Genomic DNA, 112,630 nt, shown 5'->3' on the forward strand with positions numbered 1-112,630 from the left:
GTTCGACCGCGATCCCGGCTACGGTGCGCAGATGCTGGCCGCTGTCTGGGAAGCCGGCGAAGCCGCGCCATTCGTCGAAGTGACCAGTCGCTTCGCGACCCGCGACCGTGCCATAGATCTCGCGCAAACCGGCAAGGTGGCGCCGCTCGACAAGACGGCGATGCGGCTGTATACCCGAGCGACCGAACTGCTGCCGACAGACGGCATCGTCCGGAAAACCTCGGCAGAGATCACCCGTGGCGCCAATACCGACTTGGACAAGGCCAGGGCGATCTACGAATGGATCGTCGAGAATACCGCGCGCAACCCGAAAACGCGCGGCTGCGGCGTCGGCGACATTCGCGTGATGCTCGAGACCGGCAACCTCTCGGGCAAGTGTGCCGACCTCAACGCCTTGTATGTCGGCCTCGCCCGCGCCGCCGGGCTGCCGGCGCGCGACGTCTATGGCATCCGCGTTGCCGATTCGCGCTTTGGCTACAAGAGCCTCGGCAAGAGCAAGGACATCACCAGGGCGCAACACTGCCGCGCCGAAGTCTGGCTGACCGGTTTCGGCTGGTTGCCGGTCGATCCCGCCGACGTGCGCAAGGTCGTTCTCGAAGAAAGACCCGGCCTGACCCTCAAGGATGAGATCGTCGTCGCCACTCGCGAAAAACTGTTCGGCTCCTGGGAGATGAACTGGCTGGCCTACAATTTTGCCCACGACCTTGCGCTGCCGGGGTCAAGCGGCCCGAAAATCCCCTTCCTGATGTATCCGCAGGGAGAAAATGCCGCCGGCCGCTTCGACAGCCTGGACCCGGACACTTTCCGCTACAAGATCAGCTCGCGCGAGATCGTCGCCTGAGAAATGGGCCTCCCGAGGCTTCCCACTTAAGCCGGGACGATCTCCAACTTCAATGGGTTATGAAAGGCTCAGAGAATTGCGTTGGCCGAAGTCGGGCCCATGTAGCTGTCCGCATTGCACATCCGAGATGTCCTCAATACGCAACATGAGCCACTTCAGTTAGTCGATTGCGAGTTCTATACTCTTCTCTTCGAGGCAGGCACCGCCGTGGCCGCCAAAGCGGCGAGTAAACACGAGGGGTGACCATGAGCAAGGGCGAGGGATGGAGAGTGGCGAGTGATTTGGCCGGGGCGGGCGGCAAGATTCTTGCCGGCGGGTTTTCGCAGCGGCTGTGCCGGCGGCTGACGGAGTGTGTCGCTGCCCTGGCGACCCTGGAGAAGATTTCCTCGCCGATCGTCCCCTATATCTCCGCCTGGCACGAGCACGAGAAGATCCTCTGGTATGAATATGTCGGAGCAGGCTTTCTCGCGCTTCTCGGCTGCGAGCGGAGAGAAGTCGACGAGGTTTTTCGGCAGAGTATCGTCGATCGGCGGCTGTACCGGTACGCAGAGCGGGAAAGCAGAGTGGAAGAGGAGATCGTTACCCGGGCCGAGTTACAGGGCGATCAGGCCGGCTTGCGCGAGGAGGTGAAAAAGGCGGGGGTGGTGGAGTTCGTCTATCAACTCGCCTTGCCGGTGGGGAAGAGGATCTGGCTGAAGGATCAGGCCAACATCGAGATCTTTGTCGAGGACCAGATCTGCCTCTCCATTGGCTGTCTGACCGAGGTCACCAAGGAGATGGAGCAGAAGGATCTGCTGGAAAAAATCGGCTATTTCGACGAACTCACCAAGTTGCCGAAACGGACCATCCTGCAACGGATTATCGAGATGAATATCGGTAATCTCCGGCGCGGCCACATCAACGATTTTGTTTTTCTGTTGTTGGACCTGGATCATTTCAAGGGAGTGAACGACACTTACGGCCATCAGGCCGGAGACCAGGTTTTGCTCGGCTTCGCGGAGGTGATGCGCGCCACCAAGCGGCATGAGGATGAAATCGGACGCTATGGCGGCGAGGAGTTTTACGGATTCTCCATCGGCGACTTGAAGAACGGCCTCCAATTTGCCGAGCGATTGCGGCTGGCGGTGGCCAATACCGACTTTATCTTCAATCGGGAGCGGATCCCGGTCACCGTCTCCGTTGGCCTGGTAGCGGCGAGCCAACTGGCGGGGAAGGGGGAAATCAGTGTCGAGGAGTTGGTGCGAGTAGCGGATAGGCGGTTGTATGTGGCCAAGGAAGAGGGACGGAATCGGGTGGTTTATCAAGGCTGACAGACAAGGGCCGTCCGGCAGTTCGGATCTGCAACCGTATACTATGAAAGTCGCGAGCGACTCTCGAATCTCCCCTCCCCACTCGCGGGGGAGGGGTTGGGGGAGAGGGGAAACGGTCATGACTTTCATCATCGGGGGTGTCTTGCAAAGTCATGACCGTTTGGTAGGAGGCGAAGATCTGGTACACGGCTTATCGCGAACAGCATCGAGGCCGTCATCCCCCGAAGAGCCATCGCGTCGTTCCGTGCGCATTTGACCTGCATCTGTACAAGAATCGTCACGATTCGACTCGCCCGGTCACAGCAGCATCGCCACCACGCTGCCGCACGAAAGGGTCGCCAGGGTGCCCGAGAGCAGCGTCAGCGGGCCGAGTTGTACGAGTTCGGCGCGACGTTGCGGCGCGATCGCGCACATACCGCCGAGGAGAATGCCGAGACTGCCGAGATTGGCGAAACCACACAGCGCATAGGTCATGATCACCTTGCTGCGGGGCGCGAGCGTGTCCGGCGAGAGCTGGGCCAGGTCGATGTAGGCCAGCAGTTCGTTGAGCACCGTTTTGGTTCCCAGCAGCGAGCCGGCAACGGCGCACTCGCTCCAGGGGATGCCGGCCATCCAGGCCACCGGAGCCATCAGCCAACCCAGTAGACGCTGCAGCGAAAGCGGGCTGCCATCGACGCTGGGCAACAGGCCAAGCGCCTGATTGGCCAGGCTCACCAGGGCCACCAGCACGATCAGCATCGCGACGATGTTGATCAACAGGCTCACGCCCTCGCCGGTCCCGCGGGTCACCGCTTCCATGCTGCTGGTGTCGGTCTGCGGCAGGTCGAGATGCCGCCCGGTGGGCGGCCCCTCGGGCGGCTCCATGATCACCGCAAAAACGATTGCCGCGGGGGCGCTGATGAAGGAGGCGGCCAGGATATGGCCCAGCGCATCCGGGACGACCGGACCGAGAATGCTGGCGTACAAGGCCATGACTGTCCCCGCGACACCCGCCATGCCCCCGGTGAGAATGATGAACATCTCGCCGCGACTGACGCTGGCCAGGTAGGGGCGGATCAACAGCGGCGCTTCGATCATGCCGACAAAGACATTGGCGGCAGTGGACATGCCGATCGCCCCGCCAACCCCAAGGGTTTTTTCGAGTACCAGCGAGAAGCCCTGCACCAGCAGCGGCAGCACCCGCCAGTGATAGAGCAGCGCCGACAGCGCACTCATCACCAGCACCACCGGCAAGGCCTGAAAGGCAAGAACAAAGCTGGCTCCGGGAGTGGTTTCCGCATAGGGCAGCGACGCCCCGCCCAGGAAACCGAATACCAGCTGGGTTCCTGCGCGGGTCGCCGCAGCAATGGCCAGCAAGGCGTCGTTGCCGGCAGCGAAGATCTCGCGCACGCCGGGCAGACGAAAGATCAGCAGCGCCAGCGCCAATTGCAGGCCGATGCCGCCGATGACCGTCCGCCACGGGATGGCGCCGCGCCGGGAGGAGAGAGTCCAGGCCAGGCCGAGCAGCAGGAGATAGCCGGCGACTGCCTGCAGCAGCGGGTTCAAGGCCCCGGGCCTGCGGCCAGGTGGATCACTGGTGGTAGACCGGCTTCCCGGCCTGCTCGAACTCCGGCCGAATCTGGCTTGCACCCCGGTAGCGCGGCTGGATGTGGGCTTCCGGGGTTGGCGGTACGTCGCGCGGCTGCACCGGCACGAGCAAGGCCGGGGGATTCGGCGCAAAGCGATGGCCGTAGTTGCGTTCGTAACGATCCAGGAAGCGCCGTAGCTGTTCGTAGTTCGGACAGCCCGCGGCGGAAAGACAATGACCGTACGAATCGTAAACGATCGACGGCGGTGGCACCGTCCATCCGAACGGCGCTCCGATCAGCAACTCGCCGCGCAGTACCACGCCGGTAGCGGCGGCATCGAGCGCGAGCGAGGCGCAGAGGGCAGCAAACAGGATACGCATGGCACGCGAGTGTAGCACTTGCCCTAACGGTCATGACTGCTCCCGGCTCCCCCGATCAGGAAAGCACGGCAGACAGCGTAAGCAATGCCGGAAAACTGGGTTCCACTATACTGTGGGCTGAGAGGATGACCTTGCCGGCGCCAACTGGAATCGATACGCGGCGAAAGCGCTGGCCAACGCCCAAGTGATGAAAGGCTTGCATTGTCCCACTATATGCTCAAGCGAACCGCCATACCTTACCCGCGACTGCTCGCCGTTGCGCTGTTTCTCGGCGTGCTGTTTGCGATCTTTGAATTGGCCGGCTGGCGCGATCACTTCAGTCGCCAGTTTCTGCACGATCAATTTCTGGAGAACCGGGTGAGCGGGGTACTGATCTTCGTCCTGCTGTTCTCTCTGGGCAACCTGATCCAGATCCCGGGGTGGATTTTTCTTGCTGCCGCCGTATTGGCCCTCGGACGAGTCTGGGGCGGCGTCGTCACTTACATCGCTGCGAGCACCTCGTGCGCGCTGACCTTCCTGAGCATACGCCTGGTCGGTGGCGATGCCCTGCGGCAGTTGAAGAGCCGGCTCGCACTCCGCCTGTTCGAGCAGCTCGATACCCATCCGATCCGCAGCGTCGTTTTCCTGCGCATCCTGTTTCAGACGGTGCCGGCACTCAATTACGCTCTCGCCATGTCCGGGATCGGGTTCCGCGAGTACATGATCGGCACACTGCTCGGCATGCCTCTGCCGATCGCCCTGTACTGTCTGTTCTTCGACTTTCTGGCCAGCCTGCTCGAACGATGAAACAAGCCGGGCACTTGCGCGTTCACTGCCGTCCGGTGGCTGACTCGCGGGCCGTGCTGGCCTCGCAGCGGGCTCGCTTCACGGTGTTGACGTCCCGACTGTTGCGCCTCGAGTTCGCGGCCGACGGGCACTTCGAAGATCGGCCCAGCCGCACCTTCTGGCATCGCCGCCAACCCGTGCCCGCTTTCGAAGTTCTGCGCAACGACGAGATCGTCGAGATCGCGACCGCGCACCTGCGTCTGCGTTACGATTCCCGGCTGGGCTTCAGCGGTGACGGACTGCAGGTGACGCTCATCGAGTCAGGCCTGGTCTGGCACTACGGCGACCGCGATGTCGGCAACCTTGGCGGGACGGCGCGCACCCTGGACAAGACTGACGGCCCGATCCCGCTCGATCCGGGTCTGCTGTCGACCAGCGGCTGGGCAGTCGTGGACGACTCGGACGCCCCACTCCTCGACGAGGGCTGGATTGCCCGGCGCGAGCCAGGGGCAGACGCGGTCGATCTGTATTTCTTTGGCTATGGCCGGGATTTCACGGCCTGCCTGAGCGATTACCGGCGCCTGAGCGGCGCCGTTCCCCTGATTCCGCGCTGGGCGCTGGGCAATTGGTGGAGCCGCTACTGGCCCTATCGCCAGGACGAACTGCTTGAGCTGATGCGCGATTTCCTGGCGCATGCGCTGCCCTTGTCGGTATGCGTTATCGACATGGACTGGCATCGCACGCGTACCGGCAATGCGTCGCGTGGCTGGACCGGTTACACCTGGAACCGGGATCTCTTCCCCGACCCCCGCGCGCTGCTCGCCGATCTGCACTCACTGGGTTTGAAGACCGCCCTCAACCTGCACCCCGCCGATGGCGTCTGGCCGCACGAAGAGGCGTATCCGGCCATGCTCCGGAGGCTCGGCGGCGATCCGGCGACCGGCGAAGCAGTTGCTTTCAACATCACCGATCCCGCTTTCACGCAAGCCTACTTCGAAATCCTGCATCACCCCCTGGAAGCCGAAGGCGTCGATTTCTGGTGGATGGATTGGCAGCAGGGCAAGCGAACAGCCTTTTCCGACCTCGATCCGCTGTGGTGGCTCAATCACCTGCACTTCCTGGACCTGGGCCGCGATCCGGCGCGGCGCGGGTTCGCGTTCTCGCGCTGGGGCGGGCTCGGCAGTCATCGCTATCCGGTCGGTTTTTCCGGAGACACTGTCGTTTCCTGGCGCTCGCTGGCCTTCCAGGTTCCTTTCACGGCGACGGCGGCCAATGTCGCTTTCGGCTGGTGGAGCCACGACATCGGCGGTCACATGGAGGGCACCGAGGACGCCGAACTCTATGTGCGCTGGCTGCAGTTTGGCGTATTCAGCCCGATCCTGCGCCTGCACAGCACACAGAATCCCTTCCACGAGCGGCGACCCTGGGGCTGGGACGCGCAAACCTTCGCGCTTGCCCGATCGGCCATGCAGTTGCGCCATGCCTTGATTCCCTATCTGTACAGCATGGCCTGGCAGGAACACCAGGGCGGCGGTGCGCTGCTGCGGCCGATGTATCACCTGCACCCGGACGCACCCGAAGCGTACGCGTGTCCCGGCCAGTATGCCTTCGGCAGCGAGCTGATCGCCGCGCCATTCACGTCCCCGCGCGATCCGGAAACGCGCCTGGGCCGGCAGGTCGTCTGGCTGCCCGCGGGGGACTGGTACGACTTCTTCAGCGGGCAGCACTACGCCGGAGCGGCGTGGCACAGCCGGTACGGCGAACTCGATGACATCCCCGTCTTTGCGCGCGCCGGCGCCATCGTCGTGCTGGCCGACCCAGGCCACGAGGGAGCGGCGGCAAGCCCTGTGGACAACCCGCGTGCCCTCACCGTGCATGTCTTCCCCGGCGCCGACAACCATTTCGATCTCTATGAAGACGACGGGGAGAGCGAGCACTACCGGCACGGAGCGCGGGTGCTCACCCCGCTGCGGCAGCAGTGGTCGGACAGCGCGCTGCAACTGGGCATCGGCCCGGCCCAGGGGGACCTCGGCGTCGTCCCCGCCGCGCGCGGCTACACCCTGGTCTTCCATGCCATCGACGCGCCGGGGCAAACGCTTGTCACCTGCGACGGCAGGCGCGTGCCGATCGATGCTCGCCACGATCCGGAGAGCGGCAGCTTGACCATCCACCTGCCGCCGGCCGCGCCGAGCAGCAATTACCAGGTATTGCTGCAAGCCCGTCAGGGAAAGCTGCAGCGGCACGACGACACCAGGCCCCGAATCCTGATGAAACTGCTCAAGGCCTTCCGCTGCGGCAGCGAGGCGAAGCGCGGGCTGTGCGTGCGGCTGCACGAGATCCTCGCTGACTACGAAGTGCTGGGTGCCTACCGTACGGCGCTCTCCGACAGCCAACTGCGCGCACTCCTGGAAGTGCTTTTCGGTGCCGGCGTGCACGTCTGCGAGGACACCGGCGAGGCATTCGCCGTGCTCTGGAACAACCACGAAGATCAGCGAACCCTCGTCCGCTGGTCGCAGGAAAACCGCAGCACCTGGGACCCGCAGTGTCGTTTCCGACAGGAGCATGGCCCTGCCCCGCGCTTTGCCCGCTTCGCGCTTGCACAGGCGGCAAGCCATGGCCCGTTCAGCCTGACGCTGAGCTATGCCTCCCTGCTCGCGGTCAACACGCTCGTACCATAGCCCGCTGCCCGCGCCGGCCTGTTCCCGCCAGCGGTCGCGCACCTGCGGCCGATGGCGGTCGAAGTGGGATTCGTCGCGATCGCCGTGAGTTCAAGACCGGGAAGCACGCCAATCAGCGGTGCGTGAATAGTTGACTGGAATCATGGCTACCCACTTAAGCCGGGACACTGATGTTGCCATAAGGTGATTTCCGCAAAACGCCATACCAAGAGTCATCGCGTTAGGCCGGGCTCAGGGGCTAGCAACACAAGCCGCTGTGGTAGTTGTTCGGGATCTTGATTCCCGGAAATCGCCTAACCGAAACATCACGCCACGCCTGGCTCTCCAGCCAGCCGCTCAGCCAAGACAATGTCCATGAGCGCTGCAACCTCGGAGCCCGCCATCGTTGGGGCATCGAAGCGGGCTTTCTCGTCGAGAAGCACCAGGGCTACCACTACGAGCATGCCTTTGCTCTGGACTGGAATGCCATGCAGGGCGATCACCTCCTCATGCGCCTGGCGTATGGGTTCAATACCCTGGCACGTTTCACCCGGCAGTTACGCAGCCTCTATCAAGAACTCGGTGTGCGCGGCGCTATTCGCTTCATCCGAAGCTCCTGCGCCGGCTCCAGGCTCGATCCGATGCGTATGCGTGTGCTCCTCGCCGAACCGTTCCTGCTGCAACTCAAATAACCTTGCCATGGCCTGCCCAACACATCCTCTCAAGCGCGGCGCATACCGCGCCGAGAAAGGCTCGCCTAGCGATCGTACCGGAGCTCCCACACCCTCTTGCATCCCACTGACTGACCCCACACCCCCCGCGCCGCAAGCGCTCCTTGATCGCTAGCCAACCGCTATCCGACCGCCTCGGCGGCGAAAGCGAGCGTTACCGGTAAACGGGCCCGAGTCGGATGGGTCATGCGTCAGGGCTGGAAAAATTACCCCTCTATTGATCTTCTTCGAGTTTGTGCACAATGTGAGGCGTCGCGGACGTGCCCTATTGGGATCTCTCGTCAGTCTCCTACTGCAACCTGAAACATGTCCTCAAAACGCAACATGAGCCAACGAGTTTATGACATCCTGGAAATTTTACGGCCGTCGCGACGAGCTGGAGGCGATCAAGCTGCTCCTGACCCGGGGCCGCTGGTTCTTCTGTGACGAACTGCGCTACATCCTCGACCCCGCCGACGTCATGGGCGCCGATTACCCATCCGAAACCTACCGCGTCCTCAAGAACAACGAAACCCGCCAGTTCGGCGAATACCGCACCCGCCGCCTGGTGCTCGAGGCGTAGGACGCTCTGGCCGGACGGACCGCATCCGTGGACGCAGGGTTTCAATCCAAACAGCAAGATCGACTAGAAAGCCATCAAGCCATGAACGATATCAAAAAGAATATAGCCCTGTTCGGCCTGCCAGATGACGTTCTGCAGCCGGACGGCAAGAGTATTGTGCTGATCAAGCTGTTGCAGGCCAAGGGTCTGAACCGGGACGTCAAGCGCCGGCTGAGCGAGCATTCAAAGGGCGACAGCGGTTTCGATGCAATGATTTCTGAGTTTCTCGGCGAACGGGTCGCTCACCTTCCAGAAGCGGACAAGCAACTCGTCCGCCGCTGGTCAAATCCTATACAGCGGATGGGTTCTTTCTGGGGAGTGCGCCGAGCCGGGCCCGCAGGGCGCGACCGGTTCACAGCGACGGACTATGCGCGCTCGGTGGACCTGGTCTTCCTCGAGGAATTCGACAGCGGCTGGACCAGCCTCGCGTTCGACGAGGAGACCCTGCTCGCCAACTGCACGGCATGGCCGGATATCCGGGTCGCTATTGAAGAACGCCTGCCCGTGTCAGGTATGAAGCTTTCGTTCAACGTTTTCATGCTCTGGCCGCAGATCGTCGACGAACTGGCCCGCTGGCCGGAACTTGACGACACCCGACGCCGCGCGGTGAGCCACGCGGTCTTCGCGCTCTGCTCAGCATCGGCGAACGAATGGTTCGCACGACGGGCTATCGAACTGTGCCCGGATTTGAGCAGTGACTTCCAGTTGGTCTATCAGGCCGTTGAACCGGAGGAATCCGAGCAGGCCCCTGTCGCCGAGGAATTGAGCCCGGCTGGGTTTCAGTCGAACTGGGACGCACTGCTGGAAAGGCTCGATCATCTCCGCGACGAATTGCGTCGTCGCCCATCACGGCAGTCCGTCGCCCACTTGATGAGCATTGGCGAAGAGTTCGAGGTGTTGGCAGCGCACTTGCCTGCAGCGGAGGACACGCTACGGGAGGAGATCAAGGCGAAAGTGGACGCGTTGATCGATCTTTGCCACGAGTGGAGTGGCAAGCCAGAGTTTGCCTGGCTCGACGAAGCAGTATTGCAGGCGCTAGACAAACGCTGGGAGGATGCGCTCGGCGAGCCGGAGGCAAGCCTCGAAGCACTGTCAGCCGATGTCGACGCCGCTCGTGAGCGGGCTGCGCACGCCGGCGCGACCTTCGAGTCCGAGGCAGGCGGTCGCCACGCCTTGCAGGATGAGCACGATACTCTGGATCGGCAGGTACGCGCGGCGAAATCGTCGCTCGAGCGCAAGCCGATCGAAAGGAAACGGCGCGAGCGGGAGAGAGCACTGCTGGACCTGGACGAGAAGCTCGAGTCACTGCAGGACGTCTTCCTGTCGGCCGCCAGCCCCTATCGCCGACCGTTTGAGACGCAGGGGAATGATTCTCCGGAGATCGAACCAGAAGAGGGCACTGGTGGGATCGATGCCTCGCCAGTTGAGCCGACGCTTGTGGTGGCCACAGCGCAACCTGGCGAAGTGCTCCCGTCGTTGGTATCAGAGCCGGTGCACGCGCCAGAAGCAGAACCTCTGATCCTGCCACCACCGGCTCCCGGGCCTGAAGCGGTATCTGAGCCTGTGCCTGACCCAGTGCCTAAACCGAGCCCCAAGCCCTTGGCTGATCCCACCATGCCAACCCGGGCTGAGATCAGCCATGGCATCGTGGTTGCGGGTGGCGGCGCGGCGGAAAGCACTCGCGAGGATCCATATTCCCCAGACGCCGGCGAGGCATGCCGCCCGATCTGGAACCTGCTGGAGCGAGGGAACCTGTCGATGGCTTACCAGTTCGCCAGGGCCTTGAGGAGAACGGACGATCGCCTCCGAACACCGCCGCTCGAACTGCTGGAATCGGTCGCGCTGGCACATTCTTTGGTCTTTCCTGACGGTGGCTTGCGTGAGTCGGTGGCGGCCAGGCTTCAGAACCTTTCCGAGGCGTGGTTTCATGAGGACGGTCCGCATTCGTGGCACACAGCGCTGAACCTGCTACTCGTGGCGGCGACGTTGCGGCCGATGGTGCTCTGTCCGGAGAGCGGCGCCTCGGCGATTGCCGGCTATCTGCATCTCGACAGTCAGGGACGGTACAAGTCGCTCTATGCGCTTGTCCAGGCGCTGCGGGAATCCAGTGACCTCCTGCAGGGCTTCCGTATCGAACTGGCGTCGATACGCTTGGCGCGCTCCCAAGCGGCTATTCGCATTGATTTTTCCGCCCTGCAGCGCGAGGCAAGAGACTGGCTGAAGACACAAGCGCCGGCAATGACGATCAAGTATGCTCCCGCGACCAAGGTTTGGCACGCGTGGTTGAAGCCGGATGGCTTGATCGCGAGGTTGGTGGCTCCGGTGGCGTACAACAGGCCAGCCGAACTGGCGGATGTCAAGGAACTGATCCGTTCGCTGTCGGATTACTCGGAGTTCCGCAAGCTGATCCGGAAGACCGATCGAACCGAGAACGGTCGGGTCAAGGGTGAGGATATCCATTCGGGTGCATTCGATCACCTCGGGAGATGCACGCTAGAAGCCATCGGGCTTGCCAGGCGCTGGGTGGCGCTGCTCCAAAGCCAGAGCCCATCCAGCGATCAGATGCGCAAGCTGCTCATGAATGTTCGTGAGAAACTGGAGCAGTTGCGCGCACCCATACTCGCCGAACTTACGGCGACCGATAGCGACCCTTGGGGGCTTGTGGCGAGTTCGCAGAAAGCGGCCTTGAGAGAGCTTCAGGCGCTTCACGGCCTTTTCGATCCGGAATCTCCGTTGCCGGCAAAGGAACCGCCAGCCATTGAAGTGATGGGAAGGGACCTCTTGCTGGTGCCGTCGATCCGGATCAGGACTGATTGGTCAGTCGAGACGCAGGAGGCGGAAATCGTCTCGTCGCTGAGGCAGTGGGTTGCTGAACCTGTTTCCCTTCTGGACGCTTTCGATGCGCGCCTTCATATCGGTGACGTGTTCGGTGCGGAGTTGCTGCTGCAGTGTGCCGGCGAGGATGTTTCGGTATCCGACCTTGAGGATAGTCTGCGCCGCGAACGCGAGAGTTGGCGCGCAAAGCTGAAGGGTGCGCTGCTGGAGGTGCGCCGTGATATCGAGGTTGGTTCGGCTTACGGCTACGTGTCGGATCCGGAACGTAGCGCCTGGGAGAGCGACCTGGTGGTTCTCGAGGCACAGACCACCGAACAGGGGCGTTTTGATTCTGCGTTGTGCGCTATCTCCGGAATTTCAGAAAGCATCCAAAGGAACCACGACAACAAGGCCGCGGATGTTCGTGGGGCGATTTCAGATCTGGCGCGATCCGGCAAGAATCCGGCAGCCCTGGCTGAAGTGGAGAAGGTGCTTAGCGAGGGAGATATCGCAACAGCAAATGAGTTGCTACAGCGGGTTCGCCGCGGCCTGTCGCCATGGCCCGAGGATTCGGTCGTGGCTGACCCCTTCCGCTCTTTCGTGCAGTGTATTTCCGAGCTTGAAAACTGGCTGAGCAGTCGGAAAGCCAAGGAACCCGTGGACGCCATCATCAGAAAAGGAGAGCAGATACCGGGCCTGGAACTGGGCAAAGTGGATGGCGCGCAACGGGATCAGGCTGCGAAGATGTTTACGGATTGGTCAGTGCTGAAGTCGCGCCGTGAAGCCGATGCGGCGAGACTTCAGTCCTTCTTCAGCGGCGTGGGCTTCGTCCTGTCCAACCTGCCCTCACGGGAACAAAGAACTCCGGGGCTGGAAGTCTGGAAGATGACCACTGCGACGGTTGAGGATCGGGCCGTTTGTCCGATCCCGCATTTTGGGTCGGGCTCGAAGGGAAACTACCGTGTAATCTGCTTGTGGGAGCGGCCGACGGAGGACGACATCGTCCAGATGATCGGGGATTCCAGTCTGTATCGAGCGACGATCGTGCTCTACTTTGGCCGCATGTCGGAGCGAAAGTGGCGCGATATCAGTCGAAAGGCAAAGCTGGCGCACAAGAGCTTCGTCCTCATTGACGAGGTGCTGCTCCTGTTCCTGGCGGCGCAAAGCGGGTCCCGCCTGGCGGCGTTCTTCTCGACCAGCCTGCCTTTCGGGTATTGCGATCCATACGACGCAACAGCCGGCCTAGTACCTCCGGAAATGTTCTTCGGCCGCACGGCAGAGCTCAACGCCATCCTCGGTGTGAATGGTCGCTGTTTCATCTACGGCGGACGCCAGTTGGGGAAGACTGCCTTGATGCGTCGTGCGGAGCAGGCTTTCCACGCACCCGGAAAGGGGCGGTATTCGACATGGATCGATCTCCGCGCCGAAGGTATCGGGGTCAATCGTGCGGCATCCGAGATCTGGTTGCCGCTGGCCGCCAGTCTGAAGGACGCGGGGGTGCTTGATGCAGCGGTTGGCTCTGTCTCCCTGGCAAAGAAGGGTGGCGTGGATGCCTTGGTAAAGACGCTGCGCACCTTCCTCGATGTAGGCGTCGAACGGCGCATCCTTCTGCTCCTTGACGAAACGGACCGCTTCTTCGAGCAGGACGGCCGGCACGACTTTGCCGAAACCCGGCGCCTCAAGCAGTTGATGGACGTGACGGAAAGGCGTTTCAAGGTGGTCTTTGCCGGGTTGCACAATGTTTTGCGGATGACCGAGCGTGCGAATCATCCGCTGGCGCATTTCGGCGAGCCGATCAAGATCGGTCCCTTCATCGATGAGCATGAGATCCGCGAGGCACAGGATCTTGTGCAGAAGCCGCTTCTGGCTGCGGGATTCGAATTCGATACACCAAGCCTCATGATTCGCATTCTGGCGCAAACCAACTACTACCCGAGCCTGATTCAGCTTTACTGCCACCACCTCTTGCGCCACATGCTGGCGAAGGTGGGCAGCCAACAACGCTCACCCGGGCCACGCTACCGAATCACCAACCAAGATATCGAGGCGGTCTACTCGAGCGGGGATCTTCGCGACGAAATACGCAACAAGTTCCGGTTGACCCTGCAATTGGATTTGCGCTACGAGGTGGTTGCCTATGCCATGGCACATGAGACTGTTTCCGGTCGATACCCCCACAACGAAGGGATGGATTGGCGGAGTATTTGGCAAACCGGCGCGATGCAGTGGTGGCCCGAAGGATTTCACGATACCAGCGAGCTGGATTTCCGCGTTCTGCTGGATGAAATGGTGGAACTGGGGGTCCTTTCCAGAAATCCGGAAGGGCGTTACAGCTTGCGAAACCCGAATATCTTCCTGCTGCTAGGCAATCAAGAGGAGATCGAGACCGTGCTTGTCAAATCGCGGGAGCCTACTGGCGAATTCGACTCGGCCGCGTTCCGAGCTCATCTCAGGGATCAGCCGGAGAGCCCGTACAGAAATCCGTTGACCTACCAGCAACTGAGCGAACTCCTCCGCCACGAGAATTCGGTTCTGGCACTTGCGGGATCAGTTGCAGCCGGATCGGCTGGCCTCGTCCCCGCCCTCAAGGACTATCTTGAGCTCACCGGTAGCGGAACGCTCGTCGAACTCGATGGGTGCGGTGACCATGTCTCGTTCACCAAAGCTCTCGAAAATGTCGCCAAGAAGAAACACGAGGGACTGACGCTCGTTGTTGTCCCCAATACGCTCCCTTGGGGCGGGGTCTGTGTCAGAGACGCAAAGCATTTCCTGGAACGTTCGCGTTCGCCAAGCCGGTTTGTCTCTCTCGTTTTTGTTGCCGACCCCGAGATGATGTGGGGAGCCTTGGCCGATGAGGCGTTGCGCGAACTCGATATTCCCTGGATGTCGATGCTTCCCTGGCGGGAGAGTTTCGTCCGCCAATGGCTTGAAGACTTGAAGTTGCCTAATGTGACCGGGTCGCTTGGATCGGCAACGGGGTTCTGGCCATCGCTGCTCTATTCGCTGGTCGAGAAGGGCATCACCGGCAACGAACTCGAACGCCGGATCGATTCGGCAGGGCACATCTGGACCGATCCTCAGGAGGTAAAACAACGTCTTGCCGAGTTCGGACTCAATATTCCTTTGCCGCAACAGATACTGAGCACGCTGGCGGATTGGGGTCAGCCCGCCGAACCCAGCGAGCTCGCCGAGTTTTCAGAATGCGCACTGGATCTAGCCGATCGGGCTTTGCGATGGGCTGAGTTGATAGGTCTTGCGAGGCGTGAGGGCAGTGACTTCTGGACTCTCGACCCCATCGTCAAACGGGTTTTGCAGGCAGCGAGGAATTGATGAACTGGTGGGCCTTGCCGGGTCCGGCGAATTTTGTTGCCAAGGCCATAGAGAACCTTCGGGACGGGCACAACCTCGTCCTGCCGACACCTGTGCGCGGTGTCCCGGAGTTGGCTGAGACGTTACGGCGGAACTTGCTGGATGAGGGATGGTGGGTTGTGGGCCCATTTGATGACGAGGAGTAACTACTCAGGAGTCCTCCGCCAAGCGGACAGGCTGAAGCGTGGCGACGCTCAGGTACTGGAATTTTTGCTCAGAGCGAACGTCCAAGCTTTCAAGAGAACCCAGCATTGACCTCGCAATGGATAGGCTTCGTACAGGTGAGTGGGCATGGACGAGATTCCCGACCTTGAACGACTGAGTGTTGCCGAGAAGGATGATCTGATCCGCGAGCTTTGGCCCTTACGTGCGCTGGTGCGGCAGTTGAGGGGAGAAGTGGAGAAGCTGCAGGCGAAGGTGCAGGAACTGGAAGGTCGAGGGGCCAAGAATAGCCACAATTCGAGCAAACCACCGTCCTCGGATGGGCTGGCCAAGCTGCCGGCCAAGCCCCGTTCGCTGCGCAAACCGGGGCAGCACCCGAATGGCGGACAGCCGGGGCATACTGGACACACGCTCCAGAAGGTAGAAAAGCCGGATCGAGTCGTCGTGCATTTGCCCGCGGCCCACTGCCACGCGTGCCAAGGCCCCCTGGGGGAAGCGACGATGGCCGAGAGCCGGCAGGTGTTCGATCTGCCGCCGTTGCGCTTTGAGGTCACCGAGCATCAAGTTTGGGCGGCGACCTGCGCCTGCGGCGAGGTGTGCCGTGGCGAGTTCCCGGAAGGCGTTTCTTCGCCGGTCCAGTACGGGCCGGCGGCGTTGGCGGCAGCGGTGCATCTGACGCAACACCACATGATGCCGGTGCAACGCACGTCGGAGCTGATGGACGATTTCTTCGGACTGCCGATGGCCGAAGCCACGGTACTCGCCGCCTCACAGGAGGCCGGGGTCCGGCTGACGCCGACGGTGAGCACCATCGGCCAGGCCCTTCAAGTCGCCGATGTCGCGCACGCCGATGAGACCGGGCTGCGTGTCGCCGGCTCGCTGCACTGGATGCACGTCCTGGCGACCACGCTGCTGACCTGGGTCGCCTGCCATGCGAAACGCGGCAAGCAGGCGTTCGATGCCCTGGGAATTCTGCCCGGCTTCCTGGGCACCCTCATTCACGATGGCTGGAAGCCTTATCGTGACCTCCTCTGCAAGCACGGTCTGTGCAATGCCCATCACTTGCGCGAGCTGACCTACCTCTTTGAGGATCTCGGGCAAGCCTGGGCCGGCCGCATGATCGATCTCCTGCGGACGGCCTGTCATGAGGTCGGTCAGACCGGCGCGCCGCTGCCGGAATCCCGCCGGGCGTTCTTCCTGTCCCGCTACGCCGACATTCTCAGTGAAGGGGAAGCCCTCAATCCCCGGGCTCCACCCTCGGGCAAACGCGGGCGTCCCCGGCAAAGCAAGGCGACGAACCTCCTCCTGCGCTTGCGCACCTACACCGACGATGTCTGGCGCTTTGCCACGGATCCCGGCGTTCCGTTCACCAACAACCTGGCCGAGCAAGCCGTGCGCATGTCCAAGGTCAAACAGAAAGTCTCCGGCGGCTTCCGGACCAAGAAGGGGGCCGATGCCTACTGCATCATTCACTCGTATCTCGCAACCATGCACAAGCAGGGCGCCAATCTCTTCCACGCCCTGATCCTCACTTTCCAGGGCCAGCCCCCTCAGCCTCGCCTCGCTTGAGCTTCGGCGTGGTCGCCCTGAGTAGTTACGACGAGGAGAAGAATCCGATTGATCAGATCTATGGCTGGCTCGAAATCGAGGATTCGGAGGCCACGCGGCGATCGGTTGGAAACTTGAGACGCAGGCTTGAGCCTGGACAGGTCGTCATCGTACAAGGTATTGATGCCGGTCATTGGGGAGCTTGGCAGCACTTCATGACAGAATACGAGGTCGCAAGTCGAGTAGTCGCAAAATTCGACAGGCCGTTGATCGTTACTGTCGTGGCGGGAGTTCCGCTCTCCAGGCTTCCTGAACGTTCTGCAGCTTTGCTCACAGCCCCATGGCAAGACGTAGTGGGCGAACTCGATGTCTTACTGTATGTGAGAGAGGCGATGAGAAACAAGCGCTACGACGGCGGAAAAGGGAAACTGCTGTCGCGCATCATCGCTAAGCTGGCGCTTTGGGACTTTGAATTGGCGGATTACCTTGCCGGTATCGATGAGCGACAGCTTTTCGATCCGGTTTCGGCACTGAGTGGGGCGACCGGTGCTCTGGCACAGACCGAGGATCTGGCGGCAACTTGGGAAGCGGGGGGCAAGATCAAGTTCGACGGGATGGAACTCGAGCATTCAATGTTGCTGCTGCGTCATCCAGCAGAGCACGGCAAATTGATGGAACGGTTGTGGCAGGCTCAGGCCGGCGAACTCCTGCCACTTCTTGAACTGAGTCGTCGTTATTGGGTGCAACGAATGCGGCCGGTGGTCAGATGGCCAATTCGCTTGAATGACGCGAATATCACCGATCTCAACGAACTGGAAATCGGCCAACTGGCATACGTTGCGCGATCTCAAAGGCTGAACCCGGCGATTCAGCAGGCGACCGAAAAGCTTCGACGCTATCGGAACAAGCTGGCACACATCGAGATGCTCGAGTATTCGGAGGCGTTCGATCCGGATTTGCGTGGCCGTTAATTGTCGATAGGGCTTTATGAAAGCCGAAAAGAACGCGGCGCAGGGGACCGGCATCAACCGTGCAGAAGAGGTGCTCATGAGCAGCGAATATGAATCTATTTTGCGGGAAGCTCTTTCCGGCCTCGGCAGCTACTCGAAACTGGCCAACGGCAATTTTCGGTTGCAGGCGCCGAGCGGCCAGACCTGCGCCGTCTATTTTTCCGGAAACGCCCCTGGCAATGCGGTCGAAATAGGCTTGTCGGCAAAGGCGCTCGCGCCCATCTTCGGTCGCACTGAAGCGGAGATCGCCGAGGGGGTGGCTGCGCAGGCAGCGCAGACCGGGCGGGAACGTATCGTCTCCGGACTGCGTGGAAAATACCCAGGCCTTGCCGTGGGGTCAAGGCGAGAACTGCAGGAGTTTCTGTTGGCATGGGCGGAATTCGCTCGCCGACCTGCTCGGGGCGAGGTTCTCGAGACCACCCGTGTCGAGAAGGCCGCACATGACGCCGGCTTCGACCTGACACCGGTGCACGAGGGAAACGGGATGACCTTCCGGTCGTCGGCGTTCCCGCAGGCGCTGGCTGTCGTCGCACAGGCGGGCGGGACGTACGGCGTCGGCTTTTCCGTTGCCGCCTGGGACCGCAAGGTGGCGTACGATTGCACCAGCGACGCGCAGTTCGACACCGGGCCGTGGCCGAGCGGGTCGCTGGCTACGAGGCCCTGCATGCCATCATCCAGCGCGCCGGGCGGGTCGCCCGTCTGCTTTCGAGCGAGGGCGCGAGGCAGTTTGCGGGCGAGGCACAACGCCTGCCGGCGACGAGAGAGAATGAAAGCCGCGTGGTGGGCGAATGCCGTACCCGTCGCCCAGTGCTTGCGGTGTGGGATGCTCTGCATAATGCGCGCTGACCGAAAGGAGCCGTCATGCTGACCCGGATGCAGATTCAGAACTTCAAGGCGTGGAGGGACACCAAGATGGTGCCGCTCGCGCCCTTGACCGTGATCTTCGGCACCAACAGTTCCGGCAAATCGAGCCTCGGCCATCTGCTGCTGGCCCTGAAGCAGACGGTACAACTGGCGGATCGCAAGCGCGCCTTACACCTGGGGGACGAGAATTCCCTGATCGACCTGGGCACTTTCGCCGATTGCGTCCATGGGCACGATCTGGGCCAGAAGATCATGTTTTCCCTCCGCTGGCGGCTGCCGCAGGCATTGACCGTCCGGAACCCGCTGAATTCGTCGGAAGTGTTCAAGGGCAGCGAACTGGAGTTGTCGTCCACGCTACGTGCGGACAAGAACGGTCAGCCGGAAACCGAGTCGTTGACCTATCGACTGTTGCAGGTCGAGGCCATGTCACTGAAGGTGACGCACCGGCGCGGCGACAGGACGTCGCTCGATTGCGAACCGTTGAAGCTGCTGATGGCAAAGGGTCGAAAGTGGCCGCTGGAGCCACCGGAGAAGTTTTACCGCTTCGCCGACCGCACGCTCCTTCGCTATCAGAACGCCGACTTCCTGGCTGACTTTGCGCTGCGGGTCGAAGAAATGCTGGACCGGATGGATTACCTCGGTCCGCTGCGCCAGTCGGCCCGGCGTGTCTATCAGTGGTCCGGAGAAACACCGCCGCATGTCGGAGCGCTGGGCGAACATACCATCGCCGCACTGCTGGCGGCGACCAAGCAGGGGCGAAAACTGAACCGCGGCCCAAAGCAAAAGCTGCAGCCGTTTGACGTGTTCATTGCCAGCTGGTTACGCGACCTGGGGGTGATCGACAGTTTCGAGGTTCACCCGGTGGCCGAGGGGCGCAAGGAATACGAGGTTTTGGTGCGCACTCATGCCGAGTCGCCAGTGGTCAAGCTGACGGACGTCGGGGTGGGCGTCTCGCAGGTCTTGCCGGCACTGGTGCAGGCTTTCTATTCACCGCCCAATTCGGTGGTCTGGATGGAGCAACCGGAAATCCACCTGCATCCTTCGGCTCAGGCCAACCTTGCCGATGCTTTCATCAGTGCGGTCCAATCCAATGAAAACAGCACGGCGCGCGGCACCCAGTTGATCATCGAGACGCACTCCGAGCATTTCCTCTCGCGTCTGCAGCGCCGGGTCGCCGAGCACAGGATCGAGGCGACTGACGTCGCGGTGTATTTCGTCAAGCGCGAGGGTGCGAGCGCGGAACTAGAGGCCTTGCATCTCAACAGCTTCGGCGAGATCGAAAACTGGCCGGAAAATTTCTTCGGCGACGAGATGGGCGACATTGCGGCGCGCACGCTTGAGGCGATCAAGCGTCAGACCGCCGGGGAGACGGCATGACGCCGGTGGTGATCGATACCAACGTATTGCTGGTGGCCAACGGCAGCCATCAGGACGTTTCCGACACATGCCGCGAAGCTTGCGTCAGTGCGCTGCTGGCCAGGCAGCGGTCGGGCATGGTGGCCATCGACGTGGAAAACCTGATTCTCGGCGAGTATCTGAACAAGACACATCCGAACCGGCCGAAAGGCACCGGTGACGCATTTCTCAAGTGGCTGCTGCAGAACCAGTTCAATGCAAGCCGCGTGTGCCGAGTGCCGCTCACGAAAACCGGGCCGGACCGTTTCGTCGAGTTTCCCGATCCGCTGCTCGAAGAGCAATTCGACCCTCCGGACCGCAAGTTTGCCGCCGTGGCGAACGCGCATCCGGCCAAGCCGCCGATCTGGCAGGCGGCCGACAGCAAATGGCTGGACTGGTGGCCGCAACTGGCGGCCAAGGGTATCTCGGTCGATTTTCTCTGTCCGGCGGATACCGCGAAGTTTTACGCGAAGAAGTTTTCGAAACGCAAAGTGCCGGCCTTCCCTCCCAGGCCATGAGCGCTTTTTTCCGTTTCCCGCACACGCCGCATCTGGCATGGATCGGCAGCGGCATGCCGCGTGACGACAAGGTGCTGTCGGCCACAGAGGCTGACACACTGCTCGCCAAGCCGGTGGTGGTGGAAGAAAAGCTCGACGGCGCCAATCTCGGATTTTCGGTTTCTCCGGATGGCGTCCTGCGTGCTCAGAACCGTGGGCATTTTCTCGATGCACCGCATGCTGGTCAGTTCGCGCGTCTGGGTCAGTGGCTTGCGCCGCGCGAGGAGGCCTTGTTCGATGCGCTTGGCGAACATCTTGTTGCCTTCGGTGAGTGGTGTGCAGCACGCCACTCACTGGCTTACACGGCTTTGCCCGATTGGTGGTTGTTATTCGATGTGTATGACCGGCGAGCGGGTCGCTTCTGGAGTACCGAGCGACGTGACCAATGGGCCTGGCGATTGGGCCTGATCACTGTTCCCGGACTGATGGGTGGCCTGAGTAGCTTGCAGGAGTTGCGGCAACTGTTGATCAATCGCCGGAGCGCCTTTCGCGATGGACCGCTTGAGGGAGTGATCATCCGGCGAGAGGACGATGCCTGGCTTCAGTCGCGGGCCAAGCTGGTGCGGGCGGATTTCACGCAGCAGATTGCCGGGCACTGGCGGCACCGGTCACTGGAATGGAACCGCTTGGACGATGTTGCGACGCATGGCTGATCCGGGCGATCCATGTCCACTGACCGGTGGTTCGCCCACGGATCCGGCTGGCGGGAGAAGCCTTCTGGCAGCCACACGCGTCAAGAAGGCCGCACAGACGTCGGCTTCGACCTGACACCCGCGCACGATCGAAACGGGATGATCTTCCGGTCGTCGGCATTCCCGCAGGCGCTGGCTGTCGTTGCACAGGCGGACGGGACGTACCGCGTCACGTTTTCCGATGCCGCCTGGGGCCACAAGGTGGCGCACGATGGCGCTGTGGGGAGCAGAAAGGGCAGGGTCGATGCAAGTGCTCAACATTTCATTCAACCCGGACTGGAGCGATAAGGCCGCGCCAGCCGGTTCATTCCGACGTTGCGCGGAACTTATCAGCATGCCTTGCGCCTGCGGCCTTTGCCGCCACTCCAGAGTTTATGCTGGCAATCAAGTTGCCGGGAATTCTGTCGAAGGGCAGGCGACATGCTGTATCAATATATCCCATACCCCATCTTCCGCATCGTCAATTTCGGTTTAGAGCAATTCTTCACATCCATCAATTACTTCTACTTTGCCACATTTCTAAAATGGTTGAAATACAGGCTATTGAGCTACATATCTAATGCTCTACCACATAAGGAGTATGACGATGAAATCGCCAAATTTATTTATTTGGGATCGGGCGTGCGGTGGCCAGCTGCTGCGAGAATCTGACCAGCCATTTTCAGTCGTTCCGGGAGTGTTTCCGCAGTAAAACGCGAAGCACGGCCGAGCAAGCTGAACAGTACTTGCGGGGCCTTTTTCAAAGCCCTCGTGCGAACCTGGAACAGATGAGCGAGACGGTGGCGGAGACCGAGTATTACAGCCTCCACCACCTGTTGAGCGATGCTGCATGGGACTTTGAGAATGTGCGTCGGGAGACGGCGCGACAAGCGGACGAGTGGATCGGTGGGCCAGAGACGGGACTGTTGCTCGATGAGTCTGGGGTCCAAAAGAAGGGCGACCATTCAGCGGGCGTCGCCAGGCAGTACAACGGTCGCCTGGGTAAGGTCGAGAACTCGCAGGTTGGAGTGTATGCCGCCTTGGCACGAGGGTCGCAGGCGGCGATCATCGACTTCGAATTGTTCCTTCCAGAGCGTTGGGTTGAAGACGCCAAGCGTTGCCAGGAAGCGGGGATTCCGGAATCGGCACGGGTCTTTCGGACTAAGCCGCAGATGGCTGCCGAGATGGTCAAGCGGGCACGAGCCGCCGGGGTGCGCTTTGGCTTCATCGGTGCCGACGGCCTCTATGGCCACGCGACTTGGCTGCTGTTTGATTGGGACGATGCAGGTGAGGTATTCGCCACCGAGGTGCACAGCGACCAGCAGTTTTACTTTACCGATCCGGGAAAGGCGTGGGTACCGGCCTGGGAAGCCCGCGAATGGGCCGCGCGCCTGAAACGAAAGGAGTGGCACCCGGTGATCCTGCGCGACGGGGAGAAGGGTGAAGTGCGCGCGATGTTTGCCCATACCCGCGTGTGGATCAGTCATCCGAACAGCGCACAGGCCCGCCAATGGCATCTCCTGGCACGCCGCGATGGCAAGGAGGTGAAGTTCATGCTCTCCAACGCGGCGCCCGACACGCCACTTCGCGAGCTGGCACGCATGCAGGCACAGCGCCACTTCATCGAGCGCGCCTTCGAGAATGCGAAAGGTTGCTGTGGGATGGCCGACTACCAGGTACGCAAGTGGCGGGCTTGGTACAACCACATGGCGCTCGTCTGCGTTGCACTACTCTTTCTCGTCAAGGAGCGGCGGCAACACTCACCCTACGCCGAGTTACTGTCCTGTGCCGATGTCGTCGACATGCTCGTGGCGCAGCTCCCGGTGAAGATTCACGGTCGCGAAGACCTCGTGCGAATCATCGCCGAGCGTCATGCACGGCGACAAAGCGCCCGCGACAGCGCCTACCGAAGGCAGCCGCCAGCACCCAAAAATGCCATTAGAATCTGTTAATGTAGAATTACGCACCCTTCCGCCCTTCCGCGTCAACCTTGTGCAGGTGCTATGCCAACCGGGCAAGGGTTCCCGGTTTTCGCCCGCAGGGATCAGCCGGGAGCCAAGCGCAGCAAAAACGCAGGTTCTTTCAATTGCCCTCTGGCAGAAAGTCATCCGCCATCGTCTGTTCGATTGAGTACGGCGATTGCTTGGGGAAGGTCGATTCATCCATGCCTGTTTCGTTTGCCGCCAGCAGCAACGCCTTTGGGTATGCCTTCTCGAACGCATGGGGAATCTCTGGCACCAGGCCCGGCTCGTCGGCAATCAAATCGGCAATGTCCATGCGTTGCACGCGGATCGTGCGCGCCCAACTTGCGCCCCGCCGCTCTGGTTGAAACTGCCACTTCAGCAGGTGCGTCAACAGAATTTTCAACCTGTTCGCCAGTTCGCGCCGCTCGCGTGACCCCATCGCATCAAGTTCCTCAATCAAATGTTCGGCATCGATGGTGTCGAAGCGTCCTGCGCGCAGCATGTCGGCTTGTTGGCGTGCCCAAGTGTAGAAATCAGTCTGGTATAGCGTTGTTTCCATCATTCGTTCTCCTCATCTCAGGTCATTTTTTTCTTGCTCTGAACCGCATCAGCACCGGTCTTCATGACGCCCGCTTCGAGCCGGGCATTGGTAGCAGTATTCACCGCGGCCCACACTGGGTCAAGGTCGAGTCGCGCATGGATCGCCGTCGCCTGCTGGCTCTTGTGTTTCAGGCTCTCGATGATCGCCAGGGCTAACGGCCATGACTTTTCCAGGCACCCCCGATCATGAAAGTCATGACCGTTTCCCTTGTATGCTCTCCCCCGACCCCTCCCACGGCCCACGCTGCATCGCGGGCCGGCTGCGGCGGCGCGGAGCAGTGCTCCGCGAAACCCCGCCTTCGCCCCCGCGCGGGGGGAGGGGAGATTCGTGAGTCGCATACGCGACTTTCACATTAAAAGGGTGGAGTAGAGGACAGGTTCACGCCTGCCCTCCATCATCAAACCTTTTCCTGCACAGTGCCTTTCCGATGGTCTTCACGCCAAGGTATGCTCCGGGTGCCTTGAGCAAGCATTTCCAGACAGCAGCGACATGTTGCGGAATCGATGCATGGGGGCCTCTCTTCGTCAATCGGTCACGATCTGCTTGTTTCGAATTTGACTCGTGTCAAGACGCCAAGCGCCCACCAGAAATATAATCAAGCACTAATGATCATGACCGGCACCGGCCCAGGAACCCCAGCGACGTGAGTCTCCACGCAGCATTGCGCAATGGCACGAAAAGCGTCTTCCTGCGCTTCGAGGAAGCTCTCGACGCGCCTTTCGGCGGCGAGGACAATCCGCTGCGCCATCTCGGCGCGCTGGGTCTGTATCTGCTGTGGATCACCGTCGGCAGCGGGCTCTATCTGTACGCGGTGCTCGACACCGGCATCGACGCCGTCTACCGCTCGATCGGCTACCTCAGCAGCGAACAATGGTATCTCGGCGGCATTCTGCGCAGTCTGCACCGTTATGCCTCTGATGGCTTCATGCTGCTGATGCTGCTGCACCTCGTTCGCGAATGGAGCTACGGGCGTTACCACGGCTTCCGCCTCTATTCCTGGATGACCGGCGTACCGTTGATCTGGCTCGCCTACATCGCAGGAATCGGTGGCTACTGGATCGTCTGGGATCAGCTTGCGCAGTTGTCGGCCACCGCCACCACCGAACTGCTCGACTGGCTGCCGATCTTCAGCGAACCGTCGGCGCGCAACTTCATGGCGCCGGACTCGATCAACGACCGCTTCTTCACCATGCTGGTGTTCCTCCATCTCGGCGTGCCGCTGCTGCTGATCCTCGGCCTGTGGGCACATGTCCATCGCATCAGCCATGTCGATTACCTGCCGTCCCGGCGCTCCATGCTGGGCACCTTGGCTGCGCTGCTCGTTCTTTCGCTGCTCAAGCCGGCGCTCAGCAATCCGCCGGCCAATCTGGCGACGGTCCCCGGCGATCTCGGCTTCGACTGGTTCATTCTGTTCATTCATCCACTGACCGACCTCAGCTCGCCAGCGCTCATCTGGACGCTGCTGTTCGGCCTGACGGCACTGCTCTTCATCCTGCCCGTTCTGCCTCACCCACAGCCACAGCCGGTCGCCACCGTCGATGCAGCCAACTGTACCGGCTGCGATCGCTGCCTCGCCGATTGCCCTTATGCCGCGATCAGCATGCAGCCGCACCCTCGGCGGCCAGGTTGGCAACTGGCTGTCGTCGATGCCGACCTCTGCGCGGCTTGCGGAATCTGCGCCGGCGCTTGCCCTTCCTCGACGCCCTTCCGCAGACAGGAGACGCTGCTCACCGGCATCGACATGCCGCAGCAGCCGGTCAATGCGCTACGCGAGCAGCTCGAGCAGGCACTGGCACGGCTCACTGGCCGCAGCAGGATCGTCGTGTTCAGTTGTGCGCGCGGCGCCGATGCCAGCACCCTGGCAGCCGCCGACACGGCAGTGATTCCCCTGCTGTGCACCGGCATGTTGCCGCCGGCCTTCGTTGAATATGCGCTGCGCGGCGGCGCCGACGGGGTGTTCGTGAGCACCTGCCGTAGCGGCGGCTGCGATTTCCGCCTCGGCGAACGGTGGACCAGCGAACGCCTGCTGGGCCAGCGGAACCGCATTTGCGCAAGACCGTTCCGGCTGCACGACTGCAACTCTATCCTGCCGCAGCCCACGACAGCAGAAATCTGGCCAATGCGCTGGCCGAGTTCAGAACCCGGCTCGAATCGGTTTCGAGCGAAAGACTTCCCCCCTATCAGCGGAAAGCCTCCTATCATGCTTAAACCCGCCGCCATCGTCGGCCAGTTGATCCTCTACGGCGCTTTCGCTGCTTTCATCGGCTATTTTGCGACCTCGCCCAAATACCGGCAGATTCCCGACGACGTCGCGTTGATCAAGCTGTCGATCAGCCACCTGGGCGACCGCGAGTGTCGCAAACGCACCCCCGAAGAACTCGCCAAACTGCCGCCCAACATGCGCGCGCCGATGGACTGCCCGCGCGAACGATCCGACATCAGACTGGAAGTCGATTTCGACGGTCAACCCGCTTTCCGCACCGTGATGCACCCCACCGGCCTCTACAAGGACGGGGTCTCGACGGTGTACAAACGCTTCGAGCTGAAAGCCGGCAAGCACCAGGTGGCCGTCAGGATGAACGACAACCTCATCAAACCCGGCTTCAATTTCAGCAAGGAAGCGGAGGTCACCCTCGTCCCTGGGCAGGTGATGGTGATCGACTTCAACCCGGACCACGGCGGACTGTTCTTCAAATGATCACTACCGCTGTCGACGTACCTGGATGCGGGCGCCGCTTCCGGCCGACCACCTATCCCGCCGCACTAGGCACTAATTTCCTGAGCTGAATTCGATCATGGTCAAGGTCCTGCAACAACTCCTGCGCTGGCTGTTCATGCGCATCGAGAACGTGTTCAATGTCGCTTTCGGCGACAAGATGAACCCTTTCTACCATCTGGGAACGATCAGCTTCTGGCAGTTCTGGTTGCTGGTGGGCTCCGGCCTGTACCTCTACATCTTCGCCGATACCGGCGTCCATGACGCTTTCGAGTCGGTCGAGCGGATCACCCACGACCAGTGGTGGGCCGGCGGCATCCTGCGCAGCATCCACCGCTACGCGACCGACGGCATGATCCTGACGATGCTGCTGCACATGCTGCGGCACTTTGCCTACGACCGCTATCGCGGCTTTCGTTCGTTCTCCTGGCTGACCGGCGTGGCCCTGTTGTGGCTGGTTTACATTGCCGGCGTCAACGGCTTCATGCTGGTCTGGGACAAGCTCGCACAGTTCGTGGTCATCGCCACCGCCGAGTGGTTCGATGTCCTGCCGATGTTCAATGGCACGCTGATCCGCAACTTCCTCTACCTCGAAAGCGTCAACAGCCGCCTGTTCACGCTGCTGGCCTTCATCCACATCGGCGCCCCCTGATCGTCGCTTTCATCATGTGGGTGCATGTTCAGCGCGTCCCGCGCGCACACATCAACCCGCCGCGCCCGATCGCCATCGCCGTCACGCTGATGTTTCTGGCACTCGCGCTGGTCAAGCCGATCCTCAGCCAGGGTGGGCGAAGCCGACATGTCGGTGGTGCCGACCAACATCGACTTCGACTGGTTCGAGCTGCCGGTGCTGGCGCTGGTCTATGTGATCAATCCGCTGCATCTCTGGTACTGGGTGCTCGGTCTCACCGCCCTGCTTTTTCCTCTGCCCTGGCTACCACCGAAGCGGCTGGGTTCGGCGAGGGCACAGAATTCGATCACCTTCCACCCCGACCACAAGGCCATCAGCGCACGCTTTGGCGAAACACTGCTCGACGCCGGCCTGCGCCAGGACATCGATCTGCCCTACGAATGCCGCAACGGCGGCTGTGGCGTATGCAAGTGCACGGTGCTGCAGGGCAAGGTCGACCCCGGCCTCTACCAGCCGAGCGCACTGTCCGCCGCCGAACTGGCGCAGGGCAAGGTGCTGCTGTGCTGCGCCAGCGCGCTCGAAGACGTCGAGATCGAGTACCAGGCGAGCACGCGCCAAAAGGCTTCCAGGAGTACAGCGCCCGCGTCGTCGGCATGGAGAAGCTCACCGACGACGTCATGCGCGTCCTGCTCAAGCTGCCAGAGGGCCAGCAGATCGCCTTCAAGGCCGGCCAGTACATCAACATCATTCTCGAAGACGGTCAGCGGCGCGCCTTCTCGTTTGCCAATCCGCCGCACGAAGCCGAGTTTGTCGAACTGCAGATCCGGCTGATGCCCGGCGGCCGTTTCACGACGCACGTCTTCGACGCGATGAAGGAAGGCGACGAAGTCCGCTTCGAGGGCCCGATCGGCGACTTCACGCTGCGCGAATCGGCGCGGCCGATCGTCTTCGTCGCCGGCGCCACCGGCTTCGCACCGGTCAAGAGCATGGTCGAGGACGCCTTCAAGCGCGGGCTGCAGCGCCAGATCCATCTCTACTGGGGGGTGCGGAGCCGCAAGGATCTGTACCTGCCCGAACTGCCGGAACGCTGGGCGCGTGAGCACGACAACTTCCACTTCATTCCGGTCCTCTCCGGATCCGGCGCCCGAGGACCTGGAGCGGACGCACCGGCCTGGTCCATGAAGCGATTCTCGAAGACTTCCCGGAACTCAAGGAGCACGAAATCTACGCCTGCGGCTCGGTGCGCATGGTCGAGGCGATCTTCCCCTTCCTCAAGCAGCACGGCGCCGAAGACGGCGCCTGCTTCTCGGATGCCTTCAGCGTCTCGGCGCGGTCAATGGCCTTTCAGCCCCGTCCTCTCCTCCGCACGGATATCCATTCCCTGGCCTCTGGGAACGACCACGATTCCCGAGTCGGTGACGGTAAATCGGCGACGGTCGGCGTCTGCGTCGTAGCCGAGACGATCACCGGCTTCGATCGTGTTGTAACGGTCGACGATGGTGCGCCGGAGCCTCGCCCCCTTGCGCAGCACTGCGTAGTCCATGATGATGCACTCATCGAGTTCCACATCCTCCTCCATGAATACTTCGCGGCGAACGATCGAATTGCGGATGCGAGCCCCCTTGATCAGCCCACCGGCGCTGATGATGCTGTTGTCCAGTTCGGCGTGGAAGAATTTCGGCGACGGCCCCTGATAGTTACTGGAACCGATCCGCCATTTGGGATTGAACAGATCTAACTTCGGCTCGGCACCCAGGAGATCCTGGTGGGCGGCAAAATAGGCATCGATGGTTCCCACGTCGCGCCAGTAGGCCGGCTCCTCGGAGGCGCGTATGCCGGGGATGCGATTCCCGCAGAAATCGTAGGCAAACACCCTTTGCGTCTGAATCAGGCGTGGCAGGAGATCCTTGCCAAAATCTCTTTCTCCCAGCCGGTGCCCCTCCCGCAACGCCTTGATCAGCACATCGGTCGTGAAAATGTAGTTTCCCATTGAGGCGAAGGCGCGCGTCGGATCACCGGCCATCGGCGACGGGTCGGTCGGCTTCTCTCGGAAACTGCGCACGCTCCCGTCTTCGTCGGCGTCAATGATGCCGAATGCCGAGGCTTCTCCGATGGGAACCGGCAAGGCGGCGATACTGACGTCGGCATGGCTGTGCAAGTGAAAATTGACCATCTGACGCACGTCCATGCGATAGATGTGGTCGGCACCAAATATCACGACGAGGTCCGGAGAACGCTTTTCGATCAGCCCCAGGTTCTGATAGACGGCATCGGCAGTGCCCTGGAACCATTCCGGTCCCTCGCGCATCTGCGGTGGAACCACCGCGATGAACTGCTCGGGAAAGATCGGCGCCAGCAACCAGGAACGACGGATGTGCTCGATCAACGACTGCGACTTGTATTGGACCAGCAGGTAGATGGAGAAGATCTTCGAGTTGACCAGGTTGGAGAGAACAAAGTCGACGATGCGAAAACGGCCGCCGAAAGGTACGGATGGCTTGGAACGATGCTGGGTCAGTGGGTGCAGACGGGTGCCTTCACCGCCTGCCAGAACAAGAGCAAGAATATTGGGCGTAATCATCATCTCCTCGTTTCTCTCGGAAGGTCCGTAGGTCTTTCATCATACTGCGATGAGGCGGCCAGTGTAGCGCTGCTGTGCAGTTCCAAGGATTTGGTAGAATCGCGGGTTTCCTTCAAACCTCATTTTCTGGGAGCTTGCCGTGCAAATCGTCTGCCTCGACCTTGAAGGCGTCCTCGTCCCCGAAATCTGGATCGAATTCGCCACACGCACCGGCATTCCGGAGCTTCGCCGTACTACCCGCGACGAGCCGGACTACGACAAGCTGATGCAGTCCCGCCTCGCCATCCTGGGCGAACACAAGCTCGGTCTGACAGATATCCAGCAGGTCATCGCCGAAATGGGACCGCTCGAAGGCGCCCGGGCCTTCGTCGATGGACTGCGTGAGGCCTATCAGTTGATCATTCTGTCCGACACCTTCTACGAGTTCGCGCACCCGCTGATGCGGCAACTCGGCTGGCCGACACTGTTCTGCCACAGCCTCGAAGCCGACGCCGACGGAATGCTGGTGCGCTACCGTCTGCGCATGCCCGATCAGAAGCGTGAGGCAGTGCGCCGCCTCAGGGAACTCCGGTTCACAGTGGTAGCCGCTGGCGATTCGTACAATGACACGGCGATGCTCGGCGAAGCGCACGCCGGCATCCTTTTTCACCCGCCCGAGCAGGTCATTCGCGAATTCCCGCAGTTCCCGGTCACGCAGTCCTACGCCGAGCTGCGCGCGGAGATCGACAAGGCCTTCGTCGCGGTCACACCCACCTAGAAAGGTTACGCAGCATGCATTCGCAGCGTTTCTATACCCTGTCCGGATCCTGCCCGGATCAGATCGGCATCATCGCGCGCGTTTCCGGCTTCATTGCCCAGCACCGCGGCTGGATTCTCGAATCGAGCTATCACGCCGACGACGGCAGCGGTGAACAGGACGGGCGTTATTTCATGCGCATGGAGGTGAAAGCAGAGTCGCTGCCTTTTCATCTGGCCGAGTTTCGCGAGCGCTTCCGCCCGCTTGCCGAAGAGTTGTCGATGGCCTGGAAAATCAGTGATTCGGCAGTGAAACGGCGCGTCGTGATCATGGTCAGCAAGCAGGAACACTGCCTCTACGATCTGCTGTCACGCTGGCAGGCGAAGGAACTCGACATCGAGATTCCCTGCGTCATCTCGAATCACGACACTTTCAAGGCGCTGGTCGAGTGGCATGGCATCCCCTTCCACCATGTACCCGTAGACCCCGACAACAAGGCAGCAGCGCACGCCGAGATCAGACGTATCTACGAGGAAGTGAAGGGGGACACGATGGTGCTCGCGCGCTACATGCAGATTCTGCCCGCCGATCTGTGCGACAGCTACCCCGGACAGATGATCAATATTCACCATTCCTTTCTGCCCAGCTTCGTCGGTGCCCGGCCCTACCACCAGGCCTTTCGGCGCGGCGTCAAGCTGATCGGTGCCACCTGCCACTACGTCACCAGGGAACTCGACCAGGGGCCGATCATCGAGCAGGACGTGATCCGTATCGACCATTCGGATTCGATCGAAGATATGGTGCGCTATGGCAAGGACATCGAAAAGGCGGTCCTCGCGCGCGGGCTGCGCTATCACCTCGAGGACCGGGTGCTGGTACATGCCAACAAGACCGTGATCTTCCGGTGAGCCTGGCTGTTGCTGACCAGGCGCCCGGCTGCACGCCCATTACCGGAGCATCGACGGGAGTTTCGACGGCGTGATCACGCTCAAGAGCGTCAGCCTGCGTCGCGGCGCCAAGGCCTTGCTTGACCAGACGACGGTGACCTTGAACCCCGGCGAACGGGTCGGCCTCGTCGGTCGCAACGGCGCTGGCAAAACCACCCTCTTCGCGCTGCTCGATGGCAGCCTGCACGAAGACGCCGGCGAATTCTCGCGGCCCGCTGCCTGGCGCCTGGCGCAGGTCGTGCAGGAGATGCCGTCAAGCAGCCTGAGCGCCACCGACTTCGTGATCGAAGGTGACCAGGCGCTGCTGGCCGCCCAGCGGGAAGTACAACTGGCCGAAAGCGAGAATGGCGATGGCGAACGCCTGGCGGACGCCTACCTGGCCCTGCACGACGCCGGCGCACACGATGCACAGGCGCGTGCCCAGGCGTTGATCCTCGGCCTGGGTTTCAAGACCACCGAACTGAACAATCCGGTCGACAGCTTCTCGGGAGGATGGCGAATGCGCCTGCAACTGGCGCGGGCGCTGATGTGTCCGTCGGATCTCTTGCTGCTCGACGAACCGACCAATCACCTCGATCTGGATGCGCTGGTCTGGCTGGAAACCTGGCTCAAGCGCTACGCTGGAACCATGGTGGTGATCAGCCACGACCGGGAGTTTCTCGATGCGGTGACCACCGTGACCCTGCACCTCGAGAACGGCAAGCTGATGCGCTACGGCGGCAACTACAGCACCTTCGAAGAAACCCGCGCGCAGCAGATCGATCTGCAGCAAAACGCCTACCTCAAGCAGCAGGACAAAATCGCCCATCTGCAGAGTTTCATCACCCGCTTCAAGGCCAAGGCGACGAAAGCCAAGCAGGCGCAGAGCCGGGTCAAGGCGCTGGAAAGAATGGAGCGTCTGGCGCCGGTGCTGACCAGCGCCGACTTCACCTTCGAGTTCAAGGCCCCCGCCAGCCTGCCCAACCCGATGCTGGTCATGAGCAATGCCTGCTTCGGCTACCCGCCACCGGCCGATGCACCTGCCGGCACGCCACCGACGGTGATTGTTCGCCGGGTCAACCGATCGGTCATGGCCGGGCAGCGCATCGGCATCCTCGGCGCCAACGGTCAGGGAAAGTCGACGCTGGTCAAGACCATTGCCCGCGTCCTGCCCTGCTGCAGCGGTATCGTCAGTGAAGGCAAGGGCCTCAACATCGGCTACTTCGCGCAGCAGGAACTCGACGTCCTGCGCCCGCACGAAACTCCCCTGCAACACCTGCTGCGCCTGGCCAAGGAAGGCTCGCCCACCGGACAAAGCGACCGCGAACAGGATCTGCGCAGCTTCCTCGGCACCTTCAATTTCAGTGGCGAGATGGTCAAGCAGACGGTCGGCACGATGAGCGGCGGGGAGAAGGCACGCCTGGTCCTGTGCATGATCGTCTGGCAACGCCCCAACCTGTTGTTGCTCGACGAACCCACCAACCACCTCGACCTCGCTACCCGCGAAGCCCTGGCGATGGCACTCAACGAATTCGAGGGAACCGTCATGCTGGTCAGCCACGACCGTTCTCTGCTCCGATCGGTGTGCGACGAATTCTGGCTCGTCACCCGCGGTGGCATGGAGGACTTTACCGGCGACCTCGACGACTATCAACGCTATCTGCTCGACGAGGCGAAACGCAGCCGGGAAAACCTCCGGGAATCCCTGAAAATCGCGAAAGAGCCGCTCAAGCGTGTGTCGCTTGCGGGTGACATCGTTGCTCCCGGCAAGCTGAAAGCACTGCAGCGTGAGCAGGGACATATTGAAAAGCTCCTGCTCGACCTACAGAAGGAACAGCACGCTCTCGAAGCGCAATTGTCGACACCGCTGTCGGCACAGGAACTGGCCGACAGCGGCCGCCGACTGAACCAGATCGCAGTGGAGTTGTCTGCCTTGGAAGAGCAATGGCTGACCCTTTCCGAACAGATCGATATGGCAACACGCCCGATACCCTCGTGAGACGGTCGAGTCACCCCTTCACAACAGTTGGAGCAAAGCATGAAATTTGAGTTGGCAGAGTGGTCATCGAAGATCGAGGTGGGTGTACCGGCAATCGATGCGCAGCACCGACAACTGTTCGATCTTGCCGCAACCTTCAGAGGCGATGGTGACCAGATCAGGGTGCTGAAAACACTGGCGATCCTGACTGAATACGTCAAGGTGCATCTGCACGAAGAAGAGCAGTTGATGATTGCCTGCCACTACCCCGGCCTTGAGGCGCATCAGAAGTTGCACCGGAAGTTTCGCCGGATGCTCTTTGATCTGCTGGAGAACGCCAAGCAGATGACTCTCGACGAGATCGCCGAGGAAGTGAAGTTCCTGATCAACGGCTGGTTCTACAACCATATCCTGGTTGCCGACTTCGATTACATGCCCAGCGTGCAAGCGGCTTCTAGCGCGGTATCGACGTCCGAGAACGCGCCCGCGGACCTTGACGACTGCTCCGGGCTGGCTACTGTTGCCAGGGGGGCATGAACCAGCGTTGTCCATGCTCACCCACTTCGCGCAGCGGATAGCCGTAGAGCCTGCTCAGCGAGTCGCTCAGGACGGCTGGCGATCGCCGAGGGTGCTGCCTCGCCCGCCCGTAGCGCGAAGCGTGCTCGGCGTGCCGCCTTCATGGCGTTGCCAGACCCGCCGGAAATCGCGAGCCGAGGCAAAGCCGGCCAGCTCGGCGACTCGCTCGACCGAGAGTTGCCGCTCGGCGAGCAGTTCGCGCGCCCGCGCGACGCGCAGCCGCTGCTGATACCCGACGACACTGATGCCCGCGTGCTCGGCAAACAGGCGTGTCAGATGGCGGGCGCTGACATGCGCCTGCGCGGCAAGCTCGTCGACCGACCACGAACGCGCGGGATCCTGCGCGATCGCGTCCTGCGCGCGATGGACGGCGGGGTGCAGGTGGTTGCGGTGGGCGAGCCACGGCGAGAGCTGCGGATCGTTGCCGCCGCGGCGCTGGTAGACGACCAGCCGGCGTGAGGACGAACCAGACCGACAGCGTCATGGCCGCGCCCTCGCCCAGCCAAGCAGGCGGGTGGTGAACAGATTGACCGCCAGGCCGAGCATCAGCAGCGCGCCGCCGGCGAGATGCACCGGCCGCAGCACTTCGTCGAACACCAGCCAGCCGGTCGTCAGCCCGACCACCGGCACCAGCAGGCTGAACGGCGCCACCTGGTTGGCCGGGTAGCGTGACAGCAGGCGCGTCCACAAGCCGTAGCCGAGCAGCGTCGCCGCCCAGGCGAGGTAGGCGACGGCGGCGAAGGAACGCAGGCTGAAGTCGCTCAACGCGGCAGCCATCGCCGGCTGGCCCTCGATCAGCAGCGACAGCGCGAGAAAGGGTAGCGGCGGCACGAGACTCGCCCAGACGACGAAGGCGAGCTGGTTGATCGGCCCGCAAGCGGCGACCGCACGCGTGACGATGTTGCCGGCCGCCCACAGCGACGCCGCGGCGACGGTCAGCAGAAAGCCGAGCAGCGGCATCGACACGCCGTGCGCCGAGCCGATCAGCGCCAGACCGCAGGCCGCCAGCAGCAGCCCGACGAGCTGGCTGCTGCGCCAGCCCTCCTTGAGCCACAGGGCGGCGAAGAGCATCGTGAAAAACGCCTGCGACTGGAGCACCAGCGAAGCGAGCCCGGAAGGCATGCCGACGTGGATGGCCGAGAACAGGAACGCGAACTGCCCGACCGAAATGGTCATTCCGTAAGCGAGGTAGAGCTGCCAGGGCACTTTCGGCGCGCGCAGGAAAAACACCGCCGGGCAGGCGGCGAGCAGGAAGCGCAGGGCGCCGAGCAACAGCGGCGGCACTTCGGCGACGCCGGTCTTGATGACCGCGAAGTTGACACCCCAGACGACGACCACCAACAGGGCGAGAGCGAGATCGCGCGGACGCATGCGCTCAGGCCTGTGCCGCGGTCGTTGCAGTGGCAGGCAGGTCGCTGCCGGCGCAGGGCTTGCGGACCCGTTGCGCCGACGCCGGGTAGCGTGCCAGCTTGTCCGCCGGGCGAATCGGCCGGCGCAGCAACTCGCCGCCGCAGTTGGGACAACGCCCGGCAAGCCGGGTGTCGGCACAATCGGCACAGAAGGTGCATTCGAAGGAACAGATCATCGCCGCCGGCGAGTCGGGCGGCAGATCGCGATCGCAACACTCGCAGTTCGGGCGCAGTTCAAGCATGTCCTTCTCCCAGCGCGGCGAGGCAATCGTCGACGCTGACGATGCGCGCAAAGCGCCCGGCCAGCACGAGTTCGGCATGTTCCTTGATCTCCGCCGGCGAGTAGCTGCGGCCGCTGACCGGATGCGTCATCGGAAAGGTCAGCGTCGCTTCGCTGACGAAATCGACCTCGTAGCCGATGTCGGAGCCGACCCGCGTCGTCGTCTCGCAGCATTGTTCGGTGCGGATGCCGGCGATGATCAGGCGCTCGATGCCGCGGCGGCGCAGCCACAGGTCGAGGCCGGTGTCCGAGAAGGCATTGTGCGTGTGCTTGAAGAAGCACACGTCGGGCGAACCGGGCAGCCAGTCGAGCGCGCGCACATATCCCGAGGCCTCGGTGAACGGCCCGGCCTGACCGACGTGAAAAATATGTACCACCGGCACCCCGCGTTTCCGGCAACCGGCGTCGAGGCGCAGCAAGGCCTCCCTGAACGCCGGCAGATCGGCTTCGGACCAGAAGGGCATGTGCCGGAACGACTCCTGCACATCGATCACCACCAGCGCTGCACGACGACCCCTGACGACATCATTTTCGGACATTTCCAGACCTCCTTCGTTTGACGTGCCGCCATCGTAAGGCCAGGCGAGCAAATGAACGATGCCGCACCGGGACAATCGCGGGACAAAAACGGCCATCATTGGCCGAGGCGGGAAGGCGCCCGTCGCGCAACGTCCTGCGCGCGCGCTATCGCGGGGGCTGTTGGGCTTCGCAAGCTCAGCCCAACCTACGGCTGATTTCCTGGGGAAATTGTGTTACGAAGCAGACCTCTAGCGCTGCGAAGAGTGCAGAACCAGGCGGAAGTCGGTGGCGAACAGTGATGGCGGGCTGACGTTGATGATCTGCCTTTGGCTTCCGTAGACAATCATCGGTTTCCACGGCTCGTCATCCCATACCGTGAAACCGTTCTTGTCCAGCCACTTGAATCGGTAATAGACCTGCTGGTTATACGGGGAGAAATTGGTGAGCTCGGCTTGAACACGGAGCAGGCGGTCAGATTGTACGGCACGCAAATCGGTGACCTGTACATTGTCATTGCTCGTGGTCAGTTCGACCTTGCTTGAGATCAGTCCGCTTGCGGGCGCAGCAACGGACAGCGTTGACAGCACGATCAGGGATAGTGCCGCTACCGTGATACGACGTTTCGAGTACATGGATAACCTTTCTGTTGGGCCACACGGAATTGAATAACGCTCGACGTTCGATTCGGTTACAGAATCCATCCCGATTTCATCGATCTTGCTGGCCGCCCGGCCTTGTGCTTCACGCTTGGCTGTTCCATGCCGAAACTGCTGTCGTCAGTACAGAGCGGCCACCACCACTTTGCCCAGATTCTCGATCTGGTTGGTGACCGTGACGGCGAACCGGGAAAACTCGCGCACCTTCATTGGCGTCGACTGGCTGAGGTGCTTGATGTCCGCACCAGCAGAGAAGGCCTGGCCTACGTCCGCGAGGGGCTGGGTTGCCTGCGGGAGGGGCTGGCCAAAAGATGGCACCCTCGTCCAGCCCGCGCCGCAAAGCGTCGTCTCGGATCGCTCGTACTACATCGTCACGCTGAACGGCGCCCCCCGCAGCGAGCCGCTCCAGCCCTTCATCGACTGCCTCCTCACCCTGAATCCTGAGGGCCATCAAAGCGCGCAACCGCTGAACGGTGCCTGTATGATACCCATCACCGTTATTCCTGGAGACACTCGCCATGTTCGTACTCGACCACGTCGGACTCACCCACGGAGGCCCGGACAAGGGCGCCCCGGCCTCCGACCGCAGTATCGCGCCAACCACTTCGGCGCCTTTCTCTACGACCCTTCGGCAACCGCGTCGAAGCGGTCTGCATTGGTGCGGAATCATTGATCACTTGAAACAAGGAAAGGGTAGCTACATGCGTCAACATCTTTTTGCCGTCTGTTCCGTCGCGCTCCTGTCGACGGGGCAGGCTGCGGAACCGTTCTCCCTGAAAAGCGCAGACTTCGTCCATCAAGGAACACTGGCCGAGAAGCATGTCCTCAATGGATTCGGTTGTTCTGGCGGGAATCTCTCGCCAGCACTCGAATGGTCGAATCCGCCGGCAGGAACGAAGAGTTTTGCGCTGCTGGTGCACGATCCCGATGCCCCGACAGGCGGTAGCGGATGGTGGCACTGGGTTGTCATCGACATCCCCGCAACCAGTCGACTATTGCCATTCGGAGCGGGAAAACCGGATGGCGTTGGCCTGCCGGAGGGAGCGACCCAATGGAAAACCGATTTCGGCGGCCCCGGATGGGGAGGCCCGTGTCCACCGATCGGGGACCGCCCGCACAACTACCACTTCACGCTCCATGCCCTCAAGGTTGAGAAGCTTGAGCTGCCAGCCAACGGCAGCACGGCACTCGTCGGCTACATGGTTCATGCCAACAGCCTCGGCAAGGCTATCTTGACCGGCACCTACGGCCGTTAGCCAGCGGGCCGGGCATCGATCCCCGACGTTAAGGGTGCCCGGCCATCCAATCCTCGGCCCACCGGATTCGCCAAGCCATCAGGCGGGGCGCCGCATCGCCGCTGCGATCATTACCGGCGCCGAAGGCCAGTCGTTCTCCAGCGAGAGCGGACATCAAGTACCTCAACGGCGCATCGCCGTCGGACATCCACCGCTTGTCGCCATCACGGAGAACACCATGCCCCACATAACCCTGCTGCAGGACGCCCCCCTGAGCGACTTCGCCCTCCGCGAACCGAGCTTCGACGACCAGGCCAAGCGCCTCTTCGTCAGCGACAGCGGGCCGGCCGTCATCGTCCTGGCCGAAATGCCCGGCATCAGCCCGCACATCACCCGATTTGCCCGCTGGGTGCGCGATGCCGGCTTCACCGTCTACATGCCCTCGCTGTTCGGCAAGGACGGCGCCGTGGTATCCGCCGACGAAGGCGCCGCCGTGCTCCGCAAGGCCTGCGTCAGCGCCGAGTTCCGCGCCCTGGCGGCCGGCCAGAGTAGCTATTGGGCCTTTCGCTCGCCGCTGACGAAACCGGAGGCGCCATCGAGGCGCTCGAGGCGGATGACAATCGTTCCCTGGGACTGGCTGCGGGCAAGCACGTAGCGATCATCGACTGCCACCACCACGGCGGGGATGGTCTGTCCGTTAACGTAGAGGTTCACGCCTTTGCCGCTGGCTTTCGAATCCTCCAGCAGGGTGCGCAGGGCGTCATTGGCAAAGGTGCCGGCGGCGAAAGGGGCAAGCAGGGCGATGGCAACCAGATGGCGTGCTTTCAAGGGAGTCTCCGTAAAGGGGTGGTTCAAGGTTGAGTCTGCCAGACGATGGTGCCGCGCCGGTCGATCCACAGGCTGCGGCCGCCGTCGGTGACGGCGGCGAGGCCGTTCCAGAACGGCCTCGCATAGGAATAGCGGGGGGCGATGAGCCACTTGCCGCTCTTGTCCACATAACCCCAGAGCTTGCCGTCCTTGGCCGCCGCCAATCCGTCGCCGAATGCGGAAACCCGCTCCCAGCTCGCCTCCAGGACGGTCTTTCCGGTCTTGTCGATGAATTTGCGCTTCTCCCCCTCCCGAACGAGGGCGAGGCCGTCGGAAAAATCCTCGGCGCTGTCGAAGCGGGCAGTGATCACCTGCCGGCCACTGCGGTCGATGAACCCGAACTTGCCGTCACTCCACACGCGGGCCATGCCTTCGCGAAAAAAAGACATCCGCGGCCTGAAAGCGCTGCGGAATGACCACCGTACCGCGAGCATCCACATAGCCCCAGAGCCGCTTGCTGCCCTCGTCCTTGAGGAGCGCCGGAGTGAGCCCTTCGGCGTAGGGTTCGGTCAGTTCCTCCTGGGGCGGAATGGCGAGGGTTCCGTCGTGGGCATAGTACGCGGTGCGCGTCCCCTTGCGGACGCGGATCAGGGGGTTGCCGATGGTGGGTGCCTCCCGGAACTCCGGCGGGACGATTACCTTGCCGCCGCGGTCAATGAGGCCGATCTGGTCGCCCTCGCGAATCTGAAAGAGGGTCGGCTCGTTCCCGCCGGCCAGGGCCACCAGGGGAAGCATCGTCAGCACGCTGCCCAACCAGAGATGCACTCGATCCATGTTCACTCCTCCCGGCTTTCCGTCATGATACCGACGTTCCGCTTTCCTGTCGCCCCGCCTGCTCCTTGCCGGTCCCACCCTGACCGGCTCATGAAAGGATAGGAAATTCAACGATCCCTCGCGAAGTATCGCCGCGCTTTTCTCCCCATGTCAATCTGGCCAGTTCCTTTGTACCGCTGACGCACGACCTGGCGTGAAAGCTGGGAATCGTCGGTTGGCATGATCAAACCACAGCTGTGATCCATGATCCCATCGGGTTTGGTATCGTTGCTTGCTTGCAGTTTTCTGATGCGTTAGCATCAATGCATCACTCGTAAGGAGAATGCTCATGCGTACCACACTCGATATCGAAGACGATGTTCTGCTGGCTGCCAAGGAGCTTGCCCGGCGTGGCGGGACGACGGCCGGCCGGGTGATCTCGCATCTCTTGCGACAAGCCCTGACCCAATCGCCGCCATCGACGACCAGCAGCACCAGCGAGCCGGCGGCCGTCCACGGTTTCCGCCCGTTCCCGTCACGGGGGAAAGTGGTCACCAACGAGCAGGTAGACCAACTGAGAGACGAGGAAGGCGTTTGATGCGCGCCTTGCTCGATGTGAATGTGCTGATCGCCCTGCTGGACAGCGACCACCTGCATCACACCAGAGCCATGGCCTGGCTGCTGGAGAACATTCAGTCGGGCTGGGCGTCGTGCCCGCTGACCGAGAACGGTTGTATCCGGATCATGTCGCAACCCGGCTACCCGAACGCACTGCCGGCCGGGGCCATAGCCGAACGTCTCGCCGCGGCGACGGCGACCAGCCATCACGTTTTCTGGCCGGACGCCGTGAGCATCCTCGATAGCGGCCGGATTGCCTGGAATGCCGTACTCGGCTCCCGCCAGGTGGCCGACGTTTATCTGCTGGCACTGGCGGTGCAGCAAGGCGGCTGCCTGGTGACGCTGGATCGTGCGGTCCCGCGGCAAGCCGTTCCTGAGGCAAAAAGCCATCATCTCGTGGTGATCTGAATTCTCCGACAGGGCCGTCGGTGCAATGGATGCTTGCCCGCTACCCGCCCCGGTCTTCATCGGCGTGGGCCGCCGACACCCCTTCCAGAGCGTCGCCAATCGCCCCTCGACTGCCGTGGTCAGCCATCGGGCTTGCGGTGGCCAGACAAAAGAGAGGGCTTTTTCGCCGCCGACCCAAGCGACTCGCCGTCACAACCAGTTGCCCATCAACACGTAGGGCGCCCAGAAATACGGATGGCGCAGGTCGATTCCCGGCTTCCCGGCTTGCAGCTGGCCTCCCAGCATCGCCAGTTGCGCCTGGCGCAGCGCTTCGGCCTTGCTCATCGCCTGCCGTTCGCCGCGCTGGCGGTAGAACTCGACCATCAGTGGTGCGGCACCGACATCGGCGACCGGCCACAGCGTCGCCAGAACCGCCTTGGCGCCCTGCGAACGGAACATCGCGCCGAGCGATTCGACGGCCGCTTCGGTCACTCCCGAGTCGCAGGCCGACAGCGCGATCAGATCGTACTGCCCAAGGCGAGGCGTCCAGGCGACGATGTCGGCGGCGCGCAGCTTGCTGCCGTCGCCGAGCAGGAGCAGCGATTTCTCGGCCTTGAAGTGCGTGGCGATGTGCAGGAAGCTCGGTCCTGCGCCGCCGCCGGGACTCATCAGGCGGCGCAGGATCTCTGGCGTGAACCCGGCATCGAGGTAGCGCTGCCCGGCAACGACGCCTTCGCCGGAGCGGCAGGGCCCGGCCTGCTGGTCGCGAACGACGCCACACACCTCGCGTAGAACTCCGGGCAGAGCAAGGTTGCCGAACTCCGGGTCGGGCTGCGAAGCGCCGAGCGCGACGCCCTGCCAGCGTGCCCTCGGGATCGTTTCTAGCCCCTCGAAGCGGCCGCTGCCGTCGGCGGTCAACGTCACCAAGGCGTACTGCTCGATCAGGTGCTTGCCGTCGGCCGGGTTGATCAGCGCCGCAAAGGGCAGGTCACGCAGGCTGCCGTAGGGCAGAATCGCCCATTGCCGGATGGCCGCCTGCTTGCCGAGTTGCGCTTCGGCCGGCTCGATCAGGTGGCGGTAGAGCGCCTCGGCGGGCTGCCGGTAGTCCTTCTGGCTGGCGATCGCCGTGCGCAGGCTACTGACCAGCGTGTTCAGTTCGGCTTCACTGACCTCGCGCAGCAGCGGCACCGCGCCCTCGTCGGTGGTGACGATCAGCGTCAGACCTCTGGCGTCGGGCAGGAGCACCAGACCGGCGGTGCGCAGGCCGCCGCTTGCGCGCTGCTGCATCTCGCCGAGCTTGGTCGACAGGCCGGTGCGCGCGCTGTCGAAGGATTTGATCCGCGTTTCGTTGGCGCGACGGCTGGCCTCGACGAAGCGCGCCGTCGCCTCGGCCATGATGCTGCCCGTCCGCCGTTCGAGCTGGTTGCGCTGGGCGTCGTGTTCGACAACTTCGCTGCCGTTCGCCGTGATCTTGTTGCCCTTGACGAGTTCATCGAGCTCGCGCCGACGGTATTCATACTCGCGCCACTCGGTGGCCACACGTTCGAGATCACGCCGGTATTGCTCTTCCTCGGGAGCCCACACTAGTTGCTCGCCGCGCTGGTCGCTGCCGCCGTTGCGGCGCAGGAACTCGGTGAGCTCGGACTCCTTGAGCAGCAGCAGCACCCGTTCGGCCTCGGCAATCCGTCCGCGCTCGATCAGCAAGCGAGCGAGCCGCCGGTACGGCCCTGCCAGTTTTTCAGTGAAGGAGTCGCGGATCGCCTTGTCAAGCCCACGCGTGCCGGCCCGCATCCGCTGGCGAGTGTTAACCGAGAGTTTATAGTAGAAGATCGCTTCATCGAGGCTCGACTGGCCGGCATGCTTTTCGAGGAAGTAGGCGAGGTTGGCCGAGACCAGCGCGAGATGTGCGATGGCGCCGTGCTCCCGGATCGGGTCGGAAATGTCAGCAGCTGCGACGATTCGGACGGCGCGTCGGTACAAAGGTAGCGCGTCGTCGTAACGGCCCATCGATTGGTACAGCCATGCCAGGCTGTTGAGGCTCTTGGCAATATCCGGATGCTCCGGCCCGGGCACCTTTTCGCGAATCGCCAGCGACCGGCGATACAAGGGCAGCGCATCGTCGTAACGGCCCATCGATTGGTGCAGCCACGCCAGGCTGTTGAGGCTGATGGCGGTATCGGGATGCTCGGGCCCGAGCACCTTTTCGCGGATCGCCAGCGACCGACGGTACAAGGGCAGCGCGTCTTCGTAACGGCCCAGCGATTGGTACAGCCACGCCAAGCTGTCGAGACTGGTGGCGGTATCGGGGTGCTCGGGCCCGAGCACCTTTTCGCGGATCGCCAGCGACCGGCGGTACAGGGGCAGCGCGTCGTCGTAACGGCCCAGCGATTGGTACAGCCACGCCAGGCTGTTGAGGCTGGTGGCGGTATCGGGATGCTCGGGCCCGAGCACCTTTTCGCGGATCGCCAGCGCCCGGCGGTACAAGGGCAGCGCGTCGTCGTAACGGCCCTGCGATTGGTACAGCCACGCCAGGCTGTTGAGGCTGGTAGCGGTATCGGGGTGCTCGGGCCCGAGCACCTTTTCGCGGATCGCCAGCGACCGGCGATACAAGGGCAGCGCGTCTTCGTAACGGCCCAGCGATTGGTACAGCCACGCCAGGCTGTCGAGGCTGGTGGCGGTATCGGGATGCTCGGGCCCGAGCACCTTTTCACGGATCGCCAGAGCCCGGCGGTACAAGGGCAGCGCGTCTTCGTAGCGGCCCAGCGATTGGTACAGCCACGCCAGTCTGTCGAGGCTGGTGGCGGTATCGGGATGCTCGGGCCCGAGCACCTTTTCACGGATCGCCAGAGCCCGGCGGTACAAGGGCAGCGCGTCTTCGTAGCGGCCCATCGATTGGTATAGACTCGCCAGGTGGCTGAGACTGGTGGCGGTACTCGGGTGCTCGATGCCAAACTGTGCCTCGTCCTGCTGTAGCGCTCGCGTCGCGATCGGGATCGCTTCCCGATAACGCCCTTGCCGATAAAGCTCAGCGACCTGAACGCTCAAGTCCGCGCTCTGCGCCCGCACTCCTTCCACCGGCAGCCCACTCGCCGCGATCACGATCGCGGCGATCATCAGGTACTTCGCCTTCATCGCCGGAACTCCCAATACTTCCCTTTGCCCCCGCTGACCGCGCGAAGCCGCGGCCGTTTATCCGGCTCGGTGCCCTGATGGATCAGCACGAAGAGGTCGCTCAGCACGCTGTCGTTGTCGCCGAAGTAGCTGTGGCTGAGGCCGAACCACTCGCGGGTGATGGCGCTCGCGTCGATCGAATCGAGTCGGTTGAACACGACGATGTTGGCGCCACCGGCGCCGAGGCGGGGTTCGCCGTGCAGCCAGGCGGAAAGCGCGACCGGCAGGTCCTGGTCGGAGGCGTAGAGGGTGAAGCGCGGCACGCTCGCGGTCGCCAGGTCGTGCACCCAGCGCTGGCGGAATTCCTCGCGGCCGATGTCGGGCGAGGCGAGGATCACCTGCCGGAAAGCGCGTTCGGCGTCGGGGCGGCGGCGCAGCAGTTCGGCGAGGCCCTGCGTGAGGATGCGGTTGCCCATGCTGTGCGCGATCACGTACACCGGCACGCCGGGGCCGAGACGGCTGAGCTGGTCGAGCAGGTCGGCCATCTGCCGCCAAGCGTTGCGTGCGTCCTCCTCATCGCGGACGTAGGCCAGCAATTCTCCATCCGAGGGCCAACTGAAGAGCACCGTCGGCCCGGTGAAGGCCAGGTCGTAGGCCAGTTGCGCGGCGCGCTTGGCGGCGTCGGCGAACGAGTTCTGGTAACCGTGCACGAAGAGCAGCACGCCGGGTTTGTCGAAAGCGCCGGCCCGGCGTGCGATCTCGGCTTGCCAGTCCTTCGCCTCCAGGCGCGTCAGCGCGGGCGCGAGGACGACGTGCCGCTGCGGGTTGGCATCCCACTCGAGGCGCAGCAGCGACGGGCTTTCGAGCCTCGCCCAGCGGTGATCGAAGGGAATCGACACCTCGACGGCGCCGAGGCTGACGCGGTCGCTGCGTTCCTTGCCGAAGGCCTGCGCGGCGCTGTCGGCGCCGGTCGCGCGGCGGCTGGTTGCGAAGTAGAGGCGAACCCAGTCGTGCCGCCGGGCGTTGTCGGGCGTCCCGGGTGGTGCCGTACGGGCGGCGGCCGGTTTCGCCTCGGCGCTGCGCAGGCGCGGCTGCTCGCTGGGACCGCGGTTACGTTCCCGTTCAAAGACAGCGAGGTCGTCGGCGGTGTAACGAAGCGTCAGTTCGGCCGTCGGTTCGCTGCCGCAGAGTGCAGCGTCGAAAGGCATCACCTGCACCTGATCGGCAGCGAGTTCGGGCCACAGCTTCTCGCGCACGCCGCGGCCGGCGAGCAGCGGCAGCAGGTCGCCCAGCGGCGGCCCGTCGGCGGTAAAGCGCAACTGCCGCGTCTGGACGAATTCGTGTTCCGGAACGAAGGACTTGCCCTGTACGCAGAGCAGGGTATCGTCGGCGTAGCCGGCCGTCGCGGTGAGGACGAGCAGGCCGAAACAAAGCGACCGCAGGAAGCGCATGGTTGATCCCTCCGTGTTTGCTGTTGCCGGCAATAGACTGGCGCGAGCAGTCAGCGCTGGAAGACCTCATTTTGCGCTTGAGCAAGATGCTTGTGTTCGCCGGCAGTCCGGTCTTTTCGGCAAGCTATGGTCAATAGACCTTGATCAACAGGGAGAACTGCTCTTCAATCCTGTGTTGACACACGCAGTAACCAGTGCTTGAATAGGGTCAAATCCCGCCGCTACCATGCCATCTCGGCCCGTGAGAAAGCGAGCAAGCCAGCCCGGCGGTTTCGCAGCTTGTTTTGCCCCTGAACTGACACCGATGTTTCCCGTTTCTCAGTGGAGGAAAAAAGCATGGCGCGCATCATCCCGGGTGTACAAGTCACGGTCGTCAAGGAGGTCGTTCCTCCGCAATTGTCTCCTTCCGGGGTCTTGGGACTGATCGGAATCACCGAAAACGAGGTCCCCGCCGACAGCAATACCGTGCGGGCATCGAGCTGGAGCCGCTTTGTCGAGGTCTGCGGCGCGGCCTCGGCGTACAGCCTGCCGGAGGCCCGCCAGGCGCTGGCCAACGGCGTCTTCGAACTGGTCATCGTGCCGCTGAAGTCCTCGGTCGCCAGCAAGGCCAGCGTCGATCTGGCGATCGGCAAGAGCAAGACCTTCAAGCTTGAAGCGCGCGCTGCCGGCACCTGGGCAAACGGTTTCCGCGTGCTGGTCAGCCATCGTGCAGAGAAGTTCGATCTGGAAATCAGGCCGCCGGTCGGCGATGCGATCGAGGTCCATCGCGGTCTCGACCACACGAAGCTGGCCGAATCGCTCCAGGCCGCATCTGCCGTGATCCGTGCCGGCGGACCCGGCAATCCCGGCGAAGCGCCGGCTGCCGGCGAGTATGTTCTGGCTGCCGGCAAGGATGCCGGTGAGGCCGATTACGTCAATGCCCTGCAGCACCTGGGCAACGAGTCCGACGTCGACATGGTACTGGCCGCCGTGCAGGACTTCGGCAATGTCGACAGCGTGACGCGCATCTACAGCGCGGTCATCGCCCACTGCAATCAGATGAGCAGCAACAGCCAGGGTCGTGTCGGTTTCGGCCAGGTTCCTCCGACCGCAGGCGACACCGACGCGAAGAAAATGGCGCCGGCCCTGCTCTCGGAGCGCTTCGTCCTGCTCGCTCCGCATGGCGTCGCCGGCGCGGTCGCGGGTCGCATTGGCAGCCTGGACTATTTCGAGTCGCCAACCTTCAAGACCCTCTCCGGAATGGGCAGCCTGAGCCGCGCGCTGCCGCTCGAAGAGCAAGGCAGCCTGCTGTCGAGTTCGGTGGTGCCGGTCGTCGAGCAGCGCGGGCGTGGCGTCATCGTCCTGCGCGGCATCACCACCGATGGCGATCAGATCAGCGTGCGGCGGATCGCCGACCGGGCAGTACGCGGCGTCCGGATGCTCGGCGAGATGTTCATCGGCCGCCTCAACAGCGAGGACGGCCGGGGCGCCCTGAAGCAGAAATTGATCGAGTTCCTCGTCCAGATGGAAAAGGAGGGGGCACTGGTGCGCTCCGCCGACGGCAAGGAGCCGGCCTTCACGGCCAATGTCCATTCGTCGCCGGCCGATTTCGCGCAGGGCATCGTGCGGGTCGACATCGCGGTGCGGCCGGTGCGGGCGATCGACTTCATCTACGCCACCATTTTCGTCCAGGTCTGAGGAGTGAATCGCCATGACAGCGATCTTTGTCGCCAACCGTAGCAGCGTTCTGATCGATGGCGCTGCGGTCGAAGGTCTGCAGTCGCTGGCTTTCCGCGTCGTCACCGAACGTGAGGATATCCGCGCCGTCGGCAGCGGCGAACGGGTGGATGTCAGCTTCGGCCTGCGCATCGTCCAGGGCGAACTGGTCGTCAAATCGGCCACATTCGTTCTCGACACGCATCTTGCCCAGCAGAGCAGCTTTCAACTGGTGGCCAATCTGAAGAAGGACCCGGCTGCCGATGCACCACGGCGGACGCTGTCCTTCGACGATTGCTACGTCGAAGGCAAGTCATTCGGCATGGACGCCGGCGGCACGGCGGTCACCACCTACGCCTTCAGCGCCACCCGGGTTCGCGAAGAATAGTGCCGGCAGCGGATCACGTCATCGACATCGATGGCCTGGTTTACGCGACCGATTTTCAGGGTTTCGACAAGGCAATGAACGCGCGCTCAGCCGCCGGAGCAGAAGTCGACTTGCGACCGTGGCCCTTGCGGGAGCACCTGGCTGCGCTCGACGAGTGCGTCGTACCGACGGCGCACGGGCTGACCCTGGATACACGCGAGCTCAGCCGTCGCGTCCTGGCGCACAGCGGCGTTGCCGAGGATGCGCAGACCCGCTTTGCGCCCCTGGCGCTGTGGTGGGCGAGTGGCGGCGAAACGTCGCCGGCAGCACTCGGTGGCGGCTGGTACGACTGCGGCGGCGTTCGGCTCCACCTGCGGCCGTGGACCAGTGGCGAGCGCTTCCGGGCCATGTCGCGATGCCGCAGGGCCGGTGCGGACGGCGAGCGCTTCGATCTCGGCGCTTACCTGCGGGCAATGCTCGAGACGAGCGTGGTCACCGTCGAACCGGCGCGTGCGCTCGACGAACTGGATTCCGGCGCGACGCGTTCCCTGCTCGAGGCCGTCGTCGCCTTGAACGTTGTTTCCCCCGAAGAGCTTGCCGATGGCATTCCCGATACGCCCGAAGCCGACCGCATCACGCTCCGGCTGTGTCGCGCCCTCGGCTGGACGCCGACGCAGGTCTGGGCGACGCCGGCGGTGGAAATGGACCGCCTGTTGCGCCTGCTCGATCGGACCGCGGCCAGTGAATCCGCCGCGCCGACCCGTGTTGCGCGCCTTGCGGATCACCCGGATGCGACCGTGATTCGGATCGAGGACGACTGAATGCCATCCATCGCCCGCTCGGCCGACATCGAGCGCCAGTTGCTGGCGCCGCTGGAAGCGCTGTTGCGCGATGCGCAAGCGCTCCTCGGCGTGGAACTCGATGCAGATCGGCTGGAAGAGGCGGCCGACAGAGGATCGTCTGAATCGGCAGCGCTTCCTTTTCCGGCGCTGAACCGGACGGAGCCGGCGCGCCGAGCAATCGCGCGACCACCTGCTGCGGGTTTCTCCAGCGCCCCGTTGCGCGGCGCTGTCGATTCGGTACAGCCCGGTGCGCCGGCTGTCGAGCAAGGAGAATTCCCGCAGAGAGTGGTCGATCGCGCCGAGCCGGGCTGCTTGTCGCCAGGTGCCCTACCGACGGCGCTGCAGGGAACCCGCTTCGAGCAGGCTTTTCAGTTCGCTTCCTCGACCCCGCAATCCGTCTCGCCCCAGGTCGGGACTGATCGCTCGGCGGGTCCTGCCAGCACGCGCCCCCACTTCAACCGCCCTGCTCCGCTCGCCGAATCATTCCCTGTCTCCGGTCAGCACGACGCTGCCGAATTTCCAGCGGTCGAGTGGCCCATCCAACCTGGCGAACATCCGGAAACGCGAGCAGCCAGGATGCTGTCCGGCGATGGCCGCCAGACGCCAGACGCTGAGACCGCTCGACCCGCCGCCGCCTCGCCACACCGTTTGCAGCCCCTCGGCCCGCAACCGGATTCACACGGGACGTTCGCAATTTCCCTTCGCCCCCGGCAAACTCCGTCCCCGCTCGGCGAATCGCCCGCTTCATCCGCCTGCAACGACGCTGCCGCGGCTCCTACGGAAGCGCACGCCTTGCGACCGGACCAACACCCGCAGGTACCCACGGCTGCGATGCCGTCTGGCGATAGTCACCAACCGACAGACGCCGCAGTCACTCCACCCGTCGCATCCTTGGCAGACCGTTCGCAGCCCGTCAACCCGGCGCCGGATTCACACCGGTCGCTGGCAATTCCTCTCCGCCCCCGGCAGGCCCTGGCCCCCGAACCATCGTTCGCCACCGCCGAGGCGGCGAAGCCCCCCGGGCCGGGAAACCACTTGCAGACGGCTGCCAGGCGGCTGGCTGGTGCCGTCGAGCCCTCACTCGAACAAGCCTATCGGCTTACCCAGGCCAGGCTCGATACTTCCGCCACTTCCGCGTCAGAGCGCATTGAATCACCCAGCCTGGTACGCAACACGTTCAACGTCACGGTCGCTCTACGTGCTGACGACGCGAGCGTGAGCCTCGATCCGACGGCTCTCGCCGACGCACTGACCGAGGTCCTGCGTTCGTCAGCGCGCCGCCACGGGCTGGAAATCTGAGCGATGACCGCTGCGCTGGCCTACCGCGTCGAGATCGGCCGACAGACCGCGAGCAGCGACGCGGCCAGGAACGAGCGGCAGTTGCTGTCTTTGCTCGTTCGGCTCGGCATGGATGGTGCCAGTGGTGTTTGCGAGTTGCGGTTCGGCGACCCGGAGGCCCCCGCGCCGCAAGCGGGCGACCCGCTGCGCGTCGAACTCGATGCTGGCGACGGTCTGCAGCAAGTGTTCACCGGGACGGTCGATACGGTGCGCATCGAAACCACCGGCCAACACGTCACTGCCTATGACGATCTCCACAAGCTGGCCTGCCTCGAAACCGAAGCCAGTTACGAAAACGTCGACGTCGATTTCGTGATCAAGGACGTCCTGCAACGGGCAGGGGTCACCGCCGGCCGCGTCACGAAGGGCTTTAATCTTCCAACGTACCTGCTGACCCGCCGTCCGGGCGCCTTGCGGCAGGTACTCGAACTTGCCGACTGGTGCGGCGCAGACCTGTTCGGCGACAGCAAAGGCAAGGCGCATTTCGTCACCCCTGCCGAACCCGGTGCTGCACACGCTTTCGATTTTGCGACGAATGTGCTGCAGATCGAGATCCAGGCGACGCCGCCGATCCACGACAGCGTCGAGGTTTTCGGTGAAGGTGCGGCAGGCAGCCAGGGTGCCGACAAGTTCTGCTGGCTGGCGAGCGATCTGGCCGGGGTCAGCGGCCAGGCGGCAATCGACGCGCAGGGCGCGGTTGCCGTCGGTCGTACCGGCAAAACCCCGCGCCGCCTGACCCTTGGCGCCGTTCGCAGCGGTGAGGCAGCGCAACACGTGGCCGAGGCGCAGATGCGGGTGCTGGCGGCACGCTGGCTGCGCGGCCGGATCGAAGTCCTCGGCAGACCCGGCGTGCAGCCCGGCGACCGGGTCAGGCTCGTCGGTGTGCCTCCCCGACATGCCGCCGCCGGCCTGCTGCTGGGACCCCGTTCCTTGCGCGTTCGCCAGGTCAGCCACTTTCTCGGTCGTCGGCGCGGTTTCGTGACCCGGATGGAGTTCTGAGATGACGGTGCGCATCGGTCAGATCGAGCTGAACGGCGTCCAGAACGTCCACACCGAGGAGTCGCGAACGCTCGTCGAGCAGCACGTTCCACGCCAGGACGGCAGCATCTTCCAGGACCTCGGCCGCGACCCGCTGACGGTCTTCGTCGATGGCCTGCTGTTCGGCGCCGCGGCGCTGTCCGGGCTCGAACGACTGCGCGCAGCGCGAAGCGCCGCCGAACCCCTGCCCTTCGCCGCCGATGTGTTGATCGGCAGCGAGTTGACCGAAGTTCTCATCGAGGACCTGCAGGTCCGTCAGGTAGCCGGCTATCCGGATCGTTACCGTTACACGCTGCGCCTGCGTGAATACAGGCGCCTGCCCGGGCCGGCCGAACGTCTCCAGCGCCGGATCGATGCCGATGTCGCAGCAGATGCGGAATCCTGGGCCGGCAGCAGTCTGGCGGCAGCGAGCGTGCTGCTCGATCCGGCCAGCCTGCCCACCGCTCTGCTGCACCAGCCGCAACTGCTCGAACACCTCAGCGGCGCCGATCTCGGCAAAAGCATCCTGCTCCAGGCCGAACGGCTGACGGGCTCGGATTTCGGTGGTGTGCTGCAGGCGGTCGGCAAGTTCGATCTGGCCAAGGCGCAGGACCTCGTCGAAGTCCTGCGCGACGCCGACGGTCTGTCCGGCCTGTTGCAGAAATGCGTCGACGAAGGCGTCGATTTCCTCAGCGAGCTGACCGGGATCGATCTGAAGCAAGTGGCACCGCTGCTCGGCGCGCTGCGCGACGGCTTCGAGTTCCTCAAGACGCTGAAGGAAGTGGCCGAGAGCGCCGGCAAGCTGTTCCAGCATCTCGCTGATTTCGATCCATTGAAGCCACTCCGGTCTCTTTCCGAGGGATAGCGATGAGCGACTCGGCAAGCGTCTTTACCGACCTGAACCACTTTTCGACGCGTCTCGGGACACTGTTGAGTTCGGACGCGGCTCGGCAGGCGCCGAAGATCGCCAGCCAACTGCGTGCCGAAAAGCAGCTCAGGGCCGCCATTGAATCCCTGATCACAATCCTGGAGGGACTCGCCCAAGCCACCACGAACCTGAAAGAACCCCTCGAGAAAGCCGCCGAGGTCGCCGCTGGCTGCGAGGCGATCGCCGACAGTCTCGATGCCTTCGGCGACGGCAAGAGCCTGGGCCAGGTGGCGAAGCTGTGCGGACAAAGCGACGGCGTGGTGCAACCGATCGTGGACAAGATCGTCCACATACGCGGCCCCCTCAAGGCAGCGCTGGGCATACTCGGCAGCCTGCCGACGCCCAACGAGTTGATCGGGCTCGACGAGCACCTGACTGCTCTGGCAGACGATCTCAAGGCGCTGAAAGGGGAAGTCAAAGACCCCAAGGCGTCCACCAGCACTCCCACCTCATCGACCACCGGAGGCCAACTGCCATGAGCGAAGCCATTCCTTCTCAAGCACCCGCTGCAGAGCCACAAGACAACCCCTTCGCGACCGTCGCCCAATTGCTGCGATCGCTGCGGGAATCGCTCGAAGGAACCAAACGGCCCGGCCAGGCGCCACGCTGGGTGCGCATCGCGCGCATCCGTGCCTACCGGGGCGACACCGATTTCATCTCGAAAGCCGTCATCCCCGCCGTCGACAAAGCGCTCGCCTTCACCGTGCTCTATCTCGCCTCCCTGACGCTGCAGGCGCGGGATCTGCTGCAGCAGGCCGACTCCGCCAAGGCTCTGGTCGAAACATCGGGCGAAATGCTGCAGGTCGTCACCACCGAAGAGTTTACCCAGGCGCTGGCCGAGGCGGTCGATCAGAAAGGCGTCGTCAACCCGCTGCGCGAAGCGCGCGGCGTCATCGACAATGTGACGACCTTTGTGGACAAGGTTCCCGACCCGGCAGACCTCGATCTGATCAGCAAGGAGCTCTACGGTCTGCTGTGCCTCGAACAACTGCCGCTCGACGAAGCCGGCCTTGACGCGACTACGGAAGTGCATCTCAACCTGGAGACCTCAGGCAAGATCCGCCTGCTGCAGATGGCGCTCAACAACCCGGTGCGCATCCGCGGCCTCGGCAAGAGCAAGCAAGGCGAACAGGAACTGGCCTTTCTTGGCACACGCCGCATCTGGCCGGCCGCAGCGGCGGATCTCCCGGGCAAGGCCATAGGGCGGTGGGGAACGGAGCTCGATAGCGAAACGATCTATGAATTCGATTTCACAAGGCCCGGGGTCGCAGGGCAGGACATCGCCGAGGCCAACGGTCTGCTCGAAAAGCTCGGCTACGTCGAACCCGCCGTGACCGACGCCAAGGTCTTCGACGACACGCTGCAGCGGCGGCTGCGCCGCTTCCAGAAGATCAACGGACTGGCGATCACCGGCCAACTCGACAATCCGACGCTGAACGGCCTGCAGCACCTCAACCACGCAAGCAAGTCGCTGAAGCGTGCGCAGTCATTCGATGCCGACGCCCTGAAGGACTTCGACGACACGAAGAACGAGACCTAGAAAGCCCTGGATGAACGATCCGATCGCGATCATCCGCGCCGTCGTCCGCGACGAGCTGCGCGCCCTGCGACTTGGCGACATTGCCGTGGTCACCAGTGTCTTTCCGCATGCCGGCGAAGGCGACACCTGCAACCACTACTGCAACGTCAAGCTCCGCGAGGGCGATCTGGAACTGCGCAAGGTGCCGATCGCCACACCGCACGTCGGCATGGTTAGCGCGCCGGCGGTCGGCGATCTGGTGCTGCTGAGCTACGTCGGCGGCGACGCCAACCGGGCAGTGATCGTCGGCCGGCTGTACTCCGATCAGGCGCGCCCACCGCTGCACGAAGAGAACGAGTGGCGGGTCGAAGCGCCGCTGCACGGCAAGACCTCGCTGGCCATCGACAAGCAGGGCGCGCTGGTGCTGACGACCGGCAAGACGGTGCTGACTCTGCACCAGGACGACAGTGTCGACATCGCCGGCGAGACCGACCTGAAGATCACCGTCAAGGGCGACGTCAAGCTCGAATGTGTCAATTGCGAAATCGACGCCAAAGGCAAGGTCGATCTCGGCCTGGGCGGCGGCGGGGTCATTACCGACATGACCCACAAGTGCTACTTTACCGGCGCCCCCCTGGTCGGGTCGACCACCGTCAAGGCGAAAGGCTGAGCCATGCCCTCACCGACCGCCGACCAACTCGCAGGCCTCGTCCGCTCCACGCTGGACAGCGCCGGCATCCACGGCCGGGACGCACCGGGCCTGGCACGGGCGCTCGCGAAAACCACCGCGCAGGCGCTGGCCATGTTCCTGACCCAGGCAGAGGTTCTGCCCGGAATCCCGGCGTCCGCCCCACCACCAGCGAACAGCGGCAGCACCGTCGGCCCGGGGAGTCTGCTGCCACCGCCCGCCGGTGGGCCGACCGCCGCTCAGCTCGAAAACCTGGCGCTGGCCGATCTGAAAGGCGAGGGAATCGCCGGCGCGAACGCCCCCGACCTGGCGAAAGTGATCGCCGGCAGCCTCGCGCAGGCGATCGAGCTGTTCACGGCGCAGGTACAGGTCGCCCCCGGAATCGCCATCAGCGGCCTCGTCACCACCGCTCCCGGGAGTCTGATTTAATGCCGGCGCCGAGCAAGAACCAATTGCAGCCGCTGGTCGACGGGCTCAGGATGGCGAACGGCCTGCACGGCCACGACGCCCCTGCCCTCGCCGATGCGATCGCCGAAATCATCGCCCAGGCGCTGGCGCTGCTGCTGACGCAGGCCAAGGTGGCGCCGGGAATCGCTTGCTCGCCAGGCGCCACCACCGCCCCCGGAAGGCTGATCTGATGGCCGACATCTTCAAGACCGATCTGCGGATCGTTTTCCAGGACACCGGCCACGGCCCGGTCGTCGAACTGGCGACCGGCGCAAAGGGTGCGGCGGCCGTCACTGGCATCGACAACCTGGTGCAGGCGCTGACCCTGCGGCTGCTCGTCGACCAGGGAGAACTCGAATCCCTCGGGCATTCGCGCTACGGCAGCCGCATCCGCGAACTGCTCGGTGCCAGACTGGACCGTGCCAATCTCGAACTGATGCGCCGTTTTGTTCGCCAGACGCTGCTCGACGACCAACGCGTTGCCGAGGTCGTTCGCGTCGTCGTCCGGTCGCGCTCCGATGCGCCGGGTATCGTCGATGTCGAAGCGGAAGTCCGGGCCAGAGACGGCCAATCCGCGCAGATAGGAGTGAGCCTCGATGCCGCCTGAAACGCCTTTCGACAGCAAGGACTTCGCCACGCTGACGAGCGACCTGCTGCAGTCGCTCGCCACCGCCACCGGCGCTCCGCTGACCGACGACAACGAGGGCAGCGTCGTGCGCACGCTGGCCGAAGCCTTCGCCCGCGAACTGGCGGTCTGCTATCAGCAACTGAGGAAGGTCTACCAGCACGGCTTCCTCGACACCGCCGAAGGCGTCGCGCTCGACCACGTCGTCGCCCTGCTCGGCATGAACCGCCAGCGCGCCGGACATCTCGAAGGCCTGGTGACCTTCCGCCGCCCGCAACCGGCGCCCGCCGACATCCCGGTGCCCTCAGGAACGCTGGTCAGCGGACGCGGCGCGCCGGTCTGCGCAACGGTCGAGGACTCGCTATTGGCCAGGGGCGAGCAGGAAGTCAGCGTCCGAGTGCGCTCGCTCGAACCCGGCGGGCAGGCCGTCAGGCCAGGCGCGCTGAATCTGATGCCGAGACCGATCTGGGGCGTGGACACCGTCGTCAACCACGCCGACCTGCTACTGCGGCAAAGCGAGGAAAGCGACGACGAGCTGCGCGAGCGGGCGCGCCGCCTGCTGCTGGAAACGGTCGTCGGCACGCCGGCAGCGATCGCACAGGCGGTGCGCACGCTCGGCATCGCCCAGGTCCAGGTCCACGAAGACCCGCGCAGACCGGGAACCATTGAAGTCGTCCTCGGAGATCACGACATCGATGATGCGCTGCTCGAGCAGGCGAAGACCGTGGTCGAAAACGTCCGCACGGCGGGAATCCAGGTCAGCGTTCAGCGCAGCCAGCAGGTGGTCATCGAAATCGCGGCGATGCTGGTACTGCACGAGGATTTCCCGGAGCAGCGCCGAGAAGCCGTCCTCGCGCAGATCAAGCGATCGCTGCAAAGCTATTTCGACAGCCTGGGATCCGGCGCGCGTGTTCGCTGGAGCAAGGTCAGTTCCCTTCTCACCGCTCCCGATGAAGTCAACGAACTGCGTTCGTCGGCCGATGGCAGCGTCTATCCGCGGCCATTCGTCAAACAGGACGGGAAATGGCAGGACGTGTCCGCGAGCCACACGCTGCGCAACGGCGACATCGACATCGGCACCCACGAACGCGCCGCGCTCGACCTGGGGGTCAAACCGCTGCGCGTGGTTCTCGAGCCGCCGCTGCTCGAGGTCTGGGTCGAGGTCAGCCTCGGCAGCCCGCTCAACCCCCGTGAAGAACAGGTCTGGCTTGCCTGGCTGAAGGCGCAGTTCGATACTTTCAAGGCGCCGCGGACCGTCACCTGGGACGACCTCGTCGCCACCTTGCCGCCGGGCAGCACGGGAGTGGTGACAGCCTTCACGCTGAAGCATCAGCCCGGCGGCGAGCCGAAATCGCTCCACGTCGAAGGTGACTCCGACCAGCTCGGCCAGCGCGAGCGCCTGCTGGTGGGACAGATCGATTATCCGGGCGGACCTTCCCGGAGCCCTTGAGGTAAGTCGTTGATTCATGGCAAGAAACCAGAAAATCGGCAAAAATGTAGGCATGTAAATATAATAATAGCTATTTACAAACAATGTGCTATTGGCTATTATTGTCGGCATGTACATCGCCCGCGTCCCCAACCGAAAGTCCAGGCCGGCCATCCTGCTTCGCGAGTCCTATCGCGAGGGAGGCAAAGTCTGCACACGAACCATCGCCAATCTGACGAACTGGGCACCGGAACGAATCGTCGCCATGGAACGTCTGGTGAAGGGCGAATTCGACGACTGGTCGGGAGAGATGACCAGCGGCGAGATTTTTGGGGTGCTGTTTGCCCTCAAGCAGTTGGCCGACCAGGTGGGCCTCACGCGGGTGCTGGGCAGCGCTGCGGAAAGCAAGCTCAACCTGTTCCTGATTCTCGCGCGTATCGCGCATGGTGGCTCGCGGTTGTCGGCGGTACGCTGGGCGAAACAGCACACGGTGGCCGATGTGTTGGCGGTGGAGGCGTTCGATGAGGACGACCTCTATGCCGCGCTGGACTGGCTGGCGAGCCAGCAGGAACGCATCGAGCGGGAGCTTTACCAGGCCTATGTCAAGGCGCAGGGCCAACCGCCCGTGCTGGTGCTTTACGACGTCACTTCGAGCTACTTTGAAGGGGAATGCAACGAGCTGGGGCAATATGGTTACAACCGCGACGGCAAGCGCGGCAAGCCGCAAATCGTCATCGGTTTGTTGACCGCGGAGGACGGGGAGCCTCTGGCCGTGCGGGTCTTCGAAGGGAATACCGCGGACCCGACGACGGTGGCCAGCCAGATCACGATCCTGAAGGAACAATTCGGCATTGCCGAGGTGGTGATGGTCGGCGATCGGGGAATGATCAAGGCCAAGGGGAAAGCCGCGCTGTCGGTACAGGGCTTCCGTTATATCACGGCGTTGACGGACGCGCAGATACGCACCTTCCTCAAGGAGGGGGTGCTGCAGACGGATCTCTTCGATGCGCATCTGTGCGAGGTGGAGCACAACGATAAACGCCTGATCGTGCGCCGCAACGAGACTGTGCGGGTGCGCGAGGAGCGTCGGCGGGAGGACAAGCTGGCGCAGTTGCAAGCGAAGGTCGCCGAACGTAATGCCTTCGTCAAGGACTCCAAGCGCGCCAGCGCGGCAGCAGGCCTGGCCGCCTTGCAGCGCTGGACCAAGAGCCACAAGCTCAGCGCGTTTGTCACCCTGACGCTGAAAGAACGCGTCATTGTCTGTACCATCGACGAGGAGGCCAAAGAGCAAGACGCTCTGCTCGACGGCTGCTATCTGCTGGAAACCAATGTGCCGCTCACCTTGATGGACGCGAAGACGGTCGATGCGCGTTATCGCGATCTGCAAAAAGTCGAGCGCAACTTCCGCACCGTGAAAACCACCTTTCTGGAAATTCGCCCGATCTTCCTGCGCAAGGCCGAGCGGACCAAGGCGCATGTCTTCGTGGCGATGCTGGCCTTAAAAATCACGCGGCGGTTTGAAGCGGCTCTGCGGCAGACCTTCGGCAGCACCGAAGACGACCCCGCCGCCATCACCCCGGACGACGCCCTGGTGGCCCTCGGACGATTGACCTATCTCTACACCACCGACCGCAACGGTCAGCGTCACACGCATCTGCCACGCCCGGACGATCAACAGGCCAAAATCCTCAGCGCCATCGGTCTGTCCTTCCCGCTCAAGGCCAAAGCCGACAAGCTCGCCGCGTAGGCAGGCGCCGCTTTTGCGGCATCGGCTATTTTTTTAACAAAAACCGATAGTTACAGCATAACTGCGCTTGCTGGCTGGGGGAAGATCCGCCGGGGAAGAGCCATGGCTGACTCCCGCGCACGCCGCCGGGCGCTTTTCTCGGTCCTGCCGCGCGTTTTCGCCGGCCAGCCGGCACCCAGCGCGCTGGCCGGAATCATAGAGGCGATGGCGGCGGCTCTGGCCGGGATCGACGAGGGACTGACGCGTACCCAGCGCGACCATTGGTTGCAACTCGCCAGCGGCGAAGCCTCCGGCAGCGGCACGGCGAGTGCCCTCGAACGGCTTGGTGCGTTGTTGGGAATCGACCGGCTCGACGGCGAGGAAAGCGAGGCCTACCGCAACCGACTGTCGATCACCGCCCGCGTCCTGACGCGCGGTCTCAACACCCCACGCGCGCTGCTCGAACTGGCCATCGTCACGCTCGGCGCCGAGCCCTGCCCGCGTATCGAGAAGTACCAGGACACGACGATCGGCTACGGGTTGCCGCCAGGAACCATTGAGCGTTGCCCGGCGTGCCGGGCAGGCAAGCCGCTAACTGAGTGTCCAAACACCGGGGCGCGTGTGCTGGAGGCTTGGATCACCGACAACCCGCCGCAACCGCAGCGCCTTGTCGTCAATCCGCAACCGCGGCCGGGAACGCGCTTCGTGGTCGAGAACCCGAGCCTTGACGAAGATGTGCCTGAACTCCGGCTGCAGGCGCTCGATCGGCCGACGAGCTACCCCTGCCTGCACAACCGGGCCACCGGCGAGATCATCCTGTACGCCGGCACGCTGCAGCCGGACGAAGTGCTCAGCGTCTGGCCGCAGGTCGAGCTCGAAGAAACCCGGCGCTACGCAAGCCATGAAGGAACCAGTGCGCACCCTTGGCGCGATCAGTACCCCTCGGGTAGCGCGGTCATCATCGATCGTGACGGCAAGAATCAGCGGACCGTCAGCGCCGACGTCTACTATCTGAACGGCGCGCACTTTGCCGCCAGTGATGCCAGTCCGGACGATCCGGGCCTCGCGCGCTTCGCAAGCCTTGAGGCCACCGAAGGCCCGCGATTCGCCGACCCGCTGAGGCACGGCAGCGTTTTCGGAACGGCGACGTTCGGGGGCGACGGCGGTGAGGAGCTCGACGCAACGACAGGCCACTTCGGCAGTGCCGGTCGGCAGGTACGCACGCCGCGTGTCCGCCCGGGATCCGACGAATGGTCCTATGGCGTGTACACCCGCGACGACGTCAAAGCCATCGCCGGAACCATGTCCGGCCCACTGTTCGACAACGCTCCCGAGCACCCCGGTGACTCAGCGGTCGAGCTGACGCTGTCGTGGTGGGCACGCCGGCCGGCGAGTTTCCGTTTGTCGATTCCCCGCAGCGCCTGGGTCGGGCAGGCCGAAGCGCGCGGCGCCCATCGCATGCTGGCGCGCTGGATCGAGCAGGTGCGCGCGACCGGCGTCGTCACTGCCGTTGATTTCCCCGAACCGAAGAAGCGCGAGCAGGCGGCACTTGGCGAGCGTCCAAGCTGGCACCTGCGGCAGCAGTGGCGGGAGTCGGTGCCGATGGATGAGGGCGCGTTGACCTGGATGACGCAATCGCAAGACCGCGAAGACCACGCATTGACCGACGGTGTGCTCACCTGGCGCGGGGTTTTCGACAACACCCGCCTCGACGCATCACGTTTCGACTAGCGACTACCGAAGAGGGGTACCGACGATGAGCCTGCACGAAAAACAGACCTTGAGTGGTCGCCTGACGATCGAGCTGCGCACCCCGGATGGCCGGATCGTCACCCGACGACAGCACGACAACCTGATCACGACCACCGGCAAGTCGCTGGTCGCGCGCATCTTCAGCGGCGAGGTGACCGGCAAACCGGAACTGCGCATTGCCATCGGCAGCGACGCTCACGACGTGAAACCCGACGACAAGAATCTGGGCGAACCGCGCGACGAAGTCGTCGCCACGACCAAACAGGTGACCGTCGTCAGCGAAGACGGCCAGCAACGTGCGCTGGCGACGGTCACCGCCACCTTCCCACCAATCGGTGACCGCCGCCAGGAACTGCACGAAGCCGGAATCGTCATCCGCTTTCCGAATCTGGACCCGGTGCTCTACAACCGCGTGACCTTCGGCAGCATCACGCGCACCGGCAACCTCGACATGACCCTGACCTGGGAGGTACTGTTCTGATGGCCGAGAGACCCGACGCCTACTTCCGCAAAAAGCCCGGTGACGTCATCCAGAGCAACGAGTGGAACGAACTGCAGGTCAAGGCGCGCGAGGAAATCCGTGCGCACCGCCACACCGGCAACGAAGACGGCAGCCTGATACCGCGCGCCGGGATCGAAACCGGCGCCATCGACGGCAAGCTGATCGACCCGGCTGCCGAAGTCAGCATCAGGACGCTGACCACCAGCGGCAACCTCACCGTCAAGGGTGACCTGGCGGTCAACGGCAAGGCGCTGCTTGGCGACATCGCCGATCTGCTGGCCACAGTGAAAGGTTTGCAGGATGAAAAGCTCAATCGGCGCGGTGATAGCGTCAGCGGCACCTTGCGGGTGCAGAGGAATTTTCTCGTCGATGGCAATGTCGGCATCGGCACGATAACGCCAAGTCAGAAACTGACGGTGGAAGGGGGGCACAATTCCGGCAGGGACCCGGATAGCGGCCTTTTATATGGTGGACAGTTGGCCATCAAGAGCAATGCTCCGCAAATCGACTTTATAGACACTGACCTTGATCACAATGACTGGGCGATCATGGTAAATGGCAGCAAGATGCACTTTATTAGGGAGCCTTGGACCTATACCAATCTGATGCTGGCTGCGAACGGCAATGTCGGCATTGGCACGGACAATCCGTTGCAGCAGCTAACCATCACCGGCGGACTCGGATTTGCGAATCAATATGCCGGAGACAAGAAGTTGTATTCGCCAAAAGATGGTCTTCTCGAATGGATGACGCATGACGCTGCAGGAGACCCAGGATTTGCCGTGAGCCACCAGGGTGAAGCGCGCGTTTACCTGACCACCGACGGCAACAGCTATCTGAACGGCGGGAACATTGGAATAGGAACGACAGCGCCTACCCACCGCTTTCACGTGGTCGCCGAGAATGCCGTGGGTTTGTTCGAGTCGTCAGGTGAGATGGCCTACTTGCGGCTCTCCACAAAAGAAGGAATGGAAAACCGGGTGGAGATCTGCAACCGCTCTGGTGGCAGGCTAAGTCTGTGGAATAACGGCCAAGATGTATTGAACATCACCAGAAATGGGAATGTTGGCATCGGCACGATGACGCCAAATCAAAAATTGATGGTGCAGGGGGGGCACAATGCGGGCAGGGATCCCGACAGCGGGCTCTTGTATGGTGGTCAATTGGCTATCAAAAGCAACGCCTGTCAAATCGATTTCATCGACACCGATTCCGGTCACGATGACTGGGCAATCATGGTAAATGGCAGCAAGATGCACTTTATCAAAGAGCCCTGGACCTATACCAACCTGGTAAGCGGTTCCAGATAAGTCCCCCGCTTTATGCCTGTATACTTGCCACCCCCACCTTCCGGAAGCCTCGCGATGTCCCGCACAGCCAAGACCCTAGCCCTCACTGAGGAAGAACGCCGCCAGTTGACGCAGATCGACGAGCGCGGCAGCGACTGGCGCGAACGCCGGCGAGCGCGGACCGTACTCCTCCTCGACAAGGGGCTGTCGATCAGCGCCGTAGTGACCGCGCAGAAAATTCATAAAGAGACCGTGGCCTGCCACCGGGATGCTTGGCTGGCACGAGGGGTCACCGGGCTGCGCGACCTGCCGCGCAGCGGCGCACCTCGCAAGCTATCGGAAACGCATAAGCAGGTGCTCTGCGCTTGGGCGACGGCTGAGGCCTGTACGGCACCTCAGTTGAGGAACCGGCTGTTAGAGGAGCATGGCGTACAGGTGTCGGTGTGGCTGGTGCAAAGCGCGTTGACAGAGAAAGGCTACGTCTGGAAAAGGACCCGTCATAGTCTAAAAAAAACGGGGTAACTACTCAGGTCAAATTGTTATGTAAAAACAATTGGTTAGAAACATGAGAACAATGGCATAAACTTGCAACCACTTGATTCTAAATCAGTCCCATTCGTCATTATGCTATTTCAATATTCGCAACGTGTTGATTTTTAACAAGATGCAGTACCTGAGTAGTTACAAAACGGGACGAAATGAAATTCCGGGAAGCCCAGGCAGAAATAGAGCAATTGGTTGAAAAATCAAGGACTGGCGAAACCAATTTGGCATATGTGGACGAGGCCGGCTTTGCACAGGCGCAACCCAACCGGACGGCGTGGACCGAAAAGGGAGAGGTTCACCTCATTACGGCCGAGCGCGGAAAGCGCTTGAATGTGCTCGGTGCGTTGATCTCGAACGGGACGTTGTTCACCGCCAAGTTCTGGGAGACCACGACCGCGGCTGCTTTTGGTGGCTTCCTCGGTCTCCTTCTGGAATGCAGCGGAAAGCCTCTGACGGTCATCCTGGACAATGCTTCGATCCACAAGGCAAAGGAAATCCAGCCTCTGCTGGCTTTACTGAAGGGCAAGGGCCTGACGCTTTACTTCCTGCCGCCTTACAGCCCGGAGTTGAACCGCATCGAGAAGCTCTGGCACAAGATGAAGTACGAGTGGATGGCGTTCAAAGCCAGGAGCGCCGCTCTCCTGGAGGCCGACGTCACAGAAATTCTGGACGGCTTCGGATCTAAATATCGGATGACTTTTTGCTGAGCGCTTACTGGCGGCGAACGGCAACGTCGGCATTGGCACGGACAACCCGCTACAGCAACTAACCATCACCGGCGGACTCGGATTTGCGAATCAAGGTGCCGGGGACAAGAAGTTGTATTCGCCCAAAGACGGTCTTCTCGAATGGATGACGCATGACGCCGCAGGAGAACATGGATTTGCCGTGAGCCACCAGGGTCAAGCGCGCGTTTACTTGAACACGAACGGCAACAGCTATCTGAATGGCGGGAACGTTGGCATTGGCATGACGACGCCAGCACAGAAACTGATCGTGCAAGGCAACCTCGATGCCGGCAAAGACCCCGATAACGGAATGTCTCATAGTGGCCAATTGGCCATCAAGGGCAATGCCCCGCAGATCGACTTTATCGATACCGACCACAACGACTGGGCTATCCATGTAAATGAGGGGAAGATGTACTTTATCTCACAGCCGTGGGATTATAGCGCACCCGATTACCCACAACTCACTTGACATAGGAGCGCGCGGCGTGGCTTGACTCCAACGCGATAGCAAACGCTGTTGCATTTCCGCTTACCCACCCCATATATGCAAACGGCAACAGTTTTCAAGCTGTTGTTAAAACGTATATTTCGTAATTCTACTTTGCCACATTTCTAAAATGGTTGAAATACAGGCTATTGAGCTACATATCTAATGCTCTACCACATAAGGAGTATGACGATGAAATCGCCAAATTTATTTATTTGGGATCGGGCGTGCGGTGGCCAGCTGCTGCGAGAATCTGACCAGCCATTTTCAGTCGTTCCGGGAGTGTTTCCGCAGTAAAACGCGAAGCACGGCCGAGCAAGCTGAACAGTACTTGCGGGGCCTTTTTCAAAGCCCTCGTGCGAACCTGGAACAGATGAGCGAGACGGTGGCGGAGACCGAGTATTACAGCCTCCACCACCTGTTGAGCGATGCTGCATGGGACTTTGAGAATGTGCGTCGGGAGACGGCGCGACAAGCGGACGAGTGGATCGGTGGGCCAGAGACGGGACTGTTGCTCGATGAGTCTGGGGTCCAAAAGAAGGGCGACCATTCAGCGGGCGTCGCCAGGCAGTACAACGGTCGCCTGGGTAAGGTCGAGAACTCGCAGGTTGGAGTGTATGCCGCCTTGGCACGAGGGTCGCAGGCGGCGATCATCGACTTCGAATTGTTCCTTCCAGAGCGTTGGGTTGAAGACGCCAAGCGTTGCCAGGAAGCGGGGATTCCGGAATCGGCACGGGTCTTTCGGACTAAGCCGCAGATGGCTGCCGAGATGGTCAAGCGGGCACGAGCCGCCGGGGTGCGCTTTGGCTTCATCGGTGCCGACGGCCTCTATGGCCACGCGACTTGGCTGCTGTTTGATTGGGACGATGCAGGTGAGGTATTCGCCACCGAGGTGCACAGCGACCAGCAGTTTTACTTTACCGATCCGGGAAAGGCGTGGGTACCGGCCTGGGAAGCCCGCGAATGGGCCGCGCGCCTGAAACGAAAGGAGTGGCACCCGGTGATCCTGCGCGACGGGGAGAAGGGTGAAGTGCGCGCGATGTTTGCCCATACCCGCGTGTGGATCAGTCATCCGAACAGCGCACAGGCCCGCCAATGGCATCTCCTGGCACGCCGCGATGGCAAGGAGGTGAAGTTCATGCTCTCCAACGCGGCGCCCGACACGCCACTTCGCGAGCTGGCACGCATGCAGGCACAGCGCCACTTCATCGAGCGCGCCTTCGAGAATGCGAAAGGTTGCTGTGGGATGGCCGACTACCAGGTACGCAAGTGGCGGGCTTGGTACAACCACATGGCGCTCGTCTGCGTTGCACTACTCTTTCTCGTCAAGGAGCGGCGGCAACACTCACCCTACGCCGAGTTACTGTCCTGTGCCGATGTCGTCGACATGCTCGTGGCGCAGCTCCCGGTGAAGATTCACGGTCGCGAAGACCTCGTGCGAATCATCGCCGAGCGTCATGCACGGCGACAAAGCGCCCGCGACAGCGCCTACCGAAGGCAGCCGCCAGCACCCAAAAATGCCATTAGAATCTGTTAATGTAGAAGTAATCTTGCGGAGGTATGGCATGCACCCGATTACCCACAACTCACTTGACATAGGAGCGCGCGGCGTGGCTTGACTCCAACGCGATAGCAAACGCTGTTGCATTTCCGCTTACCCACCCCATATATGCAAACGGCAACAGTTTTCAAGCTGTTGTTAAAACGTATATTTCGTAATCTTGCGGAGGTATGGCATGGGTTGGGCAGCGGAGGAGTTCAAGGATCTGGATTTGGGGGATGCGCGGCGGACGCGGCGCTTGATCAAGCTGGTGGATGATCTGTCGGCACAACCGACCGGAAGCATCCCGGTGGCTTGCGGGGGTTGGGCGGAAACCAAAGCGGCCTACCGGCTGCTGGACAATCCCGCGACGGACTGGCGTGAAATCCTGGAGGTTCATACCCAGCAAACGATAAAGCGGATGCAGGGCCAGCCGGTTGTCTTGTGTGTTCAGGATACCACCGAAGCGGATTTTACCTCGCAGCCGGGGATTGCCGGGCTGGGACGGTTGAGCTACGACGCCCAGCATGGGATGTTTGCGCATCCGACCCTGGCGATGACGCCGAGCGGGTTGGTGTTGGGCGCGACCGACTGCTGGATGTGGGCGCGAAAGCCAAAAGGTCAGCCCGACATCAAGGAAAGTATCCGCTGGGTGGAAGGCTATACCATCGTGGCCGATCTGGCCGAGACCGTGCCTGGTAGCCGGCTGGTATACATAACGGATAGGGAAGGCGACATTCGAGCGGTGATGAACACGGCCGCCGAGCGGGACTATCCGGCGGACTACCTGATCCGGTCCAAGCATAACCGCAAGACGAGCATGGGCGACAAGCTGTGGGACCGTGTGGGCGGTGGCGAAGCGGAAGGAGAACTGGAATTCACCATGCCCGCAGCGCCAGACCGCCCGGCCCGACTGGTGCGGCAAACGCTTTACCGGGAGCGGGTCACCTTGCCCGTACGCAAGGGTGCGCCGGTCGTGACCGTGACCGCGATCCTGGCGCGAGAAGAAAACCCGCCGGTTGGGGAGGAGCCCATTGAATGGAAATTGCTGACCAATCGGACGGCGGAAACGCTCGAAGACATCGTACAACTCATTGATTGGTATCGCCGCCGCTGGCTGATAGAAATTCTTTTCCGCATTTGGAAATCAGGCTGCAAGATAGAATCCCTGCAGTTGGGCAGCATGGAGCGACTGGAACGCGCCTTGGTCATTTACCTGATTATCGCCTGGCGCATCCTGTCCTTGGTTACCTGGGGCCGGGACTGCCCCGATTTGCCCTGTGACGTGGTGTTTGATATCGAGGAATGGCAAGCCGCCTGGATCGTCGCCCATCGCTCACCACCGCCGGATGCTCCCCCGCCCCTGGGTCAGATGGTGCGGCTGATTGCCGGCTTTGGCGGCTTTCTCGGGCGAAAACACGACGGGCATCCCGGCCCCAAGGCGATCTGGGAAGGGATGCAGAAGGTCAGGGCATTTGCCATTGCCCTGGAGGCTGGCCGTGCCGCCTATTTCAATGACGGATGAGTTGTGGGTAATCGGGTGGCCTTGGGCGGCTTTGCCCCCTAACCAGCCAACCCTCACAATTTAGCACTTTGTCATGGTGGTTTATAGGCATGGGAGAGATGAGGCTTAGGCTGAGGTTTTCGAGGCCGGGACCGATCGGGGACGAATTTTTGAAGGTTCGCGGCGAGTTCCTGCATCAGGGATTTGAGACTGCGCGTGGTGGCTGTACCGAGAAGCAGCCAGCGACCGATCTGGCGCTTGATCTTGTCGATCGCCTGGGTGCGGTTGATCTTGTAGGACGATCCGGGGTCGAGATGGGTGTCGGTGGCGACGTAAGCGGCCAGGGCATTGAGATGGCGTTGGTGCATAATTCGCCATGAAAAATTCACATGAAAACAGCACTTTAGAAAAAGCAACTTGCGGAAAATATGCCAGGAACGTCAAATTTCGTCATAAGTTGGCGCATGCGTCGCTTTAAGCTATTGATTTTTAAAGAGAGTATTTATGCACCAACGCCCATTGAGATGGTAGCAGACGGCCTTGGCGCCAAAATCCTGCTGGGCTGCGTGCCAGGACAAGCCGGAAGTATGCTCGAGACCAAGCCGATGCTTGACGCGCAAAAAGGCTTCCTCGATATACCATCACGGATGCCGCTATAAATTTGGCGGGAACGACCACCGCACCGAAATTGAGTCGAGCCGCCCTCTTGGGGTTGGCACAATGGCTGGAGAGGCGAACTCGCCCTGAAATCTCGACTCGAAATACTGTGGGGACTGATGATGCCTGCGGATTGGCGCCGCGTGATCCGTCTGCTGAGCCCCCTGGCGCTACGCCAGTAGCCTTCAGTCCGCGGCACGGAAGCCCAAGGTGATGAACAGCAAGAGCGCCCCGTGGCCGTTGCTGAGCGAGAAGGTCCGGAACGATCATCGGGACCGTCTCGCGGTGGTGTACGTTCGCCAGTCCACCTTGCAGCAACTGGTTCGACATCAGGAGTCGACTCGTTTGCAGTACGGACTGGTAGAGCGGGCAGTGGAACTGGGCTGGCCGCGCTCTCGAGTCGAAGTGATCGACGATGATCAGGGTAAATCGGGGGCCACCGCGGAAGGCCGGGTGGGCTTTCAGCGGCTGGTGAGCGAGGTCAGCCTCAACCATGTCGGCATCGTGCTGGGCCTCGAGATGTCCCGCCTGGCGCGCTCATGCCGGGACTGGTATCAACTGCTGGAAGTCTGCGGACTGTTCGGGACCTTGATTGGCGATCTGGATGGCATTTATGATCCGACCGATTACAACGGGTGTAACCCGTCTCCCGCGCCGAAGGTTCAAGCGGCTTGAGGTATCGGCCAATCCTCGATCTCATACAGAGTGGTATGTGGATACAGCCGCTCGGATTCGCGCTGGACACGGAAGGCGGTGAAGTCTTCCCATTGCTGGTTGATGGCGATGCAGCGCAATTGCAGCATGGCTTGGGCGCCGGCCACCGTCCAGTGGGGAAAAAGGGGGACAGACGGGGAAAAAGGGGGACAGACCACGTTTTCTGCTATAGTCGGTCTTCGTGGCTTGTGCAGTGAGAAAGTGAGGCGAAGATGCCAAGGCGAGCACGGATTGTTGCTGCAGATACCCCCTTTCATGTGATCCAGCGGGGGATCGATCGGGGCGCGTGCTTTTTTTCAGAGGACGACTTCCGGTTCTATCTCGAGGCGCTTGCCACTGCCGCGTCCTCGGAAAACGTCGCGGTCCACGCGTATGTTCTGATGACCAACCACGTTCACCTGCTCGTCACCGGCGAGGCGCCCGATGGCATCTCGAACTTGATGAAGAGGTTGGGGCAATGCTACGTTCAGCGTGTCAACCGGACGTATGGTCGTACGGGTTCGCTGTGGGAGGGACGTTTTCGTTCGTGTCTCGTCCAGGCCGACAACTACCTGTTGGCTTGCCAGCGTTACATTGAGCTGAATCCTGTACGAGCGGGCATGGTCAATAAACCGGGGGACTACCGGTGGTCGAGTTTCCACGCCAACACGGGCCAGGCCATTGACCGGCTGCTGACGCCGCACGCCGTCTTTCTTGACCTGGGCGTAAGGAACGCCTACGAAATAACTTCCCGTTTTGACTGTGCGCTCGGGCATGCCACTTGCTTGCTTGGTTGTTCTGAAAACAGCAAAGGGAATGCAGCGTGGGCTATTACCGGGAAGACGTAGAGCGGCGAATGAAGGAATTCTATCGGCGACTATCGGAAAAGGATCGTCGCCGGTACGCGGCGGTGGAGTCTGACAAGTTGGGGCATGGGGGCCAGCAGTACATCGCGCAGTTGTTTGAGATCGATAGCAAGACGATCCGACAAGGACTGGCCGACCTGGACATAGCGGAAGAGGCGACGGGGGATAAGCTCCGAAAAAAGGCGGTGGGCGGAAGCGTAAGCTCGACCTGACGCCCGAATTATCGACGACGTTTCTGGACGTCGTTCGAGAGCATACGGCGGGCTGTCCGCAGCACGCCATTCGTTGGACCCATCTGCGCCAGCCGGAGATTGCCCGGCGCATTAGCGCGACGGGAACCCCGGTCAGTTGCCGGATTGTTCGCCAGTTGCTGAAGCAGCATGGCTTTGTTCGCCGTCAGGCGCAGAAGAAGACGTCGTTCAAGCAGCACCCTGAGCGCAACCCGCAGTTTGAAAACATCACAGCGCTCAAGGCCGCGTACCTGGCGGCTGGTCAGCCCGTACTCTCCATGGACACCAAGAAGAAAGAGATGCTCGGCAATTTTTACCGGAACGGCACGCTTTACACCCGAGAGACCCTGGCCGTGCTGGATCATGACTTTCCCAGCTATAGCGAAGGCAAAGTCGTACCGCATGGCTTGTACGACATCGGTTTGAACAAAGCCCATGTCAATCTGGGCACGAGTCATGACACCACGCAGTTCGCGTGTGACAGCGTGGAACGTTGGTGGTCTTTGCACGGACGTCACGATCATCCCAATGCCGATAAGATATTGATTCTGTGCGATGGCGGTGGCAGCAACCCCTCACGCTCGCCGTTGTTTCAGCAGGACTTGCAAGCGCTTGCCAATCGGCTCAAGCTGGAAATTCGGATCGCCCACTTCCCGCCGTATTGCTCCAAGCACAATCCGATTGAGCACCGCGTCTTCCCCCATGTCACGCGCGCTTGCGAAGGCGTCGTATTTGAAAGCGTGCCTCTGGTCAAACAACTGATCGAGCGTACCCAGACTCGAACTGGACTTCAGGTCACCGTCGATATTATCGATCGCGTCTACGAAACCGGACGGAAAGCGGCGCTTGATCTCAAGGCATCCCTGCGCATCGTCGCCGATGCACTACTGCCCCCATGGAATTACACCATCCTGCCAAATTCAACAGCATAAAACCGGGAAGTTATTTCGTGGGCGTTCCTAAGCGCCGAGCGTCGGCATGCGGCGTATCGCGAGTTGTTTGACGAGCACCTCGAACCCGCGCTAGTCGCTCGAATACGCGAATCGGCAAACGGGGGCTTCGTGTTGGGCAGCGAGCGCTTTCAGCGCGAGATAGCCTTTATGTTGGGGCGGCGCACGTGGAAGGGCTCGCCGGGCCGACCAGTGAAGCAGACAGTCGACGACACCCAGCAGCAGCTTGCCCTTTGACCCGGCATGGCCCTGTATTTTCAATGGGATGAAGCAAAAGCGCGCAGCAACGAACAGAAGCATGGTGTTTCCTTCGCGGAAGCTGCTGAGCTGTTTGCTGATGACCATTCTTCGTGCGTCCATGACCCGGACCATTCGCATCATGAGGAGCGATACCTGCTTTTTGGTGTTTCATTGAGCGGGAGTTTTCTCGTCGTGGCGTATACCGAGCGGTCAGAGACGATTCGTATCATTTTCGCACGCCGCATGACCAGCCAGGAGCGTAAAGCCTATGAACGATGAAGACACCTTGCGGCCGGAGTACCCGGCCGACCTGATCAAGTCCGGTGAGCGCGGGAAGTACGCCCGGCGCTATCGGGAAGGCACCAACCTGATCCTCATCGAAGCTGACTTGCAGAGGCTGTTCCCGGATTCCGAGGCAGTCAATCGTGCTCTTCGCACCTATGCCGAAGAGCACCATATGACGAAGCCCTGAACATTCCAAATGTCGCGCGAACTCGGGGGGTCACTCGGGGGGTCACTCGGGGGGGCATCACTGGGGGGGCATCACTGGGGGGGCATCACACTGGGGCGGGCAGGTCTTGTTTCTGAACTACCTCCATCTTGAGTTCCTGCATGGCACGCCCCCTCGAATCGAATTACCCGGCGCGAGTTATCGCGTGACGTCGCACGCTGATCGGCACAACCCGATCTCTGTGGTCGATGTGGATCGGGAGTCGCTCTGATTGCGCTGCTCGCGACAGGTACGTCAAGAGCGGCCCACACGGTGGTGCTGCCAGTAGCCGGGTTCGCGATGACAGTGCATGACTGCAAGAATCAGCACCAAATCCGCTTCTACGGTGTAGAGAACAGCGTAAGAAAAAACGCGCGTGAGACAGCGCCGAATATCTTCTTCCAGGATGCGCCATCGCTCAGGGGCTGCGAGAATCTGGTCGATAGCGTGTTCTACGGCCGCCATGAAACGGAGTTCCAAGCCCTCCTGACAATCTGCGTAGTATCGGGCAGCATGCCCGTACTCCGCCAGGGCCTCGGGGTGGAACTCGTACCTCATCGAGCAAACATCTGCCTGACTCGCTCCAAGGCCGCATCACCTGGGATCGTCTTCACCCGTCCGCTCCGGACGTCGTCTCGGCGACGGCACGCTTCTGTGGCCCAAAGCTGTTGAACGTAGCCGTCTTCCGCTGGGTCGAGACTTTCGACGAGGCGGTCGGCCAGCAGGGCACGTGCTTCGCTCGGCAAGGCGAGTGCTTCTTCAGTAATTTGTTCTACGGTCAAGATCATCGATATTGACTCCTTGTAGAGCGACGAAAAAACGGCGACGCGCCGATTTTTTCTGGGCAAGAATCAGAGAATAGCAACGTCGCGGGCAAAGATGGGGTTACGATCAGCAGGAAAAATGCGCAAGCAGTATGCTTGGCCTGCAGTCCTCTTGGTCGTCCACGTCAACGCCAGCCGATGCGGCGCGATCGTCCGACGAAGCCCAGCTTTCAGGCCGAGTGCAATTCCTCCCGGATCACTCGCCGGAGCGTCTCTTCGATCGTCTTCTGCTGCATCGTTTCGCGCAGGGCGGCGTTGATCAGGGTCTGGTAACCACGCCCGCCGGCCTGCTGCTTGAACCACGCCACGACGTCCGGATCGAGCGTGATGTTGATCTTCTGCTTCTTCATTGGCGTGGACTGCAAGCCCACGCGGTGCACCGCCTGCGCGAAATCTTCGGGCGACCAGACGGGCGCTTCATCGAGATCGTCAGAGGCTTGCAAAGTAGTATTCCCGTTCATGGCGCTCCGCCTTTCGCATCGAAATGACCTGGATCGTGTCTTCGGTCTCGGTGTGCGCAATCACCACGACCTCGACTCCCAGCAACCCCACCGTGGAAAACCGCGCCTCGCCGTAGGAGAAGCGCGTATCCGGGCGCGTCAGGGTATGCCCTGCGAACACCAGTGACGCGTCAGCAAAGTCAAGCCCATGTTTCTTCAGGTTGGCCTGCCGCTTCGCATCGTTCCAAGTGAAGTTCATGCGTCAGTATAGACGATTATCTCTATCTCAGAGGTCGCTACGCTTTTGCCGGTTTGCTGCGGGCCGAGCTCTCTTCAATTCCTCACCGCCCACAGCGCAACCGCCGCCGCCAGGCACGTAATACACGACGCCACCACGTTCAAGGCCCCGATCCGTCGAGCATCACCCATAGCGCCGACGACCCGTCCCAGCGCAGCGTCGATTTCGCCACGCACCGAAGCCGCCGCTTCCCTCGCACCCTCCTGCATGACCTTCGCCATCGCTCCCTTTCTTCTTGCCGTTCGACCGATGCTCACTGCCGACACAGCGGCAATACGAGGAAAAATCCCCCACCGTGGCAAAGCGGCTCACCTCACCGGTCTCGAGCGCAATGGTCAGTGCCAGCACTTTGCCCACCCCGCTCACCGTCAGCAGCCCCTGGTAGTCCGGGCGTAACTTCGCCTTTTTCAGGATCTCCGCTTCCAGCCTTTCGATCTGTTCATTCAGGCAGTGCATCACCGCCACGTTGCTTTTCACGGCCAAACGGCTGCTTTCTGCCAGGGCCAGTTGATCGATGTCCGTTTCCTGCCAGCGCTTGATCTCGTTGGCGCTCGCGCGCCCTCCCGTGTCGCGGCTCAGCAGGTTCTCGATGCTCAAGATCTGCCGTGATCTCTGGCCCACCAACTGGTTGCGCTTGCGCATCAGATCTCGCACACCACGCGCTTCCTTCGGGCAAATGTATCCTACCGGCAGGATCCCCAAACGCAACAAGTGTGCCAGCCAACGCGCATCGTCCACGTCTTCCTTATGCTTCAGGTCCTTGTACTGCTTGACCGCCGCCGTGTTCACCAGGTGCACCCGATAGCCCGCTTCCATCAGGCCGTCGACCAGCCAATATCAGTTGTAGGTGGACTCGACGGCAATGCCCTCGATCGCCTCGCGATGCGCGCAAAGCGCCTGGCAGATCTGTTGCAGATTATTCGGAAGACGTCGTTGCAGCACGGTTCGATCCATCTCATCCAGGATCACCAACACACTATTGTTGGAATGAAGGTCAATTGCAGCGTACAGTTTCATTTCGGCTCCTCTTCTGCGGTTGTCAGTCCGTGATTTCCCACACTGACTGTAACGCCGCGGTTGGGGAGCCGGCTAGATGATTATCAGGTCTTGTTTCTGAACCAATTCCTCCAAACAGCCACAAACAGCCAGAGTCAGCACTCCAAGATTCCTACATCGATGAGTGGAACTTGGTGCTCACAGGCCAAGCTCGCTATGCGACCCGAGACGGACGAGCTGCAAGACCTCGTCATTCGGCTTGCGGTAAATCAACACCAGGTCGGGCTTGACGTGGCAATCCCGGTAGTCTTTCCAGTCGCCAGTCAGTGCGTGATCGCGGTGCTTGTCGGCCAGCGGCTGGTCATTCGCCAAGGCCGTAACGATGGCAACGAAGTCGCTTGCCAGCGTCTCACGATGAGGGCTCCTGGTCTTGCGCTTGTAATCACGCCTAAACTGGCCGGTTTGCTCAATCGTCCGCATTCAGGTCCGCCATCAGATCCTCGACGGTGGCGAACGATTTCAATCCACCACGGCGCGCCTCTTGCATCGCTTCTATGGTGATGGCGTTCGGCACCAGTGGTTCGAACGGCAGCGCTTTCTCGCGGGCAACGCGGGTCAAGAGGATGCGGAAGGCGTCTGACACGGTCAATCCCATCGCCGCCAGCACGGCGGTCGCCTCTTCCTTGATGTGCTCGTCGATACGGGCACGGACAACAGCATTCGTTGGCATGGTTTGGTTCCCCAAGTTAACGAGCTACATTGTAGCCCAAGACTGCAGACAGGGTCGGGTCCGAGGGTCACCCATTAGCCGGCCCCTGTCAATAGGTTAAAAAAATCTCTCGCGATGCAGCGGCGATACATTCGTGAGCTACTCCACTCCTGGCGTTCAGCCTGGCGCTCGCGCCCTGGTTTTCGTTCTTGCGGTGTCGGAACCAGTCCGCACCAGTCACCCATCAGGATCAAGGCGGTAGTCCGGGTGTGGTCACCCGGGCTGCGCCCCTGGCCGCGGTTGCGGCCCCAGAAAACCGTCAGTGCCCTGCACGTGTCCAAGTCGTTCGGCGTGTTCGCCGATGACAAATCTCTGGTTGCCCGTCACGATGGCGGCGGGCACCAACCCCGGTTGGCTCGCGGCAGAGGCGAACGGGTCAAGCCTGTTGCCTTTACAAAACCTGTGTTCTTGCGATCACTTCTCCTGCGTCAAGGGCGGGCTGCGTTTTTTGCAGCCCGGCGTAGCGCACCCTTGACGCCCGATGGTAATTTAGGCTGATGTCAGGGGGCAAAGCTGCGCACTTCGGCTTTGCCCCCTGACAGACCCTGCCGGCCTCCGGTCTGGCGGAGAGGAGGACGGTGGCCCAATCAGGTCGGATGGTTATCAGCCAACCCCGTGTCTGGCTCACCGCCCCCGCTCCATTCTTTCAGGCAAACGCACGCTGGACGTCAAACGGCACCCGATCGCGCATCACGTGGTAACAGGCCCGCGCCAGCTTGTGCGCCACCGCCTTGATCGCCACCACGGGCATCGTCCTGGCACACTTGCGTTGGTAGAAGCGCTTGACCGCCGGCTCGTAACGCACGGCGAAGTTCGCCGCTTCGACAAAGGCCCATGCCAGGTACTTGTTGCCGTTCTTGACGTTGCCGCTCCCTTTCTTCTTGCCGTTCGACCGATGCTCACTGCCGACACAGCGGCAATACGAGGAAAAATCCCCCACCGTGGCAAAGCGGCTCACCTCACCGGTCTCGAGCGCAATGGTCAGTGCCAGCACTTTACCCACCCCGCTCACCGTCAGCAGCCCCTGGTAGTCCGGGCGTAACTTCGCCTTTTTCAGGATCTCCGCTTCCAGCCTTTCGATCTGTTCATTCAGGCAGTGCATCACCGCCACGTTGCTTTTCACGGCCAAACGGCTGCTTTCTGCCAAGGCCAGTTGATCGATGTCCTTCTCCTGCCAGCGCTTGATCTCGTTGGCGCTCGCGCGCCCTCCCGTGTCGCGGCTCAGCAGGTTCTCGATGCTCAAGATCTGCCGTGATCTCTGCCCCACCAACTGGTTGCGCTTGCGCATCAGATCTCGCACACCACGCGCTTCCTTCTAGTGGCCTTTTCTGATGGCGGGCGTCGCCCGATGTGCGGCACGGAGGCTCGGATGGTACACAAGGATCTCGAACTGCCGGAGACTGAGCTTCCAGGCTATTGCCGGCGCAATGGCATTCGCCGCCTGGAACTCTTCGGTTCGGCAACCCGCGTAGACTTCGGGCCGCAGAGCGATGTGGATCTGCTGGTGGAATTCAGGCCGGAGGCCAGAATCGGCTTTCTCGCCTTGAGTCGCATGCAGCGCGAGCTGTCCGCGTTGTTCGGGCGGAGCGTTGATCTGGTGCCGCGTGCTGGCCTCAAACCGGTGATAGCGGAATCGGTTCTCAAGGAGGCCGAGCCACTCTATGCGGACTAACGAATTGTATCTATTGAATATCGTTCAAGCTGCCGATTCCATAGCGCAGTTCGCGATGAAGCCAGGCGTCAGCTCGTGCTTCTGAACCAATTCCCGGTAGAGTTCCCGCATGGCACGTCCGCTTCGAATCGAATTCCCTGGCGCGATCTATCACGTGACATCGCGCGGTGATCGGCGCGAGCCGATCTTTGTGGACGATGTGGATCGCGAGTCGCTGCTCGCCGTGCTTGCAGCCGGAATGGCACGCTTCGATGCGCAGGTGCTGGCCTATTGCCTGATGGGCAACCACTACCACTTTGTGCTGCATACCCGGCAGGCGAACCTGTCGGCGCTGATGCGACACGTCAATGGCGTCTACACGCAGGCCTTCAACCGGCGCCACGCGAAGGTCGGGCATCTGCTGCAGGGGCGCTTCAAGGCCATTCTGGTAGACCGCGATGCCTACCTGCTGGAGGTCTGTCGGTATGTGGAGCTGAACCCCGTGCGCGCCGGCATGGTCGACGAGCCAGCGCAATGGCACTGGTCCAGCTACCGTGCGCATGTGGGGCAGGTGCCGACGCCGGAGTGGCTGGACAGTGCTGGTCTGCACGCCTACCTGCTCGGACACCCGGTGTGCAGCGTGGCCGACGAACGGCGTGCCACGCAACGTTACGTCGCCCTGGTCGCCGCCGGCCGCGATGTACGCCTATGGGACGAGGCACTGCGCCAGCAAATCTATCTCGGTGACAAAGCCTTTGTCGAACGGATGCAGGCGCTGGCGGTGCCGCAGCAAGAGGCCTCGCGCGATGTGCCCAGGCCGCAGCGAAGCAAGCCCCTGACTCTGAGCCAGTGGCTCGGCAGCAGCGAAAGCCGCGCCCAGGCGTTCCGGTGCGCGCATACGCAAAGCGGCATCAGCATGACGGCGATTGCTCGGGAGATGGGTTTGTCCATTTCGTATGTCAGTAGATTGATCGGGTGCGCCGAGGCGACGCTCCAGGCAAGATCGTCAGCACTGAGCCGGCAGGCGCCGGAAGGTCCCTCCAGGAACTGCGGATGGCCTTGCTGGTCCCGCGCTTGCGTGGGCAGGTCCCTTGCGCTAACGTAAGGAAACTTCAACCAAGGTACGAGAATGAGCACCGCAACCCTCACGAGCAAAGGCCAGATCACTGTCCCCGCCGTTGTGCGAGCGGCGCTGGGCGTTGGCGTTGGAGACCGCGTGGAGTTCGTCGAGATTGCCGCCGGACGTTACGAACTCATCGCTGCGACGCGGTCCGTAACGGCTTTGAAAGGCATGTTCGGCCAGCCTCGGAAGACGGTGTCGATTGAGGAGATGAACGCGGTGATCGCCAAACGTGGTGCCGCCGCCCGATGACTGGCCTGGACACCAATGTCCTCGTGCGCTACATCATGCAGGACGATCCCGAGCAGTCCCTGCTGTCCACTCGGCTCGTCGAGTCGCTTGCGGTCGAGTCGCCGGGGTTCGTGGCGCTGGTCTCTGTCGTTGAACTCGGCTGGGTGCTGGACGCAGCTTACGACCTTGATCGACACCAGATCGCCGACGCTTTCGAAGCGCTGTTGCGCACGAAGGAGATCGTGGTGGAGCGCGCGGAAACCGTCTGGAAGGCCTTGCGCATCTTTCCGCGCACCAACGCAGACCTTGCCGATTGCCTGATCGAGCGATCGGCAGCCGTAGCAGGCTGCGGCACGACCGTGACCTTCGATCGTGGCGCAGTCAAGGGGTGCGGAATGACTTTGGTGACCTGAACCCGCACGTACCGTGTCATCCGCCGCCACGGCCTGGTCGGGCACCGCTTTCAGGTCGCTACAGGAGCAAATAATGGCTACCATGATGCCTGATCTGGGGATCAGCGCGCAACACCGAGGGAAACTCTGGCAGGAGAGCACGCATTCACTGGGACTCGCCGGCCTCGGCTTGCTCGGCCTGCTGTCGACGCGGCGCGGCAGGGACTGCTCTCGGAGCTCCCGGCCACGACCGGATGGGAGAGGCGCGGCGGCTCGCATCGAAAGAGTTCCCGGCCAGGATCGTCGGACCAAAAACCGCTTTACAATCTCGACCGGATGGACTATAACCCGCCGAACGAAAGGGTCAGACCTGTGGCAAACACTGCCCGACCCCATCGGCCGGCAAAGCCTCGCGGAGTGGCTGGCCCAACAGCCGTAAAAACCGTTCGCCCGAGAGCGGGCGCAGCAGGCAGCACAGACTGCCGACCAATGAGCTGAACGCCAGGCAAGGGGCCTGGCCTTGATTCGAGGCTGTTTTTGAGCGCCTCCAACGCTCGCCCGGGGGGACATGGGGTCGATGTTTCGAACTGCGAAACATGGGGTAGGGCTGCTCCTGTGCTGGTTCGTGCTGGCGGGTCAGGTCTGGGCCAAAACCTGCGACCTCGACGGCGACGGGGATGTCGACCTCGACGACATCACCCTGCTGCAGCGCATGTTGCCGAGCCGTCCCACGGTTACCGGCCCGGATGACCCCCGCGATGCCAATCACGATGGCCGCATCGACATTCTGGACGTGCGCGCCTGCGTACTGTCCTGCACGCGCGCCAAGTGCAGCACGATCAACCAGGCGCCCTTCGCCAATGCCGGCCCCGACCAGAGCGTATCGCTCGGCAGCCGGATCCCACTCGATGGCAGCGCCTCCAGGGATCCCGAAGGCGCGACCCTCAGCTACGCCTGGTCGCTGATCGCCGGACCCCCCGACAGCCAGGCCGTGCTGACCGCCGCCCACAGCACAAATCCCACCTTCCGCGCCGACCTCCCCGGCCAGTACGTCGTGCAGTTGATCGTCCATGACGGCCAACTCGCCAGTGCCCCCGCCACGGTCAGCATCCTCGTCACCAATACTCCGCCGACGGTCAGTCTGAGTGCTCCAGCGGCCTACCAGAGCTTCACCGCCCCGGCGACGATCACCGTCAGCGCCGACGCCGCGGACAGCACCGGCAGCATTACCGAAGTCGCCTTCTATCAAGGCAGCACGCCGATCGGCAGCGCCACCAGCGCACCGTACCGCATCTCCTGGAGCAACGTCCCTGCCGGCAGCTACGTGCTGAAAGCCAAAGCCACCGACAGCGGCGGAGCGATGACCTGGTCCGCGGAAGTGCCGATCACCGTGGCTGCCGGCGGGGTGAAGATCTACTATCTGCATCACGATCATCTGAATACGCCACGCCTGGTCACCGATGAGGCGAACCGGGTGGTCTGGAGAAATACGCCGCTCGGCGAGCCGTTCGGGATGAGTCTGCCCGAAGAGGACCCGGATGGCGATGGGCAGGCGTTTACCTTGAACCTGCGGTTTCCGGGGCAGTACGCGGACAGAGAGAGTCATCTAAATTACAACTACTTCAGGGATTACAACCCCGAGGTGGGGAGGTATCTTCAGAGCGATCCGATTGGGTTGGCGGGTGGCATCAATACTTACGGCTATGTCGGGGGGAATCCGATGAGCCGGATTGATTCTTTTGGATTGTGGTGGCCAGGAATTCACAACAGCTTGGCGAATTCACAGGCGAAGGATCTCGGATGGAGCCAAGCCGATGCAGTACGGCTAGGCAATCTGACGGGTGACGTTGATGACTTACCGGGATCACAAAATCGCGAAAATTCAGATTGGCACGCGATGCGGGATCCCAGTTGGGAGCGCTGGGGAGCCCAGCAGAATTTCAGCGACTATGTAAAAAGAAACTTGGCCGATTGCTCTCTCGAAGGCCTCGCTAAGGCTCTTCACACAATTCAGGACAGCTACTCCCCTGGTCATGAGGGCTTTCAGCCATGGTGGGGACGCGACAGATATTCCTGGGTCCAGCTGATTCCTCATTTCTTCGAAGACGGCCCTTGGATGATTGGGCCCCTCCAGCGAGCGAAGGCGGCAACACGCAGAACGATTCAACAATGGCGGGAACGTTGCCAATGCGGAAAATAACCAAAGTTTTCTGGCTCTTTACTCTGGTCGGCTCGAGCGATGTGCACAGCGCACTCGCTGAACAGTGGGTTTTCGCGCGCGACCTCAGGAACCCTCCATACTTAATCGAGCATACAGGTGAGAGCGTGTTGCTGTACAAGTCAGGTGACCGTGCTGGTGGCGCATTGGTTGTTTTCAGGGAAGCCTATCCGAGGGTACTCGCCACGTTGTTGCAAAAAATCGAAAGTGGCAGCGGGATCGCAGCAAAGGAAGAGTTTGCAAAATCTAGCATCATAAATATGTTTGAACCCATGGCAAGGGCGATTCGTTCGGATAATGTTAAAGCGCTGTGGCTTCATAGTTGGAAAGCTGATTCCGCACGATTGAATCAAGCCGGGTTTGTTACCGACGGGTTTCGTGAAACACGAATTGAATCCAAGCCCTTCAATCGCCTTCCAAATAGAGGCGCATTTTCCGTTGTATCCTTTCACGTGCTAGACGCAGCTGATCTATTCGGTATTCCGGGCACAGTGATGTTCGTCTACCGGCAGGACAGTGCGAACGAGTGGGGGTGGCACAACGCACATGACCCTTTTTCCTTCGGGTACAAGTTACGGGTTGAGCGTCAATTTACTTCCCACGAGAAGGAGATCATCGAAGCGGTTTCGAAAGCGGCCGACAGTCCCTGCGTCGTAATTCCGATCGGCTCAAATTCTCTCGCGTCATATATAGACGAATGGACGCAAGGACGAGCATGGATAAGCGATCAAACAGAGAACAATAAGGGAAATAAGGTGAAATTGAAATAAGGGAAATAAGGGGCCAGGCCAGGGAATTTACACTCGAATAGCATATTCTTTTTCATCATATTCGTGCAAGAAAAACCTTTAACATTCATGGTGGTATGATGGCCTCTTGTAAACCAACGAGAAATCGGGTCTACTCTCGTCTTTTGGGCACGAGAAATGATCAAGACGAAGGTGGCAAGCTTGGTATGCTGTTTGGGTGACATCGACGACCCACGCAAAGCCAGCAACGGAACACTGCACGACTTCCTGGAGATTCTCGTGATTGCCATTTCCGCCATCCTCTCCGACTGTGACACGATCGAAGACATCGCCGAGTGGGGGCGTACGAAGGAGGCGTGGTTGCGTGAATTCCTGGTGCTCCGGAATGGAGTTCCATCGGGGAAGACTTTTCTGCGCATCTTCCAGGCCCTCGACCCGAAGCAATTCGAGGCGGCGTTCCGCCGCTGGGTGGCTGGGGTGGTCGGTGCCCTGAAAGGCGTCATGGCGGTCGATGGCAAGACGGTGCGTGGGTCGGGCAGTGGCGGCGAGAGCGCCATTCACATGGTCAGCGCCTTCGCTACGGAATGGGGTCTTGTTCTCGGTCAGGAAAAGGTGGCCAGCAAGAGCAATGAGATCACCGCCATTCCGGAACTCATCAAGGCGCTTTATATCAATGGGTTGCTGGTCAGCATCGACGCCATGGGGTGCCAGAAGAGTTTCGCCCGTCAAATCACGGACCAGGAGGGTGACTCCCTGCTGGCGGTCAAAGGCAATCAACCGAGTCTGTTGGCGGCCATCGAGGCTGAATTCATGGACCATGACCAATCGGAGGAGGTCGACCGCCACCGCCAGGTCCACAAGTCCCATGGTCGAATCGTCGCTCAAATCGCCTCGGTGCTGCCCGCGAAAGGGGTCGTCGATCTCGCCGATTGGCCCAAATGCAAGAGGATCGGTTTGATCGACTCCCTGCGCAAGATCGGCGACAACGAGTCGAAACTTGAACGGCGCTACTACATCATCTCTCGTGAATTGACTGCCGAAGAACTTGCGGCAGCGACCCGGTCCCACTGGGGCATCGAGAACCGGCTTCACTGGGTTCTCGACGTCACCTTCGACGAGGATGCCAGCACCGTGCGAAAGGACAACGCCCCACAAAATTTCTCCCTCCTGAAGAAGATCGTGCTCAACCTGCTACGCCTGGATAGCACCGACAAGACCAAATGCAGCTTGCGCATGAAGCGCAAGAAAGCCGCTTGGGATGACAACATCCGGGCAAAGATCCTGGGGCTCACGCCGCTATGACAACCGAGTGGCAAGGCCCTGGTGGTCGTACTCTCGTTCCCTTGCCACCTTTGTCTTCACAGCCGTTCGGTCGAGATCTCTTCCGGACGCATACCTGCCTGAATCCATTTGGCCCTTCAACAACGGCGCCGTTCTGCTCAGAAGGCTGCGTAACAGCAACTTCGAACACGATTTCGGAGCTGAACGAGCTTCTTGACTCGGAACCTGGGAGCGTGCTGTGCGTGTTCGATTGATCACACTCCTTTTCGGGCTGGTCGCGTGCACTTTTACGCTAGCTTCCCAGAACGATGAGTATGAGGACAGGAGTGCTGGCCAGCTCATCTTCGAAATCGCTGTAGTGCTTACATCGAAATCAAGCCTTGATATGGAAGCGCATAGTGCGCTGGGGTCGTCAATGGAGTTTCTTTTCTTGCAGCTGAAGCGCTCCAAGACCAAAGTAGCAACAGACGCATTAGCACGCACAGTGGTACTTAACGTCAGTTCGGGATAAGTTTTGGGGGTTTGGAGAGCCGGCGGATGTCCTGCAGCGACAGTCTGGGTTTGTTTGGCATGAGGCAATAGGCGATGAGGCCGGCCAGCAAATTGACGGTGAAATTGATGGGCGAGCGATGGCGGGTGTGCTCTACCTGACAGAGATTTTTCAGTTCGTCGATGACGGTTTCCACGAGGGATCGCTGCCGTAGCATCGCCTCGTCGAAGGGAGTCAGGGCGACGGGCTTCATGTTTTTCTTGACCTTGGTCACCAAATCAATGCCAAGGTCCTTCAAGAAGGCAGTCAGCCACTTGGCGATATAGCCCTTGTCGGCATACAGTTTGCCAAAGAGCCGATTGGCAAAGTCGCACAAGGGCTTGCGGTCATCGACATTGCCAGGCGTGAGTTTGACACCCAGTAACTCGCCCAAGTGATTGATTACCAGATGGAGTTTGAACCCGAAAAACCAGCCGGTAGAACTCTTGCCCCGCGCCGCCATCCCCCGGAATACCCGGTGAGAAGAAATCCGCAGGTTTTCGCAGACGGCGATGGGGGTCGAATCGGCAATCGACACTCCGGAGCACTTGCCCGTGAGCGCCTCGAACAGGGCGGCCAGCGCTATTGCGCAGCGTGGTAGCAACTCGACACACCGCTGATACGTCGGAAGCTGGGGAAATTCGGCGCGCAGGTGTTGGCACACATGATTCAGATAGAAGGATTTGAACTGCCGGTAGCGAATCTGATGGAACAGCACCACCAGCGTCATCAATTCCGGTAGGGAGAGGCTACATTTTCTCGACCGATGACGCTTGCCATCGGTCAGCAGCCGGGCGTTCAGTTGGGGTTCGATCGCTTTGTAAAAGTCGTCTATCAGGCAGTAAGTCTCGGTAAGATCGTCCATGATGAGAGCCTCCGTGTGACGTGGTTGATCAGGTTGTGCACCCAATTTGCCAAGACAGCATTCCTGCTCATCCGTTTCACATCAACCTCTTAGCGCTACATTTCGAGCTTCCTTATCCCGAACTGACGTTACTTAGGATCGATGCGGGGGGCGGGGAAAGCCGCACCGAAGCGATTCTCTCGAAAGGGCCATTAATCGTGGGGCGTCTGAAGAAGACAGTGCAGACGGAGTATCATCGACTGTGTTCTGGTGCGACGGCTCCCGCATGTATGAGCCAAGGAGAAGTCGCGAAGTATGTGGCTATCCTAATAGAGGCTTTGCACCGCCGGCGCGTTATCCCGACTGAGAGGCTCTAAAAGGCTGACGAGATCTGTGTGCAAGAATCAGTAATTCCCGGCCTGACTTAACCTATTAATTTACATAATAAATTATCGCACCAAAGCTGTGCATGCATTTTGAGAGTCATTTGTAATCAATGGGTTGAATGATTTATGCCGGGAATTGCTGTGCAAGAATCTATGGTAACCGTTTAGCCCCCACCGATTGCGGGCCCCGCAATCAGGCGGCGGCCGGTAGCGGGGGCGCTGAGTTGCCTTTGCGCCGCTCGGCAATGACCTTGGCCAGGTAGGGCCAGGGCAGAATGTGACGTCGCCGGCAGGTGTCGATGACACTGGCCAGCAGGGCAAAGGCACGGGTGCCCTGCTCGGTTCGGGTCCCCTGGCTGAGGAGCCGGGCGATGACCCAGTGCCGCAAGGCTCGTTCCGCTTCGTGATTGGTCAACGGCAGATAGGGATGGACGACGACGATCCAGAACGCTTCCCAGTCATTGAGAAATTCGCGCGCCAGTGCGCGGGTCTTCTCATGGACCGAATCCTGGTGCTTTTCGCAGAGCTCACGGAAGGACTCCAAGCGCTCGTGGAAGCGGGGAGTGAGATCCACCGGCGGACCTTCTCGCGCTTCATCAATCGCGATCATCAGCTCGTTGAGGAGGTCGTGGGTGGCCTGTCCAAAGGCCCGCGCCTCGGTGCTCAGGCTTGCTTTGAGTCCCTCGGCCTTGCGCAACCCGTGCGCCCAACAGCGCAGCCGCTTCTGGAACCGGCGATACACCTTGTAGCCATCGCTCATCAGCCAGCCGACAAACCGGTCGCTAAAGACGTTCTCCAGGATTTCCTTGCTGCGGTGGCCAATGAAGTACAGGCAGATCGTCGGCGTGACGAGCACCCACAGCCACAGCAACTGGCCCCATTCCTTCCACGGTGTTTCATCGGCATGGGTCAAGACTTCCTGCTGCAGTTCTTCGACCAACTGTTCTTCAATCGACTCGACCGCCCGACCGGCTTCGTGGATACACTGGTTGATTGTGCTGGTGGAGAGCGCGACGCCCAGCCAGTCTCGCAGAAATTCCTGCGTCCGCCGACGCGACAGGTGCATGCGGTGGGAGAAACACACCAGCAGGCTGACCAGCATCGGCCCGACGAGATGCCATTCGCTCAGGCCGACGCTCCACCCGGGCTCGGCTCGGCAGCGGCCGGGCTCGCTGCGATTGACATGCCCACATTGGCCACAGGCAATTTCCCCGTAGAGATGTTTGTCATGGCGTATCCGCAAGCCGGGGAGCTCCGCATTCCGGTCGGTATCGAGATCCAGGACATACCGCCCGCCATGCGCGACAAACCCGGCCGGATCCAGCGCCTCACCGCAGCGCACGCAGGATTCCGGAGCATGGATCACCGTGTCGTTGATCGGCAAGGTCACCTGCCGGCTATGGCCTGCGGCCCCGGGCGGTCGCCCCGCTTTCTTGGTAGGGCCGGCCGCCGCGCCGCCCGGCGTGTCTGCCTCCGCCGGTGTGGCAAGGCCCTGCGGCTCGGCATTCCTCACCGCGCTTGCCGCACGATCCTCGTCTGCATCGGGATCCTCTGGATTGTCTGCCTTCCCAGAGGCTTCCGAGTCTGCCTCCCGGGAGACTGCCCCGTGCCACGGTGGGTCACTGCGCGGTGGCCGAGAACTCGTCTGGGAGTTCGCTTTGAGCCGTTCCCGCGCCTCTTTCAAATCCCACAGCAACTTCACCAGCAAGCCATCTTTCCGCTCTGCCGGTAACGCCATCCGCTTCTGCTCATCCAGTTGCTGAAGATCAAAGTCGCTCAGGTACACTCATTGGCTCCACGGGATACGATCACACCCTCACTGCCGCGATAAGATACCCAGACCGTCCTGCGCTGGCAAGCGCTGTGCTCAACGGCTCAACTCCGCGCCAACCTGCTGGGTAAGTGTCGTAGGGGGCTAAACGCTTACACTGAACCAGTTGATTGACAGCGAAACCGGTAGCATTCTCCTGGTGACAGATTAACATGCGGAACACATTTGCCCTCGTGCTAGCGGCCCTATTGAACCAGCCGAATCTATCATCGGTCGCTATAGCTGCTGAGGATCGAGAGGATCGCCTGATCTCACACGCTCGCTACTGTCTCCTCAACGATATTATGCTTTCAAGTGTTGCCCCCGGAACGTATCAGTCGTTAGTCTCTTGCCGTGGCAGCGAGTTGGGGCTTGCTTTTATTGGCGAAAGGTCTTCAAGAAGGGCCGACGCAGAGCTGGCGAAGCTTCGCCGCTATGTGTTAGATGGCGCGCTGGGGGAGAGCTATACGTGCTATGTCCTGTCAAAAGGCAAGCGTATGCTTTCACTTCTTGACGCCCTGGATTTCTCCGAACAGCGTAAAATCTGCGAAGCCGAGGTAGGCCAGCGGATTAGGGAATTAGGTATCGTCCCGAACAAGCTGAATGTTGATGCCGTTTGTTCCACACAAAGCAGCGCACAAAACTGGATCAAAGATATCTCCGTTGCGGCCAAAACAGGGAGAAAATGCAGCGAGCAGGAATGGTAACGCAGTCAGGGCATTCCCACTCGGAATGCATACGCCCTGAGAAGGCAAGGCTGGCCGTAGCGGTTCACCGAGCACACTGCGCTCGGCGAAGGCCCAGCTTTCCTCGGTCATCAGAAGTGCGCTCGGCCGTCATCCGCTCAGGCAGCGAGTTCGTAGACCTGCTGCGCACACGCGAGGTCGACGCTGCGATGCTCGCCCAGAGCGACCATGCCATGCCGCTTCAGTTGCGCTACCAGCGGTGCGATGGCCTCGACACCGATCCCGTAGCCGGAAAGCCTGGTCGGCACCTGCAGCGATTCGAAGAACAGCCGCGTGCGCACGATGGCTTGATCGATGCGCGCTTCGGCGTCGCCTTCGCGCAAGCCCCAGACGCGGTCGGCGTACTGCAACAGCTTGTCGCGCTTTTCCTCACGCCGCACCTGCAGCATCGCCGGCAGAACCACCGCGAGCGTCTGCGCATGGTCGAGACCGTGCAGAACGGTGAGTTCGTGTCCGAGCATGTGCGTCGCCCAATCCTGCGGAACGCCGGCACCGATCAGGCCGTTCAGGGCCAGCGTGGCGGTCCACATCAGGTTGGCGCGCACCGCGTAATTCTCCGGCTCGCGCAATGCGCGCGGGCCTTCTTCGATCAGGGTCAGCAGCAGGCCTTCGGCGAAGCGGTCCTGCACCTTGGCGTCGGCCGGGTAGGTGAGGTATTGCTCGGCGATGTGTACGAAAGCGTCGACGACGCCGTTGGCCACCTGGCGCGGCGGCAGCGTGAAGGTCTTGCTCGGGTCGAGGACCGAGAAGCGGGGGAAGAGCCGGTCGTTGAGGAAGGCCAGCTTGTCGTTGCTCGCGCGGCGGGTGATCACGGCGCCGTTGTTCATCTCCGATCCGGTCGCCGGCAGGGTGAGGACGCTGCCGAAAGCAATCGCGCTAGTCACCGCAGCGCGCTTGGCCAGCATATCCCACGGGTCGCCGGCGAAAGGAATCGCGGCGGCGATGAATTTGGTGCCGTCGATCACCGAGCCGCCGCCCACCGCGAGCAGGAAGTCTACCTTCTCGCGACGCGCGAGGGCAACGGCCTGCATCAGCGTTTCGTAAGTCGGGTTGGGTTCGATGCCGGCGAACTCGAAGACCGCGAAGTGCTTCAGCGCGGCCTTGACTTCGTCGAGCGTCCCGCTCCTGACGACGCTACCGCCGCCGTAGGTGATCAGGACGCGCGCGCCGGCCGGAATTTCGGCAGCGATGTCGGCAATGCGGCCCTGGCCGAAAAGGATGCGGGTCGGATTGTGAAAGGTGAAATTCTGCATGGAAGGTTCCTTGGATTCTGTGATTCAGGCGGCGGTGTCGAGGAAGGGGTAGTCGGTGTAGCCATGCTGGTCGCCACCTTCCTGCAGGTCCGGGTGCGAGATGCGCCCGACGTGCCAGAGCTGAATGACGATCTTGCCGCACCTGGCATGCACCGCGTCGGTCACCCGTTTCCAGCCGGCAACCTGCTCGGCGCTGTAGATCCCCGGCGTCTGGATGTAGCCCTTGCCCTGCGGCGAGATTTGCGACGCCTCGCTGATGATCAGGCCGGCGCTGGCGCACTGGGCGTAGCAGGTGACGGAGAGCGGGCCCGGTACGTCGCCAAGCAGCGCACGGCTACGCGTCAGCGGCGCCATGACAAGACGATTGGCGAGGGTCAGCGACCCCATGCGGTAAGGCTGAAAGAGATCGGTCAATATGGATACATCAGCGCTGCTGTGGTGTGCTACGGACATCGTGAACTCCTGAAATTATGGACCGACCGGTCCGAAAATAGCAAAAAAAGGGCTCACCGTCTGTACTCCAGAAGACAGACGAGATGCGCGTCGGCAAAGGCTGCCAGCCGCGCGCTTTCGACGTCGCCCTTGGCCAGCACCTGCAGGCCGGCGATCAGACTCAAACAGGCGCACAGGATAGAATGGACACCTCATTCAGCCAGCGGAGAGTTGACGTGCAGATCATCAAGTGGATCGGGATCGGTGTAGCGGCGATCGCTGCGCTGGCGTTGCTGGCCGGGCAGCTCGGCCTGCTCAAGGGAACACCTCCCGCTGACCTGGGCGTGCGCGAGGGCAAGCTCAAGAAACCATCGGAAACCGCCAACAGTGTGAGCAGCCAGGCCCTGCTCTGGCCCGGCCATCCGCAGCGCGAGTATGCCGACATCGCGCCGCTGGCCCTGCGCGGCGATGGGCCGGCAACGCTGGCCAAGCTGAAGAACGTGCTTCAGTCTCTGCCAGACGTCACTCTTGTCGACAGCCGCGCCGACTACCTCTACGTGCAGTTCACCACGCGAGTGATGAAGTTCGTCGACGACGCGGAGTTCTGGTTCGACCCGGCGAGCGGCATGATACAGCTACGTTCCTCGTCGCGCGTCGGGAGCCGCGATTTCGGTGTCAATCGCCAGCGCATCGAAGCGCTGCGCGAGAGGCTGGCGGCTTCCTGAGCGAGGCGCCGCAGCTTTAAGATGAACCTTCCGAAGGAGACCCCGATGACCGCCCTGCCCGCGCCGAACCGTGCCTCCCTCTACGAGCAACTCTGCGCTTTGCCCGAAAACCTGACCGGCGAGCTCATCGACGGCCAGTTGCACGCCCAGCCCCGTCCGAGCGGCCGCCATGGTCTGGCCGAGCGGGCACTCAATGTCGACCTCGGCGGGCCTTACGACTTCGGTCGCAACGGCCCCGGCGGCTGGTGGATCATTCCGGAACCGGAAGTGCACTTCGTTCGCGATAGCGAAGTGGCGGTGCCCGACCTCGCCGGCTGGCGGCGCGAACGCATGCCGCGGGTACCCGACGACCAGCGCTTCGAAGTCGTTCCGGACTGGGTCTGTGAAATTCTCTCGCCGACCAGCGCGCGCCGGGACCGCATCGTCAAGCTACCGTTCTACGCCCGCCATGGCGTCGCTTACGCCTGGCTGGTCGATCCCGAGGCGCACACGCTCGAAGCCTTTGCCTTGCGCCAGGGTCACTGGCTGCTGATCGCCTCGCTGCAGGATGACGCCGCGGTACGCGTCGCGCCCTTCGATGCGGTTGCGTTTCCCCTGGCGGATCTCTGGGCGTAGAGTGCAATGCGCTTCGCTTATTGCACCCTACGCGCTGCTGGAAGAGGAAAAGACACCACTCTACGACTGCCGCTGCGAAGCGCGCCTGCTCGATGACGCGGAGGCGCTGCGGGAGCTTTGCCTGGCGGTCTGTTCGACGCCGGGGCTGACGCCCGTCGGGCTGCTCTGCCACCAGTTCGGCAGCGCCCTGGAGCCGGCCGGTGCGACCGGTGCGGTGGTGCTTGCCGAGTTGCATCTGGCCGTCCATACCTGGCCGGAGGCCCAGGCGGTGACGCTGGATCTCTATGTCTGCAATTTCAGCCAGGAAAACCAATCAACAACAAATCGCGCGCTATCGCCGCCGCCAACCCGAGCGCACCCTGCTCTAGCGCACCGTGCAGACCCACCTGGCGACTTGGCTTGAACTTTCCTGTGGCTCTCAGCCAGGCGACTCGGTTCGGGCCTACGTCGAGTGCGAATTTCGTTGCACCCTCGAAGGTGGCATCCTTGCCCATGGCTTTGCCCGTGCCCGGCAATGCGTTCTCCCGGTTGCGCCCGATGGCTAGCCCATCGCGACGCAGGCGTAGGTTGGGCTGAGCTTGCGAAGCCCAACACCATTCACCGTTGCCTGGCCCCTCACGACGCCGCTCTTCTCAACTCCGCCCCCAGTCAGTGCCGACGATCCCTCGTTCGATGTACGCATGCAGCGTCGAGTGCGGCCAGTCGGTCGGTTGCTTGACCCAGCCGTGCTTTACCGGATTGTAATGGATGTAGTCGATATGCCGTTCGAGATCGGTTGGGTGACGGATCTGGTGTTCCCAGTAGCGCCATTGCCAGATGCCGCGCTCGCCCTTGTTCTGCCGGCTGGGGCTGATGGCTTCGCTCCTTGGCAGGCTTCGCGAAAAACCAGACTTGATCAGCGACCAGCGGAGAGCGAAGTTGGCGTCGCCCGCGGGAAGCCGCCAGATCGCGTGCAGATGTTCCGGAAGAACGACCATGGCCAGGAGTTTGAACGGGTGTGCCTTGCGGACTGTGGTCATCGCCGTGCGCAGCGTTTCGATGTGGCGTACCAGGGTATCGGAGTCTCGGTCGGCGAGGTTGACGGTGAAGACGCAGGTTCCGCCGGGAGTGTTCGCGCAGTGATAGTCCATGGGTTGCTCCGTTCGCGGTGGTGTTGGGCTTCGTTCCTCGGCCCAGCTACTCGTCTCGATCTAGGGCCAGCCGGAACCCAACACTGTGGTCGCGCTTGCCAGGCATGCTCCAATACCTTACGGCACAACGCGTTGCCCCGCCAACGTCGCACCACGAGCCGCCGCGCAACACGCGGGAGCGTGTCGACGACCCCTCTGGGTCAAGCGGTGCAGCCGTTGGATATGCACCGTACCAGTCGGCACACCATTCCCGCACATTACCGTGCATCTCGTGTTCAAGCTAGGCTGGAGGTGGTTGAGTTTGGCGACGAACCTCTGAACATCATCCCAACTGACGTTCTCGACCGGATTGCGCGGATCATCGAGGAATTCACTCGGATTCTTTCCCATTACCTCTTGCCACAAAGCCTGCGTGCAAGCGGTGTCGGCGAGCCAGAAGCCGCGGTTCAGCGTTACCGAGTGTTGCACTTCGTCATCGCCACGTTCCAGCTCGCTTACCGGCGACCCCATTAGGAAGGTTCCTTTGGGGATCCAGCGGAAGCGCTGGCTGACGCCGCCGACGCTGATTTCGCCGAACAGCCCGTAGCCATCGACACCGAGTGCCTGCTCGCTGCTCCAGCGGCCGGCCTCTCCGGCCTGTGGCGCTTGCCAGTCGAGACGGCAGCGCTCGCCGAACCAGATCACCTCGGCATACAGGCCGCATGCGTCGCGCCCGAGCGTGCGTGCCCACGGCGGCCTTTCGAGCGCGCTGACCGTGAGGTCGATGTGTCGCGAATGCAGTTCGATGCGCTCGACGTCGCGTGTCAGCCGGGCGATGATTTGCGGCAGCGCAGCAGCGGCGACGTAGACTGCAGCAGACGCTGCCGTCGCCGCTGAACGGATGACGCGCACGAAAACGCCGCCGTCGACGAGCATCAGGTCGGCGTAATGGCTACCCCCTTCCGGCAGTTCAGGAACCTTCCTGTCGAGCGGTTCGAGCCGCAGTTCCGCGCCGCGTTGCCGCAAAGCGCAGGCGATTCGGTGACGGGCAGGCTCGGGGTCGAGGAAGAAACGCACTGCCTCCTGGCGGACGCCGGCCGGCAACTCGACCACTTCGCCGCGCGCCAGGCGTTCACGCTGCGCGAGTGCCCAGAGCGCGGCCTGGGCTTCGTCTTCAGCGAACACTTCGTCGCTCTGGCGGCCGACGTGGCGGCGCAACCACTGCTGCAGTCCTGGCGAATCGCCACGCTCGAGAGCCGTCCGGGCGATGGCGTGCTGCCATTGCTCGATGGCCTGCGCTGCGGCGGCTGACAGGCTCGTCGGTGCCAGCCGCCAGCAGGTAGCCAGTTCGGCCAGCCGTACCGATTCAGGCAGGCCGGCATGGTGGGCAATGATCAAACCGACGGCCACGTTTTGCTGCTCGGGCGGGAGCTGGGCGAAGCGGCTCTGGTATTTCTCGATCGCCCCCAGCCCGGCAAACTGGCAGCCCTGCACACCGGCGAGCACGTCCGGATGCTGCCAGAGCATCGCTTCGGCCAGCACGTCGGCTTCAGCGGCCGGCAGCAAATGGCGCATCGCGCGCAGCAGAGGCGGTTCGAAAACTATCGCCGGTGCGAGCAGACTGAGCAGTTGTTCGACCGCCGCCGCGCTGTGCTCGGCGGCAGTTCTAGCCGGCGGTGCGCCTGCCGTCGAGCGGCGCAGCAGGCTATGCCGGTCCCATTCGACGATCTCGAAGCAGCTCTGCAGACTAGACGGGAGCAGCTCGGCGGGAACCGGACAGAGGACCAGCGCCGGGCACGCGGCGCTGCGCAAGCGGCCGCCGAACCTTTGCCAGCCGAGCAGCGTTTCGGGGGTGCCGTCGAGCAGGCCGAGGTCGCTGAGAATCAGCAAGGGTGTCGCCGCAGGCGGCACCTGCCAGTGCTGCGTCGCGCTCTGCAGCGGCCGCCGGACGAGCGGTTGCCGGCCGGGCTCGCTGGCGAGCACGCGCCGATCGAGTCCGAGTTGGCCGTGGCGCTTTTCGAGGGCGCGCGGCAGAGGCGGTTGAAATCCCTGTGAAACGGCTGTGTCTGGCGGTTGTAGTCGGCGAGGATGGCAATTCGCGGACTCCAGCCGTGGCGGCGGAGCATCGGGATGCGATGCAGCACCTCGCCGCGCGTCAGCCGGTCGACGAGGCGCGGCAGGTCGGGCTGGCGCGAATCGACCGTTTGGCCGAGCGTGCGCCGCAGGAAGGGCCACAGCCGCGACCAGCGCGTCAAGGGTTGCGGTACAGGCAGCCGCACCGAGCCGGGAGGAGGGCGGCTGTCCTCGCTCAGCACCTGCGCGTCGGCGAGCCACGGCGGCGCGCCGTTCGGTCCGTCGCCGGGCTGAGGGTCGGTCTGCCGGTGTTCGGTGACGTGGAAGAAGCGGGCGGCAGGAAGCGTCGCCGGGCGTTCGGGTAGCGGTGAGAAAGTTTCGGCAAAGGCCATGACAAAGGGCGAGATGCTGACATTCGCGAAGGCAGTCACCAGCGGCGGTGCCTCCTGTCGATCGTAACCCAGCGCCCCCGCCGCCTGTTCGAGCGCCTGCTCGCCCTGTTCGGCATAAACGCGCAGCAGATCGGCGCGGCCGACGGCGGTCCGAGTGCGTAGCGGTATCATCAGCCGGCCGGCGGGTGTTTTCTGAGGGCGAAGTCCTGCACCTTGCCGAGCAGCGCCGGCTGTTTCGTCGGATCGTCTTCGAGCGTGACGACGACGCGCAGCAGGTCGATGTACTCGGCATGCCCCGGCCCTTGCAGTCCCTGGTCTTCGGCGACCTGCCGGTCTTGCCACAGCTGGCCGGCGGCATTGCGATACACATCATCGGCACAGCGCTGCTTGAAATGCAGCTTGCCGCGGGCGATCAGCGCGGCGGTGAATTCGTGCTCGGATTTCGGCATTTGCAGATTCAGCACCAGGCAGCGGCGGACGAAGGCGGCCGGTAGTTCGCGTTCCTCGTTGGTCGTGATCACCACCAGAGGCGTTGGTGTTCCCTCGGCAGCGCTCACCGGCTCATCGAGCCAGGGAACGGTGAACGCGCCGTTGCCGAGTGTTTCCAGCAGGCCGTTGGGCAGGTCGGCTTCGGCCTTGTCGATCTCGTCGATCAGCAGGACGCAGCCCTTGCCCGGCGACCAGCCTGCTGGCGGCTGCGGTCGTGCGGTCTGGCCACCGCCGCGCTCGTGCTGAGCTACGGCCGAATGCCAGTTGAACACCCACCACAGCGCGCCGGGGCTCAGATAGTTGCGCTGGTCGAGGCGGCGGCGGACCTCTTCCGGGCTGTGGTGACCGGTGCCCATCGCCTGAGCATCGCCAAGCCGGCCGAGTGCGTCGAAGCGCCACTGCAGGTCCTGGCTTTCGCTGCGCGCATGCACCACTTCGGCGACGAACAGCCGTTTCAGGACCTCGGCGGCCGCGCGCGCCAACTGGCTATTGCCCGAGCCGGGCTCGCCACGTACCAGCAGCGGCCGCTGTGCCGCCAGCGCGGCACGTACCGCCCAGGCCGAATTTTTGTCGAAACGGTGTACCGTCGCCGGCCACGAACCGCGTTGTGGCAGCGGGATCTCGTCGAGGAGGATGCTGGGAATGATCGTGGCGTTCATGGCTTTCTGGCGAGCTGTTCGGGAATGGTCAGGAAGTTCCGGATCACGGTTCTGAAGTAGTCTTCATCGCTGACCAGCAGGGCAGGGGTGCCGCCGGACGGCTTGAAGAAAATTACGGTGATCGCGGGGAGTCTGTCTTTGGCGAGCAGTTTCTGGTAGAAGTCTGGCCGGCAGAGGCGGCTCGCCTGTTCGAGAGGCACCGGAATGTAGTGGTGGAAAGTCTTGTGCTTGTCGCGAAAGCGCAACTCGTTGTTCAGCGTCCGCAAATCTTTCGGCGACAGCGTCGAGCGCGACTCCTCCGGAAACACCCGTGCCCAAACTTCAAGCATCAGTTTGTCGAGCGCAGCCTCGTCACTCCAGCCGGTTTCATACTGCGGCTGCGGGATCAACTCGTCCCCGACCACTTCCGACGTGCCTTTCTGAGCACGCAGCCTCGGAGCAATCTGTCGATAGCGGGAACTGACGAGTTCGACGCCGAATGGAGTCTCGACGACGATCTCGAAACCGAGCTTGCCGGCCGACAGCGCGCTTCGGCTGGCCTGACCAAGCCACTCGCCGTCGACGGCAAGCAGGCTCAGCCAGGCGAGAACCGACTTGGCGACGCTCCAGGTGTCGACGAACTCTGGCTGTCGTGGATCGAGCACTGCCAGCGCACTTTTCGTCGCCGGAAAGAGCAGGTCTTCGAGGGCTTGCTCCGGGTCAACCGCACACAAACTGGCCGCCATGTCGGCGGAGGGTTCGACCCCGGCATCGCGCATCGTGGTCTGCAGCGAGTTGGTGAGCCGGCTGCTGCAGGCCAGGATCTTGCGGATCTCGTCGGTGATCTGCATGCGGAAGGGGTCCGGGGGTGCGACCGTTGACTGGGGCAGTATTTTGTCGAGCAGAGCGGCGAAATCGGTGCCGACATGAACTTCTTCGGTCAGGGTATTCATGTCCGCGAGGATGCTCTGCAGTTCATCGATCAGCCGCCGGCATTCCGCGTAGCCATCGAGATCCTTGCGTAACTCCAGCGTGTATTTCGGGTCGCCGAGTCCGTTGATGGCCGTCTGCAGGTCTGCGATCTCCTTTTCCCAGTACTTGATGTAGGGAATGCGGTCGATCGGCTTGTGGAAGCATGTTCCCGAGAGAACGATCGGATTTACCCGCTGGCGGGTGGTGTCCCTCAAGTGGATATAATAACCTCTAATATATTGATTATAATACACTATATTAGTCTCATATCCACGTCTGGACCACCACCCGCTGGCGGAAGGCCTTGTTTTCGTGGATCTGACGCAACTCGTACATGCAGTAGTCGGATTTGAAGTAGCCTCGCTGAGCACCAGCACGACATGCCTACCGGCGCCGATCTCGTCCATGAACTGCCGGATCGAATCGCCGTAGCGGATGCTGGTCTTGTCACGCAGCAGTTCGATCCCGCGCGCAGCACATGCGTTTTCGAGCTTGTCGACCAGCCAGTTCTGTTCTTCCTCTTTCCAGGCGTACGAGACGTAGATGCTGACCATCGAACCCCCTCCCTTCGGGTCTGGTGGAGAGTACATCATCGGGATGATCGGGCCTGCGGTGTGGTGGTGTTCGCGCCTGCCACGAACCAGCCAGAAAAACCCGTTCCACGTGGCAAGTATCCGCGGCGCCGGCGCACGAGTCAAATGGGAGATGTGCGCTCTCCGTACCGGTGGAAAACGCGGCGACTGCAAACGGTGCTCGCTCACTTCTAATCGATTCATTGACCGGATGTCTGCTTGTAATCAAAATATTGCAGGATTAAACGAATCCGGGAAGAACTGTGAACAACGAAGTGTCCGACTGGATCGGGTATCGATGGCTGGCACAACAGTATGGCGTCTTGCCGGTGCAAGCGTTTCGCACCGACAGCGCCATTGCCAGATCCCGCGCCACGGTGCGCAAGGACGGCTGCACCCATCAGTATTACCCGTCCTCAGCCCGGCCTGCCGATACCCTGGCGGCGCATCTGGGCTTCGCGCTCAAGCACGAAGGCATCCACCTGGAGTTCCTCGCGCGGCTGTTCGACGTTATTCCGGTAGCCGAGCTCGAGGCCTGGGTTGCGGCCGAGCCGACTGGCCAGTACGCGCGCCGTGCGGGCTTCTTCTACGAATACCTGACTGGCCGGCGCCTGGCGTTCCCCGGCGTCGTCGCCGGCAACTACGTCTCCGCTCTGGACCATGAATCCTGGGTGACGGCTGTTCGGCCGGTCAACAATCCGCGCTGGCGCGTTCGCGACAACCTGCCGGGCTCGCGTGACTATTGCCCGCTGGTGTTAAGAACCCCGAGGGTGCAGCAGGCCGAACGGTACGACTGCGCCCGGCGCCTGGCCGATCTGGAGGGTGAGTTCGGCGTCGACGTGTTGCAGCGCAGCGTGGTCTGGCTGACGATCAAGGAAAGCCGGGCGAGCTTTGCGATCGAGCAGGAAGGGCAGCAGGTCGATCGTGTGCGGCGCTTTGCCGCAATGATGGAGCGGTACTGCGGGCAGTACCCCGAGCCGCTGTCCGAAGGCGCGCTGGGTGAACTGCAGGCGCAGATCCTCGGGCCGCGGGCGACGCGCTACGGCGTGCGCCGCTCGCCGGTGTTCGTCGGTGAACGGGACGGTTTTACCGAGCTGGTGCACTACATCGCTCCGCACTGGCACGATGCGCGCTCGCTGCTGTCCGGCCTGCGCGACTTCGCAGACCGAACGGCCGGCGCTAGTGCACTGGTGCGCGCCGCGGTGCTGTCTTTCGGTTTCGTGTACATTCACCCGATGTCCGACGGCAATGGCCGCCTCTCGCGCTTCCTGATCAACGATGTGCTGCGGCGGGACCAGGCCATTCCGGCGCCGTTCATCCTGCCGGTGTCGGCCGCCATCACCAGCTCGGCGGTCCATCGGCGCCGTTACGACCAGGTGCTCGAATCGTTCTCGCGACCGCTGATGCACAAGTACGCCGAGGCCTGGCGCTTCGGCGCAGAACAGGTCGCCGAGGATGGTGTGCACTACAATCTGCAGTTTGATGCCTACCAGGACGCACTGCCCGCGTGGCGCTATCCCGACATGACCGACCATGTCGAGTACCTGGCCGAGGTCGTGCAAAGGACGATCGAGCAGGAAATGCGCAAGGAAGCGGGCTATCTGCGTGGCCTGCGCAACGCCCGCGAGCGTGTCAAGCAGGTGATCGAAGGACCGGATGGCGACATCGACCGGATCATCCGATCGGTGCGAGAAAACGCCGGCAAATTGTCGAACAAGCTGCTCAAGGAATTCCCGGCTCTGGCAGACGATGACCTCGCGAGCGAGGTGCTGGCGGCCATCGAGGCGGCGTTGGCGCCGCCAGGCAAGCTTTGACCTTGCGTGCCTCGGCAGCCGGGAATAGCCGGTGCGTTGGCAGGCCGGGGTGTGAGCAGTTGGGCGGTGGCCTTCAGTCGGTGCCGCAGAGAATCGTCACGCTGGGGATGACCTTGCCGATTTTGCCTTCGGCGAATGCCGTGCCAAGCGCCAGGGTCAGCTCCCATTCGCCACGCAAGGACAGCCTCGCGGTGCTGCGGAAGAGGCGTTGATCGCCGGCGATCTGCGTACGTTCCAGGAAGCTCAGATCGGCTCGTGGATTGAGCAGACGCAGAGTGAAGCCGGGGTCTTCGCAGCCGGCGAGATGAAAGCGGTCGATATCGGCAAGCGCGGCCAGTGCGGTGGCGACGGCAGGCGTCAGCAGCTCGTCCGCCTGGCTGATCTGCGCCGCCCAGGCGTTGATCTCGATCGTCGCACGGCAGGGCGAGCGTTGCTGGTAGCCGCGGGCGGGCGTGTCGACCTTCAGCAGCAGCTTGAAGTCGCCAGCCGGCGGGCGATAGAAGGTGAGCACTTCGATCTCGGTGACTTCTTCTCCTTCGGTGCGCTTGTGGACAGTTGGCTCGTAGTCATCGCCGCGCTGCGCCAGCCGCCCTGGCGCAGTCTCGATTTCGAGGAGCCTTTCTATCGTGCCGGTCGCCAACGGAAAGTCGAAGCGCAGGCCATCGCCGTTCAAGGTCACGGTCTGTGTGAGCTGGACAGCGTCACGCAGGTCTTCCGCGTTGTCCGGTGCCTTGCGCAGAGGCCGCAGCTTGATCACCGAAAGGTTGAGCAGCGGTGTGTCGGCTGCGGCGGGGGGAAGCATCGGGCCGGCGACCAGTTTCGTGCTTTCCGGCAGCGACGCGCGCAGATTGCCTGCGAGCCAGGTTTCGAAGGTGTTCAGCATTTCGTCAGAGAGGCAGGCAATGCGCAGGTCGCGCGGTGTGAGATGAATCGCAGCAGCAGTGGTTGCGCTGCGCCATCACTTGCCGAGCAGCGCGCCAGGGGTGGGCGGTCTGTAGGCTGCGTGGTGGCGAAGCACTGGCAAACATCAGCGAACGAGGCCTCAGGTCGCTGACGGCGATTCGGGCGACTCGGCGGCCGCTGGATCAGCGCCCGGCAGCATCTCTTCCAGCACCTGGATGGCGCCACTGATGCGCAACAGCGTCTGGTGCAGATCCGCCTGTCGGTTCTGCAATTCGGCCATCACCTTCTGGCCGGAGGCGTATTCCTCGCGAAGTTCCTTGAGGCGGTTTTCGAGTTTTTCTTGCATTTTGAGTCCTGGCAAATAAGGTAGGGGAACCGTACGGGTGCTGCCGGCCATTATCGCAGGCAGCCTTTAGTTCGCTATATCCAGACTTCCTGGGCCTCCAGCGTCCAGCGTGAGTTTGCCCATCCAGTGTAGGCCTCACAGGCGTATGTGGAAATCGGACCTACCCAGATGCCAATCGTGTGGACTCCGGGCGGAATTCCCACCGCGTATCCGACGATTGTCGCTGGGTCATGACGATCGATGATCGTGACGCCACCGTCGCACAGCGAGTACTTGTCCTGATAGATCGCGCCGCCCGGGGGAGCGCTGCCGTCAACCCTGATTTCCCAGCGTGCGGCGGTATTGTTTCCTCGCACTCGGATGTTGTCGCAATAGATGATGCGGATGGCGGTGTTCTCGTGAATCTTGTGGAAGCTTAGAACCCTGGAAACGATCTGGCCGTTGTCGGTTGGATCTGAGGGGCCAAGGCCGGTTGCCATACTTATTCTTCGGACAAACCCGTCAGTAACGTTCAGATCTCCGATGACCTCCAGTTTTGCACGAGGCGTTTCTGTGCCAATGCCGACATTACCCCTCCCGTCAAGAACCAGCTCATAACTCCATGGTTGCCGAACAAAACGCATCTTGTTGTTATGAACATAGATCGCCCAGTCATCGTATTCCGTACTGATGAAGTCGAGCTGCGCGGCATTTCCTTTGATGGCCAACTGACCGCCATAGCCGAGCCCGCTATCCGGATCCTTGGGGGCACCGGCCCCGCCAGCTCCTCCTCGCACGGTCAACCTGCTTCCTATCCCGACGGTGCCTTCGACGAGCAAGTTCTTGTCCAGTTGCAGGTTGCCACTGACGCTCCCCCCGGCCCGACTCAGCTTGTCGTCTTGCAGGCCCTTGACGGTGGCCAGCAGGTCGGCAATGTCGCCGAGCAGCGCCTTGCCATTCACTTTCAGGTCGCCGCCGACGTTGAGGTTGCCGCTGGTGTTCAGGGTGCTGACGCTGATGTCGGCGGTCGGATCGATAGCCTTCCCAGGGATGAGGCGGCCGTCGTCCCTGCCGGTGTGCGTGTGCTTTAGGATCTCCTCGCGCGTCTGGATTTGAAGTTCGTTCCAGTCGCCGCTGCGGATGATGTCGTTCGGGTCCTTGCGGACGTACGGGTCGGGTCTGTCGGCCATTAGAAGAGTACCTCGCAGATCATGGTCATTTCATCCTGCCATCGTTGCGGAGTTCGGTGATTTGCGCCTGTTGCTCCTTGATGGCTTCGATGATTACCGGAATCAGGCCCATGGTGTTGACAAACTTACGTTCCGTGAGCGTAGTTACCAGCTCTGGAAAAACCTGTTCGACTTCCTGGGCGATGACACCCATTTCTCTTCCTGTTCCAAGGCTTTCCTCATTCCAGGAGAAAGAAACGCCGCGCAGGGACAACAATTTTGCCAAGGGGCTATCGATAGGCGCGAGATCTTTCTTCAGTCTCAGATCCGATATTTGCGATCCCAGGTTCCAAATTACGTGCATGGCTTGATCGTAAATAACCAGATTCCTATCGGGTTGCATAACCAATCTATATAGGTCATTGTTTGACAACAATTGATCCAGGCCACCAGTTATTCTGCCGGTGACATTTAGATTGCCAATAACCTCTAATTTCTGACTGGGCGCATGCGTACCAATCCCCACATTACCATTTCCGTCAAGGACCAGATCGCTATAATCCACCCGATTACCCACAACTCACTTGACATAGGAGCGCGCGGCGTGGCTTGACTCCAACGCGATAGCAAACGCTGTTGCATTTCCGCTTACCCACCCCATATATGCAAACGGCAACAGTTTTCAAGCTGTTGTTAAAACGTATATTTCGTAATTCTACTTTGCCACATTTCTAAAATGGTTGAAATACAGGCTATTGAGCTACATATCTAATGCTCTACCACATAAGGAGTATGACGATGAAATCGCCAAATTTATTTATTTGGGATCGGGCGTGCGGTGGCCAGCTGCTGCGAGAATCTGACCAGCCATTTTCAGTCGTTCCGGGAGTGTTTCCGCAGTAAAACGCGAAGCACGGCCGAGCAAGCTGAACAGTACTTGCGGGGCCTTTTTCAAAGCCCTCGTGCGAACCTGGAACAGATGAGCGAGACGGTGGCGGAGACCGAGTATTACAGCCTCCACCACATGTTGAGCGATGCTGCATGGGACTTTGAGAATGTGCGTCGGGAGACGGCGCGACAAGCGGACGAGTGGATCGGTGGGCCAGAGACGGGACTGTTGCTCGATGAGTCTGGGGTCCAAAAGAAGGGCGACCATTCAGCGGGCGTGGCCAGGCAGTACAACGGTCGCCTGGGTAAGGTCGAGAACTCGCAGGTTGGAGTGTATGCCGCCTTGGCACGAGGGTTGCAGGCGGCGATCATCGACTTCGAATTGTTCCTTCCAGAGCGTTGGGTTGAAGACGCCAAGCGTTGCCAGGAAGCGGGGATTCCGGAATCGGCACGGGTCTTTCGGACTAAGCCGCAGATGGCTGCCGAGATGGTCAAGCGGGCACGAGCCGCCGGGGTGCGCTTTGGCTTCATCGGTGCCGACGGCCTCTATGGCCACGCGACTTGGCTGCTGTTTGATTGGGACGATGCAGGTGAGGTATTCGCCACCGAGGTGCACAGCGACCAGCAGTTTTACTTTACCGATCCGGGAAAGGCGTGGGTACCGGCCTGGGAAGCCCGCGAATGGGCCGCGCGCCTGAAACGAAAGGAGTGGCACCCGGTGATCCTGCGCGACGGGGAGAAGGGTGAAGTGCGCGCGATGTTTGCCCATACCCGCGTGTGGATCAGTCATCCGAACAGCGCACAGGCCCGCCAATGGCATCTCCTGGCACGCCGCGATGGCAAGGAGGTGAAGTTCATGCTCTCCAACGCGGCGCCCGACACGCCACTTCGCGAGCTGGCACGCATGCAGGCACAGCGCCACTTCATCGAGCGCGCCTTCGAGAATGCGAAAGGTTGCTGTGGGATGGCCGACTACCAGGTACGCAAGTGGCGGGCTTGGTACAACCACATGGCGCTCGTCTGCGTTGCACTACTCTTTCTCGTCAAGGAGCGGCGGCAACACTCACCCTACGCCGAGTTACTGTCCTGTGCCGATGTCGTCGACATGCTCGTGGCGCAGCTCCCGGTGAAGATTCACGGTCGCGAAGACCTCGTGCGAATCATCGCCGAGCGTCATGCACGGCGACAAAGCGCCCGCGACAGCGCCTACCGAAGGCAGCCGCCAGCACCCAAAAATGCCATTAGAATCTGTTAATGTAGAAGTAATCTTGCGGAGGTATGGCATGGGTTGGGCAGCGGAGGAGTTCAAGGATCTGGATTTGGGGGATGCGCGGCGGACGCGGCGCTTGATCAAGCTGGTGGATGATCTGTCGGCACAACCGACCGGAAGCATCCCGGTGGCTTGCGGGGGTTGGGCGGAAACCAAAGCGGCCTACCGGCTGCTGGACAATCCCGCGACGGACTGGCGTGAAATCCTGGAGGTTCATACCCAGCAAACGATAAAGCGGATGCAGGGCCAGCCGGTTGTCTTGTGTGTTCAGGATACCACCGAAGCGGATTTTACCTCGCAGCCGGGGATTGCCGGGCTGGGACGGTTGAGCTACGACGCCCAGCATGGGATGTTTGCGCATCCGACCCTGGCGATGACGCCGAGCGGGTTGGTGTTGGGCGCGACCGACTGCTGGATGTGGGCGCGAAAGCCAAAAGGTCAGCCCGACATCAAGGAAAGTATCCGCTGGGTGGAAGGCTATACCATCGTGGCCGATCTGGCCGAGACCGTGCCTGGTAGCCGGCTGGTATACATAACGGATAGGGAAGGCGACATTCGAGCGGTGATGAACACGGCCGCCGAGCGGGACTATCCGGCGGACTACCTGATCCGGTCCAAGCATAACCGCAAGACGAGCATGGGCGACAAGCTGTGGGACCGTGTGGGCGGTGGCGAAGCGGAAGGAGAACTGGAATTCACCATGCCCGCAGCGCCAGACCGCCCGGCCCGACTGGTGCGGCAAACGCTTTACCGGGAGCGGGTCACCTTGCCCGTACGCAAGGGTGCGCCGGTCGTGACCGTGACCGCGATCCTGGCGCGAGAAGAAAACCCGCCGGTTGGGGAGGAGCCCATTGAATGGAAATTGCTGACCAATCGGACGGCGGAAACGCTCGAAGACATCGTACAACTCATTGATTGGTATCGCCGCCGCTGGCTGATAGAAATTCTTTTCCGCATTTGGAAATCAGGCTGCAAGATAGAATCCCTGCAGTTGGGCAGCATGGAGCGACTGGAACGCGCCTTGGTCATTTACCTGATTATCGCCTGGCGCATCCTGTCCTTGGTTACCTGGGGCCGGGACTGCCCCGATTTGCCCTGTGACGTGGTGTTTGATATCGAGGAATGGCAAGCCGCCTGGATCGTCGCCCATCGCTCACCACCGCCGGATGCTCCCCCGCCCCTGGGTCAGATGGTGCGGCTGATTGCCGGCTTTGGCGGCTTTCTCGGGCGAAAACACGACGGGCATCCCGGCCCCAAGGCGATCTGGGAAGGGATGCAGAAGGTCAGGGCATTTGCCATTGCCCTGGAGGCTGGCCGTGCCGCCTATTTCAATGACGGATGAGTTGTGGGTAATCGGGTGCGCCCAAGGCCCACAATCCAAGCACAGCTACACCCTTCAACAACCACCAGAAATTAGCTACGCACGAGGGAATCAATATCAATAGAGTCCAAGACGAGTCATGGCGGTTCTTCCACGCTAAGACAGCAAAGAATATCCATGTCAAACCGAATCCTGCGAGGACTTCCCAATACACAGAGGACCACCAACAACCCGATTTCCATGTGATCGACCCTATTGCGACGACATAGCTCCCAATAAGCCCAAGGATCCAGAGCATTTTTTGATTCAATTGGGGTCTTGATAATCCGAGCACTACTGAACTCTGCGTGACGGCCCACGCTGGATTTCGTTATACGTGGTGCCAAGGGCCTCTGTGGCGCCAAAATATTTCAGAGCATAATCTCGATAGTCTCGGCTATCTTCCTCAGTTCCAGCCCGTGGCGGTATCGGCCATTGCCGCGGGTCGTTGGGCAGCGCTGTAAGTTCGCCGCGCAGTTGGCGATCACACCGACGAATGCACAGCCGATCACTTCCGCACTTCACGTAGCAGTTGTCGTGGCTCTGGTAGCACATATCCCCGCTATCAGTAGGGATCGCACTGCCAGGACCCCGCCCTGGTTCGCATGAATACACGCCACCGCTCGTGTCCTTTCGGCAACGCTGCGAAACCCCGGTCGCGCGGGCCTCAGCCGCGCGGCGGCTGATCCGCGGTGACCGCCACGGGTGGCGCGCGGCCCCGCGGCCGTGCGCAGGCAAGCCCCAGCGGCAACCCGGCGTTCGCTTCCGTTCGGAACGTTGGAGATCGTTGCGCTGCCGGGTTAGTCCGGCGGAGGTTCGGTACTCTCCGCCTCGGCGTGTGCGAGGGCTTCGCTATAGTTCCAGGGCATCCAGGCCGCCGGATCGAGCGCCACCTGGCCCGAGTGGCGCAGCAGGGAAACGAGGTAGTGGAACGGCTCGATCTTGTGGAGTTCGGCGGTATGGATCAGGGTCATGAACAGATCACCGACGCGCGCGCCGTTCAACGTGCGATAGAAGAGCGCGTTCTTCCGATGCAGAATGGCCTTTTTGAGTATACGTTCGGTGATGTTGTTGTCGAGTGGGGCGCCCGGCACGCGCAGGAACAGGGTCAGCTTCTCCCAGTGGTTCTGCATGTACGCGATCGCCTGGCCGAGTCCTGAGTGGGGCTCCACGGTGTGCTCCGCGAACTGCTTGGCCATCCAGTCTTGCAGCGCCTTCATCCGTGGGCCGCTTTCCTTCTGGTGAAGGAGCAGGCGCTCGGCGGGCGAGAGCCCCTGCTGCTTGGCCTGCGCGTCGGTGTGGAAGACGGCGCGCAGCGTGTGCAGGACAAAGGCCACTTCTTCCGGAAAGGCCTCGACCACATCGACGTAATTGCGTCGCGCATGCGGGATGCACGAGGCGGACAGCGTGGAATGATCGCCCGGCCGGTTGCGCGTCGAGGCATCGGACATGTGGATCGGCGGATCGGTCACTTCCCGCAGATCGAGCACTTCGGCAAGGTGTTCGCCGGCATGACAGGGCCCGGTCTTGAACAAGGCGATCAAACCATTTGGCGTCTCGGCAACGACACCGGAAGTGAACACGCCGGTGCGATCGGCGGACGCGCCGGCGGGCAGCGCTTCGGCGCGTGCCTCTTGCGTCAGGGTCAGGATGCGCATCGCCGTATCATCGTTGTACACCACGGTTCCTTGGGCTGCCTGCCGTGCCAGTTCGTCGAAGACCGGCATGAGGGGCGCGGCGGCGGCGGCCACGACTTCCCATTGCGTGCCGACCGGCATGGGGATGGCCAAACCCTGTTCCAGCCGCTCGATGCGGTGGAACGGCAGACCGCAGCCGTATTTGAGGAGCGCGATCATCGCCGCGGCGCTGTCGTCGTACTTTGCCTTGCCGACGCCTGGCGGGGGGTCGGCGGTAAACACGGTGCCACACAAGCCGCAACGCAGCCGTTCGAGTTCGTAGACCTCCGCAAGCAGCGGCGCTACGCCGGTGATGCGAACCAGGACCGCGGGCTCTCCTCGTTGCCCATACACCCGACCGGTACACCCGTCGACGGGACACGGATCGCCGTGCCGTAACGTCGCATGCGGTACGGCAATATGCGGCGCTCGCGGATAATCGGCCGCCCCGTTCCTTCCGTGCCCGGGGCGCTTCTTCTTGGGCTCGGCTACCCCGGATTCCGGGGAGGTGGTGTCCGAAGGAGCCTGGCCGGCGGCTTGCTCGTCGCCGCCTTCCGCCGATGGACGGGTCGGCGTGTCCGCTGGCGGCGTTTCGCCCTTCTTCCCTTCCCCGAGCACATGGGCCGTGCGCTCGGTCGGCGCGCCGAAGAGAATCCGCCGTAGGCGTGCCAGCGTGGTTTCCTTCGTCTCGAGTTCGGCGGTGAGCCGCGCGAGGGTGTCCACCGCTGCCTTCAGGGTCGCCTGTTCGGTCTCGGTCAGCGGTCTGGTTCCGCTATGCTCGACGATGGCCTCGATCTCCTGCACCGGGATGACCATCCGCTGCGGCGGGTTGTGTGCAGGCCGCTTCCGGTGGGATGCCCGCTGCCGGCTCATGGCCGTACGCCAACGAGCTGGCCGAAGTCCCCCCGCAGCCGCTTCCGGCAACGGTTCGAGCGATGGCGGGGGGCCTTGCGGCCACTGACCGCGGCTGCGCGGAGGCTCGCAACCTCCTCGGCGCGGAACTCCCGTCTGCCGTACCCCCAGCTTTGCGAACTCACCAGCTGCATTCTCAGTCCTCCAGCAGTGACCCTTTCTACCCAAGGTATTCTGCCAAAGACCAGCGACGATGTCTAGTCCTTTCGCGAAAGGTCGTTTTCGGTATCCCCGTTGCGGTGGGTGACGACCGGCTTTCGGAAGTTCTGCTTGCGGGCTGCGCTCTCGCAGGTCAGACGACCGCTCGCCATTCCGGGATTCCGCCGGCCGCGGCGTAGTCGCCTCCCGAGAGCAGGACCGCCAGCGCGTGCGGGGCGAGGAGCTTCCCTGGTGACTCCTGCGGCCAGAAGCGGTAGTGCCCCTGCGACAGCCGCTTTTGACAGAGCCAGAAGCCTTGCCCGTCATAGACCAGGAGTTTGACCGCCGTGCGCCGGCGATTGCAGAAAACGAACACGCCGCCGCTGAACGGGTCTTGGGCCAGTTTCTGCCGCACACGTCGGGCGAGACCGTCGATGCCGCAACGAAAATCCGCGGGCTCGGCAGCTACCCAGACACGCAGGCGCGCGTTCAGCGCGAGCATGGCTGGACCTGCCAGAGGCTACACGCGACCTCGGCCATGTGGCTGCTGGCCGCTTGTGGCAGTTCGATGCGCAGCGCGCGGCCCGCTCGGTCGGTGAGAACCAGGACGCACACAGGTGGCGCCAGCGGCAGGCCGAGATCGAGTTCGACGAAGCTCGATGACACGGGCGCGCTGCGCGCGTCTTCGGCGGCGTTCCTGGCGGTCAGGCGGTGCTTCAGGCTCTTGTAGTCGAGCTTCAGGGCGACGGCAACCTTGGCGATGCCGTACCGCTCGGCGAGTTCGGTCGCTTGCGACCACAGCTCCTCCGGAATGCGAGAACTGCGGCGGCGGGTGCTCCGCCACTGGGCAAGCGCCGCGGCGGTTTCGGCCAGTGGCGGGGCGGTTGCAGGTAAAGACGTTGACATTGGTAGGCCTTTCTAACGGTCGTTACGGGCCTACCAAGGTACCAGGCCAGCGCTGGAATTTCACGCAGCATTGCCGAAAGGACACCACCGCTCCAGCATTTGCCGCCCCAGTTACCGTTCGTTGGGCCATCAGATAAATCTCTACCGCCAGTACGATTGCTCCAGTCAGTAGCATCTAATATAAGTCGGAGGACTTATCCGGAAGCGCTTATTGGTGCCGGCGACTCGACAGCCACATCTACATCCGAACAAGAGGACTCACGAGTAACAGTGTCACGATCACTGCTGCTGCAATATTGAGAGCAGCGGATAAGCGAAAGAGCTTGGCAACACGGGCGTCCTGCTTCTTGGAAACTAGAATGCCAACTAGGGAAAAACCCAGAAACAGGGCTGCTGCGACAAAGAACGAAAGGACCGTTTCCCTGTTCAGGATGAGGGGCGAGAGGCCGTCGAAATCGAACTTGTACGCCTTAAACAACGCGGCCCCGGCTCGTTCCAGAACCAGCGCAAGTTCGATTGATCCCAGCACCAGACCACATAGGCCAAATAGCCGCAGCGATACCGTCGACGCCGCCATTATCTTCCCCTCAATTCGACTTAATGACAACGATTCGTCCATACCGAATTAGTTGCTCAGTCGACGGTGCCCACGGACGGCGCGATTTGCTTTGAACGGTTACGGTGTCCGTCACGGTCTGGCGGATTAGGTCTTTCACCTTACTCCAGTTGTCCGCATCCTCAGCTGCGATACAGCCAATAGTCCGGCCTGGCCGATGCAGACGGAACTTGTCACGTCCAGTGCGATCTTGGGTATCGTCACCATAGGAGCCATCTACAGGCTCCAGCCGATAGAAATCAGAGTCTGGATGCTGAAGAATGTCGTAAATGCCATTGGGAATCGGTTCTCCGAATGGACGTCCCCCTGAGCCAAATGGTCCCGACATCGACTGCCCCGTCTCGAGATCGTTGATACTCAGCTTCCCAGTGGCATTGTTGTATACGCCAAAAACCCACAGCCCCAAAGGATCGCTGTAACTCAACGGGTTGTTCAGCGCGTATGCATAGGTGTTCATGCCCCCCGCCAACCCAATCGGATCGCTCTGCCCATACCTGCCTGTGGCGGGATCGTAATCCCTGAAGTAGTTGTAATTCAGATGACTTTCCGTGTCCGCGTACTGCCCCGGAAACCGCAGGTTCAAGGTAAACGCCTGCCCATCGCCATCCGGGTCCTCTTCGGGCAGACTCATCCCGAACGGCTCGCCGAGCGGCGTATTTCTCCAGACCACCCGGTTCGCCTCATCGGTGACCAGGCGTGGCGTATTCAGATGATCGTGATGCAGATAGTAGATCTTGACCCCGCCGGCAGCCACGGTGATCGGCACTTCCGCGGACCAGGTCATCGCTCCGCCGCTGTCGGTGGCCCGGGCCTTCAGCACGTAGCTGCCGGCAGGGACGTTGCTCCAGGTGATGCGGTACGGTGCGCTGGTGGCGTTGCCGATCGGCGTGCTGCCTTGATAGAAGGCGACTTCAGTGATGCTGCCGGTGCTGTCCGCGGCCTCGGCGCTGACGGTGATCGTCGCAGGGGCGGTGAAGTTCTGGTGGGCCGCTGGAGCACTCAGACTGACCGTCGGCGGAGTATTGGTGACGAGGATGTTGACCGTGGCGGGGGCACTGGCGAGTTGGCCGTCATGGACGATCAACTGCACGATGTACTGGCCGGGGAGGTCGGCGCGGAAGGTGGGATTTGCGCTGTGGGCGGCGGTCAGTACGACCTGGCTGCCGGATGGTCTGGCGATCAGCGACCAGGCGTAGCTGAGGGTGGCTCCTTCGGGGTCCCTGGAGGCGCTGCCATCGAGTGGGATCCAGCTGCCGAGCGATACGCTCTGGTCGGGACCGGCGTTGGCGAAGGGCGCCTGGTTGATCGTGCTGCATTTGGCGCGCGTGCAGGACAGTACGCAGGCGCGCACGTCGAGAATGTCGATGCGGCCATCGTGATTGGCATCGCGGGGGTCATCCGGGCCGGTAACCGTGGGACGGCTCGGCAACATGCGCTGCAGCAGGGTGATGTCGTCGAGGTCGACATCCCCGTCGCCGTCGAGGTCGCAGGTTTTGGCCCAGACCTGACCCGCCAGCACGAACCAGCACAGGAGCAGCCCTACCCCATGTTTCGCAGTTCGAAACATCGACCCCATGTCCCCCAGGGCGAGCGTTGGAGGCGCTCAAAAACAGCCTCGAATCAAGGCCAGGCCCCTCGCCTGGCGTTCAGCTCATTGGTCGGCAGTCTGTGCTGCCTGCTGCGCCCGCTCTCGGGCGAACGGTTTTTACGGCTGTTGGGCCAGCCACTCCGCGAGGTTTTGCCGGCCGATGGGGCGAGGCAGTGTTCGCCCCGGGTCTAACCCTTTCGTTCGGCGGTTTGTAGCCCATCCGGTCGAGATTGTAAAGCGGATTTTGGTCCGACGATCCTGGCCGGGAACTCCGAGATCAGTCCCTGCCGCGCCGCGTCGCGTCGACAGCAGGCCGAGCAAGCCGAGGCCGGCAAGTGCCAGAATCGATGGCTCGGGGACACCGGGCGGCGGGATCGGCTCAATCCTGGCCGAGGCGCTCACCAGGGTGGGGTTCAGCGACACCGGGTTGAACTTGCACGCTCCCGGATTGCAGGGGGCAATCTCCACGGAGTACCCGGCCATTCCATTCGACGTGATCGTCAAATCGGTCAATCCTTCGGCAAGCCCCGTGAAGGCCAACGCGACGGTGAAGTCGACGTTGGGGCCGTCAAAACAGGTTCGCCCCTTGCGATAAGGATCGGGCTGCCACATGTGGTTGTCACCGTCCACAACCACACCACCGGCGTAACTCGCGGGATCGTTGTCGTTTTGCCAAGGCTGGCAATGGGGAGTCCGCGTAAGCAGGCAGGATTCGTCCCTGAACACAAAACCCCCATTCGATCAGGCACATGCCGGAATCGATCGGCTACCTGGGGCGCCCAGGTGTAAAAAATGTCGATACCTCGATGTGCGTCGATAGACGCCGCCTGCCCCAGTGAATTCCAATCCAAAGTCATGTACGCCCACCGCGACTACACCCCGCAACGCATTGTTTGTCTCACTAAGGCCGGGATGATGCTGGGCGGCTTGCTCAATCCGCCCAAGGAACCGACCGTAGAAGGGCTGCGGCTAAATGACCTGTCGGTCCAGACGAGCACCTGCGGGGCGGTCATCCCGCGCGTCTATGGGATGATCACGGTCGATGGGAACGTCTTCTGGCTGGAAAACAGTTCGATCAAGGAAATCTACTACGGAACCCACACGCAATCCCCGGATGCGCGCAGCTAGGCGGGCATGAACCAGCGTTGTCCATGCTCACCCACTTCGCGCAGCGGATAGCCGTAGAGCCTGCTCAGCGAGTCGCTGCTGATCACCTCGTCGCAGGTACCCTGCTGCGTCGTTCCATCGCCGAACAACAGCAGGGCATGCGTGCAGAAACGTGCGGCCAGGCCGGGTTCGTGCAGGACCATCACACAGGCCGCCCCCTCGTCGCGGGCGAGTGCTGCGAAAAGTTCGAGGGTGGCCATCTGATGATTCAGATCGAGGTGGGCGAGCGGCTCATCGAGCAGGTACAGTCGCGGCGCTTGCGCGAGCAATGTGGCAATCGACAGCCTTTGCTGCTCGCCACCCGAAAGCGTCTGCACGTCGCGCGCTGCGAGTTCCGCGAGGCCGACGGCTGCCAGCGCCTGGCGGGCGATCCGGGCATCCTTTTCGGATTCCCAATCCCAGCGGGCAAGATGTGGGTGGCGTCCGACCAGCGCCGTCTCCAGAACCGTCGAGGAAAATGCTTCACTCCGGCTTTGCGGCAGCCAGCCGCGAATGCGCGCGCTGGCGCGCGCGCCCAGCCTTTCATAGCTCGCCCCGTCGAGCAGCACGGCACCGGCTGCCGGCGGTCGCAGACCGGCCAGTACCGACAGCAGCGTTGACTTGCCGGCACCATTGCGTCCGAGGATGGCCAGGCATTCGCCCGGCTGTACGGTCAAGGCCAGGTCATGGCAGAAACTGCGGTCAGCCACGCCAACGCTGAGCGCATGCGTAGACAGCAAACCGGGGACCATCAGTACCGTCCAGGTGCAGCGCGGGAGAGCAGGAAGAGAAAAACCGGCACGCCGATCAGCGCGGTGAGCACGCCCACCGGCAGTTGTTGCGGCGCCAGCAGGGTACGGGCCAGGGTGTCGGCAATCACCAGCAGGCTGCCCCCGGCGAGTACCGAGGCGGGCAGCAGCAAACGCTGATCATTACCAGCGGCGAGGCGAACGAGATGCGGCACGATCAGGCCAATGAAGCCGATCGCGCCAGCATGCGTCACCGCGGCAGCCGTGGCCAGCGACGCGACAAGGTAAACACCACGGCGTAATGGGCGAACCGCGACCCCCAGCGCCTGGGCAATGTCGGCACCACGCGCCAGCAGATTGAGCTCACGGGCAAACGGCAACGCAATCAGCAGCACGATCACGAGCAGGATCAGCACCAGTTGCGGGTCCCCGCTCTGCGACAGATCACCCATCAGCCAGAAGAGCATGCCGCGCAGCTGGTCGTCGGGAGCAAGCGCCAGCAGCAAGGTTACGACGGCACCGCAACCGGCAGCAACGATCACGCCGGTCAGCAGCAGGCGCGACTGCGTCCAGCCCCCTTCTCCATGCGCCAGGCCGAACACCAACAGCATCGCAGCGAGCGCGCCCGCGAAGGCCAGGCCGTTGATCCCCGCGACGCCCAGGCCAAGTACGATCGCCAGCAAGGCGCCGATGCCGGCACCGCCCGAAATGCCGAGCACGTAAGGGTCGGCGAGCGGGTTGCGCAGCAAGACCTGCAGCAAGGCACCCGCCAGTGCCAGCAGGCCGCCACAGGCGAAACCCGTCAACGCCCTCGGCAGACGCAGGCTGCGCACGACGTCGCCGGCCATGCCGTCGCCCTTGCCAAACAGGGTCGCCAACACCTCGGTCGGGTTGATCGCAATACTGCCCACCATCAACGCCAGCACGATGCTGAGCTGCGCCAGCCCGGCAAGCGCTGCGAGGATCAGTAAAGCACGGCGGCGGGTGGGCATGCAGCGCCCTACTTCGGCGCGTAGCGAACGCCGACAAAGACGTTCGCCCCGGCAGTGGCGTAGTTGTCGGCCGTCTCGTAATCCTTGTCGAAAATGTTGTTGGCGCGTGCAAACAACACCCAGTCTCGCTGCAGGCGGTAATCGGCGTAGAGGTTCACCAGACCGTATCCCCCGAGGCGAACGCGGTTGGCCGGATCCTCGTAGCGATTGCCAAGCAATTGCCACTCGCCGCGCAGATCCCAGTTCCCAAGGCTTCGGCTGAGGTAGCTGCTCATCTGCTGCTCGGCACGGCGAGCCAGCCGATTGCCTTTGTTTGGGCCGTTTCCCTCATTCCGCGGATCCAGGAAGTCCAGCGCGACCCCGGCGCCCCACTCCGAGAAACGCCCGTCGTAGGTCAGCGTGGCACCGCGCAGCAACGCCTTGCTGACATTGACCGGGGTGAATGTCGGTGGCCGGAATTCGATCAGATCAGTCACCTGATTGTGGTAAACGACCGCCGAAGCGCGATGACTGCCCTGCTCCCAGTTGACACCGGCTTCGGTATTCTTCGCCGTCTCCGGCTTCAGATCGGGATTACCACCGGCGAAACCGAAGAGGGCAGGAAAATACAGCTCGTTGAAGGTCGGAGCACGAAACGCCGTGCCATAGGAGATATGGGCACGCCATTGCGGCGTGAATTGATAGCCATAGGCTGCGGAACCTGTGCTCTTGCCGCCAAACTGCGAGTTGTCGTCATGCCGCAGATTGAACTGCAGCCGGTGCTGGTCGAGATTTCCGTTCCAGCCGGCAAGCCATGAATTGATCGTGCGCTCGGTGACGGTGTAGTCGGTCGTGCTGGAAACCTTCTGCCTGTTGTACTCGTAGGCCAACAGGGCTTCGCCGACCGGCAGCTTGATGTCGTGCTGCCAGGACACGAGGTCCATGGTGGTATTGAAGACGCTGTCCCGGAAGTTCCCGATATAGTCCTTGCTGTCGTCGGTACTGCGACCGAGACGCAAGGTACTGGTCCATGCCTGATGCAGGCGATTGCGCGAGTAGATGGAATAATTGCCGACGTTCTGGTCATTGCTGAAGGGCTGAGCGGCGCCCAGCGTGCCGAAGTCATTGCCGTCGTACTGGTTGGTGCCTTTGCTGAGCAGCAGGTTGACCCCGAGTTCCTGCCCTTTGGCCGGGCGAACGGCAAAACTGGCGCTCAGGTTCCTGTTGTAATAGCCATCCCGGTCGCGATTGTAGAACAGGCTCTTCTTGTTGTTGATGGCATTGAAGCCGTCGGTATTCGTATAAGCTG

The 112,630-nt window shown here is 62.0% G+C and carries 112 protein-coding genes and 8 pseudogenes (2 of these 120 running past the window's edge); 70 read left to right on the forward strand and 50 right to left on the reverse strand.

All coding sequences use genetic code 11. The features are described 5' to 3' along the window. Window positions 1-841, forward strand: the 3' portion of a protein-coding gene (locus V5B59_RS11425; protein WP_169070085.1) for a transglutaminase-like domain-containing protein. Its footprint begins 263 nt before the window's first position; only the last 841 of its 1,104 coding nucleotides appear in the window; the start codon falls outside the window, past its left edge; the stop codon is at window positions 839-841. Window positions 842-1,086: 245 nt separating this feature from the next. Next, a complete protein-coding gene (locus V5B59_RS11430) occupies window positions 1,087-2,151 on the forward strand; it encodes a GGDEF domain-containing protein (RefSeq protein WP_169070086.1) in 1,065 nt (354 codons plus the stop codon). Between the two features lie 297 nt (window positions 2,152-2,448). Here V5B59_RS11430 and V5B59_RS11435 read toward each other — a convergent pair whose 3' ends face one another. Beyond that, window positions 2,449-3,687, reverse strand: coding sequence for a NupC/NupG family nucleoside CNT transporter (locus V5B59_RS11435; protein ID WP_034915178.1), 1,239 nt, complete (start codon window positions 3,685-3,687; stop codon window positions 2,449-2,451). Window positions 3,688-3,721: 34 nt separating this feature from the next. Beyond that, window positions 3,722-4,099 (reverse strand): hypothetical protein, encoded by a 378-nt coding sequence (locus tag V5B59_RS11440; protein ID WP_034915168.1) that lies wholly within the window; start codon window positions 4,097-4,099, stop codon window positions 3,722-3,724. A gap of 201 nt (window positions 4,100-4,300) precedes the next feature. Between V5B59_RS11440 and V5B59_RS11445 the strand changes: the two genes are divergently transcribed. The 12 genes from V5B59_RS11445 (at window position 4,301) to V5B59_RS11500 (ending at window position 23,195) form a co-directional block, all read left to right on the forward strand. Beyond that, complete coding sequence (locus V5B59_RS11445) at window positions 4,301-4,885, forward strand: TVP38/TMEM64 family protein (protein WP_308240088.1); 585 nt, start codon at window positions 4,301-4,303, stop codon at window positions 4,883-4,885. Next, window positions 4,882-7,542, forward strand: coding sequence for a TIM-barrel domain-containing protein (locus V5B59_RS11450; RefSeq protein ID WP_248594785.1), 2,661 nt, complete (start codon window positions 4,882-4,884; stop codon window positions 7,540-7,542). The genes V5B59_RS11445 and V5B59_RS11450 overlap by 4 nt, the downstream gene beginning before the upstream one ends. Before the next feature lie 275 nt (window positions 7,543-7,817). After that, entirely contained in the window at window positions 7,818-8,213 is a 396-nt protein-coding gene (locus tag V5B59_RS11455) for a hypothetical protein (protein WP_169070088.1), read from the forward strand. Window positions 8,214-8,592: 379 nt separating this feature from the next. Further along, window positions 8,593-8,814 carry a hypothetical protein gene (locus V5B59_RS11460; protein WP_169070089.1) on the forward strand — a complete coding sequence of 74 codons (222 nt, stop codon included), beginning with the start codon at window positions 8,593-8,595 and terminating at the stop codon, window positions 8,812-8,814. Window positions 8,815-8,895: 81 nt separating this feature from the next. Next, a complete protein-coding gene (locus V5B59_RS11465; protein WP_332351877.1) occupies window positions 8,896-14,997 on the forward strand; it encodes an ATP-binding protein in 6,102 nt (2,033 codons plus the stop codon). 330 nt (window positions 14,998-15,327) lie between these two features. After that, entirely contained in the window at window positions 15,328-16,767 is a 1,440-nt protein-coding gene (gene tnpC / locus V5B59_RS11470) for an IS66 family transposase (RefSeq protein WP_169072211.1), read from the forward strand. Continuing rightward, window positions 16,764-17,717: a hypothetical protein gene (locus V5B59_RS11475; RefSeq protein WP_332351878.1), complete on the forward strand. Its 954-nt coding sequence runs from the start codon at window positions 16,764-16,766 to the stop codon at window positions 17,715-17,717. The genes tnpC (V5B59_RS11470) and V5B59_RS11475 overlap by 4 nt, the downstream gene beginning before the upstream one ends. A gap of 16 nt (window positions 17,718-17,733) precedes the next feature. Beyond that, the gene (locus tag V5B59_RS11480) at window positions 17,734-18,624 is read left to right on the forward strand and encodes a hypothetical protein (protein ID WP_332351879.1); all 891 of its coding nucleotides are present in this window, start codon (window positions 17,734-17,736) and stop codon (window positions 18,622-18,624) included. Next, window positions 18,618-19,997: a DUF3696 domain-containing protein gene (locus V5B59_RS11485; protein ID WP_332351880.1), complete on the forward strand. Its 1,380-nt coding sequence runs from the start codon at window positions 18,618-18,620 to the stop codon at window positions 19,995-19,997. The genes V5B59_RS11480 and V5B59_RS11485 overlap by 7 nt, the downstream gene beginning before the upstream one ends. Beyond that, complete coding sequence (locus V5B59_RS11490; RefSeq protein WP_332351881.1) at window positions 19,994-20,533, forward strand: hypothetical protein; 540 nt, start codon at window positions 19,994-19,996, stop codon at window positions 20,531-20,533. The genes V5B59_RS11485 and V5B59_RS11490 overlap by 4 nt, the downstream gene beginning before the upstream one ends. Beyond that, the gene (locus tag V5B59_RS11495; RefSeq protein ID WP_332351882.1) at window positions 20,530-21,225 is read left to right on the forward strand and encodes an RNA ligase family protein; all 696 of its coding nucleotides are present in this window, start codon (window positions 20,530-20,532) and stop codon (window positions 21,223-21,225) included. Before V5B59_RS11490 ends, V5B59_RS11495 begins: the two co-directional genes overlap by 4 nt. Window positions 21,226-21,890: 665 nt before the next feature. Continuing rightward, window positions 21,891-23,195 carry an IS701 family transposase gene (locus V5B59_RS11500; RefSeq protein ID WP_246149239.1) on the forward strand — a complete coding sequence of 435 codons (1,305 nt, stop codon included), beginning with the start codon at window positions 21,891-21,893 and terminating at the stop codon, window positions 23,193-23,195. A gap of 130 nt (window positions 23,196-23,325) precedes the next feature. Here the strand turns inward: V5B59_RS11500 and V5B59_RS11505 are convergent, their stop codons facing one another. After that, window positions 23,326-23,766, reverse strand: coding sequence for a DUF29 domain-containing protein (locus tag V5B59_RS11505; RefSeq protein WP_169071866.1), 441 nt, complete (start codon window positions 23,764-23,766; stop codon window positions 23,326-23,328). Between the two features lie 685 nt (window positions 23,767-24,451). On the opposite strand from V5B59_RS11505, the gene V5B59_RS11510 reads away from it, so the two are divergent. The 4 genes and pseudogenes from V5B59_RS11510 to V5B59_RS11525 form a co-directional block, all read left to right on the forward strand. Next, window positions 24,452-26,506 carry a cytochrome b N-terminal domain-containing protein gene (locus V5B59_RS11510; RefSeq protein ID WP_332351883.1) on the forward strand — a complete coding sequence of 685 codons (2,055 nt, stop codon included), beginning with the start codon at window positions 24,452-24,454 and terminating at the stop codon, window positions 26,504-26,506. A gap of 97 nt (window positions 26,507-26,603) precedes the next feature. After that, entirely contained in the window at window positions 26,604-27,176 is a 573-nt protein-coding gene (locus tag V5B59_RS11515; protein ID WP_332351884.1) for a cytochrome b N-terminal domain-containing protein, read from the forward strand. A 147-nt stretch (window positions 27,177-27,323) separates the two neighbouring features. Then, window positions 27,324-27,668 (forward strand): annotated as a pseudogene (locus V5B59_RS11520) (2Fe-2S iron-sulfur cluster-binding protein); the annotation flags it as partial. Between the two features lie 164 nt (window positions 27,669-27,832). Then, window positions 27,833-28,228, forward strand: a pseudogene (locus tag V5B59_RS11525) (FAD-binding oxidoreductase); the annotation flags it as partial. A gap of 260 nt (window positions 28,229-28,488) precedes the next feature. Here V5B59_RS11525 and V5B59_RS11530 read toward each other — a convergent pair. Further along, on the reverse strand, window positions 28,489-29,736 hold the full coding sequence (locus tag V5B59_RS11530; protein WP_332352190.1) for a glucose-1-phosphate adenylyltransferase: 1,248 nt from the start codon (window positions 29,734-29,736) through the stop codon (window positions 28,489-28,491). Between the two features lie 139 nt (window positions 29,737-29,875). Between V5B59_RS11530 and thrH the strand changes: the two genes are divergently transcribed. The 4 genes from thrH (at window position 29,876) to V5B59_RS11550 (ending at window position 33,913) form a co-directional block, all read left to right on the forward strand. After that, the gene (gene thrH, locus V5B59_RS11535; RefSeq protein WP_169071852.1) at window positions 29,876-30,493 is read left to right on the forward strand and encodes a bifunctional phosphoserine phosphatase/homoserine phosphotransferase ThrH; all 618 of its coding nucleotides are present in this window, start codon (window positions 29,876-29,878) and stop codon (window positions 30,491-30,493) included. A gap of 14 nt (window positions 30,494-30,507) precedes the next feature. Then, window positions 30,508-31,380, forward strand: a complete 873-nt coding sequence (purU, locus tag V5B59_RS11540) for a formyltetrahydrofolate deformylase (RefSeq protein WP_169071853.1) — start codon at window positions 30,508-30,510, stop codon at window positions 31,378-31,380. Between the two features lie 70 nt (window positions 31,381-31,450). Beyond that, on the forward strand, window positions 31,451-33,397 hold the full coding sequence (locus V5B59_RS11545) for an ABC-F family ATP-binding cassette domain-containing protein (RefSeq protein WP_169071854.1): 1,947 nt from the start codon (window positions 31,451-31,453) through the stop codon (window positions 33,395-33,397). Window positions 33,398-33,436: 39 nt separating this feature from the next. Beyond that, complete coding sequence (locus V5B59_RS11550) at window positions 33,437-33,913, forward strand: bacteriohemerythrin (RefSeq protein ID WP_169071855.1); 477 nt, start codon at window positions 33,437-33,439, stop codon at window positions 33,911-33,913. A 66-nt stretch (window positions 33,914-33,979) separates the two neighbouring features. Here V5B59_RS11550 and V5B59_RS11555 read toward each other — a convergent pair whose 3' ends face one another. The 6 genes from V5B59_RS11555 to V5B59_RS11580 all read right to left on the reverse strand — a co-directional run bounded on the left by V5B59_RS11555 (window position 33,980) and on the right by V5B59_RS11580 (window position 37,134). Beyond that, complete coding sequence (locus tag V5B59_RS11555; protein ID WP_308240195.1) at window positions 33,980-34,402, reverse strand: helix-turn-helix domain-containing protein; 423 nt, start codon at window positions 34,400-34,402, stop codon at window positions 33,980-33,982. A gap of 30 nt (window positions 34,403-34,432) precedes the next feature. Further along, entirely contained in the window at window positions 34,433-35,323 is an 891-nt protein-coding gene (locus tag V5B59_RS11560; protein ID WP_169071856.1) for an EamA family transporter, read from the reverse strand. 4 nt (window positions 35,324-35,327) lie between these two features. Beyond that, a complete protein-coding gene (locus V5B59_RS11565; protein ID WP_034911696.1) occupies window positions 35,328-35,603 on the reverse strand; it encodes a DUF1272 domain-containing protein in 276 nt (91 codons plus the stop codon). Next, complete coding sequence (locus V5B59_RS11570) at window positions 35,596-36,180, reverse strand: cysteine hydrolase family protein (RefSeq protein ID WP_034911703.1); 585 nt, start codon at window positions 36,178-36,180, stop codon at window positions 35,596-35,598. Before V5B59_RS11570 ends, V5B59_RS11565 begins: the two co-directional genes overlap by 8 nt. A gap of 228 nt (window positions 36,181-36,408) precedes the next feature. After that, window positions 36,409-36,861 (reverse strand): YcfL family protein, encoded by a 453-nt coding sequence (locus V5B59_RS11575; RefSeq protein WP_332351885.1) that lies wholly within the window; start codon window positions 36,859-36,861, stop codon window positions 36,409-36,411. Window positions 36,862-36,936: 75 nt separating this feature from the next. Beyond that, window positions 36,937-37,134 (reverse strand): hypothetical protein, encoded by a 198-nt coding sequence (locus V5B59_RS11580; RefSeq protein ID WP_169071858.1) that lies wholly within the window; start codon window positions 37,132-37,134, stop codon window positions 36,937-36,939. A gap of 383 nt (window positions 37,135-37,517) precedes the next feature. On the opposite strand from V5B59_RS11580, the gene V5B59_RS11585 reads away from it, so the two are divergent. Together V5B59_RS11585 and V5B59_RS11590 are read left to right on the forward strand one after the other, a co-directional pair. Next, window positions 37,518-38,072 carry a YbhB/YbcL family Raf kinase inhibitor-like protein gene (locus tag V5B59_RS11585; RefSeq protein ID WP_034911699.1) on the forward strand — a complete coding sequence of 185 codons (555 nt, stop codon included), beginning with the start codon at window positions 37,518-37,520 and terminating at the stop codon, window positions 38,070-38,072. 217 nt (window positions 38,073-38,289) lie between these two features. Beyond that, window positions 38,290-38,604: pseudogene (locus tag V5B59_RS11590) on the forward strand (dienelactone hydrolase family protein); the annotation flags it as partial. On the opposite strand, the gene V5B59_RS11595 reads toward V5B59_RS11590, so the two are convergent. From V5B59_RS11595 to V5B59_RS11605, 3 genes are read right to left on the reverse strand one after another with little or no spacing between them, the layout of a single operon-like run. Then, window positions 38,604-38,879 (reverse strand): hypothetical protein, encoded by a 276-nt coding sequence (locus V5B59_RS11595; RefSeq protein WP_169071860.1) that lies wholly within the window; start codon window positions 38,877-38,879, stop codon window positions 38,604-38,606. The pseudogene V5B59_RS11590 and the gene V5B59_RS11595 sit on opposite strands and share 1 nt — an antisense overlap. A gap of 23 nt (window positions 38,880-38,902) precedes the next feature. Next, the gene (locus tag V5B59_RS11600) at window positions 38,903-39,286 is read right to left on the reverse strand and encodes a WG repeat-containing protein (RefSeq protein WP_248595064.1); all 384 of its coding nucleotides are present in this window, start codon (window positions 39,284-39,286) and stop codon (window positions 38,903-38,905) included. Then, on the reverse strand, window positions 39,267-39,692 hold the full coding sequence (locus V5B59_RS11605; protein WP_034911701.1) for a WG repeat-containing protein: 426 nt from the start codon (window positions 39,690-39,692) through the stop codon (window positions 39,267-39,269). Before V5B59_RS11605 ends, V5B59_RS11600 begins: the two co-directional genes overlap by 20 nt. 328 nt (window positions 39,693-40,020) lie before the next feature. Here V5B59_RS11605 and V5B59_RS11610 point away from each other — a divergent pair, with 328 nt between their 5' ends. After that, window positions 40,021-40,269: a hypothetical protein gene (locus V5B59_RS11610; protein WP_169071863.1), complete on the forward strand. Its 249-nt coding sequence runs from the start codon at window positions 40,021-40,023 to the stop codon at window positions 40,267-40,269. Continuing rightward, window positions 40,269-40,697: a TA system VapC family ribonuclease toxin gene (locus V5B59_RS11615; RefSeq protein WP_169071864.1), complete on the forward strand. Its 429-nt coding sequence runs from the start codon at window positions 40,269-40,271 to the stop codon at window positions 40,695-40,697. Before V5B59_RS11610 ends, V5B59_RS11615 begins: the two co-directional genes overlap by 1 nt. Window positions 40,698-40,886: 189 nt before the next feature. On the opposite strand, the gene V5B59_RS11620 is transcribed toward V5B59_RS11615, so the two are convergent. Both V5B59_RS11620 and V5B59_RS11625 read right to left on the reverse strand, forming a co-directional pair. Continuing rightward, the gene (locus V5B59_RS11620; protein WP_332351886.1) at window positions 40,887-43,808 is read right to left on the reverse strand and encodes a CHAT domain-containing tetratricopeptide repeat protein; all 2,922 of its coding nucleotides are present in this window, start codon (window positions 43,806-43,808) and stop codon (window positions 40,887-40,889) included. Beyond that, window positions 43,805-45,238: an alpha/beta hydrolase gene (locus tag V5B59_RS11625; protein ID WP_169071902.1), complete on the reverse strand. Its 1,434-nt coding sequence runs from the start codon at window positions 45,236-45,238 to the stop codon at window positions 43,805-43,807. Before V5B59_RS11625 ends, V5B59_RS11620 begins: the two co-directional genes overlap by 4 nt. 336 nt (window positions 45,239-45,574) lie before the next feature. Between V5B59_RS11625 and V5B59_RS11630 the strand changes: the two genes are divergently transcribed. From V5B59_RS11630 to V5B59_RS11735, 22 genes and pseudogenes are all read left to right on the forward strand, one after another. Beyond that, on the forward strand, window positions 45,575-46,915 hold the full coding sequence (locus V5B59_RS11630; protein ID WP_169071903.1) for a phage tail sheath subtilisin-like domain-containing protein: 1,341 nt from the start codon (window positions 45,575-45,577) through the stop codon (window positions 46,913-46,915). Window positions 46,916-46,928: 13 nt separating this feature from the next. Further along, on the forward strand, window positions 46,929-47,321 hold the full coding sequence (locus tag V5B59_RS11635; RefSeq protein WP_034918061.1) for a hypothetical protein: 393 nt from the start codon (window positions 46,929-46,931) through the stop codon (window positions 47,319-47,321). Continuing rightward, window positions 47,321-48,121 (forward strand): hypothetical protein, encoded by an 801-nt coding sequence (locus V5B59_RS11640; RefSeq protein ID WP_169071904.1) that lies wholly within the window; start codon window positions 47,321-47,323, stop codon window positions 48,119-48,121. Before V5B59_RS11635 ends, V5B59_RS11640 begins: the two co-directional genes overlap by 1 nt. After that, entirely contained in the window at window positions 48,122-49,441 is a 1,320-nt protein-coding gene (locus V5B59_RS11645; RefSeq protein ID WP_169071905.1) for a hypothetical protein, read from the forward strand. Window positions 49,442-49,444: 3 nt separating this feature from the next. Further along, window positions 49,445-50,479 carry a hypothetical protein gene (locus tag V5B59_RS11650; RefSeq protein ID WP_169071906.1) on the forward strand — a complete coding sequence of 345 codons (1,035 nt, stop codon included), beginning with the start codon at window positions 49,445-49,447 and terminating at the stop codon, window positions 50,477-50,479. 1 nt (window position 50,480) lies between these two features. Then, window positions 50,481-51,362, forward strand: coding sequence for a hypothetical protein (locus tag V5B59_RS11655; RefSeq protein ID WP_169071907.1), 882 nt, complete (start codon window positions 50,481-50,483; stop codon window positions 51,360-51,362). A gap of 2 nt (window positions 51,363-51,364) precedes the next feature. Continuing rightward, on the forward strand, window positions 51,365-51,904 hold the full coding sequence (locus V5B59_RS11660; protein WP_169071908.1) for a hypothetical protein: 540 nt from the start codon (window positions 51,365-51,367) through the stop codon (window positions 51,902-51,904). Next, window positions 51,901-52,965: a peptidoglycan-binding domain-containing protein gene (locus tag V5B59_RS11665; RefSeq protein WP_034918076.1), complete on the forward strand. Its 1,065-nt coding sequence runs from the start codon at window positions 51,901-51,903 to the stop codon at window positions 52,963-52,965. The genes V5B59_RS11660 and V5B59_RS11665 overlap by 4 nt, the downstream gene beginning before the upstream one ends. Window positions 52,966-52,975: 10 nt before the next feature. Continuing rightward, window positions 52,976-53,614 (forward strand): phage baseplate assembly protein V, encoded by a 639-nt coding sequence (locus V5B59_RS11670; RefSeq protein WP_169071909.1) that lies wholly within the window; start codon window positions 52,976-52,978, stop codon window positions 53,612-53,614. Between the two features lie 3 nt (window positions 53,615-53,617). Then, complete coding sequence (locus tag V5B59_RS11675; RefSeq protein WP_248595072.1) at window positions 53,618-54,061, forward strand: hypothetical protein; 444 nt, start codon at window positions 53,618-53,620, stop codon at window positions 54,059-54,061. Then, window positions 54,061-54,270 carry a hypothetical protein gene (locus V5B59_RS11680; RefSeq protein WP_248595073.1) on the forward strand — a complete coding sequence of 70 codons (210 nt, stop codon included), beginning with the start codon at window positions 54,061-54,063 and terminating at the stop codon, window positions 54,268-54,270. Before V5B59_RS11675 ends, V5B59_RS11680 begins: the two co-directional genes overlap by 1 nt. Next, window positions 54,270-54,686, forward strand: a complete 417-nt coding sequence (locus V5B59_RS11685; RefSeq protein WP_169071910.1) for a hypothetical protein — start codon at window positions 54,270-54,272, stop codon at window positions 54,684-54,686. Before V5B59_RS11680 ends, V5B59_RS11685 begins: the two co-directional genes overlap by 1 nt. Next, window positions 54,676-56,154 (forward strand): baseplate J/gp47 family protein, encoded by a 1,479-nt coding sequence (locus V5B59_RS11690; protein ID WP_169071911.1) that lies wholly within the window; start codon window positions 54,676-54,678, stop codon window positions 56,152-56,154. The genes V5B59_RS11685 and V5B59_RS11690 overlap by 11 nt, the downstream gene beginning before the upstream one ends. Window positions 56,155-56,263: 109 nt before the next feature. Beyond that, window positions 56,264-57,880 carry an IS1634 family transposase gene (locus tag V5B59_RS11695; RefSeq protein ID WP_332351692.1) on the forward strand — a complete coding sequence of 539 codons (1,617 nt, stop codon included), beginning with the start codon at window positions 56,264-56,266 and terminating at the stop codon, window positions 57,878-57,880. A gap of 102 nt (window positions 57,881-57,982) precedes the next feature. Beyond that, window positions 57,983-59,590, forward strand: a complete 1,608-nt coding sequence (locus V5B59_RS11700) for a hypothetical protein (RefSeq protein WP_332351887.1) — start codon at window positions 57,983-57,985, stop codon at window positions 59,588-59,590. Window positions 59,591-59,615: 25 nt separating this feature from the next. Further along, entirely contained in the window at window positions 59,616-60,092 is a 477-nt protein-coding gene (locus V5B59_RS11705; RefSeq protein WP_332351888.1) for a hypothetical protein, read from the forward strand. Further along, window positions 60,092-61,423, forward strand: a complete 1,332-nt coding sequence (locus V5B59_RS11710) for a hypothetical protein (protein ID WP_332351889.1) — start codon at window positions 60,092-60,094, stop codon at window positions 61,421-61,423. Before V5B59_RS11705 ends, V5B59_RS11710 begins: the two co-directional genes overlap by 1 nt. 54 nt (window positions 61,424-61,477) lie before the next feature. Next, window positions 61,478-61,924: a helix-turn-helix domain-containing protein gene (locus V5B59_RS11715; RefSeq protein WP_332351890.1), complete on the forward strand. Its 447-nt coding sequence runs from the start codon at window positions 61,478-61,480 to the stop codon at window positions 61,922-61,924. A gap of 173 nt (window positions 61,925-62,097) precedes the next feature. Then, window positions 62,098-62,655, forward strand: a pseudogene (locus tag V5B59_RS11720) (IS630 family transposase); the annotation flags it as partial. A 112-nt stretch (window positions 62,656-62,767) separates the two neighbouring features. Then, complete coding sequence (locus tag V5B59_RS11725) at window positions 62,768-63,148, forward strand: hypothetical protein (protein WP_138679286.1); 381 nt, start codon at window positions 62,768-62,770, stop codon at window positions 63,146-63,148. Between the two features lie 250 nt (window positions 63,149-63,398). Beyond that, entirely contained in the window at window positions 63,399-64,703 is a 1,305-nt protein-coding gene (locus V5B59_RS11730; RefSeq protein WP_246149239.1) for an IS701 family transposase, read from the forward strand. 199 nt (window positions 64,704-64,902) lie between these two features. Further along, window positions 64,903-66,231 (forward strand): IS4 family transposase, encoded by a 1,329-nt coding sequence (locus tag V5B59_RS11735; RefSeq protein WP_169072214.1) that lies wholly within the window; start codon window positions 64,903-64,905, stop codon window positions 66,229-66,231. Between the two features lie 71 nt (window positions 66,232-66,302). Here the strand turns inward: V5B59_RS11735 and V5B59_RS11740 are convergent, their stop codons facing one another. Further along, the gene (locus tag V5B59_RS11740; RefSeq protein ID WP_332351891.1) at window positions 66,303-66,578 is read right to left on the reverse strand and encodes a hypothetical protein; all 276 of its coding nucleotides are present in this window, start codon (window positions 66,576-66,578) and stop codon (window positions 66,303-66,305) included. A 96-nt stretch (window positions 66,579-66,674) separates the two neighbouring features. Here V5B59_RS11740 and V5B59_RS26205 point away from each other — a divergent pair, with 96 nt between their 5' ends. Together V5B59_RS26205 and V5B59_RS11750 are read left to right on the forward strand one after the other, a co-directional pair. Continuing rightward, window positions 66,675-66,869, forward strand: coding sequence for a hypothetical protein (locus V5B59_RS26205; protein WP_408612916.1), 195 nt, complete (start codon window positions 66,675-66,677; stop codon window positions 66,867-66,869). A 211-nt stretch (window positions 66,870-67,080) separates the two neighbouring features. Next, a pseudogene (locus tag V5B59_RS11750) lies at window positions 67,081-67,500 on the forward strand (recombinase family protein); the annotation flags it as partial. A gap of 29 nt (window positions 67,501-67,529) precedes the next feature. On the opposite strand, the gene V5B59_RS11755 reads toward V5B59_RS11750, so the two are convergent. Further along, complete coding sequence (locus V5B59_RS11755) at window positions 67,530-67,670, reverse strand: hypothetical protein (protein WP_332351892.1); 141 nt, start codon at window positions 67,668-67,670, stop codon at window positions 67,530-67,532. Between the two features lie 123 nt (window positions 67,671-67,793). Between V5B59_RS11755 and V5B59_RS11760 the strand changes: the two genes are divergently transcribed. From V5B59_RS11760 to V5B59_RS11780, 5 genes are all read left to right on the forward strand, one after another. After that, the gene (locus tag V5B59_RS11760; protein ID WP_332351893.1) at window positions 67,794-68,408 is read left to right on the forward strand and encodes a transposase; all 615 of its coding nucleotides are present in this window, start codon (window positions 67,794-67,796) and stop codon (window positions 68,406-68,408) included. A gap of 8 nt (window positions 68,409-68,416) precedes the next feature. Then, on the forward strand, window positions 68,417-68,638 hold the full coding sequence (locus V5B59_RS11765) for a hypothetical protein (RefSeq protein ID WP_248594609.1): 222 nt from the start codon (window positions 68,417-68,419) through the stop codon (window positions 68,636-68,638). Between the two features lie 23 nt (window positions 68,639-68,661). Beyond that, window positions 68,662-69,588 (forward strand): ISAzo13 family transposase, encoded by a 927-nt coding sequence (locus V5B59_RS11770; RefSeq protein WP_332352173.1) that lies wholly within the window; start codon window positions 68,662-68,664, stop codon window positions 69,586-69,588. Between the two features lie 261 nt (window positions 69,589-69,849). Then, complete coding sequence (locus V5B59_RS11775; protein ID WP_332351894.1) at window positions 69,850-70,125, forward strand: BrnT family toxin; 276 nt, start codon at window positions 69,850-69,852, stop codon at window positions 70,123-70,125. After that, entirely contained in the window at window positions 70,115-70,318 is a 204-nt protein-coding gene (locus V5B59_RS11780; RefSeq protein ID WP_332351895.1) for a hypothetical protein, read from the forward strand. Before V5B59_RS11775 ends, V5B59_RS11780 begins: the two co-directional genes overlap by 11 nt. A gap of 273 nt (window positions 70,319-70,591) precedes the next feature. On the opposite strand, the gene V5B59_RS11785 is transcribed toward V5B59_RS11780, so the two are convergent. The 10 genes and pseudogenes from V5B59_RS11785 to V5B59_RS11830 all read right to left on the reverse strand — a co-directional run bounded on the left by V5B59_RS11785 (window position 70,592) and on the right by V5B59_RS11830 (window position 74,951). Further along, window positions 70,592-70,894 (reverse strand): type II toxin-antitoxin system RelE/ParE family toxin, encoded by a 303-nt coding sequence (locus V5B59_RS11785; protein ID WP_332351896.1) that lies wholly within the window; start codon window positions 70,892-70,894, stop codon window positions 70,592-70,594. Beyond that, window positions 70,891-71,124, reverse strand: coding sequence for an addiction module protein (locus tag V5B59_RS11790; protein WP_211203534.1), 234 nt, complete (start codon window positions 71,122-71,124; stop codon window positions 70,891-70,893). Before V5B59_RS11790 ends, V5B59_RS11785 begins: the two co-directional genes overlap by 4 nt. Before the next feature lie 206 nt (window positions 71,125-71,330). After that, window positions 71,331-71,603, reverse strand: a complete 273-nt coding sequence (locus tag V5B59_RS11795; RefSeq protein ID WP_408612917.1) for a BrnA antitoxin family protein — start codon at window positions 71,601-71,603, stop codon at window positions 71,331-71,333. Then, entirely contained in the window at window positions 71,590-71,859 is a 270-nt protein-coding gene (locus V5B59_RS11800) for a BrnT family toxin (RefSeq protein WP_169071995.1), read from the reverse strand. Before V5B59_RS11800 ends, V5B59_RS11795 begins: the two co-directional genes overlap by 14 nt. Before the next feature lie 74 nt (window positions 71,860-71,933). Beyond that, window positions 71,934-72,119 carry a hypothetical protein gene (locus V5B59_RS11805; protein WP_308240198.1) on the reverse strand — a complete coding sequence of 62 codons (186 nt, stop codon included), beginning with the start codon at window positions 72,117-72,119 and terminating at the stop codon, window positions 71,934-71,936. Between the two features lie 67 nt (window positions 72,120-72,186). After that, window positions 72,187-72,729, reverse strand: a pseudogene (locus V5B59_RS11810) (IS110 family transposase); the annotation flags it as partial. Between the two features lie 6 nt (window positions 72,730-72,735). Further along, window positions 72,736-72,915 carry a hypothetical protein gene (locus V5B59_RS11815; protein WP_169071997.1) on the reverse strand — a complete coding sequence of 60 codons (180 nt, stop codon included), beginning with the start codon at window positions 72,913-72,915 and terminating at the stop codon, window positions 72,736-72,738. 177 nt (window positions 72,916-73,092) lie between these two features. After that, window positions 73,093-73,374, reverse strand: a complete 282-nt coding sequence (locus tag V5B59_RS11820) for a type II toxin-antitoxin system YafQ family toxin (RefSeq protein WP_034909909.1) — start codon at window positions 73,372-73,374, stop codon at window positions 73,093-73,095. Then, window positions 73,361-73,624, reverse strand: coding sequence for a type II toxin-antitoxin system RelB/DinJ family antitoxin (locus tag V5B59_RS11825; RefSeq protein WP_034909911.1), 264 nt, complete (start codon window positions 73,622-73,624; stop codon window positions 73,361-73,363). Before V5B59_RS11825 ends, V5B59_RS11820 begins: the two co-directional genes overlap by 14 nt. A 685-nt stretch (window positions 73,625-74,309) precedes the next feature. Then, complete coding sequence (locus V5B59_RS11830) at window positions 74,310-74,951, reverse strand: transposase (protein ID WP_169071999.1); 642 nt, start codon at window positions 74,949-74,951, stop codon at window positions 74,310-74,312. Window positions 74,952-75,032: 81 nt separating this feature from the next. Between V5B59_RS11830 and V5B59_RS11835 the strand changes: the two genes are divergently transcribed. From V5B59_RS11835 to V5B59_RS11865, 7 genes are all read left to right on the forward strand, one after another. After that, window positions 75,033-75,335, forward strand: a complete 303-nt coding sequence (locus V5B59_RS11835; RefSeq protein WP_169072000.1) for a nucleotidyltransferase family protein — start codon at window positions 75,033-75,035, stop codon at window positions 75,333-75,335. Between the two features lie 109 nt (window positions 75,336-75,444). Then, window positions 75,445-76,419 carry a transposase gene (locus tag V5B59_RS11840; protein WP_248595085.1) on the forward strand — a complete coding sequence of 325 codons (975 nt, stop codon included), beginning with the start codon at window positions 75,445-75,447 and terminating at the stop codon, window positions 76,417-76,419. Between the two features lie 24 nt (window positions 76,420-76,443). Next, a complete protein-coding gene (locus V5B59_RS11845; protein ID WP_169072001.1) occupies window positions 76,444-76,686 on the forward strand; it encodes an AbrB/MazE/SpoVT family DNA-binding domain-containing protein in 243 nt (80 codons plus the stop codon). Further along, window positions 76,683-77,078: a PIN domain-containing protein gene (locus V5B59_RS11850; RefSeq protein ID WP_169072002.1), complete on the forward strand. Its 396-nt coding sequence runs from the start codon at window positions 76,683-76,685 to the stop codon at window positions 77,076-77,078. The genes V5B59_RS11845 and V5B59_RS11850 overlap by 4 nt, the downstream gene beginning before the upstream one ends. Window positions 77,079-77,634: 556 nt before the next feature. Beyond that, window positions 77,635-79,257: an RHS repeat domain-containing protein gene (locus V5B59_RS11855; protein ID WP_332351897.1), complete on the forward strand. Its 1,623-nt coding sequence runs from the start codon at window positions 77,635-77,637 to the stop codon at window positions 79,255-79,257. Then, window positions 79,245-80,045 carry a hypothetical protein gene (locus V5B59_RS11860; RefSeq protein WP_332351898.1) on the forward strand — a complete coding sequence of 267 codons (801 nt, stop codon included), beginning with the start codon at window positions 79,245-79,247 and terminating at the stop codon, window positions 80,043-80,045. Before V5B59_RS11855 ends, V5B59_RS11860 begins: the two co-directional genes overlap by 13 nt. Before the next feature lie 156 nt (window positions 80,046-80,201). Next, window positions 80,202-81,326, forward strand: a complete 1,125-nt coding sequence (locus V5B59_RS11865; protein WP_169072005.1) for an ISAs1 family transposase — start codon at window positions 80,202-80,204, stop codon at window positions 81,324-81,326. 476 nt (window positions 81,327-81,802) lie between these two features. Here the strand turns inward: V5B59_RS11865 and V5B59_RS11870 are convergent, their stop codons facing one another. Both V5B59_RS11870 and tnpC (V5B59_RS11875) read right to left on the reverse strand, forming a co-directional pair. Further along, entirely contained in the window at window positions 81,803-82,699 is an 897-nt protein-coding gene (locus V5B59_RS11870; protein ID WP_169072019.1) for an IS982 family transposase, read from the reverse strand. 558 nt (window positions 82,700-83,257) lie between these two features. Beyond that, window positions 83,258-84,850, reverse strand: coding sequence for an IS66 family transposase (tnpC, locus tag V5B59_RS11875; RefSeq protein ID WP_169072006.1), 1,593 nt, complete (start codon window positions 84,848-84,850; stop codon window positions 83,258-83,260). 197 nt (window positions 84,851-85,047) lie between these two features. Here tnpC (V5B59_RS11875) and V5B59_RS11880 point away from each other — a divergent pair, with 197 nt between their 5' ends. After that, window positions 85,048-85,581 (forward strand): Imm57 family immunity protein, encoded by a 534-nt coding sequence (locus V5B59_RS11880; protein WP_169072007.1) that lies wholly within the window; start codon window positions 85,048-85,050, stop codon window positions 85,579-85,581. A 137-nt stretch (window positions 85,582-85,718) separates the two neighbouring features. Here the strand turns inward: V5B59_RS11880 and V5B59_RS11885 are convergent, their stop codons facing one another. Beyond that, window positions 85,719-86,873 carry an iron-containing alcohol dehydrogenase gene (locus V5B59_RS11885; RefSeq protein WP_169072008.1) on the reverse strand — a complete coding sequence of 385 codons (1,155 nt, stop codon included), beginning with the start codon at window positions 86,871-86,873 and terminating at the stop codon, window positions 85,719-85,721. Window positions 86,874-86,945: 72 nt separating this feature from the next. Beyond that, window positions 86,946-87,326 (reverse strand): annotated as a pseudogene (locus V5B59_RS11890) (alkene reductase); the annotation flags it as partial. A gap of 83 nt (window positions 87,327-87,409) precedes the next feature. On the opposite strand from V5B59_RS11890, the gene V5B59_RS11895 reads away from it, so the two are divergent. The 3 genes from V5B59_RS11895 to V5B59_RS11905 are packed head-to-tail and all read left to right on the forward strand — an operon-like array spanning window position 87,410 to window position 89,048. After that, entirely contained in the window at window positions 87,410-88,030 is a 621-nt protein-coding gene (locus tag V5B59_RS11895) for a DUF1499 domain-containing protein (RefSeq protein ID WP_332351899.1), read from the forward strand. A gap of 45 nt (window positions 88,031-88,075) precedes the next feature. Further along, a complete protein-coding gene (locus tag V5B59_RS11900; protein ID WP_034917824.1) occupies window positions 88,076-88,645 on the forward strand; it encodes a Uma2 family endonuclease in 570 nt (189 codons plus the stop codon). 1 nt (window position 88,646) lies between these two features. Next, window positions 88,647-89,048: an S-adenosylmethionine decarboxylase family protein gene (locus V5B59_RS11905; protein WP_288129910.1), complete on the forward strand. Its 402-nt coding sequence runs from the start codon at window positions 88,647-88,649 to the stop codon at window positions 89,046-89,048. 229 nt (window positions 89,049-89,277) lie between these two features. On the opposite strand, the gene V5B59_RS11910 is transcribed toward V5B59_RS11905, so the two are convergent. The 6 genes and pseudogenes from V5B59_RS11910 to V5B59_RS11935 all read right to left on the reverse strand — a co-directional run bounded on the left by V5B59_RS11910 (window position 89,278) and on the right by V5B59_RS11935 (window position 94,533). After that, entirely contained in the window at window positions 89,278-89,775 is a 498-nt protein-coding gene (locus V5B59_RS11910) for an REP-associated tyrosine transposase (protein ID WP_169072010.1), read from the reverse strand. 46 nt (window positions 89,776-89,821) lie between these two features. Further along, complete coding sequence (locus V5B59_RS11915) at window positions 89,822-90,043, reverse strand: formylglycine-generating enzyme family protein (RefSeq protein ID WP_248595086.1); 222 nt, start codon at window positions 90,041-90,043, stop codon at window positions 89,822-89,824. A gap of 83 nt (window positions 90,044-90,126) precedes the next feature. Beyond that, window positions 90,127-91,329 (reverse strand): annotated as a pseudogene (locus V5B59_RS11920) (hypothetical protein); the annotation flags it as partial. Window positions 91,330-91,637: 308 nt separating this feature from the next. After that, window positions 91,638-92,390 carry a hypothetical protein gene (locus tag V5B59_RS11925; RefSeq protein WP_169072011.1) on the reverse strand — a complete coding sequence of 251 codons (753 nt, stop codon included), beginning with the start codon at window positions 92,388-92,390 and terminating at the stop codon, window positions 91,638-91,640. Continuing rightward, the gene (locus V5B59_RS11930; protein ID WP_169072012.1) at window positions 92,390-93,367 is read right to left on the reverse strand and encodes an AAA family ATPase; all 978 of its coding nucleotides are present in this window, start codon (window positions 93,365-93,367) and stop codon (window positions 92,390-92,392) included. Before V5B59_RS11930 ends, V5B59_RS11925 begins: the two co-directional genes overlap by 1 nt. After that, a complete protein-coding gene (locus tag V5B59_RS11935; RefSeq protein WP_332351900.1) occupies window positions 93,364-94,533 on the reverse strand; it encodes a hypothetical protein in 1,170 nt (389 codons plus the stop codon). Before V5B59_RS11935 ends, V5B59_RS11930 begins: the two co-directional genes overlap by 4 nt. Before the next feature lie 734 nt (window positions 94,534-95,267). On the opposite strand from V5B59_RS11935, the gene V5B59_RS11940 reads away from it, so the two are divergent. Further along, complete coding sequence (locus V5B59_RS11940; RefSeq protein ID WP_332351901.1) at window positions 95,268-96,704, forward strand: Fic family protein; 1,437 nt, start codon at window positions 95,268-95,270, stop codon at window positions 96,702-96,704. 73 nt (window positions 96,705-96,777) lie between these two features. On the opposite strand, the gene V5B59_RS11945 is transcribed toward V5B59_RS11940, so the two are convergent. From V5B59_RS11945 to V5B59_RS11960, 4 genes are all read right to left on the reverse strand, one after another. After that, a complete protein-coding gene (locus V5B59_RS11945; protein WP_169072014.1) occupies window positions 96,778-97,587 on the reverse strand; it encodes a hypothetical protein in 810 nt (269 codons plus the stop codon). Window positions 97,588-97,746: 159 nt separating this feature from the next. Further along, window positions 97,747-97,953 (reverse strand): hypothetical protein, encoded by a 207-nt coding sequence (locus V5B59_RS11950; RefSeq protein WP_169072015.1) that lies wholly within the window; start codon window positions 97,951-97,953, stop codon window positions 97,747-97,749. Between the two features lie 74 nt (window positions 97,954-98,027). Then, complete coding sequence (locus V5B59_RS11955) at window positions 98,028-99,122, reverse strand: hypothetical protein (RefSeq protein WP_332351902.1); 1,095 nt, start codon at window positions 99,120-99,122, stop codon at window positions 98,028-98,030. Between the two features lie 25 nt (window positions 99,123-99,147). Further along, window positions 99,148-99,666 (reverse strand): tail fiber domain-containing protein, encoded by a 519-nt coding sequence (locus V5B59_RS11960; RefSeq protein WP_169072018.1) that lies wholly within the window; start codon window positions 99,664-99,666, stop codon window positions 99,148-99,150. A gap of 273 nt (window positions 99,667-99,939) precedes the next feature. On the opposite strand from V5B59_RS11960, the gene V5B59_RS11965 reads away from it, so the two are divergent. Together V5B59_RS11965 and V5B59_RS11970 are read left to right on the forward strand one after the other, a co-directional pair. Further along, on the forward strand, window positions 99,940-101,244 hold the full coding sequence (locus V5B59_RS11965) for an IS701 family transposase (protein WP_332351903.1): 1,305 nt from the start codon (window positions 99,940-99,942) through the stop codon (window positions 101,242-101,244). A 28-nt stretch (window positions 101,245-101,272) separates the two neighbouring features. Beyond that, a complete protein-coding gene (locus tag V5B59_RS11970) occupies window positions 101,273-102,601 on the forward strand; it encodes an IS4 family transposase (RefSeq protein WP_169072214.1) in 1,329 nt (442 codons plus the stop codon). Window positions 102,602-103,419: 818 nt separating this feature from the next. Here V5B59_RS11970 and tnpC (V5B59_RS11975) read toward each other — a convergent pair. The 6 genes from tnpC (V5B59_RS11975) to V5B59_RS12000 all read right to left on the reverse strand — a co-directional run bounded on the left by tnpC (V5B59_RS11975) (window position 103,420) and on the right by V5B59_RS12000 (window position 109,067). Beyond that, window positions 103,420-105,168, reverse strand: coding sequence for an IS66 family transposase (tnpC, locus tag V5B59_RS11975; protein ID WP_332351653.1), 1,749 nt, complete (start codon window positions 105,166-105,168; stop codon window positions 103,420-103,422). A 331-nt stretch (window positions 105,169-105,499) separates the two neighbouring features. Beyond that, on the reverse strand, window positions 105,500-105,847 hold the full coding sequence (gene tnpB, locus V5B59_RS11980; protein WP_332351654.1) for an IS66 family insertion sequence element accessory protein TnpB: 348 nt from the start codon (window positions 105,845-105,847) through the stop codon (window positions 105,500-105,502). After that, complete coding sequence (locus tag V5B59_RS11985; RefSeq protein ID WP_332351655.1) at window positions 105,835-106,251, reverse strand: hypothetical protein; 417 nt, start codon at window positions 106,249-106,251, stop codon at window positions 105,835-105,837. Before V5B59_RS11985 ends, tnpB begins: the two co-directional genes overlap by 13 nt. A 238-nt stretch (window positions 106,252-106,489) precedes the next feature. Beyond that, on the reverse strand, window positions 106,490-106,870 hold the full coding sequence (locus tag V5B59_RS11990) for a hypothetical protein (protein ID WP_332351904.1): 381 nt from the start codon (window positions 106,868-106,870) through the stop codon (window positions 106,490-106,492). Continuing rightward, on the reverse strand, window positions 106,839-108,434 hold the full coding sequence (locus tag V5B59_RS11995; protein ID WP_332351905.1) for an RHS repeat-associated core domain-containing protein: 1,596 nt from the start codon (window positions 108,432-108,434) through the stop codon (window positions 106,839-106,841). Before V5B59_RS11995 ends, V5B59_RS11990 begins: the two co-directional genes overlap by 32 nt. Window positions 108,435-108,572: 138 nt before the next feature. Continuing rightward, complete coding sequence (locus V5B59_RS12000; protein WP_248595124.1) at window positions 108,573-109,067, reverse strand: PEP-CTERM sorting domain-containing protein; 495 nt, start codon at window positions 109,065-109,067, stop codon at window positions 108,573-108,575. A 243-nt stretch (window positions 109,068-109,310) separates the two neighbouring features. Here V5B59_RS12000 and V5B59_RS12005 point away from each other — a divergent pair, with 243 nt between their 5' ends. Further along, entirely contained in the window at window positions 109,311-109,583 is a 273-nt protein-coding gene (locus tag V5B59_RS12005) for a hypothetical protein (RefSeq protein WP_169072181.1), read from the forward strand. Here the strand turns inward: V5B59_RS12005 and V5B59_RS12010 are convergent. The 3 genes in view from V5B59_RS12010 to V5B59_RS12020 are tightly spaced (at most 8 nt apart) and all read right to left on the reverse strand, a layout consistent with a single transcriptional unit that may run on beyond the window. Further along, complete coding sequence (locus V5B59_RS12010) at window positions 109,580-110,353, reverse strand: ABC transporter ATP-binding protein (RefSeq protein WP_034909255.1); 774 nt, start codon at window positions 110,351-110,353, stop codon at window positions 109,580-109,582. The genes V5B59_RS12005 and V5B59_RS12010 overlap by 4 nt on opposite strands. Beyond that, window positions 110,353-111,342: a FecCD family ABC transporter permease gene (locus tag V5B59_RS12015; protein WP_169072180.1), complete on the reverse strand. Its 990-nt coding sequence runs from the start codon at window positions 111,340-111,342 to the stop codon at window positions 110,353-110,355. The genes V5B59_RS12010 and V5B59_RS12015 overlap by 1 nt, the downstream gene beginning before the upstream one ends. Window positions 111,343-111,350: 8 nt before the next feature. After that, window positions 111,351-112,630 carry the 3' portion of a TonB-dependent receptor domain-containing protein gene (locus tag V5B59_RS12020; protein ID WP_169072179.1) on the reverse strand. It continues 592 nt past the right edge of the window, so the window shows 1,280 of its 1,872 coding nt (coding positions 593-1,872); the start codon falls outside the window, past its right edge; its stop codon occupies window positions 111,351-111,353.

The sequence above is a fragment of the Candidatus Accumulibacter contiguus genome (genome assembly GCF_036625285.1).
In the GTDB taxonomy this organism is placed as follows: Bacteria; Pseudomonadota; Gammaproteobacteria; order Burkholderiales; family Rhodocyclaceae; genus Accumulibacter; species Accumulibacter contiguus.

Coding starts and splice junctions, on each gene's coding strand:
- V5B59_RS11430 (WP_169070086.1), top strand. CDS start 1,087: ATGAGCAAGGGCGAGGGATGGAGAGTGGCGAGTGATTTGGCCGGGGCG.
- V5B59_RS11440 (WP_034915168.1), bottom strand. CDS start 4,099: ATGCGTATCCTGTTTGCTGCCCTCTGCGCCTCGCTCGCGCTCGATGCC.
- V5B59_RS11450 (WP_248594785.1), top strand. CDS start 4,882: ATGAAACAAGCCGGGCACTTGCGCGTTCACTGCCGTCCGGTGGCTGAC.
- V5B59_RS11460 (WP_169070089.1), top strand. CDS start 8,593: ATGACATCCTGGAAATTTTACGGCCGTCGCGACGAGCTGGAGGCGATC.
- V5B59_RS11465 (WP_332351877.1), top strand. CDS start 8,896: ATGAACGATATCAAAAAGAATATAGCCCTGTTCGGCCTGCCAGATGAC.
- tnpC (WP_169072211.1), top strand. CDS start 15,328: ATGGACGAGATTCCCGACCTTGAACGACTGAGTGTTGCCGAGAAGGAT.
- V5B59_RS11480 (WP_332351879.1), top strand. CDS start 17,734: ATGAAAGCCGAAAAGAACGCGGCGCAGGGGACCGGCATCAACCGTGCA.
- V5B59_RS11485 (WP_332351880.1), top strand. CDS start 18,618: ATGCTGACCCGGATGCAGATTCAGAACTTCAAGGCGTGGAGGGACACC.
- V5B59_RS11490 (WP_332351881.1), top strand. CDS start 19,994: ATGACGCCGGTGGTGATCGATACCAACGTATTGCTGGTGGCCAACGGC.
- V5B59_RS11495 (WP_332351882.1), top strand. CDS start 20,530: ATGAGCGCTTTTTTCCGTTTCCCGCACACGCCGCATCTGGCATGGATC.
- V5B59_RS11505 (WP_169071866.1), bottom strand. CDS start 23,766: ATGGAAACAACGCTATACCAGACTGATTTCTACACTTGGGCACGCCAA.
- V5B59_RS11515 (WP_332351884.1), top strand. CDS start 26,604: ATGGTCAAGGTCCTGCAACAACTCCTGCGCTGGCTGTTCATGCGCATC.
- V5B59_RS11530 (WP_332352190.1), bottom strand. CDS start 29,736: ATGATTACGCCCAATATTCTTGCTCTTGTTCTGGCAGGCGGTGAAGGC.
- purU (WP_169071853.1), top strand. CDS start 30,508: ATGCATTCGCAGCGTTTCTATACCCTGTCCGGATCCTGCCCGGATCAG.
- V5B59_RS11550 (WP_169071855.1), top strand. CDS start 33,437: ATGAAATTTGAGTTGGCAGAGTGGTCATCGAAGATCGAGGTGGGTGTA.
- V5B59_RS11560 (WP_169071856.1), bottom strand. CDS start 35,323: ATGCGTCCGCGCGATCTCGCTCTCGCCCTGTTGGTGGTCGTCGTCTGG.
- V5B59_RS11565 (WP_034911696.1), bottom strand. CDS start 35,603: ATGCTTGAACTGCGCCCGAACTGCGAGTGTTGCGATCGCGATCTGCCG.
- V5B59_RS11570 (WP_034911703.1), bottom strand. CDS start 36,180: ATGTCCGAAAATGATGTCGTCAGGGGTCGTCGTGCAGCGCTGGTGGTG.
- V5B59_RS11575 (WP_332351885.1), bottom strand. CDS start 36,861: ATGGATTCTGTAACCGAATCGAACGTCGAGCGTTATTCAATTCCGTGT.
- V5B59_RS11585 (WP_034911699.1), top strand. CDS start 37,518: ATGCGTCAACATCTTTTTGCCGTCTGTTCCGTCGCGCTCCTGTCGACG.
- V5B59_RS11600 (WP_248595064.1), bottom strand. CDS start 39,286: ATGGCCCGCGTGTGGAGTGACGGCAAGTTCGGGTTCATCGACCGCAGT.
- V5B59_RS11605 (WP_034911701.1), bottom strand. CDS start 39,692: ATGGATCGAGTGCATCTCTGGTTGGGCAGCGTGCTGACGATGCTTCCC.
- V5B59_RS11610 (WP_169071863.1), top strand. CDS start 40,021: ATGCGTACCACACTCGATATCGAAGACGATGTTCTGCTGGCTGCCAAG.
- V5B59_RS11615 (WP_169071864.1), top strand. CDS start 40,269: ATGCGCGCCTTGCTCGATGTGAATGTGCTGATCGCCCTGCTGGACAGC.
- V5B59_RS11620 (WP_332351886.1), bottom strand. CDS start 43,808: ATGAAGGCGAAGTACCTGATGATCGCCGCGATCGTGATCGCGGCGAGT.
- V5B59_RS11625 (WP_169071902.1), bottom strand. CDS start 45,238: ATGCGCTTCCTGCGGTCGCTTTGTTTCGGCCTGCTCGTCCTCACCGCG.
- V5B59_RS11630 (WP_169071903.1), top strand. CDS start 45,575: ATGGCGCGCATCATCCCGGGTGTACAAGTCACGGTCGTCAAGGAGGTC.
- V5B59_RS11635 (WP_034918061.1), top strand. CDS start 46,929: ATGACAGCGATCTTTGTCGCCAACCGTAGCAGCGTTCTGATCGATGGC.
- V5B59_RS11645 (WP_169071905.1), top strand. CDS start 48,122: ATGCCATCCATCGCCCGCTCGGCCGACATCGAGCGCCAGTTGCTGGCG.
- V5B59_RS11650 (WP_169071906.1), top strand. CDS start 49,445: ATGACCGCTGCGCTGGCCTACCGCGTCGAGATCGGCCGACAGACCGCG.
- V5B59_RS11655 (WP_169071907.1), top strand. CDS start 50,481: ATGACGGTGCGCATCGGTCAGATCGAGCTGAACGGCGTCCAGAACGTC.
- V5B59_RS11660 (WP_169071908.1), top strand. CDS start 51,365: ATGAGCGACTCGGCAAGCGTCTTTACCGACCTGAACCACTTTTCGACG.
- V5B59_RS11665 (WP_034918076.1), top strand. CDS start 51,901: ATGAGCGAAGCCATTCCTTCTCAAGCACCCGCTGCAGAGCCACAAGAC.
- V5B59_RS11670 (WP_169071909.1), top strand. CDS start 52,976: ATGAACGATCCGATCGCGATCATCCGCGCCGTCGTCCGCGACGAGCTG.
- V5B59_RS11675 (WP_248595072.1), top strand. CDS start 53,618: ATGCCCTCACCGACCGCCGACCAACTCGCAGGCCTCGTCCGCTCCACG.
- V5B59_RS11680 (WP_248595073.1), top strand. CDS start 54,061: ATGCCGGCGCCGAGCAAGAACCAATTGCAGCCGCTGGTCGACGGGCTC.
- V5B59_RS11685 (WP_169071910.1), top strand. CDS start 54,270: ATGGCCGACATCTTCAAGACCGATCTGCGGATCGTTTTCCAGGACACC.
- V5B59_RS11690 (WP_169071911.1), top strand. CDS start 54,676: ATGCCGCCTGAAACGCCTTTCGACAGCAAGGACTTCGCCACGCTGACG.
- V5B59_RS11695 (WP_332351692.1), top strand. CDS start 56,264: ATGTACATCGCCCGCGTCCCCAACCGAAAGTCCAGGCCGGCCATCCTG.
- V5B59_RS11700 (WP_332351887.1), top strand. CDS start 57,983: ATGGCTGACTCCCGCGCACGCCGCCGGGCGCTTTTCTCGGTCCTGCCG.
- V5B59_RS11705 (WP_332351888.1), top strand. CDS start 59,616: ATGAGCCTGCACGAAAAACAGACCTTGAGTGGTCGCCTGACGATCGAG.
- V5B59_RS11710 (WP_332351889.1), top strand. CDS start 60,092: ATGGCCGAGAGACCCGACGCCTACTTCCGCAAAAAGCCCGGTGACGTC.
- V5B59_RS11715 (WP_332351890.1), top strand. CDS start 61,478: ATGTCCCGCACAGCCAAGACCCTAGCCCTCACTGAGGAAGAACGCCGC.
- V5B59_RS11735 (WP_169072214.1), top strand. CDS start 64,903: ATGGGTTGGGCAGCGGAGGAGTTCAAGGATCTGGATTTGGGGGATGCG.
- V5B59_RS11740 (WP_332351891.1), bottom strand. CDS start 66,578: ATGCACCAACGCCATCTCAATGCCCTGGCCGCTTACGTCGCCACCGAC.
- V5B59_RS26205 (WP_408612916.1), top strand. CDS start 66,675: ATGCGTCGCTTTAAGCTATTGATTTTTAAAGAGAGTATTTATGCACCA.
- V5B59_RS11755 (WP_332351892.1), bottom strand. CDS start 67,670: ATGCTGCAATTGCGCTGCATCGCCATCAACCAGCAATGGGAAGACTTC.
- V5B59_RS11760 (WP_332351893.1), top strand. CDS start 67,794: ATGCCAAGGCGAGCACGGATTGTTGCTGCAGATACCCCCTTTCATGTG.
- V5B59_RS11765 (WP_248594609.1), top strand. CDS start 68,417: ATGAAGGAATTCTATCGGCGACTATCGGAAAAGGATCGTCGCCGGTAC.
- V5B59_RS11775 (WP_332351894.1), top strand. CDS start 69,850: ATGGCCCTGTATTTTCAATGGGATGAAGCAAAAGCGCGCAGCAACGAA.
- V5B59_RS11780 (WP_332351895.1), top strand. CDS start 70,115: ATGAACGATGAAGACACCTTGCGGCCGGAGTACCCGGCCGACCTGATC.
- V5B59_RS11785 (WP_332351896.1), bottom strand. CDS start 70,894: ATGAGGTACGAGTTCCACCCCGAGGCCCTGGCGGAGTACGGGCATGCT.
- V5B59_RS11790 (WP_211203534.1), bottom strand. CDS start 71,124: ATGATCTTGACCGTAGAACAAATTACTGAAGAAGCACTCGCCTTGCCG.
- V5B59_RS11800 (WP_169071995.1), bottom strand. CDS start 71,859: ATGAACTTCACTTGGAACGATGCGAAGCGGCAGGCCAACCTGAAGAAA.
- V5B59_RS11805 (WP_308240198.1), bottom strand. CDS start 72,119: ATGGCGAAGGTCATGCAGGAGGGTGCGAGGGAAGCGGCGGCTTCGGTG.
- V5B59_RS11815 (WP_169071997.1), bottom strand. CDS start 72,915: ATGAAACTGTACGCTGCAATTGACCTTCATTCCAACAATAGTGTGTTG.
- V5B59_RS11820 (WP_034909909.1), bottom strand. CDS start 73,374: ATGCGGACGATTGAGCAAACCGGCCAGTTTAGGCGTGATTACAAGCGC.
- V5B59_RS11825 (WP_034909911.1), bottom strand. CDS start 73,624: ATGCCAACGAATGCTGTTGTCCGTGCCCGTATCGACGAGCACATCAAG.
- V5B59_RS11830 (WP_169071999.1), bottom strand. CDS start 74,951: ATGCGCAAGCGCAACCAGTTGGTGGGGCAGAGATCACGGCAGATCTTG.
- V5B59_RS11835 (WP_169072000.1), top strand. CDS start 75,033: ATGGTACACAAGGATCTCGAACTGCCGGAGACTGAGCTTCCAGGCTAT.
- V5B59_RS11840 (WP_248595085.1), top strand. CDS start 75,445: ATGGCACGTCCGCTTCGAATCGAATTCCCTGGCGCGATCTATCACGTG.
- V5B59_RS11845 (WP_169072001.1), top strand. CDS start 76,444: ATGAGCACCGCAACCCTCACGAGCAAAGGCCAGATCACTGTCCCCGCC.
- V5B59_RS11850 (WP_169072002.1), top strand. CDS start 76,683: ATGACTGGCCTGGACACCAATGTCCTCGTGCGCTACATCATGCAGGAC.
- V5B59_RS11855 (WP_332351897.1), top strand. CDS start 77,635: ATGTTTCGAACTGCGAAACATGGGGTAGGGCTGCTCCTGTGCTGGTTC.
- V5B59_RS11860 (WP_332351898.1), top strand. CDS start 79,245: ATGCGGAAAATAACCAAAGTTTTCTGGCTCTTTACTCTGGTCGGCTCG.
- V5B59_RS11865 (WP_169072005.1), top strand. CDS start 80,202: ATGATCAAGACGAAGGTGGCAAGCTTGGTATGCTGTTTGGGTGACATC.
- V5B59_RS11870 (WP_169072019.1), bottom strand. CDS start 82,699: ATGGACGATCTTACCGAGACTTACTGCCTGATAGACGACTTTTACAAA.
- V5B59_RS11880 (WP_169072007.1), top strand. CDS start 85,048: ATGCGGAACACATTTGCCCTCGTGCTAGCGGCCCTATTGAACCAGCCG.
- V5B59_RS11885 (WP_169072008.1), bottom strand. CDS start 86,873: ATGCAGAATTTCACCTTTCACAATCCGACCCGCATCCTTTTCGGCCAG.
- V5B59_RS11895 (WP_332351899.1), top strand. CDS start 87,410: ATGCGCGTCGGCAAAGGCTGCCAGCCGCGCGCTTTCGACGTCGCCCTT.
- V5B59_RS11900 (WP_034917824.1), top strand. CDS start 88,076: ATGACCGCCCTGCCCGCGCCGAACCGTGCCTCCCTCTACGAGCAACTC.
- V5B59_RS11910 (WP_169072010.1), bottom strand. CDS start 89,775: ATGGACTATCACTGCGCGAACACTCCCGGCGGAACCTGCGTCTTCACC.
- V5B59_RS11915 (WP_248595086.1), bottom strand. CDS start 90,043: ATGCACGGTAATGTGCGGGAATGGTGTGCCGACTGGTACGGTGCATAT.
- V5B59_RS11925 (WP_169072011.1), bottom strand. CDS start 92,390: ATGATACCGCTACGCACTCGGACCGCCGTCGGCCGCGCCGATCTGCTG.
- V5B59_RS11930 (WP_169072012.1), bottom strand. CDS start 93,367: ATGAACGCCACGATCATTCCCAGCATCCTCCTCGACGAGATCCCGCTG.
- V5B59_RS11945 (WP_169072014.1), bottom strand. CDS start 97,587: ATGCTGAACACCTTCGAAACCTGGCTCGCAGGCAATCTGCGCGCGTCG.
- V5B59_RS11950 (WP_169072015.1), bottom strand. CDS start 97,953: ATGCAAGAAAAACTCGAAAACCGCCTCAAGGAACTTCGCGAGGAATAC.
- V5B59_RS11955 (WP_332351902.1), bottom strand. CDS start 99,122: ATGGCCGACAGACCCGACCCGTACGTCCGCAAGGACCCGAACGACATC.
- V5B59_RS11970 (WP_169072214.1), top strand. CDS start 101,273: ATGGGTTGGGCAGCGGAGGAGTTCAAGGATCTGGATTTGGGGGATGCG.
- tnpC (WP_332351653.1), bottom strand. CDS start 105,168: ATGAGCCGGCAGCGGGCATCCCACCGGAAGCGGCCTGCACACAACCCG.
- tnpB (WP_332351654.1), bottom strand. CDS start 105,847: ATGCTCGCGCTGAACGCGCGCCTGCGTGTCTGGGTAGCTGCCGAGCCC.
- V5B59_RS11985 (WP_332351655.1), bottom strand. CDS start 106,251: ATGTCAACGTCTTTACCTGCAACCGCCCCGCCACTGGCCGAAACCGCC.
- V5B59_RS11990 (WP_332351904.1), bottom strand. CDS start 106,870: ATGGACGAATCGTTGTCATTAAGTCGAATTGAGGGGAAGATAATGGCG.
- V5B59_RS11995 (WP_332351905.1), bottom strand. CDS start 108,434: ATGTTTCGAACTGCGAAACATGGGGTAGGGCTGCTCCTGTGCTGGTTC.
- V5B59_RS12000 (WP_248595124.1), bottom strand. CDS start 109,067: ATGTGGCAGCCCGATCCTTATCGCAAGGGGCGAACCTGTTTTGACGGC.
- V5B59_RS12005 (WP_169072181.1), top strand. CDS start 109,311: ATGTACGCCCACCGCGACTACACCCCGCAACGCATTGTTTGTCTCACT.
- V5B59_RS12010 (WP_034909255.1), bottom strand. CDS start 110,353: ATGGTCCCCGGTTTGCTGTCTACGCATGCGCTCAGCGTTGGCGTGGCT.
- V5B59_RS12015 (WP_169072180.1), bottom strand. CDS start 111,342: ATGCCCACCCGCCGCCGTGCTTTACTGATCCTCGCAGCGCTTGCCGGG.